Here is a 113970-nt window from a genome sequence, read left to right as displayed (position 1 = left end):
AGTCGGCGGTCGGCTTGAGCATCTCGTCGACGATCCGGCCGTCGGCGAGGTAGAGCACCCGGTCCGCGTACGAGGCGGCCACCGGGTCGTGCGTGACCATCACGATCGTCTGGCCGAGCTCGTCCACGGAGCGGCGCAGGAAGCCCAGGACCTCGGCGCCCGCGCGGGAGTCGAGGTTTCCGGTCGGCTCGTCACCGAAGATGATCTCGGGGCGGGCGGCGAGCGCGCGGGCCACGGCGACGCGCTGCTGCTGGCCGCCGGAGAGCTGGCTGGGCCGGTGCTTGAGCCGCTCGGCGAGCCCGACGGTCTCCACGACCTGGTCCAGCCACCCCTTGTCGGGCCTGCGCCCGGCGATGTCCATGGGGAGCGTGATGTTCTCCAGGGCGTTGAGCGTCGGCAGCAGGTTGAACGCCTGGAAGATGAACCCGATCCGGTCCCGGCGCAGCTGCGTGAGCTTCTTGTCCTTCAGGCCGGTGATCTCGGTCTCGTCCAGGAAGATCTGACCGCTCGTCACGGTGTCGAGCCCGGCGAGGCAGTGCATCAGGGTGGACTTGCCGGACCCCGAGGGGCCCATGATCGCGGTGAACTGGCCGCGGGCGATGTCCACGTCGACGTGGTCGAGCGCGACGACACGGGTCTCGCCGGCCCCGTAGGCCTTGACGACCTGCCGCGCTCGCGCGGCAACGGCCGTACGCCCTCCAGTGCCCCCGTGCCTGGTGATGGTCACAGCCGATGTCACGGTTTGTCTCCTATATCGGTCAGCAAGTAGAACGCGCCGGTCCCGGGCGGGGTCGGTGCGCGTGTGCGTCGGTACGCCGGTGCGGGAGCGGCGCGACTTCGCCGGCCCGTCCGTACGCCGCCCAGTCTGTCGGCGGGAGCGGGTGTGGCGCGCTGGTGCTCGGCACCCTCTTTCCGGGGGGTTAACCCCACCCTCCGACGGTGGCGGTGGGGCGCCCCGGCGACGTAGGACCAATGTAAGGAGGGCACCGGGTCCGTCACCTCCTCCGCCGGTACGAACCCTCCCCGGGCCCTTGTGCGGAGGTACCCCTAGGGGTCCTCGGCCCGCGGGTGGAGACGCTCTCGGGGTCGCCTCCACCCTTCGGCGGGATCCCCTCCACCCTGCCGTCGTGTCAGGGGCAGGTGGGAAGCTGTCGTACGAGACAGGTGCAGGGGGCACGGGGAGGGGATCCGGTGAGCGGTACGACACCTGCGACACGCGACGCCGTACAGCGCACCACCACCCGGCAGCGGGGCGCGGTGGTCGCCGCGCTGATGCTCTCCATGGCACTGCCGGCCCTCGACTCGACCGCGGTCTCCACCGCCGTCCCGCAGATCGTCGGCGACCTCGGCGGCTTCTCCTTCTTCTCCTGGCTGTTCTCCGGCTATCTGCTCGCGGTGACGGTCAGCCTCCCGGTCTACGGCAAGCTCTCCGACACCTTCGGCCGCAAACCCGTGCTGGTGGCGGGCGCGGCCGTCTTCCTGCTGGGCTCCCTGCTGTGCTCGCTCGCCTGGAACATGGGGGCGCTGATCGCGTTCCGCATCGTGCAGGGGCTGGGCGGCGGGGCCCTCCAGGGCACGGTGCAGACCCTCGCGGCCGACCTCTACCCGCTGGCCGAGCGCCCGAGGATCCAGTCGCGGCTGTCCACCGTGTGGGCGGTGTCGGCGATCGCGGGTCCGGCCCTGGGCGGGGTGCTGGCCGCGTACGCCGACTGGCGCTGGATCTTCCTGATCAACCTGCCGATCGGCGCCGTCGCGCTGTGGCTGATCGTCCGTCATCTGCACGAGCCGCGCCGCCCCGCGCGCACCCGCGTGCGGGTCGACTGGGCGGGCGCGCTGACGGTGTTCGCCTGCGGCGGCGTCCTGCTGACGGCGCTGGTGCAGGGCGGGGTGGCCTGGCCGTGGCTGTCCGCGCCGTCGATCGCCCTGTTCGCCGCGGGACTCGCGCTGGCCGCGCTGGTCGTGGTGGTCGAGCGCCGGGCCGCCGACCCCATCATCCCGGGCTGGGTCTGGCGCCGCCGCACGATCGCCGCGGTGAACCTCGCGCTGGGCGCGCTGGGCCTGCTGATGGTGGCACCGAGCGTGTTCCTGCCCACGTACGCGCAGTCGGTGCTGGGCCTGGCCCCGGTCGCCGCCGGATTCGTGCTGTCCGTATGGACGCTGAGCTGGCCGCTGTCGGCCGCGCTCAGCCAGCACGTCTACCGGCGGATCGGCTTCCGCGACACCGCGCTGCTGGGGATCGGCGCGGCCGCCGTGATCCTGCTCGCGTTCCCCTTCCTGCCGTACCCCGGCGCGGCCTGGCAGCCGACCCTGCTGATGCTGCTGCTCGGCGCCGCCCTGGGTCTGTTCCAACTGCCCCTCATCGTCGGCGTGCAGTCGACGGTCGGCTGGGCGGAACGCGGCACGACCACCGCCTCCGTCCTGTTCTGCCGCCAGACCGGGCAGACGATCGGCGCGTCGGTGTTCGGCGCGGTCGCCAACGGGGTGCTCGCGGCCCGCCTGGGCGGCGCGGGCGACCTGGACTCCGTCACCCGCGGCCTGGACGGGGGCACCGCCCCGGAGGCCACCCGGCGGGCCGTCGCGGACGCCGTGCACGCCGTCTACCTCGGCGCGTCCTGCGCCGCCGCGCTCGCCTTCCTGGTGCTGCTGTTCGTCGCGCCGCGCCGCTTCCCGGTCCTGCGCGAGCCCGCCGACTGACGCCACCGCGCCGCCCCCTGCCCCTTCCCCCTGCCTCCTGCCCCCTGTCACCGCCGGTAACACCGCGTACGACACCGCAGGTCGGCCAGGCAAGCGCGTACCTACCGCCCAGTTCGGCGAAAAGCCCGCACACCGGTCAACGGCCCGAGTAGCGTGCGTGACCCGCACCCCCACCTCCCTGCGGTCCGCCGCCACGGACCCGAGCCACGCAAGGAGCCCGGGATGAGCCACGACCCGTTCCCGCCGCCCCCGCACGCCCGCCCCCACGCCCGGCCGCCGTCCCCCACCTACCCCTGGCAGCCGGAACCGCCACCGGAGCCCGCACCCCGCCGCCGCCCGCACCGCGAGGCCCTCGGACGCCACAGCGACCTGCGGATCCTGCGCGGCGCCTACCGCCGCCAGCGCCGCGTGGCCACCCTCACCGCGCTCGGCTACTTCACCCTCTTCCTGCTGCTGTCCGCCCTGGCACCGTCCTTCATGACCCGCATGCCGGCCGAGGGCCTGCCCACCGGCCTGCTGCTCGCCCTGCTCCAACTCCCCGTCACCTGGCTGGCGGTCGCGCTCTACGAACACACCGCCCGCCGCCGCGTCGACCCCCTCGCCGACCGCATCCGCACCCTGGCCGAACTGGACGCCCGACGGGGAGCCGGCCGATGACCGGGTTCAGCGACAGCGCACAGACCATGTCCCTGATCGCCTTCACGACCGTGGCCACCCTCACCCTGCTGCTGTGCGTGATCACCGGCCCGGACCGCGACGACCTCGACGCGTTCTACACCGGCGGGTCCCTCTCCCCGATGCGCAACGGCCTCGCGATCGCCGGCGACTACATCTCCGCCGCGACCGTCCTGGGCACCGGCGGCGTGATCGCCCTGTGCGGCTACGACGGGATCGTCCTCGCCCTCAGCACCGCACTGTCCCTGATGCTGCTGATGTTCCTGCTGGCCGAACCCCTGCGCAACGCGGGCCGGTTCACCATGGGCGACGCCCTCGCCCGCCGGATGCCGGGACGCGCCGTACGGATCGCCGCCTGCGCGGTCACCCTCGCCGCGCTGCTCCCGCTGATGCTGGTGCAGCTCGCGGGAACCGGCCAGCTCCTCGCCTTCATGCTCGGCTTCTCCGGCGACTCGCTGAAGACGGCCTGCGTCCTGGGCATGGGCGCACTGATGATCAGCTACGCGGCCATCGGCGGCATGAAGGGCACCGCCCTGATCCAGATCCTGAAGATCGTGATGCTGCTCGGCTCGGGCGCCGTGGTCGCCGTGCTGATCCTGCGCCGCTTCGACTGGAACCCCGGCAGCCTCTTCGCCACTGCCGCGCAGCAGAGCGGGGTCGGCGTCGCCTTCCTGCGCTCCGGCCTCGAGTTCGCGGGCAGCCCGTACCCGCGCCTCGACATGATCACCTCCCAGCTGTCGGTGGTGCTCGGCGGCGCCTGCCTGCCGCACATCACCATGCGCATGTACACCGCCGCCGGCGCCCGGCAGGTGCGCCGCTCCCTGTCCTGGGCGGTGTCCGCGGTGGGCCTGTTCGTCCTCGTCATCACGGTCGTCGGCGTCGGCGCCACCGCGCTGATCGGCCGGGAGGCGATCGCCCGGGAGGACCCCCAGGGCAACACGGCCTACCTGCTGGGCTCGCGCGCCGCCTTCGGCCCCGACGTGTCGACGGCCGAGACCCTGCTGTTCACCACCGTCACCACGGCGCTCTTCCTCACCCTGCTCGCCTCCGTCGCCGGAATGATCCTCGCCTGCGCCGACTCCCTCGCCCACGACGTCTTCGCCGGCGGCGGGCGCAGGACGACACCGCGCCGCGAGATGCTGCTGGCCCGCCTGTCGGCCCTGGCCGTCGGGATCCCCGCGGTCCTGCTGGCCACCCAGGTCCAGCACCGCAGCCTCCAGCCGCTGGCCACCCTCTCCTTCTGCCTGGGCGCCTCCGCCCTCGCCCCCGCCCTCGTCTACAGCCTCTTCTGGCGCCGCTACACCCGGACCGGACTGCTGTGCACCCTCATCGGCGGCTCCCTCGCGGTCCTGCTGCTGATGCCGGGCACCAACCTGGTGTCGGGCTCGCCCGGGTCAGCCTTCCCCGAGGCCGACTTCAACTGGTTCCCGTTCACCACCACCGGCCTGGTCACCATCCCGCTGGGCTTCGCCCTCGGCTGGCTCGGCACCCTCGCCTCGGGCCGCCGGCAGGCCGAGGAACAACGCCGCCAGTACGAGGCGGTGGAGGCCTGGATCCTGGCGGGAGCGGCCCGCGGCGGCACGGGAGCGACGCCCGGGGAGCCGGGAGCGGCACCCGGGGGGAGGTGAGCCCGACCCGTCAGGGCGCCTGCTCCACCTGTTCCCGGCCCGTCAGCGCGCTGAGGCGGCTGCGCACACGGTCCATGTGGGCCCGTACGTCGTCCCACCGCTCCCCGTGCTCGCGCAGCACCTGCTCCGTGTCCCGGCTGATCCGCTCCGCCCTCGCCCGGGCCCCGGCCAGCAGTCCGGCCGCCTGCGCCCGCGCCTCCTCCTGCCGACGGGCCGCCGAGCGCTCGGCGTCGGCGAACGCCCGCCTCGCCTCGGCCAGGGCCGCCTCGGCGCGCCCGACCAGAGCGGCCTGGCGCGCGTCGAGCGCCTCCACGCGCGCGACCGCCGCGCTCTCCTCCCGCGCCGCCCGCTCGGCCTGCTCCTCCGTCTGTCCGGCGCGCATCGCGGCGGTGCGCGTACGCACCTCCCGCAGCGCCGACAGGACCTCGCCGCGGGACCGCTTCACCTCGCGACGGGTGGCGATCCGGATCCCGTCGGCCTCGGCACGAGCCGTGAGCAGCCGCCGGCCGGCGAACTCCTCGGCCCGCGCGCCCACCTCGTCCGCGTGTTCCCGCGCCGCCCGACACACCTCCAGGGCATCGGCCTCGGCCCGTGCGGCCTGCTCCGCCGCCTGCTCACGCGCGTGCTCCCGGACCGCCGCCGCCTCCTCCCGGGCGAGCCGCAGCAACGACTGCGCGCGCTCCCCGAGCGCCTCGTACGTCTGCGGAGCGAGCCGCGCGACCCTCTCGCGCAACCCGGCGGCCTGCGCCTCCATCTCCTTGGCGAGCACGGTGAGCCGGGCGGCGCGCTCCCAGGCGGCGTCACGGTCGCGGGCGAGCGCGGCGGCCTGCGCATCGACCTGTTCGGGACGGTAGCCGCGCCGCCGCACGGTCACGAACCCGTACGGCGACTGCGATGCGCTGCTCATCCTGGGAGCCCCTCTCCACCCTGCACACACGAAACGACGATTGCGCGCACATACTGATGGATCAGACATAAGCGTTCATAACGCGACACTCCGCAAGGGCGTCACGGCCGCGGACCCGACAGACGAAAAAGGGGGCGGCCCCGGTCCATCGACCGGGGCCGCCCCCTTCCACACCTCACCCGACCTCCGCCCCCGTCAGAGCAGCCCGTCCCACATCTGCTCCAGCAGCACCGACCACCAGCTCTCCGGCGAACCCAGCGCCGCCGGGTCCAGCGAGGCCAGCTGGGTCTGGAAGTCGACCGTCCAGCGGCCCGCCTGCTCCTGGTTCAGACCGAACCGCAGCCGCCACATCCGGCCGAGCAGCGCCAGACAGCGCGCGAACTCCGGCAGCCCCGTGTTGACGAACTGCGGCGGCACCGACCCGCCGCCCGGCCCCGCCTCCACCGGCACCGCGACGATGTTCGCCGTGCCGTACTGCACACAGATCGCCTTGCCGAAGTCGCTGCCCATCACCAGGTACGAGCCCGCGTCGGGCGCCGGCCGCACCCCGCGCTCCTGCGCCAGCTCCGCCAGGGTCGGCACCGGCCGCCCCGGCTGGGCCTGCGCCCAGAAGAACGGGCCCAGGTCCGCGGGCAGCCCCGCCACCACCAGCGTGTGCGCCACGACCGGCGGCACCCCCTGACGGGACACCGCGGCCTGCTCGAACCGGAACACGCCCGGCCCGAACGCCGCCGCCAGCTCCTGCGCGATGCCCTCCGGCGGGATCGGCGGCACGGGCTGCACCGGCGGCAGCGGCGCACGCACCGGCGCCGGACGCGCCGGGCCGTCCGCGACCTGGTGCAACTCGCCCTGGTGCGCCAGCAACTGCTGCATGCCCTGCTGCCGGCTCGCGTGATCCGTGCCGTACGGCGCGATGCTCGCGATCCGCGCCTGCGGCCACTGCTCGCGGATCATCCGCGCGCAGTACGCGCCCGGCAGCTCGCACGACTCCAGCTCGGTGTGCAGCTCCAGCACCTGCCCCGGCGGCACGTTCATGCCGCGCAGCTCGTGGAAGATCTGCCACTCCGGGTGCGGGGTGCCCGGCGCCGAACGCCGGATCAACTGCTGCTCGGAACCGTCGTGCGCGCGGTAGCGCAACACGGCCTGATAGCCGGGACCGACCGTCGGCTGGGCGCCGGGCGGCGGCATCGGCGGACCGGACGGCACCGCACCGTGCGGCACGGCGCCGGGCGGGACCGGGCCGGGCGGCATCGGCCGGGGAGCCCCCGCGGGCACGCCGGGCGCGCCCGGGACACCGGGAGCGGGCGGGGGCGGGAACCCGGCCGGGGCACCCACCGGGGGCGCCGCCAGCACGGTCTCCGCATGGTGCACCGCACCCTGCGGCCCCCCGACGGAGGCCGGCCCGCCGGGAGCGCCCGGCGGATTCGGGGCGAACGGCGCACCGGGCACACCCGGAGGCTGCGGCGCGCCCGGAGCACCCGCGCCCGCCCGGCCCGGATCGGCCAGCACCGTCGCGGCGTGATGAGCACCGCCGACACCGCCCGGAGGCGTACCGCCGGGCACGTTCGGCGCGCCGGGCGGATTCGGGGCGGCCGGCATCCCCGGGGGCGCCGGAGGCTGCGGCGCCCCCGGCCCCTGGGGCCCGTCGGGCCCGAGCGCCGACACCAGCTGCGTGGGCACGTAACCGCCCGTCCCGGCCCCCGGCACACCGGGAGCGGGGGGCGCGGGGGGCGGCGTACCGCCCGGCCGTGCGCCCGGGGCACCCGGGACGCCCGGCGGGTGCGGCGGCTCACCCGCGCCCCGCACCCGACGCGGCGGCGCCGCCTTGCTGGTCGCGGCGTCGGCGATGTCCCCGGTGTTCGGCGCGAGCGGCCGCTGCGGCACACCCGGACCGGACGGCGCGGGCGGTGTGCCCTGCGGCGCACCGGCCGGAGCGCCCTGGGCGCCGGGCGTCTGCGGATAGCCGTACACCGCGGAGCCGGGCGCCGGAGGCGGCGTGGCTCCCGGCACCGGACCCGGACCCGGCACACCGGGCGCGGGCGTACCCGGCGCGGACGCACCCGGAGCCGGCGGCGGGCCCTGCGGGTACCCGTACGACACGGCACCGGGCGGCGGCGTACCACCGGGCCCGGGCGCCGACCCGGCCGGAGCACCCGCACCCTGCGGATAGCCGTACGACGCGGGCGCACCCGGCGCACCGGGCGGGGACGCGGCGTCGAACGCCGGCGTCACCGCCGTCGGCGGCAGCCGGCTGCCGCCCGAGATCAGCTCCGTCCTGGCATCCTGCATCCGGTCGTCGCCGTCACCCACCGGCGGCGCGAACACCGTCGCGGGCAGCGGGACGGAACGGTCCTCCTCGAAGTCCGCATTGGTGTCCGTACCCGCCCAGGGCGTCGCCCCCGCGGACCCGCCGGGCGCCCCGGAGGCCGCCCCCACGCCCTCCTCACCGCCCGCCACCGGCCACGACACCCCGGCACCCGACCCGGCACCCGGCACCTCACGCGCACCCGCCGGCGCACCCTGCGCACCCGCCTGGGTCTGCGGCAGCGAACCCCCGCCCGCGGCACCCCCACCGGCCCCCGAGGTGCCGGACGCGGCCCGCGCACCCTCGCCCCGCCGGTCCGGAATACCCAGCTTGTCCGCCGCCTCCTGCAACCACTCCGGCGGACTCAACAAGAACGACGTCTGATTCAGATCCACCCGCGCCGCGGGAGCCGGAGCCGCGTCCGCCACCCCCTCCTCGGCACGCCCGTACTCCTCCTCGTACCGACGGATCACCTCACCCACCGGCAACCCCGGCCACAGCGTCGCGTCCCCGCTGTCCCGCGCGATCACCAGCCGCTGCGCGCCCCCGTCCGAACGCGGCCCGTCCGCCCGGTCCTCGGCCCACACCACGAAGCCCAGCCCGAACTCCCGCACCCGCACCTCACGATGCTGATACGCCGGCACGTCCCCGTTGACCCACTCCTCGGCGCGCTCCTGCGCCTGCGCGAACGTCACCATCGCCGAGATCACTCCCCCACCGAAGACACGGAAGCCGCCGAGGACACCGGCACCGCACGCGCGAAACCACCGTCCACCATCAGATTCGCCACCGTCTCCAACTCCGGCGGACTGCCCGCCAGCCGTGACAGGAACACATCGAAGTCGTCACCGCACGGCAGCAGCAACCGCTCCACCCGCTCCGCCGGCGACCACCCCGGATCCACGTCGCGCACGTCGTCGTACGCGCAGAACCACACCGAACCGATCCGGTCGCCCTTCACCTTCACGGCCAGCAACCCGCCCTGGACGAAACCGACCCCGAGGTAGTCCTTCGTCAGATGGTCACGCAGACACTTGTTCACATACACCAGGTCGTTGACCGCCGCCTCGTCCCGCACCGTGAAGAACGGCTGGTCGATCAACAGCCCCAACTCCGCGTCCAACGCGGTACCCACCGGCGCACAACCACCCGCCGCCTTCAGGAACGACCGGTACGCACCCGGCAACCGGTACCCCAGGTCCTCCTCGACCCCCTGCACCTGCTGCTCCGACACCGCCACACCCGACTTCGACAGACCGAAGTGGGCGGGCCGCGTCTCCTGCAACGGCCGCGTCCCCCGCTTGCCGTGGTCCACCGCCGCCGTCGCCACCCCACCGTGATGCCGCAACAACGCCTTCACCTCGACCGGCACCAGCTCCAGCCGCCGCGAACCCACCACGTGATGCCACGTCCAGCCGTGCGGAGTCGCCACATCGGCCACCGTGTCCCACAACTCGTGCCCCGCCGCCGCCGACGCCGCGTTCGCCGACACATAGTCCGTCAACCGCAACTCGTCGACACCGAAACCCTCCGGCGGCTCCGCGATCTCGGCCACCGCGCGCGCGTACGGCGAGAAGTCGGGATAACCGTTCTCGTCGACCCGCACCCCCCTCGGGTGCCGAGCCGCCCGGACCGGATCCGGAAAGTGCACGACCTGCCCGGCATAGGCCGCGTTCGGCGGCGCGGCTTGCCCGAGCCGACCTGTCGTCATGACGGTTGCCCCCTGCGGCACTCTGTACGGGCCCGGCCCCCGGCACCTTTCCGGTCCCGGAACACCACGACCCGTAGCGGACTGTCTCCTGCTTCTCCCACGCGCGTCGACCGCACGCGGCACGGTGGCGACAGCCTATGCGGTACGCCGACACCGGTCACCGGGCCTCCACTTCCGTGACCGGACGTCACCCCGCCGTGACGACTCACCAGGAACCGAGCGTGTCGCACCGCCCCAGTTACCGCAGCAGCCACGCGATTTGGCACCCTGGGTCCACCGGGGGGATGCTCGGGAGGGGATGACGATCATGAATGCCACACAGACAGGGCCGCACGCCGGACCCGACACCGCCATGTCCGGGGACCCCAGGGTCGACTGGAGCGCCAGCGAGACACCGCACGCCCCCACCCTCCACCACCGCCGCGACGGCATACTCCCCACCATCGCCGCCGCCCTCTCCGTCCGCGGCGCCACCCTCACCGGCACCGCCGCCCGCGGCGACCAGCCCCCCGCCCTGCACCCCCTGGTCCAGGACTTCCTCGACAGCCTCGGCAGCGCCCAACGCGACCGCTCCACCGGACGCTGCGCCGAAGCACTCCTCATCTCCCGCCACATCGCCGCCGCCGACGCCGCCCGCACCAAACGCGCCGCCCGCAAGCCGATGACCAACGGCGAAGCCCGCCGACTCCTCAGACAGGCCAAACTCACCACCCGACGCATCCGCGAGGACGGCGACCCCCTCCACGGCAGCTTCGCACCGCCCTGCCGCGCCTGCACCGCCCTCAGCGCCCACTTCGGCGTACGCATCGTCGACCCCGTGGCCACCGACGGCTGACCCCCACCACCACACCTCACCCACGACGCCGACGAACGCAGGCCACATGCACGCCGACCGCAGCAGTACCACCCGCTTCTCCGTGACAGTCGACGCCGCCCTGCGCACCGCCGGCTGGCAACCCGGACGCTGGGACATCAAACAGGCCGAGATATGGGCCGACACCCTGCGCGAACACACCTCACCCGCAGGACACCGCCACACCGTCTTCCCCGCCGCCGTCGAGGCCTGGGCCGAATTCGGCGGCCTGCGCATCGCACCCCCCGGCAACGGCCGCCAGGTCGCCCCCGCCAAACTCCACCTCGACCCCCTGCACGGCCTGCACATGGCCCGCACCCTCGGCGACCTCGGCCGCGCCCTCGGCACCGAGGTCTGCCCCCTCGGCACCGAGACCGACACCAAGGCCGTCCTCACCATCGACACCGAAGGCCGCGTCTACACCCTCGACCACACCGGCGACTGGTACCTCGGCCCCGACATCGACCACGCCCTCGCCCTCCTCGTCACCGGCATCGAACCGGCACGACTCACCGCGGGCTGAACCACTCCACCGACTACGCCGACGGCACGGCGGGACCGGACGCCGAAGACGCCGACGGCACGGACGCACCCGAAGCACCCGAAGCACCCGAAGCACCCGACACAGTCGCCGACACCGACGGAATCACCGCCGACACCCGGAAACCCCCCGCATCCGTCGGCCCCGACACGAACACACCCCCGAGCGCCACCACCCGCTCCTTCATCCCCACCAGCCCGTTGCCCCCCGACGGCAACCCCGCCGCCGACCCCGACGAACCCTCCGGCGGCGCCCCGTTCTCCACCTGCATCGCGATCTCCGACACCCGGTGCGCCAATCGCACATACGTCTTCGCACCCGCCGCGTGCTTGTGGACGTTCGTCAACGCCTCCTGCACCACCCGGTACGCCGTCTGCTCCACCTCCGGCGCGTACGACCGCGACTCCCCCTCCACCGACAGATCCACGACCATCCCCGCGGCCGCCGACTGCCCCACCAACTCCTCCAACTCCTCCAGACACGGACCCTCGACCTCGTCCGCCGCCCGCGAAGCCGCCGCAGCCGCAGCCGCCCCCACCGCCGCCAACGGCACCGACACCCCCTCCCGCCGCGCCGCACCGTCCCCACTGCGCAGCACCCCGAGCATCTCCCGCAACTCGGTCAACGCCTGCCGCCCCATGTCCCCGACCAGAGCAGCGTTGCGAACCGCCTTCTCCGGATCCTTCCGCGCCACCGCCTGCAACGCCGCCGCGTGCACCACCATCAGACTCACCCGGTGCGCGACCACGTCGTGCATCTCCCGCGCGATCCGCGTCCGCTCCTCGTTACGCGCCCACTGCGCCCGCTCCTCGGCCCGCTCCGCCAACAACTGAAGCTCCCGCTCCAGACTGTCCGCCCGCTCCCGCAGGCTCTCCATCAGCCGCCGCCGCGCCCCCACGTACAGACCCAGCAGCACAGGCGGCGCCGTCAACCCCAGCGCCGTCGTGATCGAAGCGAACGGAATGAACCAGTCGCCCAGCGCGAAATCCCCCCGCGCCATGTCCTGCCGCACCCGCACCAGCATCACGATCAGCATCCCCACCAGGGACATCCCCGCCAGCGACGCGATGATCCGCCGCGGCAGCTCCGACGCGGCCAGCGTGTAGAGGCCCGCGATGCCCATCAGATAGCCCATCTGGGCCGGAGTGATCGCGATCGACACCAGCACGACCGCGATCGGCCACTTGCGCCGGATCAGCAGCGCCGAACCGGCCAGCAGCCCGAAACCCACCCCCGCGGCCGTCGGGATCCCCGCGTCCCGGCCGAACCGCACACCCTCCAACGCGCACTCCGCCGCGGACGCCGCCGCCAGCGCCACGTCCAACCCGGCACTACGCCACCGCGCCCACCACCACGGCCCCGTACGGGCCGCGGAGTGGTCTTCCCCCGTCGTGGTCATGCCTCCAGCCTACGGGCGGCGGGCCGGGCTTTTCCGGCTAGTTTTCACGACCCGCCTCCACCACACCGCGTAGTCGAATAGCTACAAAACTCTCCGCTATCACCCGAACTGCTTAACTACCGATCACCTGACCCCGGAATCACCCAGTCCGCCCAGACGCTATGCCCATGGCACATTCACCTGGCAAGTACGCGGACTTCGAGAAGCTACGGGACCAGGCCGTGACGCTACGGCGGGCAGGACTCAGCCGCCGCCAGATCCGCGACCGGCTGCACGTGCACAACAACGACATCCTCAACCGCCTCCTCGAAGGCGAGCCGCCCCCCGAATGGACCAGGCGCCCGAACGCCAAGGACGACCTCAGGGCCAGGGCGCGGGAGCTGCGGCTCCAGGGCTGGAGCTACGACCGGATCCAGGTGGAGCTGGGCTGCTCGAAGAGCTCGATCTCCCTGTGGGTACGAGACCTGCCGAAGCCGGAGCGCCGCGACCCGTCGGAACAGGCGAGGCTGGCCAATCGACTGAGGTGGGAGCACGAGCTGGCCGTACGTGACGAGAAGCGGCAGCGGACGAAGAGGGCTGCCGCGAGCGAGGTCGGCCCGCTGAGCAGCCGCGACCTGTTCATGACCGGCGTCGCCCTCTACTGGGCCGAGGGGGGCAAGGACAAGCCCTACGCCAGGCGCGAGAATGTGCAGTTCGTCAACAGCGACCCGGGCGTGATCCGGATCTTCCTGGCTTGGCTGGACCTGCTTGGCGTGGAACGCGAGCGCCTGCGCTACCGGGTGATGATCCACCTGACCGCTGACGTCAAGGGCTCAGAGCAGTTCTGGGCAGATCTCGTAGGTGTCGACGTCTCCCGTCTCCAGCGGACGACCATCAAGAAGCACAACCCCAAAACCGTCCGCAAGAACGTGGGCGAGAACTACCGGGGCTGCTTCGTGATCAGCGTCCTCCAAGGAGCCGAGTTGTACCGCCGCATCGAAGGATGGTGGTCCGGGATGGTGGATTCCGTCGGACGGGATCATGCCCTCCCCTCCTCCGGTAAGGTTTGAAGCAGCAATCCGCCGTGGGGTAGCGGCATCCCGCAGGCCTTTGGAGCCTTGAGACGCTGGTTCGAATCCAGCCGGCGGAGCTGCTGACCGGGCCCTGACAGCACTGTCAGGGCCCATTCTCATGTCCCCCAAGAAACGCCCCGGTATCCTGCGGTTGTCCCCCCACCTTCTCCACAGCCGAAGGACAACCCCGTGAGCGCCATCCGCCCGGCCGCCGTCGTCGTACTCGCAGCGGGTGAGGGCACCCGTATGAAATCGGCCACACCCAAGGTCCTGCACGACATCTGCGGTCGCAGCCTGGTGGGCCATGTGCTGGCCGCCGCCCGCGAGTTGGACCCCGAGAACCTCGTCGTCGTGGTCGGCCACGCCCGCGAGAAGGTCACCGCGCACCTCACCGAGATCGACCCCCAGGTCCGTACGGCCGTCCAGGAGCGGCAGAACGGCACCGGGCACGCCGTCCGGATGGCGCTGGAGGAGCTGGGCGGCCCGGTGGACGGGACGGTCGTGGTGGTGTGCGGCGACACTCCGCTGCTGACCGGGGAAACCCTGGGGCGGCTGGCCGCGACGCACTCCGCGGACGGCAACGCGGTGACCGTGCTGACGGCCGAGGTGCCGGACGCGACGGGGTACGGCCGGATCGTGCGGGACGGCGCTTCGGGTGCCGTGACCGCGATCGTGGAGCACAAGGACGCCAGCGACTCGCAGCGGGCGATCCGCGAGATCAACTCGGGTGTGTTCGCGTTCGACGGCCGGCTGCTCGCGGACGCGCTGGGCAAGGTGCGTACGGACAACAGCCAGGGCGAGGAGTACCTGACGGACGTCCTGGGCATCCTGCGCGAGGCGGGTCACCGGGTCGGTGCGTCGGTGGCGGTGGACCACCGGGAGATCGCGGGGATCAACAACCGGGTGCAGCTCTCCGAGGCGCGGCGGATCCTGAACGACCGGCTGCTGACCGCGGCGATGCTGGCCGGGGTCACGGTGGTCGACCCGGCGACGACGTGGGTGGACGTGACGGTGACGTTCGAGCAGGACGCGGTCGTGCATCCGGGTACGCAGCTGCACGGTGCGACGCACATCGGCGAGGGTGCGGAGGTCGGTCCCAACTGCCGGTTGAAGGACACCACGGTGGGTGCGGGGGCCCGGGTGGACAACACGGTGTCCGACGGGGCGGTGGTGGGTCCGCAGGCGAGCGTGGGGCCGTACGCGTACCTGCGTCCCGGTACGCGGCTGGGGCTGAAGTCGAAGGTCGGTACGTACGTGGAGACGAAGAACGCGTCGATCGGCGAGGGGACGAAGGTGCCGCACCTGTCCTATGTCGGGGACGCGACGATCGGTGAGTATTCCAACATCGGTGCGGCGAGCGTGTTCGTGAACTACGACGGTCAGGACAAGCACCACACGACGGTGGGCGCGCACTGCCGTACGGGTTCGGACAACATGTTTGTGGCGCCTGTCACCGTCGGGGACGGTTCCTACACGGCTGCCGGGTCCGTGATCACGAAGGATGTGCCGCCCGGTTCGCTGGCCGTGGCCCGTGGTCAGCAGCGGAATATCGAGGGTTGGGTGGCCCGTAAGCGTCCGGGGAGCGCGGCGGCGAAGGCGGCCGAGGCGGCGTCCCGGGAGCCGGGCGGCGAGGGCTGACCGGAAACGGGCGCGCTCCGGACGGCGTACCGTGATAAGTGCACACCCGCACCCCACCAGCTGAGACGGCCGTTCGCAGTCAGCTGCGCAGGCCTCTCGACACCCAGCTGAGACACCTCTGAGGAGACAGTGCTGTGACCGGGATCAAGACGACCGGCGAGAAGAAGATGATGTTCTTCTCCGGCCGCGCCCACCCCGAGCTTGCCGAGGAGGTCGCCCAGCAGTTGGGTGTCGGGGTCGTCCCGACGAAGGCCTTCGACTTCGCGAACGGCGAGATCTATGTGCGTTATCAGGAGTCGGCGCGTGGCGCGGACTGCTTCCTGATCCAGAGCCACACGGCTCCGATCAATAAGTGGATCATGGAGCAGCTGATCATGATCGACGCGCTGAAGCGTGCGTCGGCCCGCTCCATCACGGTGATCGTGCCGTTCTACGGTTACGCGCGGCAGGACAAGAAGCACCGTGGTCGTGAACCGATCTCGGCGCGTCTGATCGCGGACCTGATGAAGACGGCGGGTGCGGACCGCATCCTCACCGTCGATCTGCACACGGACCAGATCCAGGGCTTCTTCGACGGTCCGGTGGACCACCTGTTCGCGCTGCCGTTGCTGGCGGACTACGTGGGCGACAAGGTGGACCGTGACAAGCTCACGGTGGTCTCTCCGGACGCGGGCCGGGTGCGGGTGGCGGACCGTTGGTGCGACCGTCTGGGTGCGCCGCTGGCGATCGTGCACAAGCGGCGTGACAAGGACGTGGCGAACCAGGTGACCGTCCACGAGGTCGTGGGTGAGGTCAAGGGCCGGGTGTGCGTCCTGGTCGACGACATGATCGACACGGGTGGCACGATCTGTGCCGCGGCGGACGCGCTGTTCGCGCACGGTGCGGAGGACGTCATCGTGACGGCGACGCACGGTGTGCTGTCGGGTCCGGCGGCGGACCGGCTGAAGAACTCGAAGGTGAGCGAGTTCGTGTTCACGAACACGCTGCCGACGCCGGGTGAGCTGGAGCTGGACAAGATCACGGTGCTGTCGATCGCGCCGACGATCGCGAGTGCGGTGCGTGAGGTGTTCGAGGACGGTTCGGTGACGAGCCTCTTCGACGAGCAGTAGGGATCCGGGCGCCGTAGCGATCCGGCGCCGGAAGATCCTTTTGGGTGCGGCCTCCCTCTCTGAGTAGACTGTCGAAGTTGCTCGGCGAGGGAGGCCGTTCTCCGTTTTCACGGGGGATGCGGCTGTCCGTTATCGACGCGCTCTTCGTAGCAGGCCGTTCGTGGCCGGGTGACCACGTCCGTGCTTTCTGACACTACGAGGAGTGATCATGTCCGAGGTCAAGATCTCCGCCGAGACCCGTTCCGAGTTCGGCAAGGGTGCCGCCCGTCGTATCCGCCGCGACCACAAGGTTCCCGGTGTGCTGTACGGCCACGGTTCGGACCCGGTCCACCTGACGCTGCCGGGTCACGACCTGCTGCTGGCGCTGCGTACGCCGAACGTCCTGATCTCCCTGGACATCGACGGCAAGACCAACGAGCTGGCGATCCCGAAGGCCGTCCAGCGTGACGCGGTCCGTGGTCACCTGGAGCACGTCGACCTCCAGCTCGTGAAGCGCGGCGAGAAGGTCACCGTCGAGGTCCCGGTGCACGCCGAGGGCGAGCTCGCCGCCGGTGGCAACCTGCTGGAGCACGTGCTGAACGCGCTTCCGGTCGAGGCCGAGGCCACGCACATCCCGGAGGCCGTCTCGGTGTCGGTCGAGGGTCTGGAGGCCGGTGCCTCGGTGCTCGCCAAGGACATCGCCCTGCCGTCCGGTGTGACGCTGGCCGTGGACGCGGACGCCGTCGTGCTGCAGGTGCTGGCCGCGCAGGCGGAGGAGGCGCCCGAGGGTGCCGAGGGTGAGGGCGAAGAGGCCGCCGAGGCCTGATTCTCGCCGTCTTAGTTGTCTCGTCAGCCGCTGTTCTCTTCGGGGTTCTGATTCTTCAGGGTTCCGAACGGGGGCAGCGGCTGGCGCGTATCCGAGGAGACATGCACGTGACGACCGACGCCAATGCCCCCTGGCTGATCGTGGGGCTGGGCAATCCCGGGCCGGAGTACGCGATGAACCGGCACAACGTGGGGTTCATGGTGGCCGATCTGCTGGCCGGGCGGATCGGGGGCAAGTTCAAGCGGGCGGGCAAGGCGCAGGCGCAGGTCGTCGAGGGGCGGATCGGTCCGCCGGGGCCGGCGAACCGTCGGGTGATCCTGGCGAAGCCGATGTCGTTCATGAACCTGTCGGGTGGTCCGGTGACCGCGCTGCGGGACTTCTACAAGGTGCCGACGGCGAACATCGTGACGGTCCACGACGAGCTCGACATCGACTACGGGGTGCTGCGGCTGAAGCTGGGTGGCGGCGACAACGGGCACAACGGGCTGAAGTCGATGACGAAGGCGATGGGCGCGGACTATCACCGGGTGCGGTTCGGGATCGGGCGGCCGCCGGGACGGATGCAGGTCGCGGACTTCGTGCTGAAGGACTTCGCGTCGGCGGAGCGCAAGGAGCTGGACTACTTCGTGGACCGGGCGGCGGACGCGGTGGAGTGTCTGGTGATCGAGGGGCTGGAGCGGGCGCAGGGGACGTACAACTCCTGAGTCGTGGGCCGCGGGCCGGCGACCGGCGACCGGCCGACATTGACTTTCCGCCAGGTGATGGCCAAGGATCACCGCCATGCCTGCCACAGCCCGTACCGCGACCGGTCGTCAGGGTGCCCGCGCCGCGCTGCGGTTCGGGCAGTTCGCGGCGATGGGGACGGTCGCCGTGCTGATCCTGATCGCGGGGGTGTGGGCGTCCTGGGGGACGGCCCAGCACGTGATGCTGACGAAGGGCCGGGAGAGCGGCACGGTCCTGGTGACCGGCTGCGGCGGGGACACCTGCACGGGGCCGTACACGCCGCTGTCGGCCGGTTCGCGGGCCCGGGCGTCGGTCGTGATCGCGAAGTCGGTCGCGGTGCGCAAGGGGCGGACGTACACGGTCGTGGTGAAGCCGGGCGGTGACGAGGTGGTCCGCTCGGGTCCGGCCGGGGTGCTGTACGCGTGGGTCCCGCTGGGCGGGGCGCTGCTGCTCGCCTCGGTGGTGGTCGCGGGCGGGCTGCGGCGGACGCGGGTGGCGTGGGCGCTGGCGGGCGCGGGGGCGCTGCTGCTGACGTCGGCGTTCGTCGCGGTGCAGTAGTTCGTGCGGAGGTACGAGTGCCCCCGGCCCGTGTGGGCTCGGGGGCACTCGTGTGCGTGGTGCGGGGCGGGTCAGCCGGTGTTGCGCAGGCCGGCCGCCACGCCGTTGACGGTCAGCAGCAGGGCCCGGGACAGCAGCGGGTCGGGCTCCTCGCCGGCCGCGGCGGCGTCGCGCTGCCGCTTGAGCAGGGTGACCTGGAGGTAGGAGATCGGGTCCAGGTAGGCGTCGCGGATGGTGAAGGTCTGCTTCAGGACGGGGGTCGCGTCGAGCAGTTCCCGTTCGCCCGTGATGCGCAGGACCTCGCGGACGGTGAGTTCGTGCTCGGCCTTGATGGTGTCGAAGACGTGCTTGAGCTCGTCCGGGACGAGGGTGTCGACGTAGTGCCGGGCGATGCGCAGGTCGGTCTTGGCGAGGGTCATCTCGACGTTGGAGACGAAGTTGCGGAAGAAGTGCCACTGGTCGTGCATCTCGTCGAGCACGGTGTCGAGGCCTGCCTCGCGCAGGGCCTTGAGGCCGGAGCCCACGCCGAACCAGCCGGGGACGATCTGCCGGGACTGGGTCCAGCCGAAGACCCACGGGATGGCGCGCAGTCCGTCGAGCGAGACGCCCGAGCCGGGGCGGCGGGAGGGCCGCGAGCCCAGGTGCAGGTCGGCGAGCTGGTCGACCGGCGTGGAGGCGAGGAAGTACGTCGGCAGGTCGGGGTCCTCGACGAGCCGGCGGTAGGCGGCGTGGGCGGCGTCGGAGACGACGTCCATCGCGGCGTCCCAGCGGGCGAGGGCCTCGTCGGACTGGCGGGGCGCGGTGTGCAGGGCGGACGCCTGGAGCGTGGCGGCGACCGTCAGTTCCAGGTTCTCCCGGGCCAGGGAGGGGATCAGGTACTTGTCGGAGATGACCTCGCCCTGCTCGGTCACCTTGATCTCGCCCTCCAGGGTGCCCCAGGGCTGGGCGAGGATCGCGTCGTGCGAGGGGCCGCCGCCGCGGCCGACGGTGCCGCCGCGGCCGTGGAAGAGGCGCAGCCGTACGCCGTAGCGGTGGGCGACGTCGCGCAGTCGGCGCTGGGCGCGGTGGATCTCCCACTGGCTGGTGGTGATGCCGCCGAACTTGGAGGAGTCGGAGTAGCCGAGCATGACCTCCTGGACGTCTCCGCGCAGCGCGACCAGGCGCCGGTAGGAGGGGTCGGAGAGCATGTCCTCGAGGATGGTGTCGGCGGCCTTGAGCTCGTCGGTGGTCTCCAGCAGCGGGACGATGCCGATGTGGGCCCAGCCGCCGTGCAGGTCGATCAGGCCGGCCTCGCGGGCCAGGACGGCGGCGGCGAAGACGTCGTCGGCGCCCTGGCACATGGAGATGATGTACGACTCGATGACCTCGGGGCCGAAGACCTCCAGGGCGCGCTTGACGGTCTGGAAGACGCCGAGGGTCTTGGCGCCGGCGGCGTCCACGGGCGCGGGGGTGGGGCCGAGGGGGCGCCGGGAGCGCAGTTCCTTGGCGAGCAGTCTGGTGCGGTACTCGCGGGGCATGTCGGTGTAGCGCCAGGACTCCTCGCCGAGCCGGTCGAAGAGCTGGCCGAGGGCGTGGTGGTGGGCGTCTGCGTGTTCGCGGACGTCCATGGTGGCGAGCTGGAGACCGAAGGCGGCCAGGGTCCTGATGGTGCGGTCCATGCGGCCGTCGGCGAAGAGGCCGCCGCGGTGTTCCCTGAGGGAGGTCTGGATCAGCGTCAGGTCGTGCAGCAGCTGGGAGGTGCCGAGGTAGTCGTGGCCGGGGTCGTGGGGGGTGCCGGTGGCCAGGCGCTGCTTGGTGTTCTCCAGCTTCTGCCGGATGCAGGTGGCCTTGAGCCGGTAGGGCTCCTCGGCGTTGAGGCGCTTGTAGCGGGGGCTGATCTCGGGCAGCCGGTCGAGGTCGGTGCGCAGGGAGTCGAGGAGTTCCTCGGTGGCGCCGGTGTAGCGGATGGAGTTCGACAGGAAGCCGCGCAGCTCGTCGATCATCTCCAGGGCGTCGTTGATGCCGTGTTCGTGCTGGAGGATCAGGACGTCCCAGGTGACCTGGGGGGTGACGTTGGGGTTGCCGTCGCGGTCGCCGCCGATCCAGGTGCCGAAGGTGAGGGGGCGGGTGTCGTCGGGGAGCTTGACGCCGACGCGCTCCAGTTCCGCGGTGAGGTCCTCCAGGACGTCGCCGACGGCGCCTGCGTGGAGTTCGTCGAGGTAGTAGATGGCGTTGCGGGCCTCGTCGGCGGGTTCGGGGCGTACGACGCGCAGTTCGTCGGTCTGCCAGACGAGGTCGATGTTCTCGGCCAGACGGGTGTCGTAGCGGCGGCGGTCGGCCTCGATGACGGGGCTCTCCAGGAGCGCGGCGATGCGCCGGAGCTTGTTGAGCACCGACCGGCGTGCGGCTTCGGTGGGGTGTGCCGTGAACACCGGGCGAACGTTGAGGTGCTTGACGGTCTCGCGCAGGTGGTCGGGGTCGGCGTCCTTGAGCCGGTCGGCCGTGCGGGCGAGGAGGCCGCCCTCGGCGGCGCGGCGGGCGCGCAGTTCGCGGCCGCGGTGCACCTGTTCGGTGACGTTGGCGAGGTGGAAGTAGGTGGAGAAGGCGCGGACCAGCTTGGCCGCGGTGTCCAGTTCGATGCCACGCAGCAGTTCGGCGGCGGCCTCGCCGTCCTCGCGGGTGAGACGGCGGACCTTCTCGACCAGTTCGAGGAGCTCGGGGCCTTCCTGCCGGACGAGGGTCTCGCCGAGGAGGTCACCGAGGCGGCGGATGTCGGCGCGCAGTTCACTGCCGGTCGTCGTGGTCTGGTCGTCGGCACTGCTCACAGGTGCGGCTCCTTGCAGTGTTGAAGCTCGTCTGGGAGGGGAACCCGGAAGCACGCCTCTCGCGCGGCGGCTGCCGCATACGGGTCGGGCATCCGGGAATGAATCAGAGCGGACCGCGCTGTCCGACCGACTCCAAGGATAGGTGTCCATGCGGACGCGCAGGCTGTCGGGCTCTTGCCGTCGGGCGGCGCGCTGCCATACTTACGACGCCGTAGGTTACGGAACCGTAGGAAGGGCCACTCGGTTATCGCGACCCGCACGCCGCCCCCCTCTCCTCCTTCGATCCCACAGGGGACGCCCATGACCACCCATCCCGACGTGATCAAAGACGCCCCGGAGGTGCCCGGCGACACGCCGATGCCCTCGGCCACGCTGGGCGGTGAGCAGAAGGGTTCGATCGAGCGGATCACCCTGCTGGTGTTCATCGCCGTGCCGTTCCTCGCGCTGATCGCCGCGGTCCCGCTGGCGTGGGGCCGTGGGGTGAGCTGGCTGGACCTCGGTCTGCTGGTGTTCTTCTACTACCTCGGCTGCCACGGCATCACCATCGGTTTCCACCGTCACTTCACGCACGGTTCGTTCAAGGCGAAGCGGCCGCTGAAGATCGCGCTGGCGATCGCGGGGTCGATGGCGGTGGAGGGTCCGCTGGTCCGCTGGGTCGCGGACCACCGCAAGCACCACAGGTTCTCGGACGCCGAGGGCGACCCGCACTCGCCGTGGCGGTACGGGGAGACGGTTCCGGCGCTGATGAAGGGCCTGTGGTGGGCGCACATCGGCTGGATGTTCGACGAGGAGCGGACCCCGCAGGAGAAGTACGCGCCGGATCTGATCCAGGACCGGACGCTGCGGGCGATCTCGCGGCAGTTCATCCTGTGGACGCTGTTGTCGCTGGCGCTGCCGGCGGTGATCGGCGGGCTGGTGACCATGTCCTGGTGGGGCGCGTTCACCGGCTTCTTCTGGGGTTCCCTGGTGCGGGTGGCGCTGCTGCACCACGTCACGTGGTCGATCAACTCGATCTGTCACGCGGTCGGCAGGCGTCCGTTCAGGTCGCGGGACCGTTCGGGCAACGTGTGGTGGCTGGCGGTGCTGTCGTGCGGTGAGTCCTGGCACAACCTGCACCACGCCGATCCGACCTCGGCGCGGCACGGGGTGGAGCGCGGGCAGCTGGACTCCTCCGCGCGGCTGATCCGCTGGTTCGAGCTGCTGGGGTGGGCGTCGGACGTGCGCTGGCCGTCACGCTCGCGTATCGATTCGCGCCGGAACACGGGGGAGGACGCTTCCCGGCAGGAGAGGTCGACCGCCGACGCGGCATGATTGACGCCGTGGCGACCGATCCCAGCAGCACCTCCAGCAATGAGAAGCCCCGGCGTGCTCGTCGCACCCGTATGACCGGTGCCGAGCGCCGCCAGCAGCTGCTGGAGATCGGTCGCACGCTGTTCGCGGCGAAAGGTTTCGAGGGCACCTCCGTGGAGGAGATCGCCGCCAGGGCGGGGGTGTCCAAGCCGGTGGTGTACGAGCACTTCGGCGGCAAGGAGGGCCTCTACGCGGTCGTCGTGGACCGGGAGATGCGGCGGCTGCTGGACATGGTGACCGGTTCGCTGACCGCGGGGCATCCGCGTGAGCTGTGCGAGCAGGCGGCCTTCGCGCTCCTCGACTACATCGAGGAGTACACGGACGGTTTCCGCATCCTGGTCCGCGACTCCCCCATTCCGCAGTCGACGGGGTCGTTCGCGTCGCTGATCTCGGACATCGCCACCCAGGTGGAGGACATCCTGGGCCGTGAGTTCAAGAGCCGCGGCTTCGATCCGAAGCTGGCCCCGCTGTACGCCCAGGCGCTGGTCGGGATGGTCGCCCTGACCGGTCAGTGGTGGCTGGACGTGCGGCGTCCGCGCAAGGCGGAGGTGGCGGCGCATCTGGTGAACCTGGCGTGGCACGGGCTGGACGGGCTGGAGGCCAAGCCGCGGTTGATAGGGCATCGCAAGAGCTGAGCCGTGCGGCGCCCCACCCGTCCGGCTCGTCGCGCCGTCCGGCCGGCCCGCCGCGTCACCCGGTCGGCTCAAGGAACTCCAGCCGGTTGCCGACCGGGTCCTCGGAGTAGAAGCGCCGATGGCCCGGCAGGTCGTCGTCCCAGGTGACCTTCGCGCCGTGGGACGCCAGCCGGGCCGCGTACGCCTCGATGCCGGTGACCCGCAGCCCGGGGTGGGCCTTGCGGGCCGGGCGGAAGTCAGTCTCCACACCGAGGTGGAGCTGGACGGCGCCGGCCCGGAACCAGCAGCCGCCCCGCGCGGCGAGCACGGGCGGCTTGGGGATCTCCGTCATGCCGAGGGCGTCGACGTAGTACGGGCGCAGCAGGTCCTCGGCGCCGGGCGGCACGGCGAGCTGGACGTGGTCGAGGGCGGCGAGCACGGTTCTCAGGCCTCCTTGCGGGCGACCGCGAAGACGCGGCGGAACGGGAACAGGGTGCCGTGGGAGCCGGCCGGGTAGGCCTCGCGCAGGACACCGCGGTAGGCGGTGACGAACTCCTCGCGGGCCGCCGGGTCGTCGGCGAGGGCGGTCAGGACCGGCCGCAGCCCGGTGCCCTTCACCCAGTCGAGGACGGGGTCCTCGCCACCGAGGAGCTGGACGTAGGTGGTCTCCCAGGCGTCTGTCGCACACCCCAGATCGGCCAGGTGTTCGAAGTAGGCCTCGGGGGTGTGGACGGCGTCGTCGTGGCGCAGGACGTCCGCGAGGCGGTCGCGCCAGCGGGCCGAGCCGGCCAGGTCGCGCATCAGCCGGTGGCTGGGGGCGTCGAAGTTGCCGGGCACCTGGAAGGCGAAGGTTCCGCCGGGCGCGAGGGCGGCGATCCAGTCGCCGAACCGGTCCAGGTGACCGGGCACCCACTGGAGCGTGGCGTTGCTGATGATCAGGTCGTACGTCCCCGGGGGCGTCCAGGTGCGTACGTCGGCGGGGGCGAAGTCGAGGCGGCCGCCGCCCGGGGTGGGGCCCGCGTGCTCCGCCCGGGCCCGGTCGAGCATCTCCGGCGAGTTGTCGTACCCGGTGATGTGCGCGGTGGGCCAGCGCTCGGCGAGCAGGGCCGTGACGTTGCCGGGTCCGCAGCCGAGGTCGGCGATGCGGGGTGGATCGCCGGGCAGGTCCGCTACGCGGGCGAGGAGGTCGGCGAAGGGGCGGGCACGGTGGTCGGCGTGCCGCAGGTACTGGGCGGGGTCCCAGGCGGGGGTGGTGGTGGGCATGGGTGGCCTCCTCGGACGGGCACCGGGTGCGCGGTCGATCTCCAGCCTGCCCCCGAGATATCTTGACGTCAAGAGACTTCACGTCGACACAACCACTACACTGATCGTCATGGAGGACGAGGTCGATCGGCTGGTCGCAGCGTGGCGCCGGGAGCGCCCGGACCTCGACGTGGAGCCGCTGGAGGTACTCAGCCGGGTGAGCAGGCTGGCCCGGCACCTCGATCGCGCGCGTCGGCTCGCCTTCTCCGAGCACAGCCTGGAGCCCTGGGAGTTCGACGTGCTGACCGCGCTGCGGCGCGCGGGGGCCCCGTACCAGCTCTCGCCGGGGCAGTTGCTCACCCAGACCCTGGTCACCTCGGGCACGATGACCAACCGCATCGACCGGCTGACGAAGAAGGGCCTGGTGGAGCGGCTGCCGGACCCCAGCGACCGGCGCGGTGTGCTGGTGCGGCTGACGGAGGAGGGCCAGGACCGTGCGGACCAGGCCCTGGCCGGGCTCCTCGACCAGGAGCGGGCGATCCTCTCCGAACTCTCCCGCGCCCAGCGCGGTGAACTGGCCGCGCTGCTGCGCCGGCTGACCGCGCCGTTCGACAACATCCCGGGCTGACCGCCCCGTTCGGCACCATCCCCCGGGTGGTCCGGGGGGACCGGTCAGGCGGTGTGGGTCTCCTGCGCCCTGATCCGCCCGGCGGGCTCCAGGTCGACCGGTCCGACGCCGGCCCGGCGCGCGAGCGCGACGGCGGCGAGGGTGGAGTGCACGCCGAGTTTCCCGAGGACGTTCTGCATATGGGTGCGCACGGTGTGCGGGGAGAGGAACAGTCGCTCGGCGACGGCCTTGCGGCCCAGGCCCGCGACCATGCAGCGCAGCACCTCCCGCTCGCGCGGGGTGAGGGACTCCACCAGCCGTTCGCTCTCGGTGCGGTGCTTGCGGGCGGCGGTCAACTCCCGCAGGACACCGGTGAGCAGGGCGGGCGGCAGATGCGTCTCGTCCCGCAGCACCCCCCGGATCACGGTCAGCAGCCGCGACAGCGAACAGTCCTTGGCGACCCAGCCGGAGGCCCCGGCCTGGAGGGCGAGCGCGGCCCGCCGCGGGTCGTCCTTCTCGGCGAGGACGACCGTACGCACATGAGGCTGCCCGGAGCGGACTCCGGCGACGAGGGATATCCCGTCGACCAGCCCGTCCTCACCCACTTCCTGCACGGGCACCGCCGACCGTACGCCCGGCACGCCGCCGCCCAGGTCGGCGTCCACGAGCAGCACGTCGTACCTGCGCCCCTCGGCGGCCGCGCGCTCCAGACTGCGCAGTGCCGCCGGGCCGCTGCCGGCCGCGGAGACGTCGACGTCCGGCTCCGCCGCCAGTGCCGCGGCGAGCGACTCGGCGAAGATCCGGTGATCGTCGACGACCAGGACTCGGATGCGAACCACGAAACCCCCTTCCCCTGGCTCCCGAAGAGCAGGGGCCAACCCCACCACCGTCTGTAGGACGCGGACCGGCGCGGGCACGACGCCCGGCATCGACGCGGCCGCACAGCCGCCGCCGTGCAGGAACTGCTACCCCCGATGCGGGCGTCGTACCCGACTCCGTCTCGCCCCCTGATCAGCACCGGCCCCCACCGGTGCTGTTCATCAGAGTACGGCTGGGGGCCCGTAGCGGAAGCTCATTTGCAGAACTGATTGGCCGGGGCGTTTATGGTGTGCCGCATGTTTCGTATTGAGGCAGAAGTCGACAAAGTGCGGCGTGATCTCCTCCGTACGCGTCTGCGTGACACGAACACGGCGAACTCGCCGGTGCTGCGCGCCCTGCGCGGCACGCCCGGTGAGCGCGAACTCCCGCTGCACGTCTGGGCGTCGGACGAGGCGGGCGAGCTGGCCGGTGGTCTGGTCGGGCACACCTGGACGACCTGGCTGCACGTCACCTACCTGTGGGTCGACGAGCGCCACCGGGGCGCGGGGCTGGGCTCCCGGCTGCTGGCGCGGGCGGAGCGCATCGCACGTGAGAAGAGGGACTGCCGGGGTGCCCGGGTGGAGACGTGGGACTTCCAGGCGCCCGGCTTCTACCGCGGACACGGGTACGAAGTGGTGTGCGTGATCCCCGACTACCCGCCGGGGATCACGGAGTACACGCTGACGAAGCGGCTCGGCCGGGCGGGCGGCTGACCACCGGCGGGACGCCGACGGCCGGGTCCGGAGGAGCACTCCCCCGGACCCGGCCTCGGCCCTGGCATCGGTCTCGGCCTCGGAACGCGGACCGGGCGTCAGGACCCGTCCCGCGCCCGGTCGTCGGGACCGGGACCGGGGGCCGAGCCCGGCCGTCGGATCCTGAGTCGCGCTCGGCCCTCGGGACCGCGGGCATGTTCACGGCCGTCGTGGCCGTGGGACCGGTCCGGCCGTGCGGGGCGGTCGGATCAGTCCAGGCGTGCGGCCCCCGCCGAGGGCACCGCCTCGAAGACCCGCGGTGCGGTGAAGCCGGCCGTGGCGAAGGCGTCCTCGACCGCCTTGGTGATCGCCACCACGTCCGCCTCCTCGGCCAGCACGATCGCCGAGCCGCCGAAGCCGCCGCCGGTCATCCGGGCGCCCAGCGCGCCCGCGGCCAGCGCCGCGTCGACGACCAGGTCCAGCTCGGGGCAGGAGACCCGGAAGTCGTCGCGCAGCGAGGCGTGGCCCTCGGTGAGGACCGGGCCGATGGCGCGGGTGTCGCCGGCCTTCAGCAGGTCCACGACGCGCTCCACGCGCGCGTCCTCGGTGACGACGTGGCGCACCAGGCGGCGCACCTCCTCCTCGTCGCCGAGCCGCTCCAGCGCCGTGTCCAGTCCGGCGTGGTCGATGTCGCGCAGGGCGTGGACGCCGAGCAGGTCGGCGCCCTGCTCGCAGCCGGCCCGGCGCTTGCCGTACTCGCCGCCGCTGTGGGCGTGCTTGACCTGGGTGTCCACGACCAGCAGCCGCATCCCCTCGGCGGCCAGGTCGAAGGGGATCTGCCGCTGGGACAGGTCACGGGTGTCCAGGAACAGCGCGTGGCCCGCCTCGCAGCAGGCCGACGCGGTCTGGTCCATGATGCCGGTGGGGGCGCCGACGTAGACGTTCTCGGCGCGCTGGCACAGGCGGGCCAGCTGCCAGCGCTTGAGGCCGAGTTCGTACAGGTCGTTCAGGGCCAGCGCGACGACGACCTCCAGGGCCGCCGACGAGGACAGGCCCGCGCCCGCGGGGACCGTGGACGACAGGTGGACGTCGGCGCCGGTGACCGGGTGGCCGGCCTCGCGCAGCGCCCAGACCACCCCGGCCGGGTACGCCGTCCAGCTCTTGTCGCTCTCGGGCGCGAGGTCGTCCAGGGAGAGTTCGACGACGCCGCCCTCGACGTCCGCCGAGTGCAGCCGCAGCCGGCCGTCGGTGCGCCGTGACACCGCCGCGACCGCGGTGTGCGGCAGCGCGAACGGCATGACGAAGCCGTCGTTGTAGTCGGTGTGCTCGCCGATGAGGTTGACCCGGCCCGGTGCGGACCAGACGCCCTCGGGCTCGGCTCCGTACAGCGCGGCGAATCCCTGTCGGACCTGGACCTGTGGTGCCCCCACTAGTGCTCCCTCGCGGTGCGTGCGTTGTGCTGCGTGAACTCCCAGGCGTCCGCGACGATTCCGGCGAGGTCGGCCCGGGAGGGGTTCCAGCCCAGTTTCTCGCGGGCGGTGGCGGCGGAGGCGACCAGGACCGCGGGGTCGCCGGCCCGGCGCGGGGCGACGACCTCGGGGATCGGGTGGCCGGTGACCTGGCGGACGGTCTCGATGACCTCGCGGACGGAGAAGCCGTTGCCGTTGCCGAGGTTGCAGATCAGGTGTTCGCCGGGCCGTGCGGCGGCGACGGCGAGCAGGTGGGCCTCGGCGAGGTCGGCGACGTGGATGTAGTCGCGGATGCAGGTGCCGTCCGGGGTGGGGTAGTCGTCGCCGAAGACGGAGATGGCGTCGCGGCGGCCCTGGGCGACCTGGAGGACGAGGGGGATCAGGTGGGACTCGGGGTCGTGGCGTTCGCCCTGCGCGCCGTAGGCGCCGGCCACGTTGAAGTAGCGCAGGGAGACCGCGCCGAGGCCGTGGGCGGCCGCCTCGCCGGTGATCATGTGGTCGACGGCGAGCTTCGAGGCGCCGTAGGGGGAGGTGGGGGCGGTCGGGTCGGTCTCGGTGATCGGGGTGTTGACCGGCTCGCCGTAGGTGGCGGCGGTGGAGGAGAACACCAGCTTGCGCACGCCCGCGTCGCGCATCGCGCCGAGCAGCGCCATGGTGCCGCCGACGTTGTTGTCCCAGTACTTCTCCGGCTTCACCACCGACTCGCCGACCTGGGAGAAGGCGGCGAAGTGCAGGACCGCGTCGTAGGAGGAGTCCAGCCACTTGGCGGCGTCGCGGATGTCGCCCTCGACGAACGCGGCGCCGGCCGGGACGCCCTCGCGGAAGCCGGTCGAGAGGTTGTCGAGGACGGTGACCTCGTGGCCGGCCTCCAGCAGGTGCTGGGCGACCACGCTGCCGACGTATCCCGCGCCACCCGTGACCAGGTACTTACCGCTCATGAACTCGCTACCTCTCGCAGTCGCTCGGCCGCGCGCTCCGGCGGCACGTCGTTGATGAACACGTTCATGCCGGACTCGGAACCCGCGAGAAACTTCAGCTTGCCGGAAGTGCGGCGAATGGTGAAAAGCTCGAGGTGGAGCGCGAAGTCGTCGCGGCTGACCCCGTCGAACTCCTCCAGCGCGCCGAACGGCGCCTGGTGCCAGGCGGCGATGTAGGGCGTGGGAGGTTCACCTTCGCCGAAGATCCGGTCGAAGCGCCTCAAGACTTCCAGATAGACCTGGGGAAACTCTGTGCGTGCCGGCTCGCCGAGGGCGAGCAGATCGGGGACGCGGCGCTTGGGATACAGGTGGACCTCGTAGGGCCAGTGCGCGGCGTACGGCACGAAGGCCACCCAGTGTTCACCCTCGAGGACGACCCGTCCGCCGGCGAGTTCCCGTTCCAGGACGGCGTCGAAGAGGTTCTGGCCGCCCGTCGCCTCCTTGTGTGCCGCCACTTGGCGCAGCATCAGGGCGGTGCGGGGGGTGACGAAGGGGTACGCGTAGATCTGCCCGTGCGGGTGACCGAGGGTCACCCCGATCTCTGCTCCGCGGTTCTCGAAGCAGAACACCTGTTCCACGGAGGGCAGATGCGACAGCTCGGACGTCCGGTCGGTCCACGCGTCCAGCACCAGGCGCGCCTGTTCCTCGTCGAGGTCGGCGAAGGACGAGTTGTGGTCGGAGGTGAAGCAGACGACCTCGCAGCGGCCGGAGTCGCCCGCCAGGGAGGGGAAGCGGTTCTCGAAGACGACCACGTCGTAGGTCGAGTCCGGGATCTCGCTGAGCCGGTCGCCCTGTGAGGGGCACAGCGGGCACTCGTCGGCCGGGGGGTGGTAGATGCGGCCCTGGCGGTGCGAGGCGACGGCGACGGAGTCGCCGAGCAGGGGGTCCGCGCGCACCTCCGAGGTGGTGACCGTGGGCTCCAGCGGGCGACGGTCCACCGCGTCGCGCACGGCGTCGTCCCGCAGGTCGTAGTAGATCAGCTCACGACCGTCGGCCAGTCGGGTCGAGGTCTTCTTCACCGCGGCACTCCATCCGTACACCTAGCGAAGCTTCAAACAGAACCAAACACATCGAACCATAAGACCCCACGAAGGTCACCCCCACAATCAAACAAAGAACACCAGGCAAGGTGAGTTCTGGATGCAAACCCCCACATATCTGGCAGCGGGACTGCGGCTGCCCGTCGACGCGCTCGACTACGCGATCATGGCGATCTACTTCGCCGTCGTCCTGGGCATCGGATTCGCGGCCCGCCGCTCGGTGCGCACCAGCCTCGACTTCTTCCTCTCCGGAAGATCGCTGCCTGCCTGGATCACCGGTCTGGCCTTCGTCTCGGCCAACCTCGCGGCCACCGAGATCCTGGGCATGGCCGCCAACAGCGCCCAGTACGGCGCGTACACCGTGCACTGGTACTGGATCGGCGCCATCCCGGCCATGGTGTTCCTGGGCCTGGTGATGATGCCGTTCTACTACGGCTCCAAGGTCCGCTCGGTCCCCGAGTTCCTGCTGCTGCGCTTCGACAGGTGGGCGCACCTGCTGAGTTCGGTCCTGTTCGCCTGCGCCGCGATCCTGATCGCCGGGGTCAACCTCTACGCCCTCGCGATCGTCGTCGAGGCGCTGCTCGGCTGGCCGCAGTGGGTGGCCGTCGTCGTCGCGGGCTTCTTCGTGCTCGCCTACATCACCCTCGGCGGCCTCTCCTCCGCGATCTACAACGAGGTGCTCCAGTTCTTCGTGATCCTCGCGGCGCTCATCCCGCTGTCCGTGCTCGGCCTGAAGAAGGTCGGCGGCTGGGGCGGGCTGACCGACAGGCTCACCGCGCAGCACGGCCACCACTTCGTCACCGCGTGGGGCGGCACCGGCATCGGCGACGCCAACCCGCTGGGCGCCAACTGGCTGACCATCGTGCTCGGCCTGGGCTTCGTGCTGTCCTTCGGCTACTGGACCACCAACTTCGCCGAGGTGCAGCGCGCGCTGTCCGCGAAGAACCTCTCCGCCGCCCGGCGCACCCCGCTGATCGCGGCCTACCCGAAGATCTTCATCGTCTTCCTGGTGATGACCCCCGGTCTGGTCGCGGCGGCGCTCGTGCCGAGGATCGGCACCTCCGGCTCGGACCTCCAGTACAACGACGCCATCCCTTACCTGATGCAGGAACTGCTGCCCAACGGCGTGCTCGGCATCGCGGTGACCGGTCTGCTGGCGGCCTTCATGGCGGGCATGGCGGCCAACGTGTCGTCCTTCAACACGGTGTTCACCACCGACATCTGGGCCAAGTACGTCGTGAGGGGCCGCGAGGACGCCCACTACGTGCGCTTCGGCCGCCTGATCACCGCCATCGGGGTGCTCGCGTCGATCGGCACGGCCTTCCTGGCCTCGTCGTTCTCGAACATCATGAGTTACCTCCAGACGCTGTTCTCCTTCTTCAACGTGCCGATGTTCGCGGTCTTCATCGTGGGCATGTTCTGGAAGCGGGCGTCGGCGAGATCGGGCTTCTGGGGGCTGCTCGCGGGCACCGTGGCCGCGATGGTCAACTACTTCGTGCTCTACAAGCGGGACATCGTCTCCGTCCCCACCGACCAGGGCGCCAACTTCGTCTCCGCCATCGCGGGCTTCGCCGCGGGCGCGGTCGTCATGGTGATCGTGTCGCTGTTCACCGCCCCGAAGCCGGAGCGCGAGCTCCAGGGCCTCGTCCACGGCACCACGTCCCCCGGCATGTCCGAGCCGCCGGCCGCCGGGGACGACGCCTGGTACCGCAGGCCGGCCCTGCTGGGCTGGGGCGCGGTGATCCTGGCCGCCGCCTGCTACATCCCGTTCTCGATCTGACCGCGCAAGGATGGAGGGACCATGTCCGACTGCTCCGAGGAAAGCGTCCGGCGCGAGGTCACCGAACTGGAGGGCAGGTCCGCCACCGCCGCGCGGATCTTCGACCTGCGCCGGATCATCGGCGGACTGTTCGTCGTCTACGGCGTCCTCGTGACGGCCGCCGGGATCTCGCCGTCCGACGCCTCCCTGGACAAGTCCGAGGGCGTCAACATCAACCTGTGGACCGGTCTCGGCATGCTGGCCCTGGGCGTGTTCTTCCTGGTCTGGCTGAAACTCCGCCCGGCGGTCCCGCCGCGGGCACCCGAGCGGGAACAGCCGCCCGAGTAGACCTCCCGCGCACAGGTTGCATAATCATGCGGTTCGTTGAATACTCTTCCCATGTCCAAGGTTCTCACCTCCCTGCCCACCGGCGAGCGCGTCGGCATCGCTTTCTCGGGCGGCCTCGACACCTCCGTCGCGGTCGCATGGATGCGCGACAAGGGTGCCGTCCCGTGCACCTACACCGCCGACATCGGCCAGTACGACGAGCCCGACATCGCCTCGGTGCCCGGCCGCGCGAAGACCTACGGCGCCGAGATCGCGCGCCTGGTCGACTGCCGGGCGGCACTGGTCGAGGAGGGCCTGGCCGCGCTCGCCTGCGGCGCGTTCCACATCCGCTCGGGCGGTCGCGCCTACTTCAACACCACCCCGCTCGGCCGCGCCGTCACCGGCACGCTGCTGGTGCGGGCGATGCTGGAGGACGACGTCCAGATCTGGGGCGACGGCTCGACGTTCAAGGGCAACGACATCGAGCGGTTCTACCGCTACGGCCTGCTCGCCAACCCGCACCTGCGCATCTACAAGCCGTGGCTCGACGCCGACTTCGTCTCCGAGCTCGGCGGCCGCAAGGAGATGTCGGAGTGGCTGGTGGCCCACGGGCTGCCCTACCGGGACAGCACCGAGAAGGCGTACTCGACCGACGCCAACATCTGGGGCGCCACCCACGAGGCCAAGACGCTGGAGCACCTCGACACCGGCGTGGAGACCGTCGAGCCGATCATGGGCGTCCGGTTCTGGGACCCCTCGGTCGACATCGCCCCGGAGGACGTGACGGTCGGCTTCGACCAGGGCCGCCCGGTGAGCATCAACGGCAAGGAGTTCGCCTCCCCGGTCGACCTGGTGATGGAGGCCAACGCCATCGGCGGCCGCCACGGCCTGGGCATGTCGGACCAGATCGAGAACCGGATCATCGAGGCGAAGAGCCGCGGCATCTACGAGGCACCGGGCATGGCGCTGCTGCACGCCGCCTACGAGCGTCTCGTCAACGCGATCCACAACGAGGACACCCTCGCCACCTACCACAACGAGGGCCGCCGCCTGGGCCGGCTGATGTACGAGGGCCGCTGGCTGGACCCGCAGGCGCTGATGGTGCGCGAGTCGATCCAGCGCTGGGTCGGCTCGGCGGTCACCGGCGAGGTGACCCTGCGGCTGCGGCGCGGCGAGGACTACTCGCTGCTGGACACCACCGGCCCGGCGTTCAGCTACCACCCGGACAAGCTGTCGATGGAGCGCACCGAGGACTCGGCGTTCGGCCCGGTGGACCGGATCGGCCAGCTCACCATGCGCAACCTCGACATCGCCGACTCCCGCGCCCGGCTGGAGCAGTACGCCGGTCTCGGCATCGTCGGCACGACCCACCCCGAGCTGATCGGCGTCGCCCCGGCGGCGGCGAGCGGTCTGATCGAGGCCATGCCGGAGGGCGGCGCCGAGGCGATCGCCTCCCGCGGCGAGACGTCCGGCGACGACCAGCTGCTGGACCGTGCCGCGATGGAGTTCGGCACCGACTGAGCGAACGCGCCGACGACAGGCGCGCAGGTCCGCGAACGGCGCGGCCGGTCCGGGGCGATGCCCGGACCGGCCGCGCCGTTCGCGTCACGGCTCCAGGCTCGGAACCACGGCTCCACGCCCGGGTCTACGGCTCCACGCCCGCGCTCTGCGGCGGCAGCGGTCCTGCCCGGTCCAGCAGGCCCGTGCGGGCCGCCAGGGCCGCCGCCTCCAGCCGGGAGCCGACCCCCAGTTTCATCAGGACGCGCTGGACGTGGGTGCGGGCGGTGGACGGGGCGATGCCCATGCCGGCCGCGATCAGCCGGGTGTCCTCGCCGTCGGCGACCCGGACCAGGACCTCGATCTCCCGCGGGGTGAGCATCTGGAGCAGCCGCTGGCCCTCGTCGTCGGGCTGGGCGGCCGGGTTGAGCAGTTCGCTGAACGCCCCCTGGAGGAGCTGGGGGGCCACCGCCGCCTCGCCCGCCCGCGCCTTCATGATGGCCCGCTCCACGCCCTCGATGCGCTCGTCGTGCCGTACGTAGCCCGAGGCGCCCGCGGCGAAGGCCGCCGCGATGCCGCGCGGACTGGGTACCGGGCCGAGAACCAGGACCGCGACCTGCGGACGCTCCCGTTTGATCCGTATCACCGGGTCGAAGATGCCCGGTTCGGCCGGTGCCGCCGTGCCCAGCAGGCACACCTCGGGCGCGCGGGTGATCACCAGTTCCGCCGCACCGGCGGCCGGTGCCGCCGCGGCCAGTACCCGGTGCCCCCGCAGCTTCAACGCCGAGGCCAGCGCCTCGGCGAGCAGTCGATGGTCGTCGACCACCATCAGCCGCACTCCCACAGAGCAACCCCCAGTCCCCCCAATGGGTCCCCTCTGGGGCTGCCCACTGGTCCGCATGGCCGAAGGGCCCCCCGGCTCCCCCGTCCTTCATGCCCCCGGAAGCTACACGCTTGTTCGACGTTGCGCTCCCCCTACTGGTGAGAAGTGCCCCGGATCGCCGAAATTCCTCACATTCGAGGGTGATGAGCGGTACGCGCACGGCCCCGCCCCTGAGCAGGGACGGGGCCGTGCGCACGGGCCCGGGCGCGCCGGGTCAGCCGTCGGTGCCGAACGCGACCGCCAGGACCTCCTTGCCGCCCACGCCGGACAGCGGCTTGTTGGCGAAGACCTGGGACATGTACAGCCGGCCCCGCGAGTAGAGGATCTCGGCGTACTCGGGGAGCATGCTCTGCTCCACGGTGTGCACCTGGGACGTCGCCGGGTTCTCCATCAGCGTCGTCTCCTTGAAGCCGGCGCCGTCGATGCTCACGACCTGGCCGCCCTTGTCGTAGGGCGGGCGCTTGTAGGCGAGCAGGGCGGTGCCGTCCATGCGCAGCGGGGTGATCGTGTAGCCGTCGCCGGAGTCGGCGCGCTGGCCGGTCTGCTTGCCGGTGGCGAGGTCGAAGGCGACGATCTCGTTGGACCGGGTGCCCGACCCGCCGCCCTCGTGCTCCTCGGTCGGCACGTAGATCCGGTCGGCGGCCACGACGACGCCCTTGCAGTACTCGATCCGGCTGATGCCCTCGCACTTCGCCGCGTACTGGTCGCCCGGCGCGGAGATGCGGGTGCGCAGCGCGCCGGTCTTGCCGTCGATGGAGAAGAAGTCCGAGATGCCGCTGCCGTCGCCCGCGCTGTCGCCGACGTCGGCGGCGACGACCAGCGGGTCCGTCGAGACGACGCTGGCGTACTCGATGCCCTTGGTCATCTTGTACTCCGAGATCACCTTCCCGCTGGCCGGGTCGATGGTCTGGATGCTGAGCTCGTGGTTGTCGTAGTCGCCGCACTTGCGGACCGCGACCAGCTTCGCGCCGCCGCCGTAGCCCGCGTCGTAGCAGGTGTCGCCGGCCTTCGGGGACCACAGCAGCTTGCCCGAGTCGATGTCGAAGGCGGCGCCGCCCTCGGTGGCGCCCAGGGCGGCCGTGTGGGCGCTGACGGTGACGTTGTCGAAGGTGATCGGCTGGTCACCGGTGTTGACGGTCTTCGTCCACAGCTTCTTGCCCGCGTCGAGGTCGATCGCGGCGACCTGGCTGCATCCGTGCGAGGGGTCGGCCTTGGTCGGCATCGCGGGCTCGTAGAGGATCGCCGTGCGGTTGTCCTCGGTGGTGTGGCGGGCGGCCTCGCACACCGGTCCGGGCAGCTTGATCGTCCACAGCCGGGTGCCCTTGGCGGGGTCGTAGCCGACGACCTCGGCGGCGCCGGTCTTGACGTACGTCTTGTCGGTGAGCCAGGAGCCCTGGGTGCTCATGGTGGCGGCGACCGTGGGCATGGGGACCTGGAAGAGCACCTTGGACGCGGTGTCGGCGGGCGCCTTCTCCGTACCGCCGGAGCCGCCCCCGGTGGTGTCCTTGCCGTCCTTGCCGCCGGTGCCGCCGCTGGAGCTGCCGGTGTCGTGCTTGCCGCCGCCCTTGCCGGACGAGGAGTACCAGATGCCGCCGCCGACGATCAGCGCGATCGCGACGACGGCCGCGACGATGATGATCAGCTGGGCGTTGGGCTTGCGGCCGCCGCCGGCCGGTCCGCCCGCGGGCCCGCCGGGCTGCTGCCCGTAGCCGTACGGGCCCGGCTGGGGGGCGCCCGGGTAGCCGTAGCCGGGCTGCGGGACGGTCGGCGGCTGCGGGTAGCCGTAACCGGGCTGCGGCGGCGGAGGTGCCTGCGGGTAGCCGTAACCGGGCTGCGGCGGCGGGGGCGCCTGCGGGTAGCCGTAACCGGGCTGCGGGGTGCCCTGCGGCTGCGGGGGCTGCTGGCCCGGGGGCGGGCCGAAGCCGCCCTGCGGCTGCGGGGGCTCGTTCGGGGGCGGGGGCGGCGGCTGGCTCATGGTCTGACTACCTCGGGAACGCGACTGAGACGGAGACGGGGACAAGGGGGACCGGGCCGGGACCGGGACCGGCGCCGAAAGGGGAACGACGGGATCGGAGAAGGACGGGAGCAAACGGGAGAAGTCGGGACCGGCGCGGCCGGTCCGGCTCACTTGCCGAAGGCGAGCATCAGCTTCTCCTTCGCGTCGTCCTTCCCGGTCAGATGGGTGGAGGAGAGGTAGAAGCGCCCGTCCACCCAGGCGATCGACTTCGAGAAGAAGCCGGACTCGATCCGGGCGGTGCCCTGCGGGTTCTGGAGCAGCTTCGCCGGGGTGTGGGTCGCGCCCGTGGTCGGGATCGCGACGACCTGGCCGCCCGTGTCGTACGACGGCTCGACATAGGCGACGAGCCGGCCGCCCTCGACCCGGATCGGCTGCATCGAGGTGTCCGCCGGGGACTTCACGCGCCACTTCTCCTTGCCGGTGGAGAGGTCGACGGCGACGATCTCGTTGGCTCCGGTGGTGGCCTTGGTGGGCAGGTAGAGGGTGTTCGCGTCGGCCGCGACGCCCTGGCAGCCCTGGAGGTCGCGGTCGAGCAGGGCCCAGCCGCACTCGGGGGCGAAGTCCTCGTCGACGGAGACCTCCGAGCGGAAGGTGCCGTCGCTCTTGATGGTGGAGATGTTCCAGGCGTTCTTGCCCTCGTTGGTCAGGTAGAGGACGAGCGGGTCGAGCGAGTACGCCCGCTGCACCGACCAGCCCTTGTCGAGCTTCTGCGTCCACCGGACGCCGCCGGTCCGCGGGTCGAGACCCTGTACTTCCTCGTGCTCGTCGGCGCCGCCGGCGCCGCAGGACGCCACGGAGACCAACTGCTGCTCGCCACCGGCGAAGGCGGTGGGGAAGCAGGCGGTGCCGTACTTCTTCTTGTCGAACAGCTTCTTGCCGCTGCGCAGGTCGTACGCCGTGCCGGACTGGGAGCGGCCGACCATCAGCGTGTCACCGGCGAGCGTCAGGTCGACGGATATCACGCTGTCGAACAGCGCGCCGTCGGCGACCTGGGCGGTCCAGCCCTTCGCGCCCGTGTTCAGGTCGACCTGCTGGAGCTGGTTGCACTTGGCGCGGCTGCTGCTGCCGCTCATGTACGCCACGACGACCTTGTCGTCGGACGACTTGACGGGGGTGACCGCGCAGATCTTCTGCGGGAAGGTGATCGGGTCCCAGGCCGGCTTGCCGTCCGCGACGCCGTAGGCGACGAGTTCGTTGTAGGCCGCCTTCACCGCGGTCGTGCCGGTGATCCACATGCCGGGGGCGTCGGCTCCGGAGGCGGGCGCGTCGGGCGCCTCCTTGTACCAGAGCACCTTGGCCTCGCCGGGCTTGCGGCCCGCGTTGAGGTCCTGGGACTCCGCGTTGCCGCCGCTGCCGTCGCCCGGGTTGACCGGGGCGTCGGTCCCGGGGCTGTCGCTTCCGGACGCGACCGGCTTGCCGCCCTTGCCGTCCTTGCCCGCCTGGTCGTCACCGCCGCCACCGGACGTGAGCGCCACCACGACGGCGCCGACGACGAGCAGCGCGACGACCGCCGCCCCCGCGGCGAGCGCGGGCCGCCGCTTGAAGGGGTTGCGGGAACCGGCGGACGGCCCGTCCGGGCCGATCGGGTACGCGGGCTGCGGCGGGTAGCCGTAGCCGGGCTGCGGGCCGTACGGACCCGGCTGCTGCGGCTGACCGTACGGACCCGCCTGCGGGGGCTGACCGTACGGACCCGCCTGCGGGGGCTGACCGTACGGGCCGGGCTGCTGGGCGTACGGGCCGGGCTGCTGCGGCGGCTGACCGTACGGGCCCGGCTGCTGCGGCACACCGAAACCGGGCTGCGGGGCCCCCGGCGGCGGGGGCGGCACGGGCGCGCCGAAGCCGGGGCCGCCGGACGGCGGTTGGTCCTGCGGCGGGCCGAAGCCGCCCTGCGCGGACGGCTGGTCGGGCGGTTGCGTCATCAGCGTGTCTCCCCCTGGCTCACTGATTTCTCGCCACGCCCCGAGCTGTGCGAGGGACGCGCAGACGTCCCGGCGAGTTGTCAGACGCTCTGTTCTATCACCCGGCACCGACGGCGTACGGGCGTGCGGTCCCCCCTGTTCCCAAGGGAGAACCGGCCCGTGACGCCCTCGTTATGCGCCGTCACGCCCCCTTCACACGACCCGCGCGCCGTACGCCCCGACCCAGCCGGGGATCAGGCGTCCTCGGCGAGTTCCAGCCAGCGCATCTCCAGTTCGTCCCGTTCGCCCGACAAGTCCCGCAGCTGGGAGTCGAGTTCGGCCACCTTCGCGAAGTCGGTGGCGTTGTCGGCGATCTGGGCGTGCAGCTTGGACTCCTTTTCGGTGATCTTGTCCAACTGCCGTTCGATCTTCTGGAGTTCCTTCTTCGCGGCACGCTGGTCGGCCGCGCTCTTCTCGGTCGTGGCCCGGGCCGGGGCGGCGGGACCGGAGGCGGCCGCGGCCGCCTCCTCCATGCGCCGGCGACGCTCCAGGTACTCGTCGATGCCACGCGGCAGCATCCGCAGGGTGGCGTCGCCGAGCAGGGCGAACACGCGGTCGGTGGTGCGCTCGACGAAGAACCGGTCGTGGGAGATGACGATCATCGAGCCGGGCCAGCCGTCGAGGACGTCCTCGAGCTGGGTGAGGGTCTCGATGTCGAGGTCGTTGGTGGGCTCGTCGAGGAAGAGGACGTTGGGCTCGTCCATCAGCAGCCGCAGCAGTTGCAGCCGGCGGCGCTCACCGCCGGACAGGTCGCCCACCGGCGTCCACTGCTTCTCCTTGCCGAAGCCGAACGTCTCGCACAGCTGCCCGGCGGTCATCTCGCGGCCCTTGCCGAGGTCGACGCGCTCGCGCACCTGCTGGACGGCCTCCAGGACCCGGGTGGCGGGGTTCAGCTCGGCGACCTCCTGGGAGAGGTAGGCGAGCTTGACGGTCTTGCCGACGTTGACGCGTCCGCCCGCGGGCTGCGTCTCGCCCTGGCTGCGGGCGGCCTCGGCCATGGCCCGCAGCAGGGACGTCTTGCCGGCGCCGTTGACGCCGACCAGGCCGATGCGGTCGCCGGGGCCGAGCTGCCAGGTGACGTGCTTGAGCAGCACCTTGGGGCCGGCCTGGACGGTGACGTCCTCGAGGTCGAAGACGGTCTTGCCGAGCCGGGACGAGGCGAACTTCATCAGCTCGCTGGTGTCGCGCGGCGGCGGCACGTCGGCGATCAGCTCGTTGGCGGCCTCGATCCGGAAGCGCGGCTTGGAGGTGCGGGCGGGCGCGCCGCGCCGCAGCCAGGCCAGCTCCTTGCGGACCAGGTTCTGCCGCTTGACCTCCTCGGTCGCGGCGATCCGCTCGCGCTCGGCGCGGGCGAAGACGTAGTCGGAGTAGCCGCCCTCGTACTCGTGCACGTCACCGCGCTGCACGTCCCACATGCGGGTGCAGACCTGGTCGAGGAACCAGCGGTCGTGGGTGACGCAGACGAGCGCGGAGCGGCGCTCGCGCAGGTGCTGGGCGAGCCAGGCGATGCCCTCGACGTCGAGGTGGTTGGTCGGCTCGTCGAGGACGATCAGGTCCTGCTCGTCGATGAGGAGCTTGGCGAGCGCGATACGGCGGCGCTCACCACCGGAGAGCGGGCCGATGACGGTGTCCAGGCCCTGCGGGAAGCCGGGCAGGTCGAGCCCGCCGAACAGGCCGGTCAGCACGTCCCGGATCTTGGCGTTGCCCGCCCACTCGTGGTCGGCGAGGTCGCGGATGACCTCGTGCCGGACGGTGGCGGTCGGGTCGAGGGAGTCGTGCTGGGTGAGCACGCCCATCCGCAGCCCGCCGTTGTGGGTGACGCGGCCGGAGTCGGCCTCCTCCAGCTTGGCGAGCATCCGGATCAGGGTGGTCTTGCCGTCGCCGTTGCGGCCGACCACCCCGATCCGATCGCCCTCGGACACGCCGAGCGAGATGCCGTCGAGGAGGGTACGGGTGCCGTACACCTTGCTGACGTTCTCGACATTGACCAGGTTGACGGCCATTTCACTCCTGCGCAGGGGGGTCGGTCAGCCTTCTAGCCTAGGCCCTGCGGAGGCGGGAGCGGGGCGCGAGGAGTTGGTCACTCTTTGTGATGACGTGATCGGGAACGGGCCGCTACCTTGGAGGGCAGGCAGCAGGATCCCGTCCATGGGAGGAACCATGACCGCCGAGTCCGTAGAGCCTCGCGTCCAGTGGCCGGTGCCGCCGCAGGACGGGTACACCGTGGACGACCTGTTCACGCTTGCGGATCTCCCGCCGCACACCGAGCTGATCGACGGGAGCCTCGTTTTCGTGAGTCCGCAGCGCCGTTTCCACTACTTGGTGATCGACCTGCTGTTCAACAGGCTGTACGACTCGCTCCCCTCGGGGCTCGGTGTCGAGCGGGAGATGACCGTCGTCATCGACGACCGCAACGGCCCCGAACCGGACATCAGCGTGGTGCGGGCCGACGCCGTCACCGGACTCGACCAGACCAGGTTCGAGGCGGAGGACGTGCTCCTGGCCGTCGAGGTCGTCTCACCGGAGTCCGAATCCCGTGACCGCACCACCAAGCCTCACAAGTACGCCGCCGCCGGCATCCCGAACTTCTGGCGTGTCGAGCAGAACGGAGCGGACGGCGGACCGATCGTCCACGTCTACGAACTCGACCCGATGACCAACGCATACGTGCACATGGGTGTGCACCGGGATGTCCTCAAGGTCGACAAGCCCTACGCCGTCGCCATCGAGCTGACGGCACTCGGCGGGAGGTAGCCGAAGGCGGCCCCCTCAGAGCACCGTCGCCCCCGCCACCGGCCCCGCCGCCGTCCGTACCGTGCGGCAGGTACCGGAGGCCCCGAGCGCCTGCGCCACCTTCTCCGCCGATTCCGCGTCGCGCGTGAGGAAGGCCGTCGTGGGGCCGGAGCCGGAGACCAGCGCGGCGAGCGCGCCCGCCCCGCGTCCCGCCGCCAGCGTGTCTGCCAGTTCCGGGAAGAGGGACAGCGCGGCGGGCTGGAGGTCGTTGGAGACGGCCGCCGCCAGCGCCTCGGGGTCGCCCTTCGCGAGCGCCTCCAGCAGATCGGCGGAGGCCACCGGCTCCGGGACGTCCCGGCCCTCGGCCAGCCGGTCGAACTCGCGGAAGACCGCCGGGGTCGACAGGCCGCGGGAGGCCATCGCGAACACCCAGTGGAAGGTCCCGCCGACGTCGAGGGCGGTCAGCCTCTCCCCGCGCCCGACGCCCAGCGCCGCCCCGCCGACCAGGCTGAACGGCACGTCGCTGCCGAGCTCGGCGCAGATCTCCAGCAGTTCCTCGCGGGAGGCGCCCGTGCCCCACAGCGTGTCGCAGGCGAGCAGCGCGCCCGCGCCGTCCGCGCTGCCGCCCGCCATGCCGCCGGCCACCGGGATGTCCTTGGCGATGTGGATGTGCACGGCCGCGTCGAGGCCGCGCCGCCCGGCCAGCGCGAGCGCCGCGCGCGCGGCGAGGTTGGTGCGGTCCAGCGGGACCTGGGCGGCGTCCGGGCCCGCGCAGGTGACCCGCAGCTCGTCGGCCGGGGTCACGGTGACCTCGTCGTACAGCCCGACGGCCAGGAAGACGTTGGCCAGGTCGTGGAAGCCGTCCGGCCGGGCCGCCCCGACCGCGAGCTGGACGTTGACCTTGGCCGGAACCCGTACCGTGACGCTCACTCGCCCGTCCCCTCGAAAGCGTCCTTGTGCTCGGCGATGCGCGCGAACTCCTCGACCGTCAGCGACTCCCCGCGGGCCTGCGGCGAGACACCGGCGGCGACCAGGGCCGCCTCGGCGGCCGCCGCGGACCCCGCCCAGCCGGCGAGCGCCGCGCGCAGCGTCTTGCGGCGCTGCGCGAACGCCGCGTCGACGACCGCGAAGACCTCCGTGCGGGAGGCCGTCGTCTTGATCGGCTCGGTCCGCCGGACCAGCGAGACCAGCCCGCTGTCGACGTTCGGCGCGGGCCAGAAGACATTGCGGCCGATCGCTCCGGCCCGCTTGACCTCGGCGTACCAGTTGGCCTTGACCGAGGGCACGCCGTAGACCTTCGAGCCGGGCGCGGCGGCCAGCCGGTCGGCGACCTCGGACTGCACCATCACCAGGGTGCGCTCGATGCTCGGGAAGGTCTGGAGCATGTGCAGCAGCACGGGGACGGCGACGTTGTACGGGAGGTTCGCGACCAGCGCGGTCGGGGCCGGGCCGGGCAGCGCGCCGACGTGCATCGCGTCGGAGTGCACGAGCGCGAACCGGTCGGCTCGCTGCGGCATCCGGGCGGCGACGGTCGCGGGCAGCGCGGCGGCCAGCACGTCGTCGATCTCCACCGCGGTGACCCGGTCGGCGGCCTCCAGCAGGGCGAGGGTGAGGGAGCCGAGCCCCGGACCGACCTCGACGACCACGTCGTCGGGGCGGACCCCGGCGGTGCGCACGATACGGCGGACCGTGTTCGCGTCGATCACGAAGTTCTGGCCGCGCTGCTTGGTCGGGCGCACCCCGAGGGCGGCCGCCAGTTCGCGGATGTCGGCGGGGCCCAGCAGGGCGTCAGGGGTGGGGCTGCTCACGGCACCAGGGTACGGGGCCGCGGGCGGCGCCTCGTCCGGTCACCGGCCGCGCCCGGCACGCGCCCCGCCCCCGCCCCGGTCCGCTCACCCGTGCAGCCGTGCCCCGCAGTGCGGCCAGGGGCTCGCGCCCTGCCGTACGTACAACCGCTTGGCCCGCCGTGTCTGTTCCGCGGCCGGCGCGTCCTGCGGCCGTCCGATCCCGCCGAGGCTGCGCCAGGTGTGCGTGTCCATCTGGTAGAGCCCGCCGTACGTCCCCGACCGGTCGACGGCGTCCGGCCGCCCGCCCGACTCGCAGGCCGCGAGGCCCTTCCAGTCGAGGTGGTCGGCGCCGCGGACCGACGGCGGCAGCGGCTTCGTGCCCACCCGCACCAGCTGGGACCGCGGCTCCCGCACCCGCTCGGACCGCACGCGCCGCGGCTTCTGCCGGACGCCGTTGACGGTCCGCAGGGCGTAGGTGATGCGCCGCAGCCCCGGCCGTCCGACCCGTTCGACGACCTCCGTGCCCCGGAACAGCGAGGCGTCGGCGGTGCGCCGCACCTCGAACGGGATCGCCTCCTCCCGGATCTCCCGGCCGCCGGTGATCCGCAGCACGGTCACCGTCTGCCCGTCGCGCGGGAAGCTCCCGGCCGGGACCGAGATGGCGTCCTGGCCGCGCAGGGTGATCCCGGCCTGCTCGACGGCCTCGCCCACGGTCGCGGCGTTGGTGCGCACGGTGCGGGCCCGGCCGTCCGCCATGACCGTGACGGCGCGTTCGGTACGCACGTCCAGCGCGAGCCCCTCCCGCCCGATGCGCCGGTGCCGCGCGGCGGACAGATACGCGCCCTCCACCCGCACCCCCAGCTGTTCCAGCGCCTCCTGCACGGTGTGCGCCGTGGTCCACACCTCGGTGCGCCGGCCGTCGACGGTGAGCCGCACCGGCCGTCCGTAGCGCACCGCGACCTCCTGGCCCGAGGCCAGGGGCGTGCCGGGAGCGGGCGCCACCGAGTCGTGCGCTCCGACCCGGACGCCCTCCTTCGCGAGCAGCTCCGTCACGTCGTCGGCGAAGGTGTGCAGGGTGCGCGGTCTGCCGTCGACGTCCAGCTCGACGGCCTTGTCCCTGGCGACGAAGGCGGTGGTGCCGCCGGCCAGCACGGCGACGACCAGCGCCCGTGGCAGCAGCCGGCGCATCCGGCCGTCCACCAGCCCGGCGTACCCGAGCCTGCGCCGGCGCGGGGAGCGCCGGTCCGCCGTGACGCGCTCGACGAGCGTGGGCGCCTCCGCACCCGGCGGACGCGGCGTCTGACCCGGAAGCGTGGCGTCCTCCGACCCGTACCCGTCGTAGGACCCGTGGGACCCGTGGGACCCGTGGGACCCGTACGGGGCGTGCGCCTCGTACGGTCCGTACGCGTCGTACGCCCCGTAGGCCGTGCCCGTCTCGCTCGCCTCGTGCGTCTCGCTCGCCTCGTGCGTCTCGCTCGCCTCGTGCGTCCCGTGCGCCTCGAGCGTCTCGTAGGCGGGCCGGTACGTGTCCCGGTACATGTCCTGGTACGTGTCCCGGTACATCCCGAAGGGCTCGTACGCCCCGGGCGCCGCGTACACGCCGTACGCCAGCGTCTGGGCGTTGTGCAGGTCGAAGCCGCCACCGGTGTCGGCCTGCGGGGCCGATGGGCCCGGGTCGGGGCCGCCGTACCCCTCGTACCCCCCGTAGGGCTCGTACGCCTGATACGTCTCGTACTGCGAGTTGCTCACGCCGACACGCTCCACAGGGCCAGACGGGTCCGGATCGGGCCCCCAGAACCTAGCGGAGCGGCCGTCGCTCTCCAAAGCCCCGCGATTACGCACAGTCGTGCCCAGAGTGAGTGCCGACCGCCGCGAACACGGCCCGGCGGTCACGGTCCGGTCACATCGCGTAGCCGAAGGCGCGGGCCGTGTTCGCCGCGAGGGCTCCCGCCAGCACGTCCTCGTCGACGCCCCGCACGGCGGCCAGGGCGCGCACCGTGACCGGAATGAGATACGGGGCGTTGGGCCGTCCGCGGTACGGGGCCGGGGTCAGGAACGGCGCGTCGGTCTCCACCAGGAGCAGTTCCGGCGGGGCGACGGCGACGGCGTCCCGCAGGTTCTGGGCGTTCTTGAAGGTGACGTTGCCGGCGAAGGACATGAAGTACCCGGCGCGGGCGCAGATCCGCGCCATGTCGGCGTCGCCGGAGTAGCAGTGGAAGACGGTCCGCTCCGGGGCGCCCTCCTCCTTCAGCACGCGCAGCACGTCGGCGTGGGCGTCGCGGTCGTGGATGACCAGCGCCTTGCCGTGCCGCTTGGCGATCTCGATGTGGGCGCGGAAGGACCGCTCCTGCGCCTCCTTGCCCTCGGGACCGGTGCGGAAGTAGTCGAGTCCCGTCTCGCCGACGCCCTTGACCTGGGGCAGCCCGGCCAGCCGGTCGATCTCGGCGAGCGCCTCGTCGAGCGCGGCGGCGCCGCCCGGGGTGCGCGCGCCCTGCCGGGACCAGCCCCCAGGGTCGCCGTGGACGATGCGCGGGGCCTCGTTGGGGTGCAGGGCGACGGTCGCGTGCACGCTGTCGTGGGCGGCCGCGGTCTCGGCGGCCCAGCGCGAGCCCTTGAGGTCGCAGCCGACCTGGACGACCGTCGTGACGCCCACCGACGCCGCTTTCGCGAGGCCTTCCTCGACCGTGCCGGACTGCATGTCGAGGTGGGTGTGGGAGTCGGCGACCGGCACCCTGAGGGGTTCCGGGAGCGGCGGCGCCGCGTTCTTGTCGTCGTTCGAAGGCATGCCCCGATCCTACGAAAGGGGCATGCCGTCCCGGGCCGTGCGGGGCGTCAGCCCACCCTGCGCTGGAACGGGTGCAGGAGATCGGCCAGGTGCCAGTGGTGCCCTTCGGGCTCCGGCACCCCCCGCTGCTCCTGCGTGCCGGGCGCCGCCGGGGGCTGCTGCCGGTGCAGCAGGTCCTGCACGAAGGACACCTGGCCCGCGCGCATGATCCGTACGACGTTGCCGTCGCAGTTCACACAGGCGGGGCGGCTCAGCGGGGACGGCACGACCCGGCCGCCCGCCACGTAGAGCACGAACTCGTGGCCGTCGGCGTCCGTGTGGTGCTCGATCTCGTACGACTGTTCCCAGCCGTGCCCGCACCTCATGCAGGCGAAGGAATAGGACTCGTTGACGACGGACATCGCTCCGTCGCGATGACCGGTCTGCCCTGCGATCTCACTCATGCCAGCTCCTGCTGTCCGCTGGACGAGCGCCCCCGGCGAGGGAGTTCCCCCCGGAACCCCGGTGGAGGCGAGGGACGGGTGCGTCCCTGTATCCAGTGGACGCCTCCACCGGCCCGAATGCATCAGGACTGTCGAGTGTTGGACCCGATTTGGACCGGTCTTGCCGAAACGGCCTCGGCGGGCGGCCCGGGCTTTGCCTGGCACGTACACCCTTTGCCCGTGCATGGGGCGCCCGCTCATGGGAGAAGCGCCCTGCTCAGAGGGTGTACGGCAGCCCGCGCGCGCCGTCTCAGCGGCCGGCGTTCTTCGCCGCGACCACCGCGTCGAACACCTCACGCTTGGGCAGTCCGGCCGCCGCGGCCACCGCCGCGATCGCCTCCTTGCGGGGCTCCCCCGCCTCCTCACGCACCCGCACCCGGCGCACCAGCTCCTCTGCGTCGAGCTCCTGCCCGCCCCGCTCGGCCGCCCCCTCGACGACGACGGTGATCTCGCCCCGCACGCCCTCGGCGGCCCACGCGGCCAGCTCGGCGAGGCCGCCGCGCCGGACCTCCTCGTACGTCTTGGTCAGCTCGCGGCAGACGGCGGCGCGCCGGTCGGCGCCGAAGACCTCGGCCATGGCGGCGAGGGTGTCGTCGAGCCGGTGCGGGGCCTCGAAGTACACCAGGGTGCGGCGCTCCTCGGCGACCTCCCGCAACCGGGACAGCCGCTCGCCCGCCTTGCGCGGCAGGAAGCCCTCGAAGCAGAAGCGGTCGACGGGCAGCCCGGACAGCGCCAGCGCGGTCAGCACGGCGGACGGTCCGGGTACGGCGGTGACCTTGACGTCCTTCTCGACGGCCGCGGCGACCAGCCGGTAGCCGGGGTCGGACACGGACGGCATGCCCGCGTCGGTGACCAGCAGCACCCGGGCGCCGCCCACCAGCGCCTCGACGAGTTCCGGCGTGCGGGCCGCCTCGTTGCCCTCGAAGTACGACACCACCCGCCCCTTGGGCATCACGCCCAGGGCCTGGGTCAGGCGCCGCAGCCGCCGGGTGTCCTCGGCGGCGACGACGTCGGCGTCGGCCAGTTCCGCGGCGAGCCGGGGCGGAGCGTCCTGAATGTCGCCGATGGGGGTGCCTGCCAAGACAAGGGTTCCAGTCACGCCACCATCCTCCCAGGGGCCGGACCAAGGGGACGCATCCGGACCGGTACCGGCCTTGCACGGGACTCACACAGAAGGGTTCCCTACGATGGCGCGGTGACCAGTACCGCGTCCTCCACGGACATCCGGCAGGGCCGGGCCCCGCACGACCAGCAGCCGTCGTGGCAGCAGCGGCTGCGGCGATTCGGCTACTCGGCGCAGGCGTCGGGACCCGCGAGCGACGTCCGCGAACGGCTCGTACCGCCGTACGCCGAGCCCAGCCCCCGGCTGTGGGCGGCGCTCGGCCTCCCGCCCACCCTCGTCGACCGCCTGAGGCGCTGGTCGGGCTGGGGTGGTCCGCTGCTGGTCACCCTGTTCGCGGGGGTGCTGCGGTTCTGGAACCTGGGCAGCCCGAAGGCGGTGATATTCGACGAGACGTACTACGCGAAGGACGCGTGGGCGATCGTCCACCGCGGGTTCGAGGTCAACTGGGACAAGAACGCCAACGACCTCGTGCTGTCCTCCCACGGGCACCTGACCATTCCCGTGGACGCGGCCTACGTCGTGCACCCGCCGGTCGGCAAGTACGTCATCGGGCTCGGCGAGCTGATCTTCGGGTTCGACCCGTTCGGCTGGCGGTTCATGACGGCGCTGCTCGGCACGCTCAGCGTGCTCGTCCTGTGCCGGGTCGGCCGCCGGATCTTCCGCTCCACCTTCCTGGGCTGTCTGGCGGGCGCGCTCATGGCGGTCGACGGACTGCACTTCGTGATGAGCCGCACCGCGCTGCTCGACGGCGTGCTGATGTTCTTCGTCCTGGCCGCGTTCGCCTGTCTGGTCGTCGACCGCGACCGGGCGCGCGAGAGACTCGCGGCGGCGCTCCCCGAGGACGCCGACGGCCTGGCCCGGCCGGACGCGCTCGTCGCCGAGACCACCCGCCTCGGTCTGCGGCCCTGGCGCTGGGCGGCCGGTCTGCTGCTCGGCCTGGCCATCGGCACCAAGTGGAACGGCCTGTACATCATGGCGGCGTTCTGCGTCATGACGCTGCTCTGGGACGTCGGCTCCCGCAAGGTCGCCGGCGCGCGCAACGCGTACACGACGGTCCTCAAGCGCGACACGGGCCTGGCGTTCCTCGCCACCGTGCCGGTCGCGCTCGTCACGTACCTGGCGTCCTGGACCGGCTGGATCCTCTCCGCGGACGACGGCTCCGGCGGCTACTACCGCAACTGGGCCGTCACCGACGGCAAGGGCAGCAGCTGGTCCTGGCTGTTCCCGGACTGGTGGCGCAGCCTGTGGCACTACGAGCACGAGGTCTACAACTTCCACGTGCACCTGTCCTCGCCGCACACCTACCAGTCGAACCCGTGGAGCTGGCTCGTCCTGGGCCGCCCGGTCTCGTACTTCTACGAGTCCCCGCTGCCCGGCACCGACGGCTGCCCCTCCGACGCGAGCGAGAAGTGCGCGCGCGAGGTCCTGGCGATCGGCACGCCGATGCTGTGGTGGGTGGGCTGCTTCGCGCTGCTGTACGTGCTGTGGCGCTGGTTCTTCCGCCGCGACTGGCGCGCGGGCGCGATCGCCTGCGGCATCGCGGCCGGCTACCTGCCCTGGTTCATGTACCAGGAGCGCACGATCTTCCTCTTCTACGCCGTCATCTTCGTACCGTTCCTGTGTCTGGCGGTGGCGATGCTGCTCGGCGCGATCGTCGGGCCACCGGGCTCGACCGAGACCCGCCGCGTCGCGGGCGCGACCGGCGCGGGCGTCCTGGTCCTGCTGATCGCCTGGAACTTCATCTACTTCTGGCCCCTGTACACCGGCCAGGCCGTCCCGATCGACGACTGGCGGTCGCGGATGTGGCTGGACACCTGGGTCTAGCTGGACAGGCGGAAAAAGAGGGCGCGGCAGACTGCCGCGCCCTCCCGTCCGTTGTGGGCCGTTGTCGGCTGTTGCCTCCCGGTCGACCCTGCTCTCGATTCTGTCAACTCCCGCCCCAGCAGCCTCGCTTGGCTTTATGGTGTAACCGGTCGAACGTTCTGAACACGTTCAGAAAGTGTCCCGGAGGGGGCACGACGGGGAGGGACTCGCACATGCGCAAGGGGGCAAAGTCCGCCGTGGTGGCCACGGTGTTCACCGTGATGGTGGGCGGGGCCGGATACGGCGCCTACAACTTCGTGTCCGCGCTGAACGAGAGCGCGGAAGGCGGGGTGGCGTCGAAGGCGGGCGAGGCGACCCCCGTGAAGACCGGCCCGCCGAGCAGGGCCGAGGTGAAGGAGACCACCGCCGCCTTCTTCGCGGCCTGGGAGAAGGGGGACGCGGCGAAGGCCGCGGGGTACACGAACAACGACACCAAGGCCGAACCGCTGCTGACCTCGTACAGCGAGGACGCGCACATCACGGGGGTGCGGATCACGCCGGGCACCGCGAGCGGCGCCACGGTCCCCTTCACGGTCAAGGCGAAGGTGTCGTACGACGGGAAGTCCGAGCCGCTCGACTACAGCAGCCGGCTGACGGTGGTGCGCGGGGTCACCACCGGGCGGGCGCTGGTCGACTGGGAGCCCTCGGTCGTGCACCCGCAGCTGACGGGCATGGACGACACCCTGGTCACCGGCGAGTCGGCGAAGCCGCCGATCGAGGCCGTGGACCGCGACGGGAAGGTCCTGACGAAGGAGAAGTACCCCTCCCTCGGGCCGATCCTGGACGAGCTGCGCGAGAAGTACGGCGAGCAGGCGGGCGGCACGCCCAGCGTGGAGCTGAGCATCCGGCACGCCGACGGCAACGCCGCCGACACCACGCTGCTGACCCTGGCGAAGGGCAAGGCGGGGCGGCTGCCGACGACGCTCAGCGCGAGCGCGCAGGCCGCGGCCGAACGGGCGGTCGAGAAGTACGCCGAGTCGTCCGTGGTGGCCGTGCAGCCGAGCACCGGCGAGGTGCTGGCCGTCGCCAACCACCGGGGCGACGGCTTCAACGCGGCCTTCCTGGGGCGGCTGGCCCCCGGCTCCACCATGAAGATCATCAGCGCGGCGACCCTCATCGACGCCGGGATCACCACCGCGACCGGCCCCGCACCCTGCCCTGACAACGCTGTCTGGCAGAGCCAGACCTTCCACAACCTCACGGGCATGGCGCCGGACGAGCACGCCACCCTCTCCGACAGCTTCTCGCGCTCCTGCAACACGGCGTTCGTGAAGTACGCGGACGAGGTCAAGGTCGACTCCCTGACCCAGGAGGCCCAGAACCGGTTCGGGCTCGGGCGGGACAACTGGAAGACCGGCATCCCGTCCTTCGACGGCTCCGTACCGGCCTCCGGCGGCCCGGACACCGCCGCCAACCTGATCGGCCAGGGCCAGGTCCAGATGAGCCCGCTGAACATGGCCTCGGTGACGGCCACCGCCATGACGGGCGCCTTCCACCAGCCGGTGATCGTGCCCCGCAGCCTCGACGACCGCGAACTCGCCACGGCCCGGGGGCTGCCGGCCGGCACGGTCCAGCAGCTGCGCTCCATGATGAACCGCACGGCCACCAGCGGCACCGCGGCCCGCGCGATGGCCGGTTTGAGCGGCCGCATCGGCGCGAAGACCGGCTCCGCCGAGGTCGACGGCCAGGCGAAGTCGAACAGCTGGTTCACCGGGTACCGCAACGACGTCGCGGCGGCGGCCATGACCCAGGAGGGCGGCCACGGCGGCGACGCGGCGGGCCCGATCGTGGCGGCGGTGCTGGGCGCGGCCGGCTGAGGCGGCCCGCACGGCACGGCCGGTGCGGCGCCCGCACTGCCCGTGCGGCGCCCCCACGGCCGGTACGCGGCCGCTCGTACAGGTGGCCCACGTCACCCGCACAGGACGGGACTCTAGGCTGGTCGCGTCGTTGAGTGTGTGAGGGCAACGTGGGCGGCGGGGCGAGGGGCCCTGGGAAACGCGGAGGGCAGGGCTGTGGGCAAGCGGAGACGGGTCGCCGAACAACGGCGGCGCACGAGACCTGCGGTGGTCGGCGGGATCGTCGCCGTCGTGGTGGCGGGTGCCGGGCTCGGGGGGTACGCGCTGTTCGGCGGCGGGGCATCGGCCGAGGACGGGGCGACGGCCTCGTCCGACAAGCCGAAGGTCAAGACCGGCCCGCTGTCGGCGACCGAGGTCACCACCACGGCCGGGCGGTTCCTGACGGCCTGGCAGCAGGGCAGTCCCACCGTGGCCGCTGCGGTCACGGACGACTCCGCGGCCGCGACCGCCCTGCTGACCGGCTACACCAAGGACGCCCATGTCACCGGCGTCACCCTCACCGCGGGCACCCGTGTCGGCGACAAGGTGCCGTTCTCGGTGAAGGGCACGGTGACGTACAAGGGCGTCAGCAAGCCGCTCGCGTACGACAGCGCGCTCACGGTCGTGCGCCGGGCCTCGGACGGCAAGCCGCTGGTCGGCTGGCACGCCTCCGTCGTCCATCCCGACCTCCAGGACGGCGACACGCTCGTCACCGACGACTCCGACACCCCGCCGGTGACGGCCCTGGACCGGAACGGCGGGGAGATCACCACTGCCAAGTACCCGTCACTGGGGCCGGTGCTGGACGGACTGCGGGAGAAGTACGGCAAGATCGCGGGCGGCAGGGCGGGCATCGAGCTTCGAGTGGCGCGCGGGAAGGCCTCGAAGGCCGGCAAGGCCTCCGACAAGACCCTGCTGGAGCTGAGCAAGGGCACCCCGGGCACGGTGAGGACCACGCTGAGCCCGACCCTCCAGGCGGCGGCCGAACAGCAGGTGACCAAGCAGCAGCGGGCGTCGGTGGTCCTCATGCGCCCGTCCACGGGCGAGATCCTCGCGGTGGCCAACACCAGCCACACCTTCAACACGGCGTTCCAGGGCTCCCTCGCGCCCGGCTCCACGATGAAGGTCATCACCTCCTCGCTGCTGATCGAGAAGAACCTCGCGTCGGCGGACAAGAAGCACCCCTGCCCCAAGACCTTCAGCTACGGCGGCTGGAAGTTCCACAACGACGACGACTTCGAGATCAAGGACGGCACGTTCAAGGCGAGCTTCGCGCGCTCCTGCAACACGGCCTTCATCAGCCAGGCGGGCAAGCTCTCGGACTCCGACCTGACCAAGCAGGCACAGCAGGTCTTCGGGCTGTCGATGAACAACTGGGCGATCGGTGTGCCCACCTTCGACGGCGAGGTGCCGCCGCAGAGCAAGGCTCAGAAGGCGGCCGAGCTGATCGGCCAGGGCGGGGTGCGGATGAACCCGCTGAACATGGCCTCCGTCGCCGCGACGGTGAAGTCGGGTACCTTCCGCCAGCCCTATCTGGTCTCCTCGAAGACCGACGGCCGCACGCTGGCCACCGCCACGCGCACCCTGTCCGGCGCGACGCTGGCGCAGTTGCGCGAGCTCATGCAGTACACGGCCGCCTACGGCACCGCCGCGCAGGCGATGTCGGGGCTCGGCCCGGACTACGGCGCCAAGACCGGCTCGGCCGAGGTGGACAACCAGGAGAAGCCGAACGGCTGGTTCACGGCGTACCGCGGGGACCTCGCGGCCGCCGGTGTCGTCCAGGCGGGCGGCCACGGCGGCGACACGGCGGGCCCGATCGTGGCGGCCCTGCTGCGGATGGGCGGCTGAGCGGACCGGACCCCGGCCCGCAGGCGGCCGGGCCGCAGGCCGTCCTCAGTTCGACAGGGGCATGGGCACGGCCGTGTACGTGTGGCGCAGGAAGCGGATCAGCGTCTTCGTGTCGAACTGCACCACCGAGACCCCCTGCGCCGAGTGGAACTCGACGACGGTCTGGACCCGGCCGCACGGCCACACCCGTACGTCCCCCGACCCCGCCGGGGCGCGCAGCCCCTCCTCCAGCAGGGAGCGGGAGAACGTCCACTCGCGCCGGCCGGCAAGGGCGATGCGCACGACCCGGGGATCGGCGTCCGGGTCGTAGCGCAGCCGTACGGGGGCCGCCTCGGGCTCCGCCCCGTCGTTCTCGTCGGTGACGATGTGGGCTCGCGCGTACTGCTCGACTACAGACATCGACGACCCCTCACCATGCGTGACCGATTCGGAATCTACGAATCCGATTTCTCGCTTCCTCTCCAATGTCGCATATTTCACAGAATGCGCCCATCGGGGCGAGCGTCCCGTTCAAGCGGTGCACGATGCACGAGCATCTCGCTCTTGCAACTCGTTCGCATTAAGCCACTATCATCGAACGGTGCATGTGCCTGACGGATTCATCAACGCCCCCACGTCCGCCGTGACCGGAGTCGTCGCCGCGGGAGCCGTCGCCGTGAGCCTGCGCGGCGCCCGCCGCGAGCTCGACGAGCGCACGGCCCCGCTGGCCGGACTCGTGGCCGCGTTCATCTTCGCCGTGCAGATGCTGAACTTCCCGGTCGCGGCCGGGACCAGCGGACATCTGCTGGGCGGCGCGCTCGCCGCGATACTCGTCGGCCCCTTCACCGGGGTCCTGTGCGTGTCCGTGGTCCTGCTCATGCAGGGCATCCTCTTCGCCGACGGCGGTCTGACCGCGCTCGGCGTCAACATCACCGACATGGCGATCGTGACGACCGTGGTCGCCTACGCCGTCTTCCGCGGCCTGCTGCGGGTGCTGCCGCGCAAGCGGCGGTCGGTGACGGTCGCCTCCTTCGTCGCCGCCCTGCTCTCCGTCCCGGCCGCCGCCGTGGCGTTCACGCTGATCTACGCGGTCGGCGGCACCACGGACGTCTCCCTCGGCAAGGTCGCCACCGCCATGGTCGGCGTGCATGTGCTGATCGGCATCGGCGAGGCCGTGATCACCGCGCTGACCGTCGGTGCCGTGATCGCCGTACGCCCGGACCTCGTCCACGGCGCGCGCGGTCTGGAGCAGCGGCTGAAGCTGCGGGTGAACGGCGACCTGGTCGACGTCCCCGCCGCCGCGCCCTCCCCGGTGGCCGCCCGCACCTCCCGGCGCACGCTGTGGATCACCGGTCTCGTCGCCTCCCTGGCGCTGGCCGGCTTCGTCAGCTTCTACGCCTCCGCCTCCCCCGACGGCCTGGAGAAGGTCGCCCACGACCAGGGCATCGACCGCAAGGCCGAGCGGCACGCGTCCGACGGCTCCCCGCTGGCCGGCTACGGCGTCAAGGACGTCGACGACGCGCGCCTGTCGGGCGGTCTCGCGGGCGTGATCGGCGTCGGCGTCACCGTCGTCGCGGGCAGCGCGGTGTTCTGGACGGTGCGCAGACGCCGTACGGCCGACGTGTCGCCCGCGTCCACGTCCGTGTCCGCGGGCGCCTGAGATGGGGGCGGGACACGCGCACCGGCTCTACCGGCACGGCCACTCCCCCGTGCACGGGCTGCCGCCGCACACCAAACTGGCCGCCGCGTTCGCCTTCGTGGTGGTCGTGGTGTCGACCCCGCGGGAGGCGATGTGGGCGTTCGGCCTGTACGCCGCCCTGCTGGCCCTGGTCGCGTACGCCGCGCGCGTGCCGGCCGGGTTCCTGCTGAAGCGGCTGCTGATCGAGGTGCCGTTCGTCGCGTTCGCCGTCCTGATGCCGTTCGTGGCGGAGGGCGAGCGGGTGGACGTGCTCGGCCTGTCGCTGAGCGTCTCCGGCCTGTGGGGCGCCTGGAACGTGCTCGCCAAGGGCACCCTCGGCGTCGCCGCCTCCGTCCTGCTGGCCTCCACCACCGAACTGCGCGAACTCCTGCTCGGCCTGCAACGCCTGAAGCTCCCGCCGCTGCTGGTGCAGATCGCCTCCTTCATGATCCGGTACGGCGACGTCATCACCGACGAGATGCGGCGGATGCGCATCGCCCGGGAGTCGCGCGGCTTCGAGGCGAAGGGCGTACGGCACTGGGGGGTGCTCGCGAAGTCCGCGGGCGCGCTGTTCATCCGCTCCTACGAACGCGGCGAGCGGGTGCACCTGGCCATGGTCAGCCGGGGGTACGCCGGCGCGATGCCGGTCATCGACGAGGTGACCGCCTCCCGGGCGCAGTGGTCGTACGCCCTCACCCTCCCCTTCGCCGCCCTCGTCGTATGTCTGCTGGGATGGACGCTGTGACACCTTCACTGGACGTGGCCGGACTGGCCTTCGCCTACCCCGACGGCCACCAGGCCCTGTTCGGCGTGGACTTCAGCATCGCGCGCGGCGAACGGGTCGCGCTGCTCGGGCCGAACGGCGCGGGCAAGACGACCCTCGTACTGCACCTCAACGGCATCCTGACCGGCGGGGCGGGCACGGTGACGGTCGCGGGCCTGCCGGTCGGCAGGAAGCACATGGCCGAGATCCGCCGCCGGGTGGGCATCGTCTTCCAGGACCCCGACGACCAGCTCTTCATGCCGACCGTCCGGGAGGACGTGGCCTTCGGTCCGGCGGCGGCCGGCCTGAAGGGGCCGGAACTGGAGCGGCGGGTGGACCGCGCCCTGGAGCAGGTCGGCATGGCGGGGTTCAAGGACCGCCCGCCGCACCACCTCTCCTTCGGGCAGCGCCGCCGGGTGGCCGTGGCGACCGTGCTGGCGATGGAGCCGGAGATCCTCGTCCTGGACGAGCCCTCGTCGAACCTGGACCCCGCCTCCCGGCGCGAACTCGCCGACATCCTGCGGTCGTTGGACGTGACGGTGCTGATGGTCACGCACGACCTGCCGTACGCGCTGGAGCTGTGCCCGCGGGCGCTGGTCCTGAGCGAGGGCGTGATCGCGGCCGACGGGCGCACGGGCGAACTGCTCTCGGACGACGCGCTGATGCGTTCCCACCGCCTGGAACTCCCCTTCGGCTTCGACCCCCGCTCGGTGACAATGGGCGCGTGACCCACCAAGAGGACGCCCGGCCGGACTCCGCGGCGGACACCGGACCGCAGGCCGCACCGGACTCGGGGCCGCTCCCCGGATCCGGCCCCGGGCCGGACGCCGAGCCACCGCTGCTGGACGACCAGTTGTGCTTCGCGCTGTACGCGGCCCAGCGCGCGGTGACGGCGGCCTACCGTCCGCTGCTCGACGAGCTCGGTCTCACCTATCCGCAGTACCTGGTGCTGCTGGTGCTCTGGGAACGGGGCGAGATCACCGTCAAGGAGCTGACCGAGGCACTGCGGCTCGACTACGGCACGGTCTCGCCGCTGCTGAAGCGGCTGGAGTCGGCGGGCCTGGTGCGCCGGGAGCGCTCGGCGCACGACGAGCGCTCGGTGTTCGTGGCCGTCACCGGGCGCGGGGAGGCGCTCAGGGAGCGTGCGGCACGGGTGCCCGGCGCGCTGCTCACGGCGACGGGGCTCGACGCGAAGGCGGTGGCGAGGCTGCGCGAGGAGCTGTGGGAGCTGACCGGACGGGCGCTCGACGCGGCCGGACGCCTGCGCTGAAGCACCGGCCGCGAGTATTACCCACGGTTACTCCCCCCATCCGCCACCCTGCCCATACCGGCCGGTACCTTGTGCACGATGTACCTGTAACTTCCGTGCCGCCTGCCGTTTGTGCAACGCCCTGGGGGAGGTCCCGCCGTGATCGAAGGCGCCGCTGTCGACACCCGCCCGACAAAGATCATGTATGTCGCCGAGGCCACCGCGCACGGCGGCCGCAACGGCTATGTCACCAGCCAGGACGGCCAGATCGACCTGAAGGTCGCGATGCCCCCGGCGCTGGGCGGCGACGGCGACGGCACCAATCCGGAGCAGCTGTTCGCGGCCGGCTACAGCTCCTGCTTCCACAACGCGCTGATCCTCGTCGGCAACCGCGCGGGCTACGACCTGGCCGGCTCCACGGTCGCCGCGAAGGTCGGCATCGGCCCCAACAAGACCCACGGCTACGGCCTCGCGGTCGCCCTGAGCGTGTCCCTCCCGGTGCTCGACGCGGAGATCGCCGCGAAGCTCGTGGACGCGGCCCACCAGGTCTGCCCCTACTCCAACGCCACCCGCGGCAACATCGACGTGACGATTGTCCTGGGCTGAGCTGCCGCCGGCCCGCCCGGAGCTGGTCACCCCCGTGGAATCGAAGGCCGGACGCCTGTGTTGCACTGACTGTCGCAAGTCGGTGCAGGGAAAGGACTCCGGACGTGATCGTGAACGGCACAGTGGCCGAGGGCTTCGAGCCGGTCGGGGAAGCGTTCGTACGGAACTTCGAGGTGCTCGGGGACCGAGGCGCGGCGGTGGCCGTCTACCGGGACGGGCACCGGGTCGTGGACCTGTGGGGCGGCACCCGGGACGTCGACGGCACGGCGCCCTGGGAGCGGGACACCGCCCAGATAGTGCGCTCGGCCACCAAGGGCGTGGCCGCCGCCGCGCTCCTGCTGCTGCACCAGCGCGGCGAGCTGGACCTCGATGCTCCGGTCGGCGACCACTGGCCCGAGTACAAGGCGGCGGGCAAGGAGCGGACCCGCGTCGCGGACGTGCTGGCGCACCGCGCGGGCGTGCCGGTGCTGGACCGGCCGCTGAGCCCCGCCGAGGCGGCCGATCCCGATCTCGGGGCGGCGGCGGTCGCCGCGCAGGCGCCGGTCTGGGAGCCGGGCACGGCGCACGGCTACCACGCACAGACCTACAGCTGGCTGACCGGCGAACTGGTCCGGCGGATCACGGGCCTGCCGGTCGGCGAGTGGATCGCGGCCGAGATCGCCGGACCGGCCGGCGCCGACCTCCGGCTCGGGATCGCCCCGGCGCAGGCCGGCCGGGTGGGCCGGGTCGGACAGATCGAGCCCCCGGCCGGCGCGGGCACCCTGCGGGTCCGGCCCACCCGGGCCGTCGCCGACGCCTACGCCGACCCCGAGTCCCTGACCCGCCGCGCCTTCGCCGCGATCACGCCCCTGCCGGACGAGAACGACCCGGCGTACCGGGCTGCGGCCCTGCCCGCCTCCAACGGCGTCGCGACGGCCGACGGACTGGCCCGCTTCTACGCCTCCCTGATCGGCGAAGTCGACGGCGGGAAGCGGCTGTTCACCTCGCGGACGATGGAGCTGGCCCGGGGCGAGCAGGCCTCGGGCGCCGACCGCGTCCTGGTCGTCGGCACCCGCTTCGGCCTGGGCTACATGCTGCACGGCGCGGCCTCGCCGCTTCTGTCCCCCACCTCCTTCGGCCACCCCGGCCGCGGCGGCGCGCTCGGCTTCGCCGACCCCGAGTCGGGTCTCGCCTTCGGCTATGTGACGAACGGGTTCAGGACGAGCGTGACGGCCGATCCGCGGGCACAGGCCCTGGTACGGGCGGTACGCGAGGCACTGCCCCGCTGAACGGCGACGGCCGGACGCAGCGGCCGGGACGTGCGGCCGGGCCACGGAACCCGGCCGCACGTCCCGGCCGCGGACCTTTCCTAGACGTGGATCGCGTGCGAGATCCGCCCGGACTCGGCGTCGATCTCCCCGTGCGCCTTGCTCAGCAGCTGCATGGCCATCTCGTTCAGCGCACGGGCGGCCGCCACCTCCTCCCCGACTCTCGGCTGATTGGAGTCGGAGTGGTGACGGCTGGCGTGACCGTGCCCGTGTACCTCGGTGCCGTCGGGCAGGCGCACCATCGCGACCGCGCGCGTGTGCTGGTCGTCCTCCAGGAACTCCATCTCGACATGCCATCCCACTGCGGTGTGCATCATGACGATCACCTCCACAAACGCCTGCTTCCAGGGTGCCCCTCCCCACGCACCACCGCACCCACGGAGCCCCGCTTCCACAGCGGAGCCCCCGCCCGCACCGGTCCAGGGTCGCGGCTAACCGGCGTGCAGCATCAGCCCGATGCCCACCACCAGCAGCCCGGCGGCGGCGATCCGCGGCAGCCCGAACCGCTCCTTGAAGAACAGGGCACCGATCCCCGCGCCGACGATGACCGATGTCATATCGGGCTCATACAGTGTTTGTCATGAGCCGATCCAAGTTACCCAAGGCCGGCGTCACGCCGGGGGAGCCCGCGGCGATCTACTGCCGCATTTCGCACACGAAGGACGAGGACCAGACCGGCGTAGACCGTCAGGAACGCCTCTGCCGAGAGATCGCCGAACGGCTTCAGCTGCGCATCGAGGCGACCCACGTCTATGTGGACAACAACCGTTCGGCATGGCAGCGCAACCGCAAACGGCCCGGGTGGGAAGCGATGCTGAGGGCCATGGGAGACGGAGAGATCCGGCACGTCATCGTCTACCACCCCGACCGCCTCATGAGGCAGCCCAAGGACCTCGAAGAGCTGCTCTCGATGGCCGACGATAAGCGCGTCCTGCTGCACGGCGAGGCCAACCGCCGTGATCTCTCGGACCCCGACGACCGGTTCATCCTCCGCATCGAGGTTGCCCACGCGTGCCGCTCCTCCGACGACACGTCGCGCCGCCTCAAGGACGCCTTGAAGGACCACGCCCGCTCAGGCCGGCCGCACGTGGGCAACCGACCGTACGGCTACACCCGTGACGGCCGCGCGATCGTCGATGAAGAGGCGGAGATCGTCCGTGAGGTCTACCGCCGTTTCCTCGACGGCGAGTCGGCGATCCGCATAGCCCGGGACCTGGCCGCGCGCGAGATTCCCACCTCCAAGGGCAAGGCCTGGAACCCGGAGAACGTTCGCCACCTGCTGTCGTCCCACTTCGTGGCCGGACTGCGGTTCCACCTCGGCGAAGAAGTGGCCGTCGGAACGTGGCCCGCCATCATCGACCGGGGCCAGTGGGACGAGGTCCAGAGGCTCAGGGAATACCGCGCCCAGCAACACCGGGAAACGAAGAAGCGGCCGCTCCGGAACTACGTCCTGCGTGGGGTGGTCACCTGCGCGTGCGGATCACGCATGGGAGGAACGAACAGCGTCCGGTACGCCTACTACCGGTGCAACCGCTCCGACAACACCGACCAGCAGAAGTGCAACCGATCCATCTCCGCCGAACCGCTGGAGGCGTTCGTACGGGACGTGGCGATCAAGGTTCTGACCCAGCTGGACACCTCCGGCTACGAACCCGCCACCACCACACGCCCAGAGGCCGACGTCATCGCGGACGACAGAGACCGAGAGAAGCTGCGAGAGCTGAAAGAACTATGGCTCCACGACGACGACTTCACCACTGCGGACTTCCAGGCCATGCGCACGCCGATCGTCAAGCGGATGAAGGAGCGTCAGCGGAAGACCGTCAAGCGACCGGTCGTCGTCCTAGAGGGGATAGCTGGACCGGAAGCCGAAGCCAACTGGGAGAAGCTGGAGAAGGCGCGGGACTACGCCCGCATGAACGCGATCTACCGGTTCCTGTTCGCCGCTGTGATCGTTCGCCCGCCGACACGAAAGGGTCGAGGGTTCGACCCCGAACGGGTGGACATCGAGCCGAACTCTCTGGATTAGAAGCTCTGTTGAACGAGTGACACAACATCGCCATCCACTCTGGCAAGTCTCCCGCCAGCCACCTCGGCCCTTCACGGTCCGCCCCTTTGATCCCGCTCAGCGATCTCTCACCCACAACCGATTGGTCACAAGATCGCACAGACCCTGGCCCCCACAGACGCAAACCATGATCATGCGTACGTTGTGGCTCGATCGGCTAGGAGGGTAAACGCTCCGGCCTTGCACCTGAAGGACAGACATGGGGAAGCATGATGAGACAGCGCCGGACCTGCTGAACGTTGGTGATGCGCACACCTTCGATTGCGGACTGAAGCTGAGCTTCACCAACTTCCAGACTCCCGAAATGGACGAGAAAGCTCTCAGAGAGAGGGCTAAGGATGAGGGAATGCGCGGATCGAAGGATTCCCTCAACTTCTTTCAGGTCAATGCCGTCGTGGAGAATGTCGGCCCCAAAAAACTCAAGTTCGATCTGCATTATCAATACCATTACGCGCGCGTCGGGGATCCGGCCCGCAAGGCCACAGGGTTGGACGATCTTGATGGCGCCCTGTTCGACGTAATCCTCCATCCAGGGCGCCGTCTGGCAGGGTATTTCCTCTTCGCCTCGAAGAAGGAATGGGGGACCCGCATTGAGCTTGACTCAAAGATCTATCTTGACCCCAGTTACACCACACTGTCGAGCGTATGGGTAGGTCACCTGTCCGGCACTGCCAGCTACGATGCCACTCCAACTATTGCGACACCCATACCGACGGCATCTCAGCCCGTCAACACTTCCGCCGCGACTCTTGCAGCGGTCCAAGCAGAGATGCGTAAGCGGGATGAGGGTAAGCGGATAGCACTGGAAAACCCGCGTCTCGCACTCGAACTTGGCATCGGAGACCCCGACCGGCAGGCCGGTTTTGATGACGGTGGACTCATCGACATCAACGGCGTACAAGCAGAAACACTGAGTCGAACATTCCGCCTTTCCGCTGATGCATCCTCGCGAATCGTCGGCGCTCGGGCGCGTGTCGGCGGAACCTTCACCAGCATAGAGGAAATCGTTCTTTACGCCGAACTTAGCCTGCGCGAAGAGCAGCTTTTGCGGGAACGGGCGGTCGTTCTGCCATGGTAACTACCTCGATCGATGCCGCAGCGAGCTACCGCTTTAGAAGACCTGAATAGCGAAGTCAACTGCCGAAGCGTGAAACATGATCCTCCAACACGTGGCAGATAGCAGAAGCCGCACCTCAAACGGAACACTTGAGGTGCGGCCCGCGCGAACCGGGGGATATTCCAATACCGAAGGTCGCAATTACCTATAACACAGGGTCAGCCCACGCGAGCCCAACCAAACAGGACGGCTCCGACACCGCGACCCCGCCAATCACAACGAAATATTCTTAGAAGGATTTCTGTGTAGGGCCAAGGAGCCGCGCCAGTCGCTCAGCACTCTTCGGCCCTATCCTCCTGGGGAACTTGGCCACTTGACGCTCGACAGCCCGAGCCCACTGCTCATTGCGTTGTCCCGTCACAACACCTCTTGCCGATCCCGAGCGATCTCGCGATTCGCAGCAAGGTCTTCGGCGACTCCAGCGGCCAGGAGTGCCGCGCCAGGAGTGTGCCCGGAACCTACGTAGCGCCAGTGCCGTTCGATGATCGCTTCGGGGATCTCGGTGTGGCCCCTGTGGTGGGCGCGTTCGGCGCGGAGTGCCGCGTAGGTGGTGGAGTAGGCACGGGACTTGGTGAGAATGTGGCCCCGGTAGCCGAGGGTATGGACCCAGGCCCGCAGGTGAAGGGACGCGTATTCGGGGAGTCCGCCGAGTCGCCAGCAGGTGCGCATGAGGCTGCGGACGTGATCGGACACGCAAGCCGTCTCGATGTCATCCCAGGTCCTGAGCCTGTGATCGGTACCGGCGCCGGTCTCGTTCGCTCCCTTGGTGACGTACTTCGCGACGTACGCGGCTACGGCGTCGTCGTCCGGGCCGTCACCGTCGGCGTGGAGGGGCCGGGTGTCGATCTGGACGCCCCAGCGGAGGGCGATTTCACCGACGGCGGAGCTGTGAGGGGGGCGGACCATAATCCGTCCCGCGGTGGCGTGTACGGCGTCGGCCAGTCGGGCGACCGTGCCCCAAGACGGGGGTTCGGCGGTCGGTCCGTCCGGGCCGTCGAGGCGGACGACGGCGTGGACGTGGACGGCGGCCCGTTGCTGATACTCGGCGACTCGTGCGAAGGACAGTCGCGCGTGTTCCGGGAAGCGGGACTGGGGCAGGCCGGCGGCCGAGGCGAGGTGTCGTCGAACGCCGATGACGAAGCGGTCCCAGAGCTTTCCCGCGTGCGCGTGCCAGAGCACGTGAGCCGGGTAGTCGTAGCAGTCGGCGCAGAGAGGCCGTCCGATGAGCGGGTCCGCCCCGTCATGGAAGGCGCCGCAGCCGAGCGGCCGACTGTGCTCGCACTCGCCACGGTCGCGGCGCGGTCGGCATCGGTCCCCGGCACGGTGCATGGGTCCGAAGGACGGGGCGGTCAAGGTGACGAAGAGCCGGGGCCGGTGGCGAACCCTGGCGGGAACGTTCTTGCCGCCGAGGAGGCCGGCGCGGACGAGGTGGAAGGTGTCTCCGGCGTGGAGTCGGGAGCACGGTGCGCATACGGTGGCGCGGCGGTTGCGGCAGCGGACGAGGAGACGTTCACCGGGTTCGTCACGGGTGTCGTAGTCGTGCAGGATCTCGCCGGTTGTCGCGTCACGTGTGGTCGTCGAGCCGGACAGATGTATGGGGTGCGCACAGCCGCCTGTCGCGGTGATCTGCTCCAGCCAGCGGGCGTACTGGGGGTCTTGGGCGATCCGGATGGCGTCGCGGTCTGTTTCGGAGAGCTGACGCAGGCGCGCCGCGCGGTCGAGGACGGCGCGCCTGTCGGCCGGGGTGTACTCGGGTGTGATGGTGGTGACCTTCCGGGGTGGGCCGCCGTAGCGGCTCGGGAGTTGGTGGGTGGTGCGTGGTCGGTCATGGAGGTCGCTCCTTGCGTGGTTGGGCGCGTCGGTCGTGGGTGTCAGCGGATGGTGCCGGTACCGCGGCAGACACGGCAGCGGTGACGCCGTCCGGTCCAGGTCTTGCGGGCCCCTTCGCCCTTGCAGACGGGGCATCTCACACGGCTCATGGGCATGACGGTGTTTGTCCTTCCTGCTCAGAAGTGGGCGAAGCCGCTGAAGACCCAGGTCGTGAAGCCGTTAATGGTGAGGCTGACCGGGGTCTGGCCGAGGTACATGCCGAACAGGACGATGCAGACGGCTTCCCAGGCCCGTACGTCGCGGGAGCGGACGAGGAGGCAGGTGATGATCCCGAAGACCACCACGAGGGAGACAGCTGTTCCGGTGCTGATCATTCGGAGTCCCTTTCGACGGCTGCGAGAGCGCGGGCAACAGCGAGCAGTTCCGGAGTGGTGGCCGCGTACTTCCTCGTGATCACCACGGCCTCTTCGGTCGATGTGAGGTGGGAGCGGGCACGGCTCCAGCCGCCCTCAGGTCCGGTGCAGACGGCCACGCCGCGTTCCTCCGCCGTGATCGCCTGCGCGACGGCCACGGCGTCCTTGTTCAGGTCTCCGAGGGTCATCTCTGCCGTGCCGGGGTCGTTGACGCGGTGGCAGATGCGGCCGCCGAGTTGGGCGCGCAGGGCGGTGACGCCGGATCCGAGGTCGGAGCCGACGCGCTGGCCGGCGACGACCAGGTGCAGGCCGAGTGCGGCCCCGAGTTGTGCCAGGCGCAGCAGCAACGTGGAGCACTGTTCCGCTTCCGCCTTGCTCCCGCGGGCCCCGTCGGACAGGTAGAGCTCTGCGATCTCGTCGACGATCACGACGACCGGCACGGGTCGCAGTGTGTCGGGGAGCTCCCAGATCGAGCGGACCCCGGCCGACCGGCAGGCGCTCATCCGCTCTTGCATGTCGACGACGAGCGCGCTCAGGACCGCGACCGCTTCACGTCGGCAGGTGGCAAGCGCGGACAACCGTCCGCCGAACAGGCCGAGTTCCATGCCGCCCTTGCAGTCGATGCCGACCAGGGCGACGGGTTGCGGCGCGAGTTGAGTGATCAGTCGGGCCAGCAGGGTGGATTTGCCGGACCGCGTGGCACCGACGATGAGCCAGTGCGGCACGAGGCGTAGGTCCATGACCCAGGCGCCACCGGTCTCCAGCGCGCCGATCAGCGCAGACAGTAACTCTGTTGGCGCGGTGGCTAAGCCGGGACGTTGAAGCGGATCACTGACTATCGCGGTCAGCAGGACGAGGCCGCGTTCCGGGGAGGTGACGCGGACCGCGTGAACCTTCCACGCGTGGACGAGCGCGTCGGCCGCCTGTATGTAGGTCGCCGGGGTCTGGCCCACGTGCAGGCGCACGATCACGGTCAGGCCCAGCCGCGTGGGCCGCGGGAACGACAGCCGCGGAGCCACCGGCCGCACCGGATCACCCTTGACCAGCAGGTGACCGATGAGCGTGCGCGCCGGAAGCCGGGACACCGACAGATCGTTGAGCAGGGCGACCCGACGCCAGGTAAGGATCACCCGGCATGCGGTCACCGGATAGCCGACGAGGTACCAGTGCCAGGCCGGACGGTGTCGGCGCACCAGGTCGCCGACGACGAGCATCCAGGCCAGCACGGCCAGGGCGAAGGAGATGATGTAGGGCGCCATCACGCTTCACCGCCCTTGCGCTGTGCCCCGGTCGAGGGCACGGGTGTGATGGCGTCCGCGCGGAAGCTGAGGCCGTGCCGGTCACCCATGGCCCAGGCGAACGCGGTCAGGCCTGTGACCTTGACGATCTGCCCTTCCTCGATGCCGGTCGGCTCACCGCTGACGGCAATCTCGATGACGGAGATCCGCCGCCGGTCCTGCCGCACGGTGACCGCCACGGTGTAGACCGGGTTGCCGTCCCGGTCCCTCTTCACCTCCTGTGTCTCGGAGTTGCTGATCTTCACTTCGGGAGCGATGGCGCACCGCAGTACGCCGAGCCGCGCCGTGTCCACGGGAATGGACTGCATTTCTTTGGCCTCCCTGGCCAGTCACGACATCAGTTTGATACTGACGTCACTTGTCCTTACGAGTTACGACTATGAAGTCCTGTACGGCGAGGGTGCAACTACTTATGCTGACGAGTGATGTCGCGCGTGCGACGTGCCTACGACACCGACCCGTCGGAGATGCAGAGATGTCGGAGATCCAGCGCCCCGGAGCCCTCTACCAGCAGGTGGCCGCCGCCATCCGCGAAGCGATCCTCACGGGCGAGTACGACCCCGGCGCCCCGCTGCCCTCGGAAGCGCAGCTCATGGAGCGCTATCAGGTCTCGCGTCCGACCGTCCGCAACGCAGTCGCCGCGCTGCGCGCGGAAGGACTCATCGACGTACGCCACGGCAAGGGCAGCTTCGTACGCACCAACAACGACCCGGCCGCCAGCGTCTCCCGTCACGTCGGCAAGACACCGGCCGGACACTTCACCCTGTACGGCGTAGCCGCGTGGCAGCAGGCCGAGGAGCCAAGCACCTATCGCACCCAGGCCACCGAAGCCACCGCCCACGCGTTGGAACTCCGGTTGGACGAAGCGCTGTTCGGCTGTGACCGGCTGCTGGTCGACCCGGCCACCGGAGCGCGCGCGATGCACCGCACACTGATCCCTTTCGCTACGGCCGAAGCCGTACCCGCTCTCGCCGAAACGCCGGACGCCGACCCCGCCGCCCTGTACGACATGCTGACGGGAGCCAGGCACAAGCTGTGGTGGTCCGAGTCGGTACGGGCCCGGATGCCGCTGCCCGACGAGCGCACCGCGCTGCGCCTGCCCGATGCGACTCCCGTCCTGCACGTCTCCCGCGTAACCTGCGGCACCGACGACCAGGCCCTGATTCTCGAAGAGCTCCGCATCGGAGCGGACCGCGCCGAACTCGCCTACCGGATCACCGCCGACGAGGAACCCAGCTGACGCAGTCCGGCCGGATCGCCATTGGCCATCGGTCGAAACAGTCTTCACTTCCTCAAGGGCGCGCCTGCGGCGCGCCGGGCCGCCTGGCCGCCCCGGCCGGGCGTGCGGCGTGGCCGCCGGTCCCGTCCGGTCGCCGGACGCCCCGCACCGCAGCACTCCCACGGAGTCGAGGCGACGACCGGCCGCCGAGGGCCGGGGTCCGCGGGGCTGGGGGTCGCCGGCCTCCAAGATTTTAGGCAGCTCCCATGGAGCGAGCCTCGAAGAACAGGGGGCCGATCGGGCACCACACCGGACAGGTCCAGTACCTGCCCGATCCGCCGGGCGAGCGTAAGGCCCCCTGTTCACTCGCCCCATGGCAGCTACCGCCCAAAATCTCTCCGGCCGACGACGTGCCCACGCGCGCCACTCACCAGCGGAAGCACCCCTCATCGCGCGCCACCGTCCCGGTCGGCAAGCGCCTCCAGGAACCCGGCAAGCCGCTCCACGGCGTCCGGCCAGCCGACCACGCGCACGACACCGCGCCCCTCGGCGTCAGTCGAGGCGACCGCCCGCACCTCGGACAGTTCGAACCCCGCCCCGAGCAACGCCCGATTCAGCCGGTCCGCGGACTCACGCGCCGTACGCCAGCCCGCCATGTAGTCGACGCCGTGCACCCACAGGCCGGACTCCACACACGCCGCGTCGTCGAGACCGTCACTCAGCCAGCCCTCACCCGAGCCGCTCACGTATCCCACCTCTGCCCTGATCTATGTAACGGATCGTCAACTCTGTTTGGTCCAGGGCAGATACACAGCACGAAGGCCCCGGTACCATCAGGCACCGGGGATCTTCGCGTTCCCCAACCGGGCCACCCTTCGCTTTCCAGGGCTGATGGGGTGGCCCGGTCTCGGTCTTCGGTTGTGCAGCGTGGCCCCTGAGCGCTGAGCGGGGATCTCAGCGGTCCACCTCAGGAGCCACGCCGTGTACGCCGGATAGCTCCACTTCCGGCGCCCGACTGCCGCGCACTCGTCAGAGAGCGAGACGCGCAACGACAGTCGGAGATCAACAAGACATCTGGCCCCGAGTCCCGGGATCGAGATCGAGGCGGCACCACACGGTCTTGCCGCCACGGTCTTCCGGCATCCACCACACCGCGGCCGCCAAGCGCTGCACGATCAGCAGCCCCCGACCGCTATCGGGTAAGACCGCTTCCGACAGTCCTTCCATCAGACCAGGCCAGAACGTGTCACCAAGGGGCAGCAGCGGCGGTGACGAGTCCTCGTCCGCGACCCCGATGAACAGCCACTTCGGCCACACCTTGAAGTGGACATCGACACGACGGGAGCCGCCGGGACATGCCAGAGAGCGTTCCGGCACCACGTGGTTCACCACGTTTCCCACCAGCTCCGACACGATCAGGCGAGCGTCATCCACCACTTCCTCGTAGCCCGCGCCCCGGAGAAACTCGGCCGTCTGGTCCCGCGCGACGCGTACCGCGTTGCCGCAATCGACGAAGAGCGTCAGCGTCAAGTAGTGCCCACCGGACGAGGGGTCCGGCGCGATGAACCAGTGCGCATACGCATCCAGTTCACTCGCAAAGCGCGCTTGCGTTCGCGCTCTTCTCGCGTCCATGAACGGGTCCTGTCTCACGTCACGCTCACCGGGACCCTCCCGGCAGGTGACGAGGGTGCACCCGTCAACCCACCTGCCGCTCCCCCCTCTTGGGGACCCCCCTCACCGGTACACTCGGCCTCAGGACGTGAGTGCAGATCGAGAGAGCCGATCTGACGAAGAGCGTCAGGTCAATCACGATGGGGAAGTGAGATGACCGAGGCAGCACCCACACCAGCAGCTCTGCCGCCGCACGTACTCGAACGCGCGGACGTACGGTCGGCAATCGGCAACCACGACTTCGGCGAAGTCTTCAGACTCGCCAAGCTCCATGGCCACATCAGCTACGCCAAGATCTCCGAAGCCGTCGGCTACAAGCGCGAGCACATCGGGAAGATGGCCCGCCCGGAGACCGACGGCAAGGGCACCCGCCCGCGAATCACCCAGCACTACAAGATCCTCGAAGTCGTCGACGGCTTGCGCATCCCCGGCCATCTCGCGGGACTCGCTCCCCGCCCATGGGAGCTGGAACGGCCGGCCACCAGCTCCCCGGCAGACGACCCCAGCGCTTTGATCGCGCAAGGCGGAGCCGGTCTGTGGGACATCGCCGAGATGCTCCGGCGCACCGAGATGTCCAGCATCAACAGCGCCGCCCTGGAGTCGATCGAACAGGGCATCGACCAACTGGCCCGCGCCTACCCGTACGCCGATGCCGACTACCTCCACGACCGCACCCGCAACGGCCTCCAATACGTCACCAAGCAGCTCGAAGGTCGGATGACCCTCCGCCAACACCGGGAGCTACTCGTCGACACCGGATGGCTGTTCCTGCTGAACGCCTGCGTCCAGTACGACCGCGGCCAGCGCGAGGCCGCCAACCTCAGCAAGACCGCCGCACTCCGCATCGGCCAGGAAGCAGGCCACGGCGAAATCATGGCGTGGGCATGGGAGATCGAGGCGTGGTTCGCCCTCACCCAGAGCCGTTGGCAAGACATGCTCGAAGCAGTCGAGGCCGGCCACATCGCCGATCAGACTCATTCCGTCGGCGTACAGCTCTACGCGCACAAGGCCCGAGCCGCCGCCCGTATGGGTGACAGCCGTCTTGTCCGAGACTCCCTCGACGCCGGCCGCGCCCGCTTGGACCGCCTCCCCCGCCCGGATCACCCCGAACACCACTTCATCATCGACCCCAACAAGTGGGACTTCTACGAGATGGACGCCTACCGTCTCCTCGGAGACGACGAACGCGCCGCCGCCCACGCCCGCTCAGTAATCCGCATCAGCATGGGCCCCGATGGCACCGAGATCTCCCCCATGCGCGCGGCAGAAGCCCGGCTCACCCTGGGAGTCGCCGCCGCTCGTACTGGCGACGCCGAAGAAGCCGTTGGCATGGGCATCGAGGCTCTTGAAACCGACCGCAGGTCGCTGCCGTCCCTGCTTTTAGTCGCTGATGAACTGGATCGGGAACTCCGGTCTCGATACCCGCGCGAAGCCGCAACACGTGACTTCCACGAGCGGGTCGTGATGATCAAGCGAGGTGCAGCTAGGTCAGATCTTCCATTCTGACGCTCTAATGTTTTGAGTCGGATTAAAATCTCGCTTTCTTTCCGTTTTTCTCATATCACCTCTTTCGGTGTGGGAGGGTTCAGTCATGCTGAACGAGGCGCGACAGAGACTGTTGCGGAAACGTCACGAAAATGCGAACGAAGAGATTAAGAAGCTCAGGCAGAGTGCAGATCGCCTCTCGCTCACAGAAGCCCCCTCAATTCGAGTCAGGCTTGCACTGAGAGTCTACGAACACACCTATAGGCGGGGGAGTGCCCTGGTTCAAATCTATGGGATTATCGCTGGCCTTTGGATCCTGATTCCTTTCGCGCTCGCCCTCGATGATAAATCAGGCTCAATGCGAGATACGTTGACCACCTTTGCGAAGTCGGCGGGGGCCACGTTGGAAGGTGCCCCTAGCTCTGCCGAACTGGTGACGAGTGCCGTCAGACTCTTCCTGGGAGGGCTCGTACTCTTAGCCTTCTACGTAACGTGTGCAGTCGGACCAATCTTTCTCGGGTTTCGAGTCGGGTTGGGATTTGATGGGGTTTACGCACCGGGCAGGAAGACCATTGTTTCTCGCCAGAAGTGCGCCCCTATCTATGCCTGCTATGCCACTCTATGGGCATGTTCGGAGGTGATCGGGAAAAATGGACCAAAGAGGGGTGAAGCTCTACACAAGGTGGCCGAAAGCCTGGGAATCCTTCGAAGTCATCTACAGGTCGTACATCGATTCACTCGCGGATTTAAGAGGCGCCGACGGAGGAAGGCGGTAAGAATGCACGCCTTGCGCGTAAATGCATATCTAAGAATTCAAGAGGAATCTGTTGATGAGATGACGGATGCGGAGTTGACTGAACTCGGCGCAACGATTCTAACTATCGCTGAGCGATGCGCTAACGAGCGTTATGGAAATATCTTGGATGGTGAAAAAATCGCAGACGTGGAAGTCTCGGATCGCAGCTCGATCAGGCTTGCAGCAACGGCACTTGCGGCGCTTTTGGGGTCAATTTCATCTATCTATGCAATTAACGCCTTTAAGCTACCGTCGGGTTTGGAGCCATGCGCGGTGTCGTTCTCTGTCTTGGCTTCCTCGATAGTCGGTTACGGTAAAAAAGCTACAGAGAAAATTGCACTGATTCGCGGACTGCTTGGCCAGTAGTTCATATGCTTGGTCGCGGCTTGGGAAGCCAACCAGAGAAGAATACGAGCCAGTAGCAGCGGTGCTCATCAAGCTTAGCCAAGCGCATTGGCAGGGCGCACGGGAGGGCTTCGAGGCCCCGCATTAGCCGAAGGCGGGGCCCCGGGCCTACTCGTCTCCCAGGGTCATTTCCTCAGTGACCTCTTGAAGCGGCGCCAGGAGTCGACCAGCGACGGAAGTTGATCAAGGAGGCTCTTGGCCCCGTAGATGAACGCAGCGAGGACTCCGAACCAAGTGATGATCCAGAGGCTGACATCGGACGCCACGGTGCGGCTTCCCTTCGGGTAAAGGCCGAACCTCATGCGCGGGCACACTCAGTTCGACCACGTACATAAGTGATCGAACTGAGTCCCATCCGACGCTGAAACTCAGGTACTACTGCAATATCTGGGTACCTGTTTGTGGTGGTGAGCCCTGGTTTGCTCTCCCAGGGTCCTTCAGAGGCTGCCGACTAGAGCAGTCGTCGGACTGCTCCCGGCAGCATGAGTTGACTGGGTGTCACGTCATCGAGCGACAACCCAACTCACTGCGTTCCCGCCATGATAGCCGCTCTGCCGAGGCGCTGATGTTCCGTCGGCCGGACGCAAGTAATGCTGCATGAGCCAGACTTGACTGACGACTCGCGCAGTGCCGCGACCGGTGCCAGGTCGGCCTTCGTCTGCGCCCACAGCACCAGCGCGTACGCCGCCACCGACAGGGCCGCGCCGAGCAGCCCGACCGCGGTGAAAGGACGTAGCTGGGAGGGGAGTTCGCCGCGGCGGCGGCCGAGGGCGTACAGCGGGACGACCCCGCCCTGGAGGGCCATCAGCCACGCGATGTAGCCCAGGGGCGAGCCCGAGGCGCGTACCCCCAGCCCGTCGACGACCGTGTACCCGGCGATGGTCAGACCGGTCGCCAGCGCGGCGCCGATCGCCGCCCAGGCGGGTCGGCGCCCGCGCAGCCCCCACAGCGCGACCCCGGTGAGGCCCGCGCAGGACACGGCGATGCCCGCGGCTCCCCAGCCGTCCGGCACCTCGTGCGCGAAGACCGCGGCGAGCACGGTGACCACGAGCGGCGCGCTGCCTCGCGCGATCGGATAGGCCTGCCCGAAGTCGCCCAGCCGGAACGAGGTCATCAGCAGCGCGATGTACGCGATGTGGATGGCGGCGGACGCCAGGAGGTACGGCCAGGCCCGCGCCTGCGGGAACCCCGTGAACGGTGCCACCGCCAGCCCGATGAGCAGTCCGCCGCCCGCGATCAGCGTGAACCCGACCAGTTTGTCGGTGATCCGGTGCGCGATCGCGTTCCAGGAGGCGTGCGTGACCGCGGCCAGCAGGACGGCCGCGGTCACGAGCGGGGTCACGAAGCAGGCTCGCGCACGTCCACGAGGGTGGCGCCGGCCTGGGTGATCAGGGTCTTCGGCTCCATCGGGAAGACGCTGTACGGGGTGCCGGCGGCGGCCCAGACCACGTCGTGCGCGAGCAGGGAGCGGTCGGCGAGCACCCGGGTCGCCGTGCGGTGCCCGAAGGGCGGTACGCCGCCGATGGCGTACCCGGTCGTCTCGCGCACCACGTCGGCCCTGGCCCGGGTCACCTTCGCGGCCCCGAGCTCCTCGCGCACGAGTTCCAGGTCCACCCGGGAGGCGCCGTCCATGAGCACCAGAACCGGTACTCCGTCCGCCGCGAAGATCAGCGACTTGCAGATCTGGCTCAGCTCGCAGCCGATCGCGGCGGCCGCCTCCTCGGCGGTGCGGGTGGCGTCCGGGAAGCGCCGTACCCGCCCGTGCAGTTCGGCGAGTCCCATCTCGCGCAGGGCCTCGGCGAACCGGGGGTGTACTGCGGAGCCTTCTGCGGCCGTGCCGTCGGTCGTCGTCATGCACGGCACGCTAGCGGTACGTGTACCGGGCAGGCGAACGGGTTCCGCGGGCCGGGCGCGCGGAACCACCGGCCGAGGGCCGGACCCCGCGCACATGCGCGAGGCCGGTGAGGGCACCCCGTCCCCACGGAGCCCTCACCGGCCGGTCCTTCGGCGCGGCGGCGTCAGACGTGCGCCGGCTCGCGGTGCGCGTCCGGTTCCGTGCCGCCGGAACCGCCGGCGCGGCTCAGGCCCTCGCCCTCCACGTCCATGTTCGGCAGGGCGCGGTCCAGCCACCTCGGCAGCCACCAGGCCTTGCGGCCGAGCAGCGCGAGCACCGCCGGGACGATGGCCATCCGGACGACGAACGCGTCGAAGAAGACCGCGATCGCCAGGCCGAAGCCGATCATCTTGATCATCGACTCGCTGGAGCCGATGAAGCCGGAGAAGACGGCGATCATGATGACGGCCGCGGCGGTGACCACCCGGGCGCCGTGCCGGAACCCGGTGACGACGGCCTGGCTCGGCTTCTCCCCGTGCACGTACGCCTCACGCATCCGGGTCACGAGGAAGACCTCGTAGTCCATGGCCAGCCCGAAGACCACGCCCACCATGAAGATCGGCATCATCGACATGATCGGGCCGGTCTGCTCGACGCCCAGCAGGCCGGACAGCCAGCCCCACTGGAAGACCGCGACCACGGCGCCCAGCGCCGCCATCACGCTCAGCAGGAAGCCGAGCGCGGCCTTCAGCGGGACCAGGATCGAACGGAAGACCATGATCAGCAGGAGGAAGGCGAGGCCCACCACCAGCACCAGGTAGGGGATCAGGGCGTCGTTCAGCTTCTGCGAGAAGTCGATGTTCATCGCGGTCGAGCCGGTGACCAGCACCGTCGCGCCGGTGTCGGCCTTGATCCCGGCGCCCGTGTCACGGATGCCGTGCACCAGGTCCTCGGTGGTGACCGAGGACGGCTTGGAGTCCGGGATCACGGTGATCGTCGCGGTGTCGCCGGCCTCGTTGAACGTCGCCGGGGTCACCGTCACGACGTCGTCGAGCCCCTTGATCTCGTCGCTCACCTCGGCGACGGCCGCCTTCGGGGAGTCGCTCGCGCCGGCGTCGACGACGACCATCAGCGGCCCGTTGAAGCCGGGGCCGAAGCCGTCCGACAGCAGGTCGTACGCCCGGCGCTGGGTGGTCGACACCGGCTGGGAGCCGTCGTCTCCGAGGCCCAGTTCGAGGGAGCCGGCCGGGACGGCCGCCGCGCCGAGTCCGATCACGCCCAGCAGCAGCACGGCCACCGGCCGCCGCACGACGAAGCTGGCCCAGCGCGCGCCCATGTTGGGACGGCCCGGACGCTCGGCCGCCTTGCGTGCGGCGCGGGCGCCGCCCAGCAGCCGGCTCTTGGTCCCGGCGGGCTGCACCTTGCGCCCGACGTAACCGAGCAGCGCGGGGATCAGGGTCAGGGCGATCAGGACCGCGATCGCGACCGTACCCGCCGCCGCGACACCCATCTTGGTCAGCATCGGGATGTTGACGACCGAGAGGCCGACCAGCGCGATGACCACCGTCAGGCCCGCGAAGACCACCGCGGAGCCCGCCGTGCCGACGGCCCGTCCGGCCGCCTCCTCGCGCTCGCGGCCCTCGGCCAGCTCGGCCCGGTAGCGGGAGACGATGAACAGCGCGTAGTCGATGCCGACCGCGAGGCCGATCATCATGGCGAGGGTGGACGTGGTGGAGCCCAGGTCCAGCGCGTTCGCCAGTGCCGTGATCGTGGACACGCCGATGCCGACGCCGATCAGGGCGGTCAGCAGGGGCAGACCGGCCGCGATCAGCGAGCCGAAGGTGATGACCAGGACCACCGCGGCGATCGCGATGCCGATGACCTCCGTGGAGCCGGTCTCGGGCGCCGCGGTCAGCGCGTCGCCGCCGATCTCGACGGTCAGCCCGCCGTCGCGGGCGTGCTGCGCCGCGTCGTTCAGGGCGTCCTTGGCGGCGTCCTTGAGTTCCATGCCGGAGACGTCGTACTTCACGGACGCGTAGGCGATCGTGCCGTCCTGGCTGACCGCACGGGTCTTGAAGGGGTCGGCGACGGAGGTGACCTCGGAGCCGGTGGACAGCTCCTGGACCGTCTTGCCGACGGTGGCCTTGTTGCCGGCGTCCGTGATCTTCTCGCCGTCGGGCGCCTTGAAGACGACCCGCGCGGTGGCGCCGTCGGCGCTCATCCCGGGGAAGCGCTGTTCCAGCAGGTCGAAGGCCTTCTGCGCCTCGGTGCCCGGGATGGAGAACGAGGTGCTGCCGGCCGCGGGGGCGCTGGCCGCGCCGACACCGGCGAGGGTCAGCAGCGCGACCCATATCAGGGCGACGAAGTGCCGTCGCCGGAAGGCGAAACGGCCGAGTTTGTACAGGAAAGTGGCCACTAGGGCGAACTCCCGGTCAGTCGTGGGGTATTCAGGGCAGGGGTGATCAGCCCGACGACGTGAGCGGTTACGTCAGGTGGGGGCTAGCGCGGGGAGGGGTCAGTCGGTGGGAACGCCGAGGGCGGGGAGGACCACGGCGTCGATGTACGAGATGAGGAAGTCCTGCGTGGGCGGCTGGTCGTCGATCAGGGCCCGGGTGGCGAAGGCTCCGATGAGCATGTGCACCACGTACTCCAGCGCGGGACAGTCGGCGCGGACCTCGCCGCGCTCGACGGCCCGGCGCAGCAGCGCCCGGAACTCTTCCATCTCCGGCTCCACCAGCAGTTCCCGGAATGCCCGCAGCAGATCGGGGTTGTGGTGCACCGCCATGAACAGGCCCCGCATCAGCGCGGAGTTCTGTTCCATGGCGCAGTCGTCCTCGCGCGAGGCGATGGCGTGGAAGTCGCCCCGGAGGGATCCGGTGTCGATGTCGCCCGCACGGCCCGGCTTGTTGTGCCGGATCGCCTTGGCGACGAGTTCCGGCTTGCCGCCCCACTGGCGGTAGAGCGTCGCCTTGCTGGACCGGGTGCGAGCGGCCACGGCGTCCATGGTGAGGGCGTCGTAGCCGACTTCCCGGAGCAGGTCGAGCACGGCCTCGTACAACTCGGCCTCGCGCTCGGGCGTGATCCGACTGCGCCGCACGGTCGCGACCTCGGTCATGCCACTCACCACTTCCCGCTCCGGCGTGCGCTTCGAACGACATTCTTCCGCACGACGACGTTCCGCACGACGTTCCGTACGTCGTCCTCGTACAGGTCGAATGTAGCCCAGTCCTCGTGCGAAACGAAACCGTTTCGTACGTGTGCTGGGTCACCTCCGGGCGACACGCACCCTTTTTCACGAGTTGCCCGGGGCCATTCGGCGGAAAAGCATGGGGAGGTGAGCTATCTGCGTCTGCCCCATCTCCACGAAGACCTGCTGTGCTTCGTCGCCGAGGACGACCTCTGGCTGACCTCGCTCGACGGGCCCGGCCGCGCCTGGCGCCTGACCGTCGACCGCACCAAGGTCGGCCATCCCCGCTTCTCCCCCGACGGCCGCGACATCGCGTACACGACCTGGCGCAGTCTCGTCCCCGAGATCCACCTCGCGCCGGTGGACGGCGGGCCCGGCCGAAGACTCACCTACTGGGGCAGCGCCGACACCCAGGTCTGCGGCTGGACCCCGGACGGCGACATCCTCGCCGTCGCCTCCCACGGCCAGCCCTTCCCCTACTTCACCTGGGCCTACAAGGTGCCCACCGACGGCGACCCCGGCGGCCGGATGCCCTGGGGCCCGGTCGCCGACATCCAGGTCGCCGACCTCGACGGGGACCGCAAGACCCTCCTGCTGACCGGCACCCCGCCGCACGAACCGGCCGTCTGGAAGCGCTACCGCGGCGGGGCCATGGGCCGCCTGTGGCTGCACGGGAAACAACTGGTCCCCGACATCGGCGGCCACCTCCAGTCCCCGGTGTTCGCCGACGGCCGGATCGCGTTCCTCTCCGACCACGAGGGCATCGGCAACCTCTACTCGTGCGCCTACGACGGCTCCGACCTGCGCCGCCACACCGACCACGACGCCTTCTACGCCCGCAACGCCTCCAGCGACGGCACCCGCGTGGTGTACCAGTGCGCGGGCGACCTGTGGATCGTCGACGACCTGAGCCCACGCTCCGTACCGCGCAGGCTCGACATCCGGCTGGGCGGACCCCGGGCCGGCCGCCGCCCCTACCAGGTACCGGCCGCCCAGCACGTGGACGGCATCTCCGTGGACGAGACCGGGCGGGCCGGCGCCGTCGTGGTGCGCGGCAGCCTGTACTGGCTGACCCACCGCGACGGCCCCGCCCGCACCATCACCGACACCCCGGGCGTCCGGGTGCGGCTGCCCGAGATGCTCGGCTCCGGCGGGCAGGTCGCGTACGTGACGGACGCGGAGGGCGAGGACGCCGTCGAGATCGCCTACCTGCCCCGGGCCACCGGCGACCGCCCGCCCCGGCGCCTGGCCTCCGGGGAACTGGGACGGGTCCTGGAGCTGGTCTCCGACCCGGAGGGCGAGCGCATCGCCATCGCCTCGCACGACGGACGACTGCTGCTGATCGACGCCACCGAGGAGTCCAACGAAGAGGTGACCGAGCTGATCCGGTCCGTCAACGGGCCGGTGCGCGACCTCGCCTTCTCCCCCGACGGCGCCTGGCTGACCTGGTCGCACCCGGGCATCGGGCGGTCGCTGCGGCAGATCAAGATGGCCCGGATCGCCCACAACGGCGGGACCGGCCTCGTCGTCGACGTCACCAACGGCCGCTTCGAGGACGAGAACCCGGTGTTCACCCGGGACGGGCGGTACCTGGCCTTCCTGTCCTGGCGCGGCTTCGACCCGGTGTACGACGTGCACACCGGCGACCTGTCCTTCCCGCTGGGCTGCCGCCCCTACCTGGTGCCGCTGTCGTCGGCGACCCCCTCCCCGTTCGCCCTGACCCCGGAGGGCCGCCCGGCCGCCGGCGGGCTGGACCCGATGGAGGACGAGGGCGGCGACGGCGCGGTGACCGTGGAGGTCGAGGGGCTGGAGAGCCGGGTGACACCGTTCCCGGTGACCGCCTCCAAGTACTCCGCGCTGTACCCGGTCGCGGGCGGCGGCCTGGTCTGGCTGCGCTGGCCGATCTCGGGCGCGCTGGGCGAGACCTTCGTCAACCCGGACGACACCAGCGGCCGGCCCACGCTGGAGCACTTCAACATCACCAAGGCGAAAAAGTCCGAACTCGTCGACCACCTGGACTGGTTCGCGGTGAGCGGGGACGGGACCCGGCTGGTCGTGGTCGACGAGGGCGAGCTGCGGGCGGTGCCGTCCGGCGAGGCCGGCGACAGCGACAGCACCGTCTGGATCGACCTGCGGCGCATCCTGCACGAGGTCGACCCGGCCGCCGAGTGGCGTCAGGCCTACGACGAGGCCGGCCGTCTCATCCGCGCCTATTTCTGGGACCCGGGGATGTGCGGCGTCGACTGGGACGGGGTGCTGGAGCAGTACCGTCCGCTGGTCGAACGGGTCGCCTCCCCCGACGAGTTCGCCGACCTGCTGCGCGAGGTGCTGGGCGAACTCGGCACCTCGCACGCGTACGTCACCCCCTCGCGCCGCAACGAGGGCCCGCCGCACTACCAGCGCCGCCAGGGCCTGCTGGGCGCCAACCTGGTCTGCCGGGACGGCGGCTGGATGGTCAAGCGGATCCTGCCCGGCGACTCCTCCGACTCCAAGGCCCGCTCCCCGCTGGCCGGCACCGGCATCCGCGAGGGAGCCGTCCTCACCCATGTGGACGGGCGGCCGGTGGACCCGGTGACCGGCCCGTACCCGCTGCTGGCGGCCGCGGGCGGCACGACGGTGGAGCTCACCTTCGCCCCCGCGGAGGGCAAGGCGGGCCGGTCCCGGCGGGTGGCCGTGGTGCCGCTCACCGACGACCGGCCGCTGCGCTACCAGGACTGGGTGACCAAGCGCCGCGAGGTCGTACGGGAACTGGGCGCCGGACACTGCGGCTATCTGCACATCCCCGACATGGGCGGCTCCGGCTGGGCCCAGTTCAACCGGGACCTGCGCATGGAGGTCTCCCGGCCCGCGCTCATCGTGGACGTACGCGGCAACGCCGGCGGCCACATCAGCGAACTGGTCGTGGAGAAACTCACCCGCCGGATCCTCGGCTGGGACCTGACGCGCGACGCCCAGCCGGTGTCGTACGCCTCGAACGCCCCCAGGGGCCCGGTGGTCGCCCTCGCCGACGAGGCCACGTCCTCCGACGGCGACATGATCACCGCCGCCTTCAAGCTGCTGAACCTCGGCCCGGTGGTCGGCCAGCGCACCTGGGGCGGAGTGGTCGGCATGACCGGACGGCACCAGCTGGGCGACGGCACGGTGATCACGGTGCCGATGAACGCGGCCTGGTTCGACGCCTACGGCTGGTCCGTCGAGAACCACGGCGTGCTGCCCGACCTGGAGGTGCTGCGCACCCCCCTGGACTGGGCGGAGGGACGGCACGCCCAGCTCGACGACGCCGTACAGCTCGCCCTGGACCTGCTGGAGACGAACCCGCCGGCGACCCCGCCGGACCGCAGCCGGGTACCGGACCGGTCCCGGCCGAAGCTGCCGCCGCGGGGCTGAGACCACCGGAGCCGAGACCACCGGAGTGAAGGCCGGCCGGGCACGGTCCGGCCGGCACACCACCGGCAAGGGGGCACGGCCGCGTGGGACTTGAGGACGCGAGGAAGGGGTGCCCCTCGTCAGGGGCACCCCTTGCTCATTCAGCTTGGTTCAGCGAGGAAGTCCGCTTCAGGCGTCGTAGTCCTGGTTGAAGCGGTCCTCCTGCTCACGGAGGCTGCGCTCCGTGTCACGCTGCGGCTCACGACCCCGCTGCTGCGACTGCTGGGCGCGCTGCTTGGCCTCGTCGGCCTTCTGCTTGCCCTTCTGCTGCACCTGCTGGGCCTGGTCCTGGAACTTGTCCTTCATACCCATGTGGGTTCACTCCCGTGTTGGGGGGGGAAGGCCCTTGATCGGGCCTCGACCAGATTCACACGGCCGGACACGGAGCGCATGTCGATCAGTCACGGTGCGTAGCGCGGGCCTGTTCGTCGGCCGCTCCACCCGCTCCCACCAGGCCCGATCGCATCCCCTGCAACCTGGGCGCGAACCGGCGCATCTCCCGCTGCCCGACGCTCCCGATGAGCCCAGGCAGATATCCGCGCACCCCCTGCATCCCGCGCAGCCACCACTGCCCGTACACATGGGCGGCCCGCCGCTCGATCCCGGCCACCAGCCGGTCCACCGCGGGACCCAGCGGGTAGGTCTTGTTCGACGGCCACGGCAGCCGCTGCCGCAGCTCCCGCATCACCTCGTCCTGGTCGGCCCCGCGCACCATGTCCGTGTCGGTCCAGGACAGATACCCCACCCCGACCCGGACGCCCTGGTGGCCGACCTCGGCGCGCAGACTGTGCGCGTACGCCTCCACGCCCGACTTCGACGCGCAGTACGCGGTCATCATCGGGGCGGGCGTGATGGCGGCCAGGGAGGCGATCTGGAGCAGGTAGCCACGGCTTGCCACCAGCGCCGGGAGGAAGGCGCGGGCGGTCACCGCCGAGCCGATCAGGTTGACCTCGATCACCCTCCGCCAGGCCACCGGGTCGGAGTCGGCGAACGGTCCGCCGGTGGCGACCCCGGCGTTGGCGACCACGATGTCGACCTTCCCGAACCGCTCCACGACCTCCCGCGCGACCCGGGCCATGGCCTCGTCGTCGGTCACGTCGGCGCACCAGTGCGCGCTCTCGCCGTGCAGCCGCTCCGAGACCTGCTTGAGGGCGTCCGGCTCCAGCCCCACCAGCGCCACCTTGGCGCCACGCGCGGACAGCTTGCGCGCGAGCTGCTCGCCCACGCCGCGCGCGGCTCCCGTGACGACCGCGACCTGCCCTTCGAGACCGACCCTGCTCATGCGCCCTCCTTGACCTGTACGTACGTGGTGACGAGTGCCCGGATCCGCCCGGTGACCAGCTCGGGCGCCTCGACGGGCGTCATGTGGCCGAGGCCGGGGAGTTCGGTGAGGCCGACGCAGTGCGGCAGCGCGGCGGCCAGCGAGCGGGCGTGCACCGGCGGGGTCAGCCGGTCGGCGGTGCCCACGACCACCTCCGTCGGCACGGCCAGCTCCGCGACCCCGTGATCGAGATCGAGCAGGTGGAGCACCTGCGACCAGGCGTGCCTGACCCTGCGCGGGCACGCGTGGACGATCCGCGCGCAGGCGTCGACCATGTGCGGCGTCGAACCGGCGCCCATCGTGGCGTACTTGAGGATCCGCCGCGCGGCCGGCGTGACCGGTCCGAGCGGTGCCCTCGACCCGAGGATGTGCCGGGTCAGCCAGGTCCGCGGCGCGCCGGCCCGGATCGGTACGACGGTCGACTCGGCGACCAGCCGCGAACTGCCCGTGCTGCACAGCAGGACGGCCGCCGCGTGCGCGCGGAACACCGGCCGGGCGGCGGCGGCCAGGACCGTCATGCCGCCCATGGAGTGCCCGACGACGACCGCCTTCTCGCCGGGCGCGAGGGTCGCCTCCAGTACGGCTTCCAGGTCGTCGGCGAGCGCGTCCGTGCCACAGCCCGCGCTCGCCGGACTGCGTCCGTGGCCACGCTGGTCGTAGGCGATCACCCGGTGGTCGGCGGCCAGGTCGCGGATCTGGGCCGCCCAGAACGCGGTGGAGCAGGTCCAGCCGTGGGCGAGGACGACGGGCGGGGCGCCCTCGGGGCCGTGCACCTCGACATGGAGTTCGGCGCCGTCGGCGGAGACGGCGGTCAGCTCGCGGGCGGGGACGGGCGGGGCGTAGACGTCCGTGGTGGCGGGGGCGAGACGGCTCATGCGCTCGCCCCCGACTTCCGGGCGGCGCCGAACTTCCCGGATTCCCCGGACTGCCCGGATTCCCCGGATTGCCCGGACTGCGCGGACTGCGCGGCGGATTCGGCGATTTCGGCGCGTCTGACGGCTTCGGCAGGTTCGGCGGCTTCGGCGGCTTCGGCAGGTTCGGCGGCTCCGGCTGGTTCGGCGGCACCGGACCGCACGGACCGCCGGTCGACCGGGGCGCGCAGCACCTCGTACTCCGTGAGGTCCACGCGTCGGGTCTCGCGCCGGAACTCGCTCGTCGTGCCCGGCCAGATGGTGGTGTTGCGCCCGCTCGCGTCCAGGTACCAACTCGTGCAGCCGCCGGTGTTCCACACCGTGCGCTTCATCCGGTCCTGCACCCGGCGGTTCCAGGCGTTCACCGCGCTCGGCCGGGCGACGAGGGCCGCGCGCCCGCCGAGCACGCCCAACTGCCGCATGTAGTCGGCCAGGTAATTGAGCTGGGACTCGATCATGAGGATCATGGAGGAGTTGCCCAGGCCGGTGTTGGGCCCGATGATCGTCATCCAGTTGGGGAAGCCGGCCGCCGAGGCGCCGCGCAGGGACTGCATCCCGCCCTTCCACGACTCGGCGAGCGTCCGCCCGTCGGCTCCGACCACCCGCTCGGCGATGGGCATGTCGGTGACGTGGAAGCCGGTGCCGAAGACGATCACGTCGGCCTCGGTCTCGGTGCCGTCGACGGCGACCAGGGTGGAGCCGCGGACCTCGCGCAGCCCGCTCGCCACCACGTCCACGTTGGGCCGGGCGAGGGCCGGGTAGTACTCGCTGGACAGCAGGATCCGCTTGCAGCCGATCCGGTAGTCGGGGGTCAGCTTGGCCCGCAGGGCCGGGTCCTTGATCGCACGGGTCATGTTGCGCCGGGCCAGCCGCTCGACGAAACCGAGTTCGTCCGGGTGCTTGGTGAACGCCTGGACCTGCAACTCCCTTATGCCCCACAGCAGTCCGCGGCGCATCCGCGAGGTGAGCGGCACGGCCCGGTGCAGCGCCCGCTCGGCCCCGGTGATCGCGCGGTCGACGCGGGGCATCACCCACGGCGGGGTGCGCTGGAAGAGGGTGAGCCGGCCGACCTCGGGCTGGACGGCGGGCACGATCTGGATCGCGGACGCCCCGGTGCCCACCATCGCGACCCGCTTGCCGCGCAGTTCCTGGCCGTGGTCCCAGCGGGCCGAATGGAAGACCGCGCCGGGGAAGGAGTCCAGTCCCGGGATGTCCGGGATCCTCGGGTCGGACAGCGGCCCGGTGGCGGAGACGACGACGTCGGCGCGCAGCCGCCCGCTCGTGGTCTCGATCTCCCAGTACAACCCCTGCGGGTCCCAGGTCATCAGCTTCACTTCGGAGTCGAAGCGGATGTGGGGCCGCAGGTGGAAGAGGTCCGTCACGTGCTCCAGGTAGGCGCGGATGTGCTCCTGCCCGGAGAAGGTGCGCGGCCAGTCCGGGTTGGGCGCGAAGGAGAACGAGTACAGGTGGGACGGGACGTCGCAGGCACAGCCGGGATAGCTGTTGTCCCGCCAGGTGCCGCCGACGCTGCCCGCCCGCTCCAGGACGACGAAGTCGGTGATCCCCTCGCGTCGCAGCCGCACGGCCGCCCCGAGTCCGCCGAACCCGGACCCGATCACCGCCACCCGTACATGCTCGTGCTCGTGCTCGGCCATCCCTGAGCCTCCACGCATCGCCTCGGACTGCGCCAGTGAACACTGGCGCAATGGGGAGAGTAGAGCAGTGGCGTACCGATGGGTAGGGGGCGCGGGAAGGACATCGGCACCGGCCGTCCGCCCCGGCCGGCACCGGCACGGCATAGGCTTCCGGCGTGGCAGAAGACGGCGTACGACGCGAGTACCGCATGGAGGAGCTGGCCAGGCTGGCCGGCATCACCGTCCGCACCCTGCGCTTCTACCGCGAACGCAAACTCATCCCGCCACCCCGCCGCGAGGGCCGTATCGCCTGGTACGACGACCATCACCTGGCCCGGCTGCGCACCATCTCCGCGCTGCTGGAACGCGGCCACACCCTGAACGGCATCGCCGAACTCGCGGAAGCCTTCGACCACGGCCGTGACGTCGGCGAACTGCTCGGCCTCGACGCCCCCACCGAGGAGGAGCCGGTCCGCCTCACCCCCGAGGAACTCGCCGCCCGCTTCGAGGGCGAGGTCACCCCGGAGAACCTCGCGGCCGCGCTGGACCTCGGCTACCTCGGCACCGACGGCGACGAGATCGTCCACATCAGCAGCCGCCTGCTGGACGTCTCCTCGGCCCTGGTCCGCGAGGGCATACCGCTCGCGGAGGTCCTGGCGGCGGGCAAACAGGTCCGCGAACACGCGGACGCCCTCGCGGAACTCTTCCGCTCCCTGGTCCTGCGCCACGCCCCCGAGGAGGACCTCCAGCGCCTGCGCCCCCTGGCCCGCAGCGTGGTCGAGGCGGAACTCTCCCTGGCCCTGGACCGCCACCTGCGCAAGCAGGACTGAGCCCGGCCGGACGGGCCCTAGAGGTTGTAGACCACGGTCACCGGCGCATGGTCCGACCACCGCTCGCCGTGCGTGGCGGCCCGCTCGACGTATCCCTTGACGGCCTTCGCCGCGAGCCCGGGCGTCGCGAGGTGGTAGTCGATGCGCCAACCTGAATCGCTGTCGAAGGCCCGCCCCCGGTACGACCACCACGAGTACGGGCCTTCCGCGTCCGGGTGCAGTTCGCGTACGACGTCGACGTAGCCGCCGTCGGCCGGGTCGAGGACGTTGCCGAGCCACTCCCGCTCCTCCGGCAGGAAGCCGGAGTTCTTGGCGTTGGCCCGCCAGTTCTTCAGGTCGGCCTGCCGGTGGGCGATGTTCCAGTCGCCGCAGACGACGACCTCGCGCCCGTCGGCGGCGGCGCGCTCGCGCAGGCCCTTCAGATAGGGCAGGAACTCGTCCATGAACCGGACCTTCTCGTCCTGCCGCTCCGTGCCGACCTCGCCGGAGGGCAGATAGAGCGAGGCGACCGTGACGCCCGGCAGGTCCGCCTCGACATAGCGCCCGCTGCCGTCGAACTCGGCCGATCCGAAGCCGATCCGCACCGCGTCGGGCTCGCGCCGGGTGTAGAGGGAGACGCCCGCGCGCCCCTTGGCCGCGGCCGGGGCGTGCACGACGTGCCAGCCCTCCGGGGCGCGCACCTCCTCGGGCAGCTGCCCCGGCTCGGCGCGCACCTCCTGGAGGCAGAGCACCTCGGCGGAGGTCTCCGCCAGCCAGGGGACGAAGCCCTTCTTGGCGGCGGCCCGCAGCCCGTTCACATTCACCGTGGTCACAGTCAGCACCAGGGCACGATACCGGCACACTGGACGGAGTCCCGATTTCGATTGTGCATACACATACAGTGAGTGACATGAATATACGTCCCGTCCCGTTCGATCACCCCGACGCCGTCCGGCTCAACGACGAGGTCCAGGCCGAGTACCACGTGCGCTACGGCGACGGCGGTGACGCCACTCCCCTGGCCCCCTCCGACTTCGAGTCGCCGAACGGCGCGTACCTGATCGCGTACGACGAGACCGACCGGCCCCTCGCCACCGGCGGCTGGCGCGCCCAGGACAAGAACGGCGAGGGCAACGAGGACGGCGACGCCGAGCTCAAGCGCATGTTCGTCGTCGCGGACGCCCGCGGCCGTGGGCTCGCCCGCCGGATGCTGGCCGCCCTGGAGGAGGACGCCCGCGCGGCCGGCCGGGTCCGCATGGTGCTGGAGACCGGCGTCAAGCAGCCCGAGGCCATCGCCCTCTACTCCTCCAGCGGCTACGAACCGTGCGTCAAGTTCGGCTTCTACCGCTTCCACGACTCGAGCCGCTGCTACGCCAAGGCGCTGTGACCGACGGACGCGTGCGCCTGGTCACATCCACACGAATGCCGAAGCCCCGGCCGGGAGACCCGGTCGGGGCTTCGCGCCGCACGGACCGGCCCGTGTCCGTGTTCCGTACGAAATGGCCAAAGCCCCGGTCGGTTTCCCGACCGGGGCTTTGAGCTGCAGTGGACCTGAGGGGATTCGAACCCCTGGCCCCCTCGATGCGAACGAGGTGCGCTACCGGACTGCGCCACAGGCCCTTGCAACGAGTGAAACTCTAGCATCCCGATCGCCGTGCTTGGAAATCCGTTCCCGGACCCCCGACCGGCGGCCGATCGGGGGCGACGTCGCAGGTGGGACGGGGAGCGCGCCCGTCCCACCGCGAAGCCTCACTCGTTGGCCGCCCGGGGGCGCCCGCCGTCGTCGTACTGGTCGAACAGTGGCGTACGTCCGCGTTCGCGCGAACGACGGGCGGACGCGGCCCGGCGGGCGTCGCTGCGACCGCCCGCGCCGTCCCGCTCGTCCGCCGGCCCGGCGTCGTCCGCGTCGGCGCCCGGCACGGACCCGTCGTCGGCCGGCCCGGTGGCCTCGGCCGTCTCGGCCTCGATCTCCGGCTCCCGGGCGACGGAGCTGGACCGCGCGGAGCTCCACGCGTCCGGCCCGCCGAGATCCACGTCGGAGGTGGCCCGGGGGGCGACCGGCGCGGTCACGTACGTCGGCAACGGCACCGGCACCGGGTCCCAGCTCTCGCCCGGGCCCGGCCGCCGCTGCCGCTCCCGCTGCTGGTCGACCCACTCCGCGTGGTCGGTCTGCTCGACGAGCGCGCGCCGGTCGGCGGCGAGCGCCGCCGAGAGGGCGGAGTCGGTCTCCGGGTCGTAGGCCGCCTCGGGTTCGCCGGCGTCCGGCTCGGCCCGCGAGCCGGTCTCGACCGCCGCACGCCGACGCGGCTGGCGGCTGCGTTCCCGCAGCCGCTGGGCCGCGACCTCGGCGCGCCGCCGGTCCATGTGGAAGGCGAAACGCCGGCGCTCCTGGGTGCGGAGGTAGGCGATGTATCCGCTGAGCAGCACGGCGGGCACGCCGGGCGCCCAGAGGAACGCCAGACCTCCGACGGCCGCGACGATCGCGCCGAGCGTGAAGGCGACGAAGAGCAGGACTGTCGTGCGTCTGCGGCGTGCCAGTGCCTTCGAGCGCTTGGCGCGGGCGGCGGCCGCCTGTGCCGAGGCGGCGCGCCTCTCCTCCGCCGCGCGGGTGCGCTTCGGGGTGCCGTGGGGTTCGGGGGCCGGCGCGCCGTGCCGGTCGTGCGCCGGTTCCTGCGCCGCTTCGCGCACCGGCTCGCGGCCGGGGGCGTGCGCCGCTTCGCGCGTCGGTTCGCGGGTCGGTTCCGGGTGCTGCGGTGCCTGTGCCGGTACCACTGCTTCTGTCCTCGGGCGGGTCGGGGGCATGGCGAAGGCCCGGACGTCCACCGAATCGGTGACGGCGTCCGGATCGTCGGCGTCGGGCTCCCCCTCCTCGGCGGAGCGCGCCTGCAGGTCCTTGGCGTATCGGCGCTCCATACCCGCCCTTCCGGACAGCAGCCGGATGGCGGTGCTGAAGCGTTCCGTCGGACGGGCCTCGTTCAGCTCGTCCTGCCTACGGAGCCACATCGGCACCAAGTAGGCGGCCCAGGCCCCGACAATGACTGCGTAGATGAGGCCGCTGCTGCTCACGTCTCACACGGTAGAGGGGTTTACGTGAGGCCATCCGCCAATTGAGCCGGTGTGTCGCACGATCTGGCTGATATTTCGAGCTTTTTTTGCGACCGATGCGATCAGCGGGCCACCGCGGGCGCCTATTTAATGCCCGAGGCGGTCACCCTCCGATCAATTTCGAACGTTTATTCAATTACCCGGGCCGTGCGGGATTCCCTGGTCCCGGGGCACGCTCCGGGGACGGGTCCGCCGCCAACGACTCAGCAGGCCCTCCGGCACCTCCTCCGCCGTGAGCGCGAAGACGAGATGGTCCCGCCACGCTCCGTCGATGTGGAGATAACGGGGCCGCAGCCCCTCCTCGCGGAATCCGAGTTTCTCCACGACCCGGCGGCTCGGCCTGTTCTCGGGCCGAATGCAGACCTCGACCCGGTGCAGTCCGACCGTGCGGAAACAGTGGTCCACCACGAGCGCCACGGCCGTCGGCATCACCCCGCGCCCGGCCACGGACTGGTCCACCCAGTAGCCGACATGGCCCGAGCACATCGAGCCCCAGGTGATGCCCGCGACCGTCAACTGCCCGACCAGGCGGCCCTGGTACTCGATGACGAACGGCAGCATCCGGCCCGCCCTCGCCTCGCCGCGCAGATGCCGGACCATCTGACGGTAGGTCGGCCGGTGCGCTATCGGACCGCTGGGCGTGGGCGGCGGAATGGTCGCCTCCCAGGGGCGCAGCCAGTCACGGTTGCGCCGGTTGACCTCGCGCCACATCCGCTGGTCGCGCAGCTTTATCGGCCGGAGGACGACATCGCCGTCCACCAGTTCCACCGGCCAGGACGCGCTGTTCAGCTCGCACCCCCACTGCCGGCGCCGGGGCCGGGATGGTCGCCGCCCCGGATCTGGTCGACGGCGTGCACCAGCAGGGGTGCCAGCACGGCCAGGCCGTCCTTCACCCCGCCGGTCGAGCCCGGCAGGTTGACGATCAGGGTCTCGCCGGCCAGTCCGGCCAGGCCCCGGGAGAGCGCCGCGGTCGGCACCTTCTCGCGTCCGTACGCCCGGACGGCCTCCGCGATGCCCGGCACCTCCCGGTCGATCACCTTGCGGGTGGCCTCGGGGGTGCGGTCGGTGGGCGAGACGCCGGTGCCGCCGGTGGTGACCACGACGTCGTACCCGGCCGCGACGGCGGCGCGCAGCGCGTTCTCCACCGGGTCCCCGTCGGGCACTACCTGCGGTCCGTCGACGGCGAAGCCGAGGCCGCGCAGACCCTCCGCGAGCAGCGGTCCGCCCCGGTCCTCGTAGACCCCGGCGGCCGCCCGGTTGGAGGCGGTCACGACCAGGGCGGCGTAGGCCGTCGTCAGCGCGTCGTCGAGCGACGCCGTGCCGCTCATGAGCGGCTCCAGTCGCCCGACTTGCCGCCCGTCTTCTCCTCCACCCGCACGTCCGTGATGACCGCTCCCTTGTCCACGGCCTTGACCATGTCGACCACGGTGAGCCCGGCGACACAGACCGCGGTGAGGGCCTCCATCTCGACGCCCGTGCGGTCCGTGGTGCGCACCGTGGCCACGATCTCCACGGCGTCGTCCGCGACCGACAGGTCCAGTTTCACACCGGACACCGCGAGCGGGTGGCACAGCGGGATCAGGTCGGGGGTGCGCTTGGCGCCCATGATGCCCGCGATCCGCGCCGTGGCCAGGGCGTCACCCTTGGGCATCCCCTCCCCGCGCAGCAGTTCGACCACGCGCGGCGAGACCAGGACCCGGCCGGCGGCGCGGGCGGTACGCGCGGTCACGGCCTTGTCGGACACGTCGACCATACGGGCGGCGCCCGCGTCGTCGAGGTGGGTCAGTCGGTCCTGCACAGGCGGTCCGGGGGTCTCCCCCCGGGAAGGCACAGTCATGGTGTGGCGCGCTCCCGGTCCGGGCCCGTCGCGGTGCGGCGCACGGGCCTGTTGTGCGCGACACGGTACCGCCAAGCCGGGGCGCGCAGCGGGCCAGGACCGTCCTGCGAACGGGTACCCGCGCGGGGCTCAGCCGAGCAGGACGACCTCGACCTCGGTGCCGGGCTCGACGGAGGTCACGTCCTCGGGGACGACGATCAGCGCGTCGGCGTGCGCGAGGGCGGCCACCAGATGGGATCCGGAGCCGCCGACCGGCCGGACGACGCCGTCGGTGTGGCTGCCGCGCAGGAACTGTCTGCGGCCCGCCGGGGAGGTCAGTGCCTTGTCCGCGGTCAGGGTCGCGCGCGTGGTGGGCCGGTGGATGTCCGCGAGCCCCATGAGGGTGCGGATGACCGGCCGGACGAACAGCTCGAAGGAGACGTACGACGACACCGGGTTGCCGGGCAGGGCGAGGAGCGGGATGTGGTCGGCGCCGATGGCGCCGAAGCCCTGGGGTTTGCCGGGCTGCATGGCGAGCTTGCGGAACTCGATGCCGCTGCCCGGCTCGTCCTCGTCGCCGACGTGCGCCAGCGCCTCCTTGACCACGTCGTACGCCCCGACGCTGACGCCGCCCGTGGTGACCATGAGGTCGGCGCGCACGAGCTGGTCCTCGATGGTGGAGCGGAGGATGTCGGCGTCGTCGGCGACGGCGCCGACCCGGTAGGCGATCGCGCCGGCGTCGCGCGCGGCCGCGGTGAGCGCGAAGCTGTTGGAGTCGTGGATCTGACCGCTGCCCAACTGCTCTCCGGGCTGGACCAGCTCGCTGCCGGTGGACATGACGACCACGCGCGGGCGGGGCCGTACCCGCACGGTGCCGCGGCCGATCGCGGCGAGCAGGGCGATCTGCGGGGGCCCCAGGACGGTGCCCGCCTCCAGGGCCAGGTCGCCCGCCCTGACGTCGCTGCCCTTGGCCCGCACATGGGCGCGTGCCTCGGCGGGCCGGTGCACCCGCACCAGTCCGCGGGCGCCCCCGGGGTCGAGGCCGGCGGCCCGCATCCCGCTGACCGGCCCCTCGCCGAGTCCGCCGTCGGTCCACTCCACGGGGACGACGGTCTCGGCACCGGGCGGCAGCGGCGCGCCCGTCATGATGCGGGCGGCCTGGCCGGGGCCCACGTCGAGCAGGTCGCGCCGGCCGGCCGCGACGTCCCCGACGACGTCCAGGACGGCCGGGAACTCCTCGCTCGCGCCCGCGACATCCGCCACCCGTACCGCGTACCCGTCCATGGAGCTGTTGTCGAACGGCGGCAGGGCCCCCGGCGCCAGGACGTCCTCGACCAGGACGCAGCCCTGGGCGTCGAGGAGTTGGAGCTCGATCGGTTCCAGGGGGCGGACGGTGGCAAGGATGTCCTGAAGGTGCTCGTCCACCGACCAGGTACGGTCCTGGTCTGCGGTGCGGGGCGCGGCGGTGCTCAACGTCGCTACATCTCCTCGGCTACGTAACTGCGAAGCCAGGTCCGGAACTCCGGGCCCAGGTCTTCACGTTCGCACGCGAGTCTGACAATGGCACGCAGGTAGTCGCCACGGTCGCCGGTGTCATAGCGGCGGCCCTTGAAGACGACGCCGTGCACGGGTCCGCCGACCTTCTCGTCCTGCGCCAACTGCTGGAGCGCGTCGGTGAGCTGGATCTCGCCGCCGCGGCCCGGCTCGGTGGTGCGGAGTATGTCGAAGATGTGCGGGTCGAGGACATAGCGGCCGATGACCGCGTAGTTCGACGGGGCGTCCGCCGGGTCGGGCTTCTCGACCAGACCGGTCACCTTGACGACGTCGCCGTCCTCGGTGGTCTCCACGGCCGCGCAGCCGTAGAGGTGGATCTGCTCGGGTGCGACCTCCATGAGCGCGATGACGCTGCCGCCGCGCTGTTCCTGGACCTCGACCATGCGCGCCAGCAGCGGGTCACGGGGGTCGATCAGGTCGTCGCCGAGCAGCACGGCGAAGGGTTCGCGGCCCACGTGCGGGGCCGCGCACAGCACGGCGTGACCGAGTCCCCTGGGGTCGCCCTGACGCACGTAGTGCATGGTCGCGAGGTCGCTGGACTCCTGCACCTTGGCGAGCCGCGCGGCGTCGCCCTTCTTCTGCAGGGCCGACTCGAGCTCGTAGTTGCGGTCGAAGTGGTCCTCGAGCGGGCGCTTGTTGCGGCCTGTGATCATGAGGACGTCGTCGAGCCCGGCGGCCACGGCCTCCTCGACCACGTACTGGATCGCCGGCTTGTCGACGACCGGCAGCATCTCCTTGGGAGTGGCCTTGGTGGCCGGCAGGAACCGGGTGCCGAGGCCTGCTGCGGGAATGACAGCCTTGCTGATCCTGGGGTGCGACTGGGTCATGGCCGACACCCTATCGGGTGCGCTTGTGAACAATCTGTGGTCCGGATTATTTTCGGCTCACATGAACGCATTGAGACCATATAGGAGTACTTTGTGCATCGCGGCAGGCCTCCCGTCCATTCTGACAAGCGGACGTTGCGACGCGATCTCCTTCAGGTGAGAAACAGGCTTACCGCGGATGACGTGGAGGCGGCCTCGGACGCGCTGGCGGAGCGGGCACTGGAACTGCCCGAACTGGCCCGCGCGGGCACGGTGGCCGCCTACGTCTCGGTGGGGAGCGAACCCGGGACGCTCGCGCTCCTGGACGCGCTGCGCGCGCGGGAGGTGCGGGTGCTGCTTCCGGTGCTGCTGCCCGACAACGACCTGGACTGGGGCGAGTACGCCGGAGCGGAATCCCTCGCGCGCGTGCGGCACGGCGGGAAGATGGCACTGCTGGAACCGGCCGGTGAGCGCCTGGGCCCGGACGCGGTGACCGCGGCGGACGCGGTGCTGCTGCCCGGCCTCGCCGTCGACACGCGCGGCATGCGCCTGGGGCGCGGCGGAGGCTCGTACGACCGGGTGCTGGCCCGGCTGGAACGCTCGGGCGCCCACCCCGCGCTCGTGGTGCTGCTCTACGACCCGGAGGTCGTGGAGCACGTTCCCGAAGAGGCGCACGACCGGCCGGTCCACGCGGTGGTGACACCGTCGGCCGTGCGCCGCTTCGGGAACGTCTGACTCAGCGTCCGCCGGGTCGGCTGCGACGGCTCACGGCTCGAGCACCAGTGTGTCGCTCGTGCCGGAGTCGACCGCCTTCTGCGAGAACGCCCAGGGCAACAGCTCGCCGGCGGCCCACTTGTCCGTCTGGTCGGTGTAGTGGGCGCTGTAGGCGTGCCCGGAGGCACCGGTGAGGTTGATCCACTTCGACTTGTCGAGATCGGCGAGGTTGACCACCATCCGCATCGACGGCACCCAGACGACGCCGTAGCCGCCGGCCGCGTTCCAGCCGGTCGCGTCCACCGCCGCCTCGCCGCCGCCGAGCTCCCAGGGGCCGCGGTTGAGGACGTACTGGAGGAAGGCCGGACCCGCGGTGCCCAGGGTCTGGTTCTTCAGGAACAGGCGGTGCAGCCGGCCCCAGCTCCAGGTGTCGATGTCCTTGCCGAGCTTGGCGGTCAGCTCCCAGCGGCCGTCGATCATGGCGCGTTCGAACAGCTTGTCCCGGTCGTCGTGCGCCCCGGGGCGGGTGCCCGACGCGGGCGTCGTCCACCAGTCGCTGTTCTTGTCGTCCATCAGGTTGCGCACCACCTCGAACCAGCGGTCGCCGCCGTCGGGCTGCGCCTGGTCGGCCTCCCGCCGGCCGCACTCGCGCACCTTCTCGGTGTCGTCCACCGCGCTGGTGCTCTTCGCCGGGTCCACGTACAGGCACTGGCCCTCGACCCGCAGCTCCTTGGGCAGCTTGTTGCCGAAGGCGAGCTTGAGGATGTTGCGCCAGACCGAGTTGAAGTAGGCGGCGGCCGCCGAGTCGGGATCCTGCGTGTAGTCCCAGCCCTCCAGGAGCTTCTGCGCCTGGCGGACGTCCGGGTCATCGATGTCGATCTTGAGCAGCGCCGGGACGAGCAGCTTGGCGATCTCGCTGGAGTTGTCCAGCTGCATCTGGCGCATGTCGTCGGTGGAGATCTTGCCGCCGCCGTCGATCTTGCCCTTGATCAGGCTGTTGATCCGCTGGCTGCGGGTGCCGTAGCCCCAGTCCGTGGTCAGCGTGTAGGGGTAGGCGTCCTTGTCGACCACGGCCTGGTTGGCGGTGACGATGTAGCCGCGCTTGGGGTTGTACTCGTAGGGAAGCTCGGAGGACTTGATGTAGCCGGTCCACTTGTACTTGGAGTCCCAGCCCGGCGCCGGGACCGAGCCGTCCTGGCCCTTCGCGCGGGTGGGGATCTTCCCGGGCAGGGTGTAGCCGATGTTGCCGGAGCTGCCGGCTCCGTCGGCGTAGACGAGGTTCTGCGAGGGCACGTCGAACAGCTTCGCCGCGTCGCGGAAGTCGCCCCAGTCGGCCGCCCTGTCCATCGCGAAGACGGCGTCCATGGAGGTGCCCGGGTCGAGGGCGGTCCACCTGAGCGCGATGCCGTAGCCGTCGCCCCGGTCGGGTGCCTCGGTACCGACGCCGGCCTTCTTGCCGACCTCGACGAGCTCGTCGTCACGGTCGGACAGCAGCGGCATGCCGTCGGCGGTCTGGCGCACGACGATCTTCTTGGACGCGCCGCCGGCGACCTTGATGGTCTCCGTACGCGTCTTGAAGGGCCTGGTCTTGCCGTCGTACAGGTAGCCGTCGCCGGAGAGCTTCTCCAGGTAGAGGTCGGTGACGTCGACGCCGGAGTTGGTCATGCCCCAGGCGATGTCCGCGTTGTGGCCGATTATCACGCCGGGCATGCCCGCGAAGGTGTAGCCCGCGACGTCGTACTGGCACTTGGCGGAGACCGTGCGGCAGTGCAGGCCCATCTGGTACCAGACCGAGGGCAGCGCGGCCGACAGGTGCGGGTCGTTGGCCAGCAGCGGCTTGCCGGTGATGGTGTGCTCGCCGGAGACGACCCAGGAGTTGGAGCCGATCCCGTTGCCGTTCACGCCGACCGCCGTCGGGAGGTCGTCCAGGATCTCGTACAGGCCCGAGAGCTGGCTCTGCAGAGCGGTCCCGCCGGCGGCGGAACCGGAGGTACCGCTCGCGGAGGTGCCGCCCGAGCCGCTCGTACCGCTGCCCTGCTCGTACGTCCCGGACAGCTCGTCGTACTTACCCTCCTGGACGATCGTCCGGTTCCGGTCGTACGGGTACTCCGGGTACAGGTCGGCGATCTGCTTCGGGCCGAGGCGGCTGGTCATCAGCGACCGGTCGATCTCGTCCTGCATGTTGCCGCGCAGGTCCCAGGCCATCGCCTTGAGCCAGGCGACCGAGTCGACCGGGGTCCACTCGGTGGGCTTGTAGTCGTTGGTGAACCCCAGAGCGGCGTACTCCAGGGAGATGTCCTTGCCGTCCTTGCCCTTGAGGTAGGCGTTGACTCCCTTGGCGTACGCCTGGAGGTACTTCTTCGTGTCGGCCGACAGCTTCGTGTCGTACTCCTGCTTCGCCACCCGGTCCCAGCCCAGGGTGCGCAGGAACTCGTCGTTCTTGACCTGGCTCTGGCCGAACATCTCCGAGAGGCGGCCGGAGGTCAGGTGCCGGCGCACGTCCATCTCGTAGAACCGGTCCTGCGCCTGGACGTAGCCCTGCGCCATGAACAGGTCCTCGTCGGAGGAGGCGTAGACCTGCGGGATCCCGTTGCCGTCACGCTTGACGTCGACCGGCCCCGAGAGGCCGTCGAGGGTTATCGAACCCGTGGTCTGCGGGAAGGAGGCCCGGACCGTGCTGATGGACCAGTACGCCCCGTAGGCCACGCCACCAATGATGGCCAGTACCAGGACGAGCACGACGAGGCGCAGTTTGCGCCCCTTCTTCCTGCCGGACTTGCCGGGCTTGTCACCCGTTGTGGCGGTGGTGTTGGGGGGCATCGCTGTCCTTGCTGTCCTAACGCGAGCGGCAGGCGGTCCTGGAGTGCTGGAGCAACCATAGGCGCAGGGCCCCGAGCCGCTTGACGCGGAGTCGGGAACTGGCACGGACGGACGTTCGACCCCGACACGGCGACCGTCAAGAAATCGTCAAGAGTTAGGTAAGGTAACGAAGTACTTGGGGATGCGGCGCGCGAGCGTTGTGTCCGATATACGTGTGCGCCCCTCGCGCTGAAGCGCGTGAGCCAGGGAAGGGAACGGCCACTGACTGTCCACCACCTCAACCAGCTCCTGCTCGCCTGCTCGCTCGTCCTGCTCGTCGCCGTGGCAGCGGTCCGCATCTCCTCGCGCAGCGGGCTTCCCAGCCTGCTCGTGTACCTGGGGATAGGCGTCCTGATGGGCCAGGACGGCCTCGGCCACATCCACTTCGCCAGCGCCGAGATGACCCAGGTCATCGGCTACGCGGCGCTCGTCGTGATCCTGGCCGAGGGCGGTCTGGGCACGAAGTGGAAGGAGATCAAACCGGTCCTTCCGGCCGCCACCGCGCTGGCGCTGGGCGGGGTGGCGGTGAGCGTCGGGGTGACGGCCGCCGGCGCGCACTACCTGATCGGGCTCGAATGGCGGCAGGCGCTCATCATCGGGGCGGTGGTGTCCTCCACGGACGCGGCGGCGGTCTTCTCCGTGCTGCGCCGGATCCCGCTGCCCGCGCGCGTGACGGGCATGCTGGAGGCGGAGTCCGGCTTCAACGACGCCCCGGTGGTCATCCTGGTCGTCGCGTTCTCCACCGCGGGCCCCTTCGAGCACTGGTACGTCCTGGTCGGCGAGATCGTGCTGGAACTGGCCATCGGCGCCGCCATCGGCCTCGCGGTGGGACTGCTGGGCTCCTGGGGTCTCAGGCACGTCGCCCTGCCCGCCTCCGGTCTCTACCCGATCGCCGTCATGGCCATCGCGGTCATGGCCTACGCGGCCGGCTCCCTGGCGCACGGCAGCGGCTTCCTGGGCGTCTACCTAGCCTCGATGGTCATGGGCAACGCCAAGCTGCCCCACTGGCCCGCCACCCGCGGCTTCGCCGACGGGCTCGGCTGGATCGCCCAGATCGGCATGTTCGTCCTGCTCGGCCTGCTGGTCACCCCGCACGAACTGGGCGACGACGTGTGGCCCGCCCTCGTCATCGGCCTGGTGCTGACGATGGTCGCGCGACCGCTGAGCGTCGTGCTCTGCCTGACCCCGTTCCGGATTCCCTGGCAGGAGCAGGCCCTGCTGTCCTGGGCCGGACTGCGCGGCGCCGTGCCCATCATCCTGGCCACGATCCCCATGGTGAACGGCGTCGACGGCAGCCACCGCATCTTCAACATCGTCTTCGTGCTGGTCGTCGTCTACACCCTGATCCAGGGGCCGACGCTGCCCTGGCTGGCCCGCAAGCTGGAACTGGGCGAGGGCTCCGAGGCCGCCGACCTCGGCATCGAGTCCGCGCCCCTGGAGCGGCTGCGCGGGCATCTGCTGTCCGTCGGGATCCCGTCCGAGTCGAAGATGCACGGCGTCGAGGTCAACGAACTGAGACTGCCGGCCGGGGCCGCGGTCACCCTCGTCGTACGCGACGGGACCTCGTTCGTGCCGTCGCCGACGACGGTGCTGCGGCGCGGCGACGAACTCCTCGTGGTCGCCACGGACCCGGTCCGCGACGCGGCCGAACGGCGACTGCGCGCGGTGGGCCACGGCGGCAAGCTGGCCGGATGGCTCGGCGCGGACGGGCCCCGCGAGCCGGGCGGGACCGGCAGAGCACGCAGGCGGTAGCGGGATCGCCCCCGCCCGGTGCGCGGCGGGGACGCCTCGGCCCGGCGCCGTGGCGGGAACGCACGGCACGGTGCAGCGGCGGGGCCGCACGGCGCGGGGCCGTGCGGCCCCGCGGTGACCTCCTGTGTCCCGCAGGCGCGTTAAGGGCATGTTTCGTACGGTTCACACCCCAGCCGTTCACAGGCGGACGCGTCGACAGTGCCCGCTTTCACAGGTGCACCGGGCGCTGATCCCTGTACGATGAAGGCTTACCTTGATCGAACCAACTCTGCCTGACGCAGTGCTGGCGCGACCGTATGGCGGCCGGGAAGCCTCCCTCGACACAGGCCCCGGCATCTACCGCAGTTCCGCGCGAGAGGACAGCGCTCGGCGTCCCCGCACGGGCGCGCTACCAGGCGGCAGAAAGGCACGGGCCGTGGCATCCACGGTCACCGACGAGCCGTCGAAGAACTCGCCGGACTCTCCGTCCCGCCCCGGTTACGGGTCGCTGCTGCGCACCCGCGGCGCCTGGACGTTCCTGCTTCCGGGCTTCGCCGCGCGCCAGCCGTTCGCGATGCTCACGATCTCCATCGTGCTGCTCGTGCAGCACACCACCGGCTCGTACGGCGCAGCGGGCGCCGCCGCTGCCGCCACCGGCGTCTCCATGGCCCTGTTCGCGCCCTACAGCGGCCGCCTCGCCGACCGCTACGGACAGCGCGCGGTGCTGGTCCCCGGCGTCCTCGTCCACACGCTCTCCGGGCTGACCCTCACGGCGCTCGCGCTGGCCCACGCGCCCCTGTGGGCGCTGTTCGCGGCGGCCGTGCCCACCGGTGCCTCGGTGCCGCAGGTCGGGCCCATGGTCCGGGCCCGCTGGGGCGTGAAGCTCAAGGACTCCCCGCTGATGACGACCGCGGCGGCCTTCGAGTCCGTCACGGACGAGCTGACCTTCGTCCTCGGCCCGCTGCTCGCCACCGCGCTGTGCACCGCCGTGACCCCCTCGGCGGGCCTGGTCGCGGAGGCCACGCTGACCCTGGTCGGCGGTCTGCTGTTCGCCGCACGCAAGAGCACCCAGCCTTCCGTGGCCCCCCAGGGGCACGCACGCGTGGCGCACGAATCCGCCCTGCGCGTGCCCGGCGTGCGCGTACTGGTCGTCACCTTCCTGGGCATCGGGTCCGTCTTCGGCGGCATGCAGGTCTCACTGGCCGCGTTCACCGAGTCGATCGGCGAGCCCGGCCTGAACGGCGTCCTGTACGGGGTGTTCGCCGCGGGCAACATGCTCTCCGGCCTGGTCTGCGGCGCGATCGCCTGGCGGGTCGCCCCGCAGCGGCGCCTGGTCGTGGGCTACGCGGCCCTCGCACTGACCGCCTCCGGCCTCTGGGCCGCGCACTCGGTCCTGGTCCTGGCCGGGCTCGGCCTGCTGGTCGGCATGTGCATCGCACCTTCCCTGATCACCGGCTACACCCTGGTCGAGAAGCTGGTTCCGGCGGGGGCCCGCACCGAGGCCTTCACCTGGCTGACCGGCGCGGTGGCGCTGGGCCAGGCGGCCGCCGTCACGGTCGCCGGACAGCTGGAGGACCGCCTCGGCGACGGGACCGGGTTCCTAGTGCCGATGGGCGGCACGGTGCTGGCGCTGGCGACCCTGATCGCCCTGCGCTCACGGCTCGCCGTACACCCGCATGGCCGCACCGTCGCACGTGGCGTCGGTCACCGAGTGCCGATGACGGTGGACTGATCCCCGGGAATACGTCACTATGGACCGTCGTTAGCACTCATCGAGTGAGAGTGCCAGGAGGAAGACAGTGCCGACCTACCAGTACCAGTGCACCGAGTGCGGCGAGGGCCTCGAGGCGGTGCAGAAGTTCACCGACGACGCCCTGACCGTCTGCCCCAACTGCGATGGCCGCCTGAAGAAGGTGTTCTCCGCGGTCGGCATTGTCTTCAAGGGCTCCGGCTTCTACCGGAACGACAGCCGCGGCTCCTCGTCGAGCAGTTCGCCGGCCGCGTCGAAGTCCTCGACGTCCACGGACTCGAAGTCGGCGTCCACCACGTCCTCGGCCTCGTCGTCCTCGGACTCGAAGTCGTCGAGCTCCAGCTCCTCGGCCGGCAGCTCCGCCGCCTAGGACCCCGCACACCGCATCGGGACCCCGCCGTCGCACGACGGCGGGGTCCTGTGCATTCCGACAGCGGGGTCCGGTGCGCCTCTACGGCGAGGTCCGGTGCGCCTCTACGGCGAGGTCCGGTGCGCTCCGACGGCGAGGTCTGGTGCACTCCTACGGCGAGGTCCGGTGCACTCCTACGGCGAGGTCCGGTGCACTCCTACGGCGAGGTCCGGTGCACTCCTACGGCGAGGTCCGGTGGGTCCGCGGTACCGACCGGCGTTCCCCCGCGAGCGCCCGCTAGTGTGCTGAACATGGCGAACGCAGAGCTCGACGTCAGCGCGGAGATCGGTGTCATCGGCGGCTCCGGTTTCTACTCGTTCCTCGACGACGTGACCGAGATCCAGGTCGACACGCCCTACGGGCCGCCCAGCGACTCCCTCTTCCTCGGCGAGATCGCGGGCCGTCGGGTGGCGTTCCTGCCCCGGCACGGACGCGGCCACCATCTGCCACCGCACCGCATCAACTACCGGGCCAACCTGTGGGCCCTGCGCTCGGTCGGCGTCCGGCAGGTCCTCGGCCCGTGCGCGGTGGGCGGCCTGCGCCCCGAGTACGGGCCGGGCACCCTGGTCGTGCCCGACCAGTTCGTCGACCGTACGAAGTCCCGGGTCGGGACGTACTTCGACGGGCTGCCGCTGCCGGACGGCACGGTGCCGAACGTCGTGCACGTGTCCCTGTCCGACCCCTACTGCCCCGTGGGGCGCGCGGCCGCGCTGAAGGCGGCGCGCGGGCGGGACTGGGATCCGGTGGACGGCGGCACGCTCGTCGTGGTCGAGGGGCCGCGCTTCTCGACCCGCGCCGAATCGCTGTGGCACCAGGCCCAGGGCTGGTCCGTGGTGGGCATGACCGGCCACCCCGAGGCGGCCCTCGCCCGTGAACTGGAGCTCTGCTACACCTCCATGAACCTGGTCACGGATCTGGACGCGGGCGCCGAGTCCGGGGAGGGCGTCTCGCACGACGAGGTGCTGCGGGTGTTCGCCGCGAACGTGGACCGGCTGCGCGATGTGCTGTTCGACGCGGTGGCCGCACTGCCCCCGGCCGGGGACCGCGACTGCCTGTGCACGACGGCACTCGGCGGGATGGATCCGGGGTTCGCACTGCCGTAGGCGTTCGCCCTGCCGTGGGCGTTCGCACTGCCGTGAGCGAGGGCCCGGGAGGGCGGAACGCCTCGTTCGGGTGAGGGAGTTGTCCACAGTCCGCCGGTCGTCCACGGGCGTCGGCGGGCCGTGGCGCGAAGCCTCATCGTGGGAGCACACGCCGATCCCACGTCGCAGGCGGTGATCCAGATGCCCTTCCCTCCCCCCGGCCCTCGCTTCCCGACCCGTCTCCCTCCCCCAGGCCCTACCCTGCCCTCGTTTCCCTCGCTCTCCTCGCTCTCCTCGCTCTCTTCCTCCCTCTCGACGCTTTCACCGGACGTGCCCGCGCCCCGTCCGCCCGGCACCGACGCCCCCGCCACCTGCGAGGTGCCGCACTTCGCCCCGGTGCGCATCCGGGGCGCGCGGCACCGGCTGCACCGGCTCGTACGGCACCGGGAGCGGGCCGTCGCGCTCGGCATCGTCGTCACCGCGGCCGCGCTCGTGGCGGCCGGTCCCCAGGACACCGAACGGGCCCGCGGCCGTCCGGACCGGGCCGCGCCCGAAAAGCCGGCCGACGGCGCCCCCGCCGGGCGGCACCGCGCCGTCGAGACGGTGACGGCACCGGTGCGGATCGCGGACGCGGCCACCGTCCGACTGCTGCGCCCGGGCGACCGCGTCGACGTCATCGCCGCCGGTCCGGCGGCCACGGGCGGGGACGCCCGGGTGGTCGCCCGCGGGGCGCTGGTGACGCGGCTGCCCACGCCGGTGGACCCCACGGCCGAGGGCGGCGCCCTGGTGGTGCTCTCCGTGGAGCGCGCCACCGCGGCCCGTCTGGTGGGAGCGGCCACGACGCAACGGCTGGCGGTGACGCTGTGCTGAGCCACGCCGTCCGGGTCCAAACCGTTCCAAGTCCCCCTTCCGAGGCACCCGCCGGGGCAGGGCGAACCCGCTCTGCCGTAGGTTGCGGAGCGCTTTGTTCCACAGCCTGTGCACGCGAGAAGAGGGCCTTAGGTGAGCAAGAAGCAGGAGACGGGTGTCTGGCAGGGCTTCAAGGCCTTCCTGATGCGCGGAAACGTCGTCGACCTGGCAGTGGCGGTGGTGATCGGCGCCGCCTTCACCAACATCGTCAACTCGCTGGTGAAGGGCATCATCAACCCGCTGGTCGGCGCGGTCGGCACGCAGAACCTCGATGCCTACAGTTCGTGCCTGAGTTCGTCCTGCAAGGGCAACCAGGGCATCCGGCTGCTGTGGGGGTCGGTCCTCGGCGCCACCCTGAGCTTCCTGATCACCGGCGCGGTCGTGTACTTCCTCATGGTGCTGCCGATGTCGAAGTACCTGGCCCGGCAGGAGGCCCGCAAGAAGGCGCGGCAGGGCACGCACGAGGTCATCGAGGTGACCGAGCTGGAGGTGCTCAAGGAGATCCGCGACGCCCTGGTCGCGCAGCGAGGTTCCGGCTACAACGGACCCTCGCACCGCGGTTACGACGGACGCCAGTAGGGCCGTCTCGCACGCGGACGGCGGCCGGACCGGCCCCGGCTCGGACGGCGACGGCCCGCACCCACCGGGATCAGATGTGGTGGGGCGGCTTCTCGTCGAGGAAGCGCTTCAGGTCGGCCGCGCTGTCGCCGTCCGTGCGCGGCCGTTCGCCCCAACCGCGGTCCGTGTCGTCGGCGGACGGCCGGTCCAGCGGGTCGTCGAAGATCAGCGCGGCCTTCGGGTCGCGCGGTCCGGGGGCGGATTCGGTCGTCATGCCTCCAGGGTACGGCCCTGGAGGCACCCGTCCGCCGGACCCGCGACGCCTGCCGTGTGCGGGGCCGTACAGGAACTTTCCGGACGCATCTGCTGTGCTTGGGCGCATGACCTCCAGCCCCACCCCACGGCCCACGCCCCCAAGACCGCCGAGCGGTCTCGTCGCACGCGACCGCGCCGAGACCCACCGGGTCGCCTCCCCGCTCGAGCTTTTCTTCGACCTGTGCTTTGTCGTGGCCATCGCACAGGCGGGCGCCGAGCTGGTGCACGCCCTGGCGGAGGGGCACGTCGGACAGGGCGTCCTGAACTACGCGATGGTCTTCTTCGCCATCTGGTGGGCCTGGATGAACTTCACCTGGTTCGCCTCGGCCTACGACAACGACGACGCCCTCTACCGAGTCGTCACCCTGGTCCAGATCGCCGGTGTCCTGGTGCTGGCCGCCGGGGTGTCGCAAGCCTTCGAGAACCGTGACTTCACCGTCGTCTGGATCGGCTACGTGATCATGCGGCTGGCGATGGCGACGCAGTGGCTGCGGGCTGCGCGGACCGCCGAGGGCGCCGAGCGGAGCACCGCGCTGCGGTACGCGGGGGGCGTGCTGGTCTGCCAGATCGGCTGGACGGGCCTGGTGCTCCTGCCGGAACACGCCCGTCCCTGGCTGTTCCTGGTGATGGTGATCGCGGAGCTGTGCGTGCCGGTCTACGCGGAACGGACCTTCACCACGACCTGGCACCCGCACCACATCGCCGAGCGGTACGGCCTGTTCACGATCATCGTGCTCGGCGAGACGGTCGCCGCGGCCACGGTCGCCGTGAAGACGGCCGTGCACGAGCACGACGCGCTCGGCGAGTTGCTGCCGATCGCGGCCGGCGGTCTGCTGATCGTGTTCTGTGCGTGGTGGATCTACTTCGTGGTGCCGATCCACGGGCATCTGCACTCCAGCAGAGAGGCGTTCCTCTGGGGCTACGGCCACTACCTGATCTTCGCCTCCGCGGCCGCGATCGGCGCCGGCCTCGAACTGGCCGTGGAGCAGACGGTGGGCCAGGCGCACATCTCCGCCCTGGCCGCCTCGGCCGCCGTGACCCTGCCCACGGCCCTCTACCTGGTCACCCTGTGGGCGCTGCACGCACGGCACTTCAAGGTGGGCATCGCCCAGCAGTCGGTCCTGCCGGCCACGGCGCTGCTGGTGATCTGCTGCACCTTCCTCGGCGAGTGGGCGGTGCTCGCGACCGGCCTGGTGTCGGCGCTGGGGGTGGTGGTCGGCTCGACGCTGACGGCCCGTACGCACGCCGGACCGCACCGGGAGACGGGGGACGCACCGGCCGTGTGACGCCCTCGGGCCCGACGACGCGTGGCACCCCGGGTCCGACGGCGGGTGCGCGACGGTGCGCGAAGCGGCCCGCGGGACGACGGGCGGAGCGACACTGATCCCCATGACAGTCGACGCTTTGACCGACGTGGCCGGTGTGCGGGTGGGACACGCGACGCGCACCGGCGAGGGGTGGCTCACCGGCACCACGGTCGTGCTCGCCCCGGAGGGCGGGGCCGTCGCCGCCGTGGACGTGCGCGGCGGCGGCCCCGGCACCAAGGAGACCGACGCCCTCGACCCGCGCAACCTGGTGGAGCGGGTCGACGCGATCGTCCTGACCGGCGGCAGTGCGTACGGGCTCGACGCGGCGTCGGGGGTGATGGCCTGGCTGGAGGAGCAGGGGCGCGGGGTGTCCGTGGGCTCGGATCCGGCGCATGTCGTGCCGGTGGTGCCCGCCGCCTGCATCTTCGACCTGGGCCGGGGCGGCTCCTTCCGGGCCAGGCCGGACGCGGCCACCGGGCGGGCCGCGGTGGAGGCGGCCGCGGCGACCGCACCCGGCGCCCCCGTGCCCGAAGGGTGCGTGGGCGCGGGCACCGGAGCGGCGGCCGGGGTGCTCAAGGGCGGGATCGGCACCGCGAGCGCCGTCCTGGAGTCGGGGATCACGGTGGCCGCGCTGGTGGTGGCCAACGCGGCGGGCTCGGTGATGGATCCGGAGACAGGAGCGCTCTACGGGGAGTACTTCCAGGGGCGGGTGGAGTATCCGTCGGCGCAGGTGCACCGGGCCGCGCGGCTGCGTCTGGCCGAGGCCGCCCGCAGGAACACGCCCCCGCCGCTGAACACGACGCTCGCGGTGGTCGCCACCGAAGCCCGGCTCTCGAAGGCCCAGGCACAGAAGCTGGCGGGCACGGCCCACGACGGGATCGCACGCGCCGTACGGCCGGTGCATCTGCTCCACGACGGGGACACCGTGTTCACACTGGCGACGGGGGCGCATCCTCTCGACAGCGAGGACAGCGAGGACAGCGAGGGCATCAAGGACATCGAGCGCCCACGCGCCTTGAACGAACTCCTCGAAGCGGGCGCGGACCTCGTGACCCGGGCGATCGTGCGCGCCGTCCGGGCGGCCGAGTCGGTGGACGGACCGGGGGGCGCGTGGCCGTCGTACGAGACGCTGTACGGGACGGAGGTCGGCCGAGACGGCCGCCGGGAGCGCTGAGCGGGGCGACGGCGGCGCCCAAATCCCCCGCGTCAGCGGAGTTGATGACGGGTACCTCATCGAACTGTCCCTGTTCTGTCACGTGACACCCTTCCGGGCGGCGGCCGGGAACCCCTGCCACGCCGGGTCACTCCTTCTCCACGTATGTGAGCGGAACCCGTACACCACACAGACCTGGAGCAGATCGTGACAACGCCGAAGAAGTCAGCGCGGCGCGTGATGGGGGCCTGTGCCGCCCTGATCGTCGGCACCCTCACCCTCACCGCCTGCGGCGGCAACGCCAACGCCGGGACCGGGGACGACAAGGGCGGCACGAGCACCGCCAGGACGTCCACGGCGAAGATCGCCATCTCGGCCGCGGACGGCTCGACCGGCGCGTCGATCAACTCGACCGGCGTGCGGGTCAGCGGCGGCACCCTGACCGACGTGAAGATGACGGTCGCGGAGACCGGGCAGGCCGTGGACGGGGCCCTGTCCGCCGACGGCAGCAACTGGAAGCCGAAGAACCGGCTGGAGCGCGGGACCAAGTACCGGATATCGGCGACCGCGAAGGACTCGGGCGGCCGTACCTCCGCCGCGAACTCCGTCTTCACCACCGTCTCGTCGGCGAACAGCTTCATCGGCACGTACACGCCCGACGACGGCACGACGGTCGGCGTCGGGATGCCGGTGTCGTTCACCTTCGACAAGGCCATCACCGACACGAAGGCCGTCCAGTCGCACATCAAGGTCACCTCCAGCAGCGGGCAGCAGGTGGCCGGGCACTGGTTCGGCGCGCAGCGGCTGGACTTCCGCCCCGACCAGTACTGGAAGGCCGGCTCCAAGGTCACGATGAACATCGACCTGGACGGCGTGCAGGGCGCGAACGGCGTCTTCGGGGTACAGAAGAAGACCGTCACCTTCACCATCGGCCGCTCGCAGGTCTCCACGGTCGACGTCGACACGCAGACCATGACGGTGGTGCGCGACGGCCGGACCGTCAAGTCGGTCCCGATCTCCTCGGGCAGCCCGGAGCACACCACGTACAACGGGCAGATGGTGATCTCCGAGAAGTTCACGCAGACCCGGATGGACGGATCGACGGTCGGCTACGGCGGCGAGTACGACATCTCGGACGTGCCGCACGCGATGCGCCTGACCAACTCCGGCACCTTCGTCCACGGCAACTACTGGTACCAGAAGTCCGCCCCGCCCTTCGGGCAGACCGGCACCAGCCACGGCTGCGTGGGACTCCAGGACGTACAGGGCGCCCAGGGGGACACGCCCGCCAAGTGGTTCTACGACAATTCACTCATCGGGGACGTCGTGGTCGTCCGGAACTCCCCCGACAAGACCGTGGCGCCGGACAACGGACTCAACGGCTGGAACATGCCGTGGGACGAGTGGACCGCGGGCAGCGCCGTCTGACGACGGGCCTCCCATCGAGGACGTCCGCCCGGAACTCCCTTTTGACCAGCGGATTTTGACGATACGGCGGGCCGTGCGGGAACTTCCCGCACGGCCCGCGCGTTTTCCCTGTGCACGTTTTCCCGGTTCCCGGACATGATGTCCGACCGAGGGGCTACGGTATGCACCCACAAGGTGACATGCAGCAACGCCAGGAGAAACCTTGAGCGTTCCGTACGAGACCGCAGCGTACGAACCACCCGAGTCGCCCGAGTCTCCGGAAGAGCACCTCGCGCGACTCCTCGGTCGTGCCCTGAACTCCTTCGAGCTGCCCGACGAGGTGATCCGGCGGCTCGACTGCGCTCTGGCGCACGACAGTTCACTGCACTCCGCGCACCACAGCGCGGGGCTGCATCGCGAGACCTACCGGCACACCTGGCTGCTCGCCGACGGCTCGGCGCTGACCCTGTGGGAGCTCGTCCACAACACCGCGCCGGGCGGCGACCCCCAGCACGAGGTGTACGTCGACGAGGAGGAACTGCGCGCCGCCACCTCCCGGCTGTCCTTACCGCCCGACACCCCCGATTTCGAACTGCCGGTGCAGGTGCAGCTCTCACCGCTCCCCCAGCCGCGGCACGCGTACACGCCCGACGACTCGGCGGACCATGCGCGCCGGCTCCTGCGCCGGGCGGAGAACCCGGACCGTCCGGGCGCGGACACGGCCGAACTGCTGGCGTCGGCGTTCGCCCACCAGATCACCCAGGCCTTCGGCCGCCCGTGCCGCGCGGGCCGGATCGGCCTGTGCTTCGCGCTCTACGAGCACGCGTTCCTGCTGCGGGACGGCCGGGAGATCGCCCTGTGGGAGGTCGAGCACACGGAGACGCCCGACGGTCGGCACATGTGCGAGGTCTACCCGAGCGAGGACGCCGCCCGCGAGGCGATGGAACGGCGCGCGGCACGCCGTTCCTGACGGACCCGGGGCCCGCTCGGTCAGCCGCCCGCGCCGAACCGCTTGACCAGGCCCGCGAAGGCGTCCTCCTCGGCCGGAGTCAGCTCCACGGACTCCAGCTGCGGGCCCGTCTGCCGCTGGGCCGGAAGGCCGGACAGCACGGAAGAGGCGGGCAGCACCGGGAGAGCGGCCAGGCCGGCAGGGCCGGAACGCCACCCGGAGACCCCGCCGCGGCTGCCGTCGCGGCCGCGGCCCAGGACGCGGGTCAGGCACATCACCCAGACGACCGCCGCCGCCAGAGCCAGGACCGCCACACCGGCCAGCTGAGGGATCGAGAGATGCTCGGACATGCGGTCCAGTAGACACCAGCGGCCACGCATCAGGCCTGTACCGTGACGCATCTCGCAGATACGACAGTTGTGGCGGTTGACGCAGAAGCAGCGATTACGACATCCGAAGACGGTCGTCGACGGCTGTCGAAGATCGGCACGGACAGGCGCCGATCAACTCACAGCACGTCAAAGGGACATGCGGACGGCCGCAGCTCCCGGTCCCCCGGGGAGCTGCGGCCGTCCGGTCCGCCCGTCCGTGCGCCTACGCCGCTACCGGCTGCTTGCGCTGCGCCTCCGCCGTGGCCGCGCCCCGCGTCCGCGCCGCCGGGTCCTCGGCGAGCGGTGCGCGCAGGCCCTTGAGGAGGACGACCAGAGCCGTCGTGACGCAGACGCCCGCGGCGAGGGCGATCAGGTACAGGAGCGGGTTGCCGATCAGCGGCACCACGAAGATGCCGCCGTGCGGGGCGCGCAGGGTGGCGCCGAAGGCCATCGACAGCGCTCCGGTGACCGCGCCGCCCGCCATCGCGGACGGGATGACCCGCAGCGGGTCGGCCGCCGCGAACGGGATCGCGCCCTCGGTGATGAAGGAGGCGCCCAGCACCCAGGCGGCCTTGCCGTTCTCCCGCTCGGTCTGGGTGAAGAGCCGGCCGCGCACGGTCGTGGCCAGCGCCATCGCCAGCGGCGGCACCATGCCGGCCGCCATCACGGCCGCCATGATCTTCATGGCCGAGTCGCTCGGGGCGGCGACCGCGATACCGGCGGTGGCGAAGGTGTAGGCGACCTTGTTGACCGGGCCGCCGAGGTCGAAGCACATCATCAGGCCGAGCAGGCCGCCGAGCAGGATGGCGTTGGAGCCGGTGAGGTGGTTCAGCCAGTCGGTCATGCCCTTCTGCGCGGCGGCGATGGGCTTGCCGATGACCACGAACATCAGGAACCCGACGATCGCCGCGGAGATCAGCGGGATCACGACCACCGGCATGATGCCGCGCATCGCGGCCGGGACCCTCACCCGCTGGATCGACAGCACCACGCCGCCGGCGATCAGACCGGCCGCGAGACCGCCGAGGAAGCCCGCGTTGATGGTCAGCGAGATCGCGCCGCCGACGAATCCGGGGACCAGGCCGGGGCGGTCCGCCATGCCGTAGGCGATGTAGCCGGCCAGCACCGGGACCAGGAAGCCGAAGGACACGACACCGATCTGGAAGAGCAGTGCGGCCCAGCTGTCCGTCTGGGTCCAGACGAAGTGGTCCATGACCGACGGCGCCTTGTTGATCTTGTAGCCGCCGATCGCGAAACCGAGGGCGATCAGCAGACCGCCCGCGGCGACGAACGGGACCATGTAGCTGACGCCGCTCATCAGCCAGGTGCGCAGCTTGGTGCCGTAGCCCTCGCCGGCGCCGCCGGCCCGCTCGACCGGCGTGCCGGTGCCGGTGCCGTCCGCGGCGGCCGGCGCGGTGGCCTCGCCGCGTTCCGCCTTGCCGCGGACCTCGGCGATGAGTTCGGCGGGGCGGTTGATGCCCGCCTTCACGCCGACGTCGACGGTCGGCTTGCCGGCGAAGCGGTCCTTGTCGCGTACGGGGACGTCGTGCGCGAAGATCACGCCGTCCGCCGCGGCGACGACCGCCGGGTCGAGCCGGGCGAAGCCGGCCGAGCCCTGGGTCTCGACGACGACCTCGACGCCCGCCTCGCGGCCCGCGCTCTCCAGCGACTCGGCCGCCATGTAGGTGTGCGCGATCCCGGTGGGGCAGGAGGTGACGGCGACGATCCGGAAGGGGCGCTCGCCAGCGCCTGCGGGACCCGCCGCGGCGACCGCCGACGCCGGGCCCGCCGTCGTACCGCTGCCCGCCGTGGCGTCGGCGGAGGCCGCCACCGGCGCCACGGCGGTGTCCTGGGAGGTGGGCCCGGCGGCCGCGGCGTCCGCGGGGGAGCCGTCGGACGACTTGCCGATGTCCGCCGGCGTCTTCTCGCCGCGGATGAGCGCGGCCGCGTCGGCCGCGTCCCCGGCCGACCGCAGCGCGGCGGTGAACTCGTCGTTCATCAGCTGCCTGGCCAGCGAGGACAGGATGGTCAGATGGGCGTCGTCGGCGCCGGCCGGCGCGGCGATCAGGAAGATCAGGTCGGCCGGGCCGTCCGCCGCGCCGAAGTCGATGCCGGCCGGGCTGCGCCCGAAGGCGAGCGTCGGCTCGGTGACGTGCGCGCTGCGGCAGTGCGGGATGCCGATGCCGCCGTCGAGCCCGGTGGGCATCTGCGCCTCGCGGGCGGCGACGTCGGCGAGGAAGCCGTCCAGGTCGGTCACCCGGCCCCGGGCGGCCATGCGCTCGGCGAGGGCGCGTGCCGCCGCTTCCTTGGTGTCGGCGGACAGGTCGAGATCGACCAGGTCCGCGGTGATCAGGTCGCTCATCGCGGGCTCCTTCGCACGCGTATCGCCCGGGAAACGAACCGGACGCACAGGGGGACGGGGGTGGTGCTGTGGGGGAAGGCGGGGGCGGCGGGGCGGGGGTTCACGACACCGGCTCCGTCAGCTCGCGGTCCGTGGGGACCTCGGCCGCGACCGTCACCGCCGCCGGGGCCAGGTCCGCCGGGGTGGGCATGACGCTGCCGGGCAGCCGGACGGCGGCCGCGCCGTGCGCGACGGCCGAGGCGAGGGCCTCCGGGCCGCTGCCACCGGCGATCAGGAAGCCGGCCAGGGAGGCGTCACCGGCGCCCACGTTGCTGCGTACGGCGTCCACCCGCGCGTCGGCGAACCAGGCGCCCTCGGCGGCCACGAGGAGCTGCCCGTCGGCGCCGAGGCTCGCGAGCACGGCGCCCGCGCCCAGCGCGCGCAGTTCCTCGGCCGCCTTCAGCGCGTCGCCCACGGTCGACAGGGGGCGGCCGACGGCCTCGGCGAGTTCCTCGGCGTTCGGCTTCACCACGTCGGGCCGCTCGCGCAGCGCCTCCAGCAGCGCGGGGCCCGAGGTGTCCAGGGCGATCCGCACCCCCGCGGCATGGGCGCGGGCGACCAGGTCGGCGTACCACAACGGCGTGAGACCGCGGGGCAGGCTCCCGCAGCAGGCGATCCAGTCGGCGTCGCCCGACCGTGCGCGCACCGTCTCCAGGAGCAGTTCCTGCTCGTCGGGCGACAGTTCGGGACCCGGCGCGTTGATCTTCGTCAGGACGCCGTCCGCCTCCGCCAGGGCGATGTTCGAGCGGGTGGTACCGGCGACCGGGACCCGCGCGACCTCGATGCCCTGTGCGTCGAGGAGGCCGGCGACGAGCGCGCCCGGCGCGCCTCCCAGGGGGAGCACGGCGACCGTACGCCGCCCGGCGGCCGCGACGGCGCGCGAGACGTTCACGCCCTTGCCGCCGGGGTCCACGCGCTCGCCGGTGGCGCGGATGACGTCGCCGCGCTCCAGTGAGGGCACCTCGTACGTGCGGTCGAGGGACGGGTTGGGGGTGACGGTGAGAATCATGTGCGCACAACTTCCGTGCCGCCGCGCTCGATGACGGCGGTGTCCTCGGGACCGAGCCCGCTGTCGGTGATCAGCAGATCGACGTCGCCCAGGCCGCCGAAACGGGCGAAGTGCTCCTGCCCGTGCTTGGCGGAGTCGGCCAGCAGCACCACCCGGCGGGCGGCGGCGATCGCGGCCCGCTTCACCGCGGCCTCGGCCAGGTCGGGGGTGGTCAGACCGTGCTCCGCGGAGAAGCCGTTGGCGGCGACGAAGAGGACGTCGGCCCGGATCTCGCCGTACGCGCGCAGCGCCCAGGCGTCGACGGCGGCGCGGGTACGGTGCCGGACGCGCCCTCCGACGAGGTGGAGCTGGATGCCGGGGTGGTCCGCGAGGCGGGCCGCGATCGGCAGGCTGTGGGTGACGACGGTGAGCGAGGCGTCCAGCGGGACGGCCGCGGCGAGACGGGCGACCGTCGTACCGGCGTCGAGGATCACCGTTCCCTCGACCGGCAGTTCCGTGAGGGCCGCCTTGGCGATGAGGTCCTTCTCGTCCGCCGAGGTGGACTCGCGCTCGGCCAGATCGGGCTCGAAGTCGAGGCGTCCGGCCGGTATGGCGCCACCGTGGACCCGGCGGACCAGGCCCGCGCGGTCGAGGGCCTTCAGATCGCGGCGGATCGTTTCCGCGGTGACCTGGAACTCCTCGGCGAGTGACAGCACGTCCACGCGGCCGCCGTCACGGGCGAGCCGCAGGATCTCCTGCTGTCGCTCCGGTGCGTACATGTCCGTTCGCCTCCGACTGATGCCCGAATCTGTGGTTTCACCAGAACGGTACGCCCGGATTTCCGGAAAGTAAACAGGTTCGGGCATCAGGCGGACGCAAACGGGCTTCCGGCGGACTTCCCGGACGAGCTCCCACGGCCTCGCTACGGGGAGGGGAAACCGGAACGGCGGCGCCCGCAGGCACCGCCGTCCCGTCCGGATCGAAACCGGTGGCTCAGGACACCAGCTCCGAGGCGGGCGCCGAGGCCGCCGCGGGCTCCGGCCCCCGCTCCGCCGTGCCGGAGTCCGGCTCCGGCGCGCCCTCCACGTGCTGCGCCGGCCGCTTCGGCAGAGCGAACATCAGCAGGAAGATGACGGCCATCACCACGGCCACCCAGACCAGCGCGTGCTGGAAGGCGTTCACGAAGGACGGCCCCACCTGGTCCGCGGTCAGCCGGTCGCCGATCTCGCCGAAGAAGACCACCGACACCAGTCCGAGCCCCAGCGCGTTGCCCATCTGCTGCACGGTGTTGATGAGCCCGGACGCCGAACCGGAGTGCTCGCGCGGCACCTCCGACAGCACCGCGTCGGTCAGCGGGGCGACGATCAGGCCCATGCCCAGCCCCATCACGACCAGCGGCAGCGCCATCTGCCAGGAGGCGATGCCGAGCCCGTACCGCTCCGACTCTCCGATGTAGATCAGCACACCCGCCGCCATCAGCAGCGCGCCCGCCTGGAGCACACCACGCCCGAAGCGCGGCACCAGCTTCTGCACCGACAGGCCCGCCGCCGCCGACACCGCGATCGAGAAGGGCACCCCGGTCAGGCCCGCCCGCAGCGGCCTCCAGCCCAGCCCGATCTGCATGTACAGCGTCCAGACCAGGAAGAAGATGCCGAGGGCGACCCCGAACACGGTCTGCACGGCGATACCGGCCGCGAAGCTCTTCACCCGGAACAGCGACAGCTCGACCAACGGGGATCCGTCCCGCGCGGCCTTGCGCCGCTCGTACGCCACCAGCGCCCCGAAGACGACGAGCGAGCCCGCCATCGAGACGTACCCCCACACCGGCCAGCCCAGCTCACGCCCGCGGGTCAGCGGGTACAGCAGCATCAGCAGACCCAGCGTCACCAGCGCGACCCCGACCAGGTCCAGCTTGAGGGCCCGGGGGGCCTTGGACTCGGTGATGAAGCGGCTGCCGAGGAACAGGCCCAGGATGCCGACGGGCAGGTTGATGAGGAAGATCGGGCGCCATTCGAGACCGAAGAGGTTCCACTCCGTCAGCAGCGCGCCGAGCAGCGGCCCGGAGACCGCGCCCAGTCCGACGATCGCGCCGAACAGCCCGAACACCTTGCCCCGCTCATGGGCCGGGAAGGTGGCGTGCACGATGGACAGGACCTGCGGCACCATCATCGCCGCCATGCCGCCCTGGAGGATCCGGGAGGCGACCAGCATCTCCGGGTTCGCGGCGAAGCCGCACAGCGCGGACGCGATCGTGAACCCGCCGATGCCGACGAGGAACAGCCGCTTGCGGCCGTGGATGTCGCCGAGGCGGCCGCCCGTGACGAGCCCGGCGGCGAAGGCCAGCGCGTAGCCCGCGGTGATCCACTGGATCTGGCTGAAGGACGCGCCCGCGTCCTTCTGGATGGACGGGATGGCGATGTTGACGATGGTGACGTCGACAAGGTCCATGAAGGCCGCGGTCATCACGATCGCGAGGGCGAACCAGCGCCGCCGGTCGCCCACGTCGGGCTGAGCACTGAGAGGGGTCTCGGTGGAGGTCATATCCGCAATCTAGGACCGTATTAGGTCAGATCATGTCCTAGTTGTGCGGCATCCTCGAACTCATGACGACGGACACCCCGGCCCGGCTTCTCCAGCTCCTCTCCCTGCTCCAGACGCCCAGGGAGTGGCCCGGCGGCGAGCTCGCCGACCGGCTCGGAGTCTCCCGGCGCACGGTCCGGCGCGACATCGACCGGCTGCGCGAACTCGGTTATCCCGTGCAGGCGAGCAAGGGCGCCGACGGCGGCTACCGGCTGGTCGCGGGCAAGGCGATGCCGCCGCTCGTGCTCGACGACGAGGAGGCGGTGGCGATCGCGGTGGGGCTGCGCGCGGGCGCCGGGCACGCGCTGGAGGGCGTCGACGAGGCATCGGTGCGGGCGCTGGCCAAGCTGGAGCAGGTGCTGCCGTCCCGGCTGCGCCACCGGGTGGCCACCCTCCAGGCCGCGACCACTCCGCTGACCAGCGGGGACGGTGCCACCATCGCGCCCGAGACGCTGACCGTCATCGCCTCGACGGTGGCCGGGAGCGAGCGCCTGCGGTTCGCCTACCGGGCCGCGGACGGCACCCGGACCCGGCGCCTCACCGAGCCCTACCGGCTGGTGTCGACGGGACGGCGCTGGTACCTCGTCGCGTACGACCTCGACCGTGCCGACTGGCGTACGTTCCGGGTCGACCGGGTGGGCGAGCCGGTCGCGACGGGATCGCGGTTCGCTCCGCGGGAGCTGCCGACGGGGAGCGCGGCGGAATACCTGCGCCGGTCGATCCGGCGGCGGCAGGAGACGTACGCCTTCGAGGCCGTCTTCGCCGCACCGCCCGAGGCCGTCGCGGCCCGGCTGCCGGCCTGGTTCGCCGAGCCGGAGCCGACGGAGGCGGGCGGCTGCCGGGTACGGGGCACGACCGGCGATCCGATGGAGTGGCTGGCGATGCGGCTGGCGGTCCTGGGATACGAGTTCGAGGTCCGCGAGCCGGTGGAACTGGCGGCTTTCGTACGAGAGCTGGGCGGACGCCTGAGCCGGGCCGGGGGCGGGTGAGCGCGGGCGGGCCCCGCCTGGTCGCCGCCTTCGACCACCGGCACATCTTCATCGACCCGAACC

Annotated in this window: 100 protein-coding genes, 2 tRNA genes and 1 pseudogene (1 of these 103 only partly in view); 49 read left to right on the top strand and 54 right to left on the bottom strand. The window is 71.2% G+C overall.

Annotated elements, in window-relative coordinates; translation table 11 throughout:
- A protein-coding gene (locus ACWC24_RS14885; protein ID WP_450663215.1) for an ABC transporter ATP-binding protein crosses the window boundary here: on the bottom strand, nt 1–739 show its 5' portion. 50 nt of this gene lie to the left of the window's left edge; only the first 739 of its 789 coding nucleotides appear in the window; its start codon is at nt 737–739; its stop codon lies beyond the left edge, outside the window.
- Nucleotides 740–1191: 452 nt separating this feature from the next.
- Between ACWC24_RS14885 and ACWC24_RS14880 the strand changes: the two genes are divergently transcribed.
- The 3 genes from ACWC24_RS14880 (at nt 1192) to ACWC24_RS14870 (ending at nt 4997) form a co-directional block, all read left to right on the top strand.
- Complete coding sequence (locus ACWC24_RS14880; RefSeq protein ID WP_450663214.1) at nt 1192–2694, top strand: MFS transporter; 1503 nt, start codon at nt 1192–1194, stop codon at nt 2692–2694.
- A 222-nt stretch (nt 2695–2916) separates the two neighbouring features.
- On the top strand, nt 2917–3351 hold the full coding sequence (locus ACWC24_RS14875; protein WP_450663213.1) for a DUF485 domain-containing protein: 435 nt from the start codon (nt 2917–2919) through the stop codon (nt 3349–3351).
- Nucleotides 3348–4997 carry a sodium/solute symporter gene (locus ACWC24_RS14870; RefSeq protein WP_450663212.1) on the top strand — a complete coding sequence of 550 codons (1650 nt, stop codon included), beginning with the start codon at nt 3348–3350 and terminating at the stop codon, nt 4995–4997. The genes ACWC24_RS14875 and ACWC24_RS14870 overlap by 4 nt, the downstream gene beginning before the upstream one ends.
- 10 nt (nt 4998–5007) lie before the next feature.
- Here the strand turns inward: ACWC24_RS14870 and ACWC24_RS14865 are convergent, their stop codons facing one another.
- From ACWC24_RS14865 to ACWC24_RS14855, 3 genes are all read right to left on the bottom strand, one after another.
- Nucleotides 5008–5904: a cellulose-binding protein gene (locus ACWC24_RS14865; protein ID WP_450663211.1), complete on the bottom strand. Its 897-nt coding sequence runs from the start codon at nt 5902–5904 to the stop codon at nt 5008–5010.
- A 195-nt stretch (nt 5905–6099) separates the two neighbouring features.
- Entirely contained in the window at nt 6100–8907 is a 2808-nt protein-coding gene (locus tag ACWC24_RS14860) for an SUKH-4 family immunity protein (protein ID WP_450663210.1), read from the bottom strand.
- A gap of 8 nt (nt 8908–8915) precedes the next feature.
- Nucleotides 8916–9920, bottom strand: coding sequence for an SMI1/KNR4 family protein (locus ACWC24_RS14855; protein WP_450663209.1), 1005 nt, complete (start codon nt 9918–9920; stop codon nt 8916–8918).
- Between the two features lie 298 nt (nt 9921–10218).
- On the opposite strand from ACWC24_RS14855, the gene ACWC24_RS14850 reads away from it, so the two are divergent.
- Nucleotides 10219–10755 (top strand): YwqJ-related putative deaminase, encoded by a 537-nt coding sequence (locus ACWC24_RS14850; protein WP_450663208.1) that lies wholly within the window; start codon nt 10219–10221, stop codon nt 10753–10755.
- Between the two features lie 46 nt (nt 10756–10801).
- Nucleotides 10802–11296 (top strand): SUKH-3 domain-containing protein, encoded by a 495-nt coding sequence (locus tag ACWC24_RS14845; protein WP_450663207.1) that lies wholly within the window; start codon nt 10802–10804, stop codon nt 11294–11296.
- A gap of 13 nt (nt 11297–11309) precedes the next feature.
- Here ACWC24_RS14845 and ACWC24_RS14840 read toward each other — a convergent pair whose 3' ends face one another.
- Entirely contained in the window at nt 11310–12713 is a 1404-nt protein-coding gene (locus ACWC24_RS14840) for a sensor histidine kinase (RefSeq protein ID WP_450663206.1), read from the bottom strand.
- A 167-nt stretch (nt 12714–12880) separates the two neighbouring features.
- Between ACWC24_RS14840 and ACWC24_RS14835 the strand changes: the two genes are divergently transcribed.
- From ACWC24_RS14835 to ACWC24_RS14805, 7 genes are all read left to right on the top strand, one after another.
- A complete protein-coding gene (locus tag ACWC24_RS14835; RefSeq protein ID WP_450663205.1) occupies nt 12881–13762 on the top strand; it encodes a hypothetical protein in 882 nt (293 codons plus the stop codon).
- Nucleotides 13763–13770: 8 nt separating this feature from the next.
- A tRNA-Gln gene (locus tag ACWC24_RS14830) sits at nt 13771–13842 on the top strand.
- A gap of 112 nt (nt 13843–13954) precedes the next feature.
- On the top strand, nt 13955–15403 hold the full coding sequence (gene glmU / locus ACWC24_RS14825; RefSeq protein ID WP_450663204.1) for a bifunctional UDP-N-acetylglucosamine diphosphorylase/glucosamine-1-phosphate N-acetyltransferase GlmU: 1449 nt from the start codon (nt 13955–13957) through the stop codon (nt 15401–15403).
- Between the two features lie 134 nt (nt 15404–15537).
- Nucleotides 15538–16512, top strand: a complete 975-nt coding sequence (locus tag ACWC24_RS14820; protein WP_450663203.1) for a ribose-phosphate diphosphokinase — start codon at nt 15538–15540, stop codon at nt 16510–16512.
- Nucleotides 16513–16720: 208 nt separating this feature from the next.
- Entirely contained in the window at nt 16721–17317 is a 597-nt protein-coding gene (locus ACWC24_RS14815; RefSeq protein WP_450663202.1) for a 50S ribosomal protein L25/general stress protein Ctc, read from the top strand.
- A gap of 101 nt (nt 17318–17418) precedes the next feature.
- Nucleotides 17419–18021 (top strand): aminoacyl-tRNA hydrolase, encoded by a 603-nt coding sequence (gene pth, locus ACWC24_RS14810; RefSeq protein ID WP_392605846.1) that lies wholly within the window; start codon nt 17419–17421, stop codon nt 18019–18021.
- 76 nt (nt 18022–18097) lie between these two features.
- Nucleotides 18098–18598, top strand: a complete 501-nt coding sequence (locus tag ACWC24_RS14805) for a hypothetical protein (protein WP_450663201.1) — start codon at nt 18098–18100, stop codon at nt 18596–18598.
- A 71-nt stretch (nt 18599–18669) separates the two neighbouring features.
- Here the strand turns inward: ACWC24_RS14805 and ppc are convergent, their stop codons facing one another.
- Complete coding sequence (gene ppc, locus ACWC24_RS14800) at nt 18670–21402, bottom strand: phosphoenolpyruvate carboxylase (RefSeq protein ID WP_450663200.1); 2733 nt, start codon at nt 21400–21402, stop codon at nt 18670–18672.
- A 300-nt stretch (nt 21403–21702) separates the two neighbouring features.
- On the opposite strand from ppc, the gene ACWC24_RS14795 reads away from it, so the two are divergent.
- Nucleotides 21703–22713 carry an acyl-CoA desaturase gene (locus ACWC24_RS14795; protein ID WP_450663199.1) on the top strand — a complete coding sequence of 337 codons (1011 nt, stop codon included), beginning with the start codon at nt 21703–21705 and terminating at the stop codon, nt 22711–22713.
- The gene (locus tag ACWC24_RS14790; RefSeq protein ID WP_450663198.1) at nt 22710–23387 is read left to right on the top strand and encodes a TetR family transcriptional regulator; all 678 of its coding nucleotides are present in this window, start codon (nt 22710–22712) and stop codon (nt 23385–23387) included. The genes ACWC24_RS14795 and ACWC24_RS14790 overlap by 4 nt, the downstream gene beginning before the upstream one ends.
- 55 nt (nt 23388–23442) lie before the next feature.
- Here the strand turns inward: ACWC24_RS14790 and ACWC24_RS14785 are convergent, their stop codons facing one another.
- Together ACWC24_RS14785 and ACWC24_RS14780 are read right to left on the bottom strand one after the other, a co-directional pair.
- On the bottom strand, nt 23443–23805 hold the full coding sequence (locus tag ACWC24_RS14785) for a glyoxalase (protein WP_450663197.1): 363 nt from the start codon (nt 23803–23805) through the stop codon (nt 23443–23445).
- 5 nt (nt 23806–23810) lie between these two features.
- Entirely contained in the window at nt 23811–24629 is an 819-nt protein-coding gene (locus ACWC24_RS14780; protein WP_450663196.1) for a trans-aconitate 2-methyltransferase, read from the bottom strand.
- Between the two features lie 109 nt (nt 24630–24738).
- On the opposite strand from ACWC24_RS14780, the gene ACWC24_RS14775 reads away from it, so the two are divergent.
- Nucleotides 24739–25236, top strand: coding sequence for a MarR family winged helix-turn-helix transcriptional regulator (locus ACWC24_RS14775; RefSeq protein WP_152892954.1), 498 nt, complete (start codon nt 24739–24741; stop codon nt 25234–25236).
- Between the two features lie 44 nt (nt 25237–25280).
- On the opposite strand, the gene ACWC24_RS14770 is transcribed toward ACWC24_RS14775, so the two are convergent.
- The gene (locus tag ACWC24_RS14770; protein WP_450663195.1) at nt 25281–26054 is read right to left on the bottom strand and encodes a LuxR C-terminal-related transcriptional regulator; all 774 of its coding nucleotides are present in this window, start codon (nt 26052–26054) and stop codon (nt 25281–25283) included.
- 264 nt (nt 26055–26318) lie between these two features.
- On the opposite strand from ACWC24_RS14770, the gene ACWC24_RS14765 reads away from it, so the two are divergent.
- The gene (locus tag ACWC24_RS14765; protein ID WP_450663194.1) at nt 26319–26786 is read left to right on the top strand and encodes a GNAT family N-acetyltransferase; all 468 of its coding nucleotides are present in this window, start codon (nt 26319–26321) and stop codon (nt 26784–26786) included.
- A gap of 248 nt (nt 26787–27034) precedes the next feature.
- On the opposite strand, the gene galK is transcribed toward ACWC24_RS14765, so the two are convergent.
- From galK to galT, 3 genes are read right to left on the bottom strand one after another with little or no spacing between them, the layout of a single operon-like run.
- Nucleotides 27035–28195 (bottom strand): galactokinase, encoded by a 1161-nt coding sequence (gene galK / locus ACWC24_RS14760; protein ID WP_450663193.1) that lies wholly within the window; start codon nt 28193–28195, stop codon nt 27035–27037.
- The gene (gene galE / locus ACWC24_RS14755) at nt 28195–29172 is read right to left on the bottom strand and encodes a UDP-glucose 4-epimerase GalE (RefSeq protein WP_450663192.1); all 978 of its coding nucleotides are present in this window, start codon (nt 29170–29172) and stop codon (nt 28195–28197) included. The genes galK and galE overlap by 1 nt, the downstream gene beginning before the upstream one ends.
- Nucleotides 29169–30230, bottom strand: coding sequence for a galactose-1-phosphate uridylyltransferase (gene galT / locus ACWC24_RS14750; protein WP_450663191.1), 1062 nt, complete (start codon nt 30228–30230; stop codon nt 29169–29171). The genes galE and galT overlap by 4 nt, the downstream gene beginning before the upstream one ends.
- A 121-nt stretch (nt 30231–30351) precedes the next feature.
- Between galT and ACWC24_RS14745 the strand changes: the two genes are divergently transcribed.
- The 3 genes from ACWC24_RS14745 to argG are packed head-to-tail and all read left to right on the top strand — an operon-like array spanning nt 30352 to nt 33858.
- On the top strand, nt 30352–32031 hold the full coding sequence (locus ACWC24_RS14745) for a sodium:solute symporter family protein (protein ID WP_450663190.1): 1680 nt from the start codon (nt 30352–30354) through the stop codon (nt 32029–32031).
- A 21-nt stretch (nt 32032–32052) separates the two neighbouring features.
- Entirely contained in the window at nt 32053–32358 is a 306-nt protein-coding gene (locus tag ACWC24_RS14740) for a hypothetical protein (RefSeq protein WP_450663189.1), read from the top strand.
- Between the two features lie 51 nt (nt 32359–32409).
- Nucleotides 32410–33858, top strand: a complete 1449-nt coding sequence (gene argG, locus ACWC24_RS14735; RefSeq protein WP_450663188.1) for an argininosuccinate synthase — start codon at nt 32410–32412, stop codon at nt 33856–33858.
- 124 nt (nt 33859–33982) lie between these two features.
- Here the strand turns inward: argG and ACWC24_RS14730 are convergent, their stop codons facing one another.
- The 4 genes from ACWC24_RS14730 to ACWC24_RS14715 form a co-directional block, all read right to left on the bottom strand.
- The gene (locus ACWC24_RS14730; protein WP_450663187.1) at nt 33983–34678 is read right to left on the bottom strand and encodes a helix-turn-helix transcriptional regulator; all 696 of its coding nucleotides are present in this window, start codon (nt 34676–34678) and stop codon (nt 33983–33985) included.
- A 253-nt stretch (nt 34679–34931) separates the two neighbouring features.
- Nucleotides 34932–36692, bottom strand: a complete 1761-nt coding sequence (locus ACWC24_RS14725; RefSeq protein ID WP_450663186.1) for an outer membrane protein assembly factor BamB family protein — start codon at nt 36690–36692, stop codon at nt 34932–34934.
- A gap of 149 nt (nt 36693–36841) precedes the next feature.
- Nucleotides 36842–38653, bottom strand: coding sequence for an outer membrane protein assembly factor BamB family protein (locus tag ACWC24_RS14720; protein WP_450663185.1), 1812 nt, complete (start codon nt 38651–38653; stop codon nt 36842–36844).
- 233 nt (nt 38654–38886) lie between these two features.
- Nucleotides 38887–40695, bottom strand: a complete 1809-nt coding sequence (locus ACWC24_RS14715) for an ABC-F family ATP-binding cassette domain-containing protein (protein ID WP_450663184.1) — start codon at nt 40693–40695, stop codon at nt 38887–38889.
- A gap of 157 nt (nt 40696–40852) precedes the next feature.
- On the opposite strand from ACWC24_RS14715, the gene ACWC24_RS14710 reads away from it, so the two are divergent.
- Nucleotides 40853–41446, top strand: a complete 594-nt coding sequence (locus tag ACWC24_RS14710) for a Uma2 family endonuclease (protein WP_450663281.1) — start codon at nt 40853–40855, stop codon at nt 41444–41446.
- Between the two features lie 15 nt (nt 41447–41461).
- Here the strand turns inward: ACWC24_RS14710 and ACWC24_RS14705 are convergent, their stop codons facing one another.
- From ACWC24_RS14705 to rsmI, 6 genes are all read right to left on the bottom strand, one after another.
- Nucleotides 41462–42355 (bottom strand): 4-(cytidine 5'-diphospho)-2-C-methyl-D-erythritol kinase, encoded by an 894-nt coding sequence (locus ACWC24_RS14705; RefSeq protein WP_450663183.1) that lies wholly within the window; start codon nt 42353–42355, stop codon nt 41462–41464.
- A complete protein-coding gene (gene rsmA / locus ACWC24_RS14700; RefSeq protein ID WP_450663182.1) occupies nt 42352–43233 on the bottom strand; it encodes a 16S rRNA (adenine(1518)-N(6)/adenine(1519)-N(6))-dimethyltransferase RsmA in 882 nt (293 codons plus the stop codon). Before rsmA ends, ACWC24_RS14705 begins: the two co-directional genes overlap by 4 nt.
- 84 nt (nt 43234–43317) lie before the next feature.
- Nucleotides 43318–44961 (bottom strand): ubiquitin-like domain-containing protein, encoded by a 1644-nt coding sequence (locus ACWC24_RS14695; RefSeq protein WP_450663181.1) that lies wholly within the window; start codon nt 44959–44961, stop codon nt 43318–43320.
- 151 nt (nt 44962–45112) lie between these two features.
- Nucleotides 45113–45997, bottom strand: coding sequence for a TatD family hydrolase (locus ACWC24_RS14690; RefSeq protein WP_450663180.1), 885 nt, complete (start codon nt 45995–45997; stop codon nt 45113–45115).
- A gap of 47 nt (nt 45998–46044) precedes the next feature.
- Nucleotides 46045–46440 (bottom strand): hypothetical protein, encoded by a 396-nt coding sequence (locus tag ACWC24_RS14685; RefSeq protein ID WP_450663179.1) that lies wholly within the window; start codon nt 46438–46440, stop codon nt 46045–46047.
- Nucleotides 46441–46729: 289 nt separating this feature from the next.
- The gene (gene rsmI, locus ACWC24_RS14680; protein ID WP_450663178.1) at nt 46730–47578 is read right to left on the bottom strand and encodes a 16S rRNA (cytidine(1402)-2'-O)-methyltransferase; all 849 of its coding nucleotides are present in this window, start codon (nt 47576–47578) and stop codon (nt 46730–46732) included.
- Between the two features lie 96 nt (nt 47579–47674).
- Between rsmI and ACWC24_RS14675 the strand changes: the two genes are divergently transcribed.
- The 3 genes from ACWC24_RS14675 to ACWC24_RS14665 all read left to right on the top strand — a co-directional run bounded on the left by ACWC24_RS14675 (nt 47675) and on the right by ACWC24_RS14665 (nt 53148).
- Nucleotides 47675–49426, top strand: coding sequence for a dolichyl-phosphate-mannose--protein mannosyltransferase (locus tag ACWC24_RS14675; RefSeq protein ID WP_450663177.1), 1752 nt, complete (start codon nt 47675–47677; stop codon nt 49424–49426).
- A 212-nt stretch (nt 49427–49638) separates the two neighbouring features.
- Nucleotides 49639–51282: a penicillin-binding transpeptidase domain-containing protein gene (locus ACWC24_RS14670; RefSeq protein ID WP_450663176.1), complete on the top strand. Its 1644-nt coding sequence runs from the start codon at nt 49639–49641 to the stop codon at nt 51280–51282.
- 195 nt (nt 51283–51477) lie between these two features.
- The gene (locus ACWC24_RS14665) at nt 51478–53148 is read left to right on the top strand and encodes a penicillin-binding transpeptidase domain-containing protein (protein WP_450663175.1); all 1671 of its coding nucleotides are present in this window, start codon (nt 51478–51480) and stop codon (nt 53146–53148) included.
- 45 nt (nt 53149–53193) lie between these two features.
- On the opposite strand, the gene ACWC24_RS14660 is transcribed toward ACWC24_RS14665, so the two are convergent.
- Nucleotides 53194–53547 carry an SsgA family sporulation/cell division regulator gene (locus tag ACWC24_RS14660; RefSeq protein ID WP_450663174.1) on the bottom strand — a complete coding sequence of 118 codons (354 nt, stop codon included), beginning with the start codon at nt 53545–53547 and terminating at the stop codon, nt 53194–53196.
- Between the two features lie 181 nt (nt 53548–53728).
- Between ACWC24_RS14660 and ACWC24_RS14655 the strand changes: the two genes are divergently transcribed.
- The 6 genes from ACWC24_RS14655 to ACWC24_RS14630 all read left to right on the top strand — a co-directional run bounded on the left by ACWC24_RS14655 (nt 53729) and on the right by ACWC24_RS14630 (nt 58691).
- Nucleotides 53729–54787, top strand: coding sequence for an energy-coupling factor ABC transporter permease (locus ACWC24_RS14655; RefSeq protein WP_450663173.1), 1059 nt, complete (start codon nt 53729–53731; stop codon nt 54785–54787).
- A 1-nt stretch (nt 54788) separates the two neighbouring features.
- The gene (gene cbiQ, locus ACWC24_RS14650; protein WP_450663172.1) at nt 54789–55550 is read left to right on the top strand and encodes a cobalt ECF transporter T component CbiQ; all 762 of its coding nucleotides are present in this window, start codon (nt 54789–54791) and stop codon (nt 55548–55550) included.
- Nucleotides 55538–56296: an energy-coupling factor ABC transporter ATP-binding protein gene (locus ACWC24_RS14645; protein WP_450663171.1), complete on the top strand. Its 759-nt coding sequence runs from the start codon at nt 55538–55540 to the stop codon at nt 56294–56296. The genes cbiQ and ACWC24_RS14645 overlap by 13 nt, the downstream gene beginning before the upstream one ends.
- Nucleotides 56297–56406: 110 nt before the next feature.
- Complete coding sequence (locus ACWC24_RS14640) at nt 56407–56838, top strand: MarR family winged helix-turn-helix transcriptional regulator (protein WP_450663280.1); 432 nt, start codon at nt 56407–56409, stop codon at nt 56836–56838.
- A 180-nt stretch (nt 56839–57018) separates the two neighbouring features.
- Nucleotides 57019–57423: an organic hydroperoxide resistance protein gene (locus ACWC24_RS14635; protein ID WP_202919796.1), complete on the top strand. Its 405-nt coding sequence runs from the start codon at nt 57019–57021 to the stop codon at nt 57421–57423.
- 104 nt (nt 57424–57527) lie between these two features.
- Nucleotides 57528–58691, top strand: coding sequence for a serine hydrolase domain-containing protein (locus tag ACWC24_RS14630; RefSeq protein WP_450663170.1), 1164 nt, complete (start codon nt 57528–57530; stop codon nt 58689–58691).
- Nucleotides 58692–58771: 80 nt separating this feature from the next.
- On the opposite strand, the gene ACWC24_RS14625 is transcribed toward ACWC24_RS14630, so the two are convergent.
- Together ACWC24_RS14625 and ACWC24_RS14620 are read right to left on the bottom strand one after the other, a co-directional pair.
- Entirely contained in the window at nt 58772–59047 is a 276-nt protein-coding gene (locus tag ACWC24_RS14625) for a DUF1876 domain-containing protein (RefSeq protein WP_450663169.1), read from the bottom strand.
- 114 nt (nt 59048–59161) lie between these two features.
- A pseudogene (locus ACWC24_RS14620) lies at nt 59162–59284 on the bottom strand (EamA family transporter); the annotation flags it as partial.
- Between the two features lie 26 nt (nt 59285–59310).
- On the opposite strand from ACWC24_RS14620, the gene ACWC24_RS14615 reads away from it, so the two are divergent.
- Nucleotides 59311–60759, top strand: coding sequence for a recombinase family protein (locus ACWC24_RS14615; RefSeq protein ID WP_450663168.1), 1449 nt, complete (start codon nt 59311–59313; stop codon nt 60757–60759).
- Nucleotides 60760–60997: 238 nt separating this feature from the next.
- Nucleotides 60998–61876 carry a hypothetical protein gene (locus ACWC24_RS14610; RefSeq protein ID WP_450663167.1) on the top strand — a complete coding sequence of 293 codons (879 nt, stop codon included), beginning with the start codon at nt 60998–61000 and terminating at the stop codon, nt 61874–61876.
- Nucleotides 61877–62272: 396 nt separating this feature from the next.
- Here the strand turns inward: ACWC24_RS14610 and ACWC24_RS14605 are convergent, their stop codons facing one another.
- The 4 genes from ACWC24_RS14605 to ACWC24_RS14590 are packed head-to-tail and all read right to left on the bottom strand — an operon-like array spanning nt 62273 to nt 65764.
- A complete protein-coding gene (locus ACWC24_RS14605; protein ID WP_450663166.1) occupies nt 62273–63880 on the bottom strand; it encodes a replication initiator in 1608 nt (535 codons plus the stop codon).
- Between the two features lie 41 nt (nt 63881–63921).
- Nucleotides 63922–64119: a hypothetical protein gene (locus ACWC24_RS14600; protein WP_450663165.1), complete on the bottom strand. Its 198-nt coding sequence runs from the start codon at nt 64117–64119 to the stop codon at nt 63922–63924.
- On the bottom strand, nt 64116–65417 hold the full coding sequence (locus ACWC24_RS14595) for an FtsK/SpoIIIE domain-containing protein (RefSeq protein ID WP_450663164.1): 1302 nt from the start codon (nt 65415–65417) through the stop codon (nt 64116–64118). The genes ACWC24_RS14600 and ACWC24_RS14595 overlap by 4 nt, the downstream gene beginning before the upstream one ends.
- Complete coding sequence (locus ACWC24_RS14590) at nt 65417–65764, bottom strand: SCO3933 family regulatory protein (RefSeq protein ID WP_450663163.1); 348 nt, start codon at nt 65762–65764, stop codon at nt 65417–65419. The genes ACWC24_RS14595 and ACWC24_RS14590 overlap by 1 nt, the downstream gene beginning before the upstream one ends.
- Nucleotides 65765–65931: 167 nt before the next feature.
- Between ACWC24_RS14590 and ACWC24_RS14585 the strand changes: the two genes are divergently transcribed.
- Entirely contained in the window at nt 65932–66696 is a 765-nt protein-coding gene (locus ACWC24_RS14585) for a GntR family transcriptional regulator (protein ID WP_450663162.1), read from the top strand.
- Between the two features lie 425 nt (nt 66697–67121).
- Here the strand turns inward: ACWC24_RS14585 and ACWC24_RS14580 are convergent, their stop codons facing one another.
- A complete protein-coding gene (locus ACWC24_RS14580; protein WP_450663161.1) occupies nt 67122–67421 on the bottom strand; it encodes a hypothetical protein in 300 nt (99 codons plus the stop codon).
- A gap of 316 nt (nt 67422–67737) precedes the next feature.
- A complete protein-coding gene (locus ACWC24_RS14575; RefSeq protein WP_450663160.1) occupies nt 67738–68307 on the bottom strand; it encodes an ATP-binding protein in 570 nt (189 codons plus the stop codon).
- A gap of 192 nt (nt 68308–68499) precedes the next feature.
- Between ACWC24_RS14575 and ACWC24_RS14570 the strand changes: the two genes are divergently transcribed.
- Nucleotides 68500–69852, top strand: a complete 1353-nt coding sequence (locus ACWC24_RS14570) for a tetratricopeptide repeat protein (protein WP_450663159.1) — start codon at nt 68500–68502, stop codon at nt 69850–69852.
- 757 nt (nt 69853–70609) lie between these two features.
- Nucleotides 70610–70993, top strand: coding sequence for a hypothetical protein (locus ACWC24_RS14565; protein ID WP_450663158.1), 384 nt, complete (start codon nt 70610–70612; stop codon nt 70991–70993).
- Between the two features lie 562 nt (nt 70994–71555).
- Here the strand turns inward: ACWC24_RS14565 and ACWC24_RS14560 are convergent.
- The 4 genes from ACWC24_RS14560 to ACWC24_RS14545 form a co-directional block, all read right to left on the bottom strand.
- On the bottom strand, nt 71556–72374 hold the full coding sequence (locus ACWC24_RS14560) for an EamA family transporter (RefSeq protein ID WP_450663157.1): 819 nt from the start codon (nt 72372–72374) through the stop codon (nt 71556–71558).
- Entirely contained in the window at nt 72371–72886 is a 516-nt protein-coding gene (locus tag ACWC24_RS14555; protein ID WP_450663156.1) for a YbaK/EbsC family protein, read from the bottom strand. The genes ACWC24_RS14560 and ACWC24_RS14555 overlap by 4 nt, the downstream gene beginning before the upstream one ends.
- Before the next feature lie 164 nt (nt 72887–73050).
- Nucleotides 73051–75282, bottom strand: a complete 2232-nt coding sequence (locus tag ACWC24_RS14550; RefSeq protein WP_450663155.1) for an MMPL family transporter — start codon at nt 75280–75282, stop codon at nt 73051–73053.
- Nucleotides 75283–75381: 99 nt separating this feature from the next.
- Nucleotides 75382–75981 carry a TetR/AcrR family transcriptional regulator gene (locus ACWC24_RS14545; protein WP_450663154.1) on the bottom strand — a complete coding sequence of 200 codons (600 nt, stop codon included), beginning with the start codon at nt 75979–75981 and terminating at the stop codon, nt 75382–75384.
- A 219-nt stretch (nt 75982–76200) separates the two neighbouring features.
- Between ACWC24_RS14545 and ACWC24_RS14540 the strand changes: the two genes are divergently transcribed.
- The gene (locus tag ACWC24_RS14540; RefSeq protein ID WP_450663153.1) at nt 76201–79440 is read left to right on the top strand and encodes a S41 family peptidase; all 3240 of its coding nucleotides are present in this window, start codon (nt 76201–76203) and stop codon (nt 79438–79440) included.
- A gap of 168 nt (nt 79441–79608) precedes the next feature.
- Here ACWC24_RS14540 and ACWC24_RS14535 read toward each other — a convergent pair whose 3' ends face one another.
- The 4 genes from ACWC24_RS14535 to ACWC24_RS14520 form a co-directional block, all read right to left on the bottom strand.
- Nucleotides 79609–79791, bottom strand: coding sequence for a hypothetical protein (locus ACWC24_RS14535; protein WP_450663152.1), 183 nt, complete (start codon nt 79789–79791; stop codon nt 79609–79611).
- An 85-nt stretch (nt 79792–79876) separates the two neighbouring features.
- A complete protein-coding gene (locus ACWC24_RS14530) occupies nt 79877–80761 on the bottom strand; it encodes an SDR family oxidoreductase (RefSeq protein WP_450663151.1) in 885 nt (294 codons plus the stop codon).
- The gene (locus tag ACWC24_RS14525) at nt 80758–81675 is read right to left on the bottom strand and encodes an alpha/beta fold hydrolase (RefSeq protein ID WP_450663150.1); all 918 of its coding nucleotides are present in this window, start codon (nt 81673–81675) and stop codon (nt 80758–80760) included. The genes ACWC24_RS14530 and ACWC24_RS14525 overlap by 4 nt, the downstream gene beginning before the upstream one ends.
- Complete coding sequence (locus tag ACWC24_RS14520; protein WP_450663149.1) at nt 81672–83366, bottom strand: flavin-containing monooxygenase; 1695 nt, start codon at nt 83364–83366, stop codon at nt 81672–81674. Before ACWC24_RS14520 ends, ACWC24_RS14525 begins: the two co-directional genes overlap by 4 nt.
- 188 nt (nt 83367–83554) lie before the next feature.
- On the opposite strand from ACWC24_RS14520, the gene ACWC24_RS14515 reads away from it, so the two are divergent.
- A complete protein-coding gene (locus ACWC24_RS14515) occupies nt 83555–84175 on the top strand; it encodes a MerR family transcriptional regulator (RefSeq protein WP_450663279.1) in 621 nt (206 codons plus the stop codon).
- 17 nt (nt 84176–84192) lie between these two features.
- Here the strand turns inward: ACWC24_RS14515 and ACWC24_RS14510 are convergent, their stop codons facing one another.
- The gene (locus tag ACWC24_RS14510) at nt 84193–84996 is read right to left on the bottom strand and encodes an exodeoxyribonuclease III (protein ID WP_450663148.1); all 804 of its coding nucleotides are present in this window, start codon (nt 84994–84996) and stop codon (nt 84193–84195) included.
- Nucleotides 84997–85064: 68 nt separating this feature from the next.
- On the opposite strand from ACWC24_RS14510, the gene ACWC24_RS14505 reads away from it, so the two are divergent.
- The gene (locus ACWC24_RS14505) at nt 85065–85541 is read left to right on the top strand and encodes a GNAT family N-acetyltransferase (RefSeq protein WP_450663147.1); all 477 of its coding nucleotides are present in this window, start codon (nt 85065–85067) and stop codon (nt 85539–85541) included.
- A 159-nt stretch (nt 85542–85700) separates the two neighbouring features.
- Here ACWC24_RS14505 and ACWC24_RS14500 read toward each other — a convergent pair.
- The 7 genes from ACWC24_RS14500 to galU all read right to left on the bottom strand — a co-directional run bounded on the left by ACWC24_RS14500 (nt 85701) and on the right by galU (nt 91456).
- Nucleotides 85701–85774, bottom strand: a tRNA-Ala gene (locus ACWC24_RS14500).
- 129 nt (nt 85775–85903) lie between these two features.
- A complete protein-coding gene (sepX, locus tag ACWC24_RS14495) occupies nt 85904–87220 on the bottom strand; it encodes a divisome protein SepX/GlpR (RefSeq protein WP_450663146.1) in 1317 nt (438 codons plus the stop codon).
- Between the two features lie 171 nt (nt 87221–87391).
- The gene (locus ACWC24_RS14490) at nt 87392–88027 is read right to left on the bottom strand and encodes a GNAT family N-acetyltransferase (protein WP_450663145.1); all 636 of its coding nucleotides are present in this window, start codon (nt 88025–88027) and stop codon (nt 87392–87394) included.
- A 17-nt stretch (nt 88028–88044) separates the two neighbouring features.
- Entirely contained in the window at nt 88045–88587 is a 543-nt protein-coding gene (locus ACWC24_RS14485) for a MogA/MoaB family molybdenum cofactor biosynthesis protein (RefSeq protein WP_450663144.1), read from the bottom strand.
- The gene (moaC, locus tag ACWC24_RS14480) at nt 88584–89096 is read right to left on the bottom strand and encodes a cyclic pyranopterin monophosphate synthase MoaC (protein WP_450663143.1); all 513 of its coding nucleotides are present in this window, start codon (nt 89094–89096) and stop codon (nt 88584–88586) included. The genes ACWC24_RS14485 and moaC overlap by 4 nt, the downstream gene beginning before the upstream one ends.
- A gap of 129 nt (nt 89097–89225) precedes the next feature.
- Nucleotides 89226–90548 (bottom strand): molybdotransferase-like divisome protein Glp, encoded by a 1323-nt coding sequence (glp, locus tag ACWC24_RS14475; RefSeq protein ID WP_450663142.1) that lies wholly within the window; start codon nt 90546–90548, stop codon nt 89226–89228.
- A 5-nt stretch (nt 90549–90553) separates the two neighbouring features.
- Entirely contained in the window at nt 90554–91456 is a 903-nt protein-coding gene (gene galU, locus ACWC24_RS14470; RefSeq protein WP_450663141.1) for a UTP--glucose-1-phosphate uridylyltransferase GalU, read from the bottom strand.
- A gap of 156 nt (nt 91457–91612) precedes the next feature.
- Between galU and ACWC24_RS14465 the strand changes: the two genes are divergently transcribed.
- Complete coding sequence (locus ACWC24_RS14465; protein WP_450663140.1) at nt 91613–92170, top strand: 5-formyltetrahydrofolate cyclo-ligase; 558 nt, start codon at nt 91613–91615, stop codon at nt 92168–92170.
- A gap of 30 nt (nt 92171–92200) precedes the next feature.
- Here the strand turns inward: ACWC24_RS14465 and ACWC24_RS14460 are convergent, their stop codons facing one another.
- Nucleotides 92201–94969, bottom strand: a complete 2769-nt coding sequence (locus ACWC24_RS14460; RefSeq protein ID WP_450663139.1) for a penicillin acylase family protein — start codon at nt 94967–94969, stop codon at nt 92201–92203.
- 228 nt (nt 94970–95197) lie between these two features.
- On the opposite strand from ACWC24_RS14460, the gene ACWC24_RS14455 reads away from it, so the two are divergent.
- The 6 genes from ACWC24_RS14455 (at nt 95198) to mscL (ending at nt 101468) form a co-directional block, all read left to right on the top strand.
- Nucleotides 95198–96760, top strand: coding sequence for a potassium/proton antiporter (locus ACWC24_RS14455; RefSeq protein ID WP_450663278.1), 1563 nt, complete (start codon nt 95198–95200; stop codon nt 96758–96760).
- A gap of 415 nt (nt 96761–97175) precedes the next feature.
- Nucleotides 97176–98471, top strand: a complete 1296-nt coding sequence (locus ACWC24_RS14450) for an MFS transporter (protein ID WP_450663138.1) — start codon at nt 97176–97178, stop codon at nt 98469–98471.
- A 67-nt stretch (nt 98472–98538) separates the two neighbouring features.
- The gene (locus ACWC24_RS14445; RefSeq protein WP_450663137.1) at nt 98539–98859 is read left to right on the top strand and encodes an FmdB family zinc ribbon protein; all 321 of its coding nucleotides are present in this window, start codon (nt 98539–98541) and stop codon (nt 98857–98859) included.
- Nucleotides 98860–99149: 290 nt separating this feature from the next.
- Nucleotides 99150–100001, top strand: coding sequence for an S-methyl-5'-thioadenosine phosphorylase (locus ACWC24_RS14440; protein ID WP_450663136.1), 852 nt, complete (start codon nt 99150–99152; stop codon nt 99999–100001).
- A gap of 309 nt (nt 100002–100310) precedes the next feature.
- Nucleotides 100311–100850 (top strand): hypothetical protein, encoded by a 540-nt coding sequence (locus ACWC24_RS14435; RefSeq protein ID WP_450663135.1) that lies wholly within the window; start codon nt 100311–100313, stop codon nt 100848–100850.
- A 132-nt stretch (nt 100851–100982) separates the two neighbouring features.
- Nucleotides 100983–101468, top strand: a complete 486-nt coding sequence (gene mscL, locus ACWC24_RS14430) for a large conductance mechanosensitive channel protein MscL (protein ID WP_450663134.1) — start codon at nt 100983–100985, stop codon at nt 101466–101468.
- A 70-nt stretch (nt 101469–101538) separates the two neighbouring features.
- Here the strand turns inward: mscL and ACWC24_RS14425 are convergent, their stop codons facing one another.
- Complete coding sequence (locus ACWC24_RS14425; protein WP_450663133.1) at nt 101539–101721, bottom strand: hypothetical protein; 183 nt, start codon at nt 101719–101721, stop codon at nt 101539–101541.
- 106 nt (nt 101722–101827) lie between these two features.
- Between ACWC24_RS14425 and ACWC24_RS14420 the strand changes: the two genes are divergently transcribed.
- The 4 genes from ACWC24_RS14420 to ACWC24_RS14405 all read left to right on the top strand — a co-directional run bounded on the left by ACWC24_RS14420 (nt 101828) and on the right by ACWC24_RS14405 (nt 106599).
- The gene (locus tag ACWC24_RS14420) at nt 101828–103048 is read left to right on the top strand and encodes a low temperature requirement protein A (protein WP_450663132.1); all 1221 of its coding nucleotides are present in this window, start codon (nt 101828–101830) and stop codon (nt 103046–103048) included.
- 103 nt (nt 103049–103151) lie between these two features.
- Nucleotides 103152–104243, top strand: coding sequence for a P1 family peptidase (locus ACWC24_RS14415; protein WP_450663131.1), 1092 nt, complete (start codon nt 103152–103154; stop codon nt 104241–104243).
- A 186-nt stretch (nt 104244–104429) separates the two neighbouring features.
- Nucleotides 104430–105650: a L,D-transpeptidase gene (locus tag ACWC24_RS14410; RefSeq protein ID WP_450663130.1), complete on the top strand. Its 1221-nt coding sequence runs from the start codon at nt 104430–104432 to the stop codon at nt 105648–105650.
- A gap of 202 nt (nt 105651–105852) precedes the next feature.
- Nucleotides 105853–106599 carry a DUF6227 family protein gene (locus ACWC24_RS14405; RefSeq protein WP_450663129.1) on the top strand — a complete coding sequence of 249 codons (747 nt, stop codon included), beginning with the start codon at nt 105853–105855 and terminating at the stop codon, nt 106597–106599.
- 20 nt (nt 106600–106619) lie between these two features.
- On the opposite strand, the gene ACWC24_RS14400 is transcribed toward ACWC24_RS14405, so the two are convergent.
- From ACWC24_RS14400 to ACWC24_RS14380, 5 genes are all read right to left on the bottom strand, one after another.
- The gene (locus ACWC24_RS14400) at nt 106620–106928 is read right to left on the bottom strand and encodes a hypothetical protein (protein WP_450663128.1); all 309 of its coding nucleotides are present in this window, start codon (nt 106926–106928) and stop codon (nt 106620–106622) included.
- A gap of 244 nt (nt 106929–107172) precedes the next feature.
- Nucleotides 107173–109311, bottom strand: a complete 2139-nt coding sequence (locus ACWC24_RS14395) for a PTS fructose transporter subunit IIABC (protein WP_450663127.1) — start codon at nt 109309–109311, stop codon at nt 107173–107175.
- 100 nt (nt 109312–109411) lie between these two features.
- Nucleotides 109412–110359, bottom strand: a complete 948-nt coding sequence (gene pfkB, locus ACWC24_RS14390) for a 1-phosphofructokinase (RefSeq protein ID WP_450663126.1) — start codon at nt 110357–110359, stop codon at nt 109412–109414.
- A complete protein-coding gene (locus ACWC24_RS14385; RefSeq protein WP_450663125.1) occupies nt 110356–111117 on the bottom strand; it encodes a DeoR/GlpR family DNA-binding transcription regulator in 762 nt (253 codons plus the stop codon). The genes pfkB and ACWC24_RS14385 overlap by 4 nt, the downstream gene beginning before the upstream one ends.
- 214 nt (nt 111118–111331) lie before the next feature.
- Nucleotides 111332–112879 carry an MFS transporter gene (locus ACWC24_RS14380; protein ID WP_450663124.1) on the bottom strand — a complete coding sequence of 516 codons (1548 nt, stop codon included), beginning with the start codon at nt 112877–112879 and terminating at the stop codon, nt 111332–111334.
- Nucleotides 112880–112941: 62 nt separating this feature from the next.
- Here ACWC24_RS14380 and ACWC24_RS14375 point away from each other — a divergent pair, with 62 nt between their 5' ends.
- Entirely contained in the window at nt 112942–113907 is a 966-nt protein-coding gene (locus ACWC24_RS14375) for a helix-turn-helix transcriptional regulator (protein ID WP_450663123.1), read from the top strand.
- The last annotated feature ends 63 nt before the right edge of the window (nt 113908–113970 follow it).

The organism is Streptomyces sp. NPDC001443, from assembly GCF_053597355.1.
The sequence above is the reverse complement of the archived record's forward strand: the minus strand, read 5'-3'. Positions and strand labels throughout refer to the sequence as shown.

Excerpts from the sequence above, each read along its gene's own strand:
- ACWC24_RS14590 (WP_450663163.1), bottom strand. The coding sequence starts at position 65,764 with ATGCAGTCCATTCCCGTGGACACGGCGCGGCTCGGCGTACTGCGGTGC.
- ACWC24_RS14645 (WP_450663171.1), top strand. The coding sequence starts at position 55,538 with ATGGACGCTGTGACACCTTCACTGGACGTGGCCGGACTGGCCTTCGCC.
- ACWC24_RS14415 (WP_450663131.1), top strand. The coding sequence starts at position 103,152 with ATGACAGTCGACGCTTTGACCGACGTGGCCGGTGTGCGGGTGGGACAC.
- ACWC24_RS14485 (WP_450663144.1), bottom strand. The coding sequence starts at position 88,587 with ATGAGCGGCACGGCGTCGCTCGACGACGCGCTGACGACGGCCTACGCC.
- ACWC24_RS14740 (WP_450663189.1), top strand. The coding sequence starts at position 32,053 with ATGTCCGACTGCTCCGAGGAAAGCGTCCGGCGCGAGGTCACCGAACTG.
- ACWC24_RS14850 (WP_450663208.1), top strand. The coding sequence starts at position 10,219 with ATGACGATCATGAATGCCACACAGACAGGGCCGCACGCCGGACCCGAC.
- ACWC24_RS14635 (WP_202919796.1), top strand. The coding sequence starts at position 57,019 with ATGTATGTCGCCGAGGCCACCGCGCACGGCGGCCGCAACGGCTATGTC.
- pth (WP_392605846.1), top strand. The coding sequence starts at position 17,419 with ATGCACGTGACGACCGACGCCAATGCCCCCTGGCTGATCGTGGGGCTG.
- ACWC24_RS14865 (WP_450663211.1), bottom strand. The coding sequence starts at position 5,904 with ATGAGCAGCGCATCGCAGTCGCCGTACGGGTTCGTGACCGTGCGGCGG.
- ACWC24_RS14425 (WP_450663133.1), bottom strand. The coding sequence starts at position 101,721 with ATGACGACCGAATCCGCCCCCGGACCGCGCGACCCGAAGGCCGCGCTG.
- ACWC24_RS14610 (WP_450663167.1), top strand. The coding sequence starts at position 60,998 with ATGGGGAAGCATGATGAGACAGCGCCGGACCTGCTGAACGTTGGTGAT.
- ACWC24_RS14765 (WP_450663194.1), top strand. The coding sequence starts at position 26,319 with ATGGTGTGCCGCATGTTTCGTATTGAGGCAGAAGTCGACAAAGTGCGG.
- ACWC24_RS14515 (WP_450663279.1), top strand. The coding sequence starts at position 83,555 with ATGGAGGAGCTGGCCAGGCTGGCCGGCATCACCGTCCGCACCCTGCGC.
- ACWC24_RS14575 (WP_450663160.1), bottom strand. The coding sequence starts at position 68,307 with ATGGACGCGAGAAGAGCGCGAACGCAAGCGCGCTTTGCGAGTGAACTG.
- ACWC24_RS14745 (WP_450663190.1), top strand. The coding sequence starts at position 30,352 with ATGCAAACCCCCACATATCTGGCAGCGGGACTGCGGCTGCCCGTCGAC.
- ACWC24_RS14710 (WP_450663281.1), top strand. The coding sequence starts at position 40,853 with ATGACCGCCGAGTCCGTAGAGCCTCGCGTCCAGTGGCCGGTGCCGCCG.
- ACWC24_RS14790 (WP_450663198.1), top strand. The coding sequence starts at position 22,710 with ATGATTGACGCCGTGGCGACCGATCCCAGCAGCACCTCCAGCAATGAG.
- ACWC24_RS14670 (WP_450663176.1), top strand. The coding sequence starts at position 49,639 with ATGCGCAAGGGGGCAAAGTCCGCCGTGGTGGCCACGGTGTTCACCGTG.
- ACWC24_RS14440 (WP_450663136.1), top strand. The coding sequence starts at position 99,150 with ATGGCGAACGCAGAGCTCGACGTCAGCGCGGAGATCGGTGTCATCGGC.
- ACWC24_RS14715 (WP_450663184.1), bottom strand. The coding sequence starts at position 40,695 with ATGGCCGTCAACCTGGTCAATGTCGAGAACGTCAGCAAGGTGTACGGC.
- ACWC24_RS14615 (WP_450663168.1), top strand. The coding sequence starts at position 59,311 with ATGAGCCGATCCAAGTTACCCAAGGCCGGCGTCACGCCGGGGGAGCCC.
- cbiQ (WP_450663172.1), top strand. The coding sequence starts at position 54,789 with ATGGGGGCGGGACACGCGCACCGGCTCTACCGGCACGGCCACTCCCCC.
- ACWC24_RS14685 (WP_450663179.1), bottom strand. The coding sequence starts at position 46,440 with ATGAGTGAGATCGCAGGGCAGACCGGTCATCGCGACGGAGCGATGTCC.
- ACWC24_RS14585 (WP_450663162.1), top strand. The coding sequence starts at position 65,932 with ATGTCGGAGATCCAGCGCCCCGGAGCCCTCTACCAGCAGGTGGCCGCC.
- ACWC24_RS14690 (WP_450663180.1), bottom strand. The coding sequence starts at position 45,997 with ATGCCTTCGAACGACGACAAGAACGCGGCGCCGCCGCTCCCGGAACCC.
- ACWC24_RS14815 (WP_450663202.1), top strand. The coding sequence starts at position 16,721 with ATGTCCGAGGTCAAGATCTCCGCCGAGACCCGTTCCGAGTTCGGCAAG.
- pfkB (WP_450663126.1), bottom strand. The coding sequence starts at position 110,359 with ATGATTCTCACCGTCACCCCCAACCCGTCCCTCGACCGCACGTACGAG.
- ACWC24_RS14520 (WP_450663149.1), bottom strand. The coding sequence starts at position 83,366 with ATGGCCGAGCACGAGCACGAGCATGTACGGGTGGCGGTGATCGGGTCC.
- ACWC24_RS14600 (WP_450663165.1), bottom strand. The coding sequence starts at position 64,119 with ATGATCAGCACCGGAACAGCTGTCTCCCTCGTGGTGGTCTTCGGGATC.
- ACWC24_RS14660 (WP_450663174.1), bottom strand. The coding sequence starts at position 53,547 with ATGTCTGTAGTCGAGCAGTACGCGCGAGCCCACATCGTCACCGACGAG.
- ACWC24_RS14420 (WP_450663132.1), top strand. The coding sequence starts at position 101,828 with ATGACCTCCAGCCCCACCCCACGGCCCACGCCCCCAAGACCGCCGAGC.
- ACWC24_RS14555 (WP_450663156.1), bottom strand. The coding sequence starts at position 72,886 with ATGACGACGACCGACGGCACGGCCGCAGAAGGCTCCGCAGTACACCCC.
- ACWC24_RS14860 (WP_450663210.1), bottom strand. The coding sequence starts at position 8,907 with ATGGTGACGTTCGCGCAGGCGCAGGAGCGCGCCGAGGAGTGGGTCAAC.
- ACWC24_RS14780 (WP_450663196.1), bottom strand. The coding sequence starts at position 24,629 with ATGCCCACCACCACCCCCGCCTGGGACCCCGCCCAGTACCTGCGGCAC.
- ACWC24_RS14530 (WP_450663151.1), bottom strand. The coding sequence starts at position 80,761 with ATGAGCAGGGTCGGTCTCGAAGGGCAGGTCGCGGTCGTCACGGGAGCC.
- galU (WP_450663141.1), bottom strand. The coding sequence starts at position 91,456 with ATGACCCAGTCGCACCCCAGGATCAGCAAGGCTGTCATTCCCGCAGCA.
- ACWC24_RS14720 (WP_450663185.1), bottom strand. The coding sequence starts at position 38,653 with ATGACGCAACCGCCCGACCAGCCGTCCGCGCAGGGCGGCTTCGGCCCG.
- ACWC24_RS14460 (WP_450663139.1), bottom strand. The coding sequence starts at position 94,969 with ATGCCCCCCAACACCACCGCCACAACGGGTGACAAGCCCGGCAAGTCC.
- ACWC24_RS14855 (WP_450663209.1), bottom strand. The coding sequence starts at position 9,920 with ATGACGACAGGTCGGCTCGGGCAAGCCGCGCCGCCGAACGCGGCCTAT.
- ACWC24_RS14840 (WP_450663206.1), bottom strand. The coding sequence starts at position 12,713 with ATGACCACGACGGGGGAAGACCACTCCGCGGCCCGTACGGGGCCGTGG.
- ACWC24_RS14545 (WP_450663154.1), bottom strand. The coding sequence starts at position 75,981 with ATGACCGAGGTCGCGACCGTGCGGCGCAGTCGGATCACGCCCGAGCGC.
- ACWC24_RS14595 (WP_450663164.1), bottom strand. The coding sequence starts at position 65,417 with ATGGCGCCCTACATCATCTCCTTCGCCCTGGCCGTGCTGGCCTGGATG.
- ACWC24_RS14400 (WP_450663128.1), bottom strand. The coding sequence starts at position 106,928 with ATGTCCGAGCATCTCTCGATCCCTCAGCTGGCCGGTGTGGCGGTCCTG.
- ACWC24_RS14835 (WP_450663205.1), top strand. The coding sequence starts at position 12,881 with ATGGCACATTCACCTGGCAAGTACGCGGACTTCGAGAAGCTACGGGAC.
- ACWC24_RS14565 (WP_450663158.1), top strand. The coding sequence starts at position 70,610 with ATGCACGCCTTGCGCGTAAATGCATATCTAAGAATTCAAGAGGAATCT.
- ACWC24_RS14805 (WP_450663201.1), top strand. The coding sequence starts at position 18,098 with ATGCCTGCCACAGCCCGTACCGCGACCGGTCGTCAGGGTGCCCGCGCC.
- ACWC24_RS14775 (WP_152892954.1), top strand. The coding sequence starts at position 24,739 with ATGGAGGACGAGGTCGATCGGCTGGTCGCAGCGTGGCGCCGGGAGCGC.
- ACWC24_RS14845 (WP_450663207.1), top strand. The coding sequence starts at position 10,802 with ATGCACGCCGACCGCAGCAGTACCACCCGCTTCTCCGTGACAGTCGAC.
- ACWC24_RS14380 (WP_450663124.1), bottom strand. The coding sequence starts at position 112,879 with ATGACCTCCACCGAGACCCCTCTCAGTGCTCAGCCCGACGTGGGCGAC.
- galE (WP_450663192.1), bottom strand. The coding sequence starts at position 29,172 with ATGAGCGGTAAGTACCTGGTCACGGGTGGCGCGGGATACGTCGGCAGC.
- ACWC24_RS14725 (WP_450663186.1), bottom strand. The coding sequence starts at position 36,692 with ATGAGCCAGCCGCCGCCCCCGCCCCCGAACGAGCCCCCGCAGCCGCAG.
- ACWC24_RS14395 (WP_450663127.1), bottom strand. The coding sequence starts at position 109,311 with ATGAGCGACCTGATCACCGCGGACCTGGTCGATCTCGACCTGTCCGCC.
- argG (WP_450663188.1), top strand. The coding sequence starts at position 32,410 with ATGTCCAAGGTTCTCACCTCCCTGCCCACCGGCGAGCGCGTCGGCATC.
- ACWC24_RS14525 (WP_450663150.1), bottom strand. The coding sequence starts at position 81,675 with ATGAGCCGTCTCGCCCCCGCCACCACGGACGTCTACGCCCCGCCCGTC.
- ACWC24_RS14385 (WP_450663125.1), bottom strand. The coding sequence starts at position 111,117 with ATGTACGCACCGGAGCGACAGCAGGAGATCCTGCGGCTCGCCCGTGAC.
- ACWC24_RS14535 (WP_450663152.1), bottom strand. The coding sequence starts at position 79,791 with ATGGGTATGAAGGACAAGTTCCAGGACCAGGCCCAGCAGGTGCAGCAG.
- moaC (WP_450663143.1), bottom strand. The coding sequence starts at position 89,096 with ATGACTGTGCCTTCCCGGGGGGAGACCCCCGGACCGCCTGTGCAGGAC.
- ACWC24_RS14795 (WP_450663199.1), top strand. The coding sequence starts at position 21,703 with ATGACCACCCATCCCGACGTGATCAAAGACGCCCCGGAGGTGCCCGGC.
- ACWC24_RS14625 (WP_450663169.1), bottom strand. The coding sequence starts at position 59,047 with ATGATGCACACCGCAGTGGGATGGCATGTCGAGATGGAGTTCCTGGAG.
- ACWC24_RS14875 (WP_450663213.1), top strand. The coding sequence starts at position 2,917 with ATGAGCCACGACCCGTTCCCGCCGCCCCCGCACGCCCGCCCCCACGCC.
- ACWC24_RS14570 (WP_450663159.1), top strand. The coding sequence starts at position 68,500 with ATGACCGAGGCAGCACCCACACCAGCAGCTCTGCCGCCGCACGTACTC.
- ACWC24_RS14870 (WP_450663212.1), top strand. The coding sequence starts at position 3,348 with ATGACCGGGTTCAGCGACAGCGCACAGACCATGTCCCTGATCGCCTTC.
- ACWC24_RS14605 (WP_450663166.1), bottom strand. The coding sequence starts at position 63,880 with ATGCCCCGTCTGCAAGGGCGAAGGGGCCCGCAAGACCTGGACCGGACG.
- ACWC24_RS14375 (WP_450663123.1), top strand. The coding sequence starts at position 112,942 with ATGACGACGGACACCCCGGCCCGGCTTCTCCAGCTCCTCTCCCTGCTC.
- ACWC24_RS14505 (WP_450663147.1), top strand. The coding sequence starts at position 85,065 with ATGAATATACGTCCCGTCCCGTTCGATCACCCCGACGCCGTCCGGCTC.